71 protein-coding genes, 2 other RNA genes and 1 pseudogene (1 of these 74 running past the window's edge) are annotated in these 115,343 nt (G+C 43.2%); 33 read left to right on the top strand and 41 right to left on the bottom strand.

The features are described 5' to 3' along the window. A protein-coding gene (locus QYT14_RS10660; protein WP_288325735.1) for a RagB/SusD family nutrient uptake outer membrane protein crosses the window boundary here: on the top strand, positions 1-1,632 show its 3' portion. 165 nt of this gene lie to the left of the window's left edge; only the last 1,632 of its 1,797 coding nucleotides appear in the window; its start codon lies beyond the left edge, outside the window; it ends in the stop codon at positions 1,630-1,632. Positions 1,633-1,712: 80 nt separating this feature from the next. Here QYT14_RS10660 and QYT14_RS10655 read toward each other — a convergent pair whose 3' ends face one another. Further along, positions 1,713-5,741, bottom strand: coding sequence for a two-component regulator propeller domain-containing protein (locus QYT14_RS10655; RefSeq protein WP_288325736.1), 4,029 nt, complete (start codon positions 5,739-5,741; stop codon positions 1,713-1,715). A gap of 617 nt (positions 5,742-6,358) precedes the next feature. Here QYT14_RS10655 and QYT14_RS10650 point away from each other — a divergent pair. Continuing rightward, positions 6,359-10,366: an ATP-binding protein gene (locus tag QYT14_RS10650; protein WP_288325737.1), complete on the top strand. Its 4,008-nt coding sequence runs from the start codon at positions 6,359-6,361 to the stop codon at positions 10,364-10,366. A 275-nt stretch (positions 10,367-10,641) separates the two neighbouring features. Beyond that, complete coding sequence (locus QYT14_RS10645) at positions 10,642-12,156, top strand: SLC13 family permease (protein ID WP_288325738.1); 1,515 nt, start codon at positions 10,642-10,644, stop codon at positions 12,154-12,156. 286 nt (positions 12,157-12,442) lie between these two features. On the opposite strand, the gene QYT14_RS10640 is transcribed toward QYT14_RS10645, so the two are convergent. The 8 genes from QYT14_RS10640 to QYT14_RS10605 form a co-directional block, all read right to left on the bottom strand. Beyond that, on the bottom strand, positions 12,443-15,553 hold the full coding sequence (locus tag QYT14_RS10640; RefSeq protein ID WP_288325739.1) for a hypothetical protein: 3,111 nt from the start codon (positions 15,551-15,553) through the stop codon (positions 12,443-12,445). A gap of 19 nt (positions 15,554-15,572) precedes the next feature. Then, positions 15,573-16,751: a hypothetical protein gene (locus tag QYT14_RS10635; protein WP_288325740.1), complete on the bottom strand. Its 1,179-nt coding sequence runs from the start codon at positions 16,749-16,751 to the stop codon at positions 15,573-15,575. Positions 16,752-16,772: 21 nt separating this feature from the next. Beyond that, positions 16,773-17,837 (bottom strand): FimB/Mfa2 family fimbrial subunit, encoded by a 1,065-nt coding sequence (locus QYT14_RS10630; protein WP_288325741.1) that lies wholly within the window; start codon positions 17,835-17,837, stop codon positions 16,773-16,775. A gap of 238 nt (positions 17,838-18,075) precedes the next feature. After that, the gene (locus QYT14_RS10625; protein ID WP_288325742.1) at positions 18,076-19,773 is read right to left on the bottom strand and encodes an Mfa1 family fimbria major subunit; all 1,698 of its coding nucleotides are present in this window, start codon (positions 19,771-19,773) and stop codon (positions 18,076-18,078) included. 60 nt (positions 19,774-19,833) lie between these two features. Continuing rightward, positions 19,834-21,264 (bottom strand): DUF3868 domain-containing protein, encoded by a 1,431-nt coding sequence (locus QYT14_RS10620; RefSeq protein ID WP_288325743.1) that lies wholly within the window; start codon positions 21,262-21,264, stop codon positions 19,834-19,836. 13 nt (positions 21,265-21,277) lie between these two features. Then, positions 21,278-21,862 carry a DUF3575 domain-containing protein gene (locus tag QYT14_RS10615; RefSeq protein ID WP_237039864.1) on the bottom strand — a complete coding sequence of 195 codons (585 nt, stop codon included), beginning with the start codon at positions 21,860-21,862 and terminating at the stop codon, positions 21,278-21,280. Positions 21,863-22,151: 289 nt separating this feature from the next. After that, positions 22,152-23,360 (bottom strand): site-specific integrase, encoded by a 1,209-nt coding sequence (locus QYT14_RS10610; protein WP_237039863.1) that lies wholly within the window; start codon positions 23,358-23,360, stop codon positions 22,152-22,154. A gap of 4 nt (positions 23,361-23,364) precedes the next feature. After that, positions 23,365-23,736, bottom strand: coding sequence for a hypothetical protein (locus tag QYT14_RS10605; protein WP_288325744.1), 372 nt, complete (start codon positions 23,734-23,736; stop codon positions 23,365-23,367). Positions 23,737-25,043: 1,307 nt separating this feature from the next. On the opposite strand from QYT14_RS10605, the gene QYT14_RS10600 reads away from it, so the two are divergent. From QYT14_RS10600 to mobV, 6 genes are all read left to right on the top strand, one after another. After that, positions 25,044-26,333, top strand: coding sequence for a site-specific integrase (locus tag QYT14_RS10600; protein ID WP_118221114.1), 1,290 nt, complete (start codon positions 25,044-25,046; stop codon positions 26,331-26,333). A 1-nt stretch (position 26,334) separates the two neighbouring features. After that, positions 26,335-27,372, top strand: coding sequence for a hypothetical protein (locus QYT14_RS10595; protein ID WP_182423602.1), 1,038 nt, complete (start codon positions 26,335-26,337; stop codon positions 27,370-27,372). A 219-nt stretch (positions 27,373-27,591) separates the two neighbouring features. Further along, positions 27,592-27,900, top strand: a complete 309-nt coding sequence (locus QYT14_RS10590; protein WP_082788004.1) for a DUF3853 family protein — start codon at positions 27,592-27,594, stop codon at positions 27,898-27,900. 11 nt (positions 27,901-27,911) lie between these two features. After that, complete coding sequence (locus QYT14_RS10585) at positions 27,912-28,985, top strand: AAA family ATPase (RefSeq protein ID WP_118220821.1); 1,074 nt, start codon at positions 27,912-27,914, stop codon at positions 28,983-28,985. A gap of 203 nt (positions 28,986-29,188) precedes the next feature. Further along, positions 29,189-30,166: a toprim domain-containing protein gene (locus QYT14_RS10580; protein WP_279187246.1), complete on the top strand. Its 978-nt coding sequence runs from the start codon at positions 29,189-29,191 to the stop codon at positions 30,164-30,166. A 187-nt stretch (positions 30,167-30,353) separates the two neighbouring features. Beyond that, positions 30,354-31,700: a MobV family relaxase gene (gene mobV / locus QYT14_RS10575; RefSeq protein WP_234242684.1), complete on the top strand. Its 1,347-nt coding sequence runs from the start codon at positions 30,354-30,356 to the stop codon at positions 31,698-31,700. Positions 31,701-31,770: 70 nt separating this feature from the next. Here mobV and QYT14_RS10570 read toward each other — a convergent pair whose 3' ends face one another. The 3 genes from QYT14_RS10570 to ssrA (QYT14_RS10560) form a co-directional block, all read right to left on the bottom strand. Then, positions 31,771-32,961: a hypothetical protein gene (locus tag QYT14_RS10570; protein ID WP_182423601.1), complete on the bottom strand. Its 1,191-nt coding sequence runs from the start codon at positions 32,959-32,961 to the stop codon at positions 31,771-31,773. A 99-nt stretch (positions 32,962-33,060) separates the two neighbouring features. Beyond that, positions 33,061-33,458, bottom strand: a transfer-messenger RNA (tmRNA) gene (gene ssrA / locus QYT14_RS10565). A 210-nt stretch (positions 33,459-33,668) separates the two neighbouring features. Continuing rightward, positions 33,669-34,065, bottom strand: a transfer-messenger RNA (tmRNA) gene (ssrA, locus tag QYT14_RS10560). Positions 34,066-34,311: 246 nt separating this feature from the next. Here ssrA (QYT14_RS10560) and QYT14_RS10555 point away from each other — a divergent pair. The 8 genes from QYT14_RS10555 (at position 34,312) to QYT14_RS10520 (ending at position 47,367) form a co-directional block, all read left to right on the top strand. Then, on the top strand, positions 34,312-37,161 hold the full coding sequence (locus QYT14_RS10555) for a glycoside hydrolase family 3 N-terminal domain-containing protein (RefSeq protein ID WP_288325745.1): 2,850 nt from the start codon (positions 34,312-34,314) through the stop codon (positions 37,159-37,161). A 92-nt stretch (positions 37,162-37,253) separates the two neighbouring features. Then, on the top strand, positions 37,254-38,414 hold the full coding sequence (locus QYT14_RS10550; RefSeq protein WP_237039860.1) for a lactonase family protein: 1,161 nt from the start codon (positions 37,254-37,256) through the stop codon (positions 38,412-38,414). Positions 38,415-38,454: 40 nt separating this feature from the next. Beyond that, positions 38,455-39,345 carry an AraC family transcriptional regulator gene (locus tag QYT14_RS10545; RefSeq protein WP_288325746.1) on the top strand — a complete coding sequence of 297 codons (891 nt, stop codon included), beginning with the start codon at positions 38,455-38,457 and terminating at the stop codon, positions 39,343-39,345. Between the two features lie 177 nt (positions 39,346-39,522). Beyond that, entirely contained in the window at positions 39,523-40,701 is a 1,179-nt protein-coding gene (locus QYT14_RS10540) for a glycosidase (protein ID WP_288325747.1), read from the top strand. Next, on the top strand, positions 40,698-41,588 hold the full coding sequence (locus QYT14_RS10535; RefSeq protein WP_288325748.1) for an endonuclease/exonuclease/phosphatase family protein: 891 nt from the start codon (positions 40,698-40,700) through the stop codon (positions 41,586-41,588). The genes QYT14_RS10540 and QYT14_RS10535 overlap by 4 nt, the downstream gene beginning before the upstream one ends. A gap of 34 nt (positions 41,589-41,622) precedes the next feature. Further along, positions 41,623-43,182: a DUF4874 domain-containing protein gene (locus QYT14_RS10530; RefSeq protein ID WP_288325749.1), complete on the top strand. Its 1,560-nt coding sequence runs from the start codon at positions 41,623-41,625 to the stop codon at positions 43,180-43,182. A 10-nt stretch (positions 43,183-43,192) separates the two neighbouring features. Then, positions 43,193-45,427 carry a glycoside hydrolase family 31 protein gene (locus QYT14_RS10525; protein ID WP_288325750.1) on the top strand — a complete coding sequence of 745 codons (2,235 nt, stop codon included), beginning with the start codon at positions 43,193-43,195 and terminating at the stop codon, positions 45,425-45,427. 44 nt (positions 45,428-45,471) lie between these two features. Next, entirely contained in the window at positions 45,472-47,367 is a 1,896-nt protein-coding gene (locus tag QYT14_RS10520) for a sodium:solute symporter family protein (RefSeq protein ID WP_237039854.1), read from the top strand. A gap of 45 nt (positions 47,368-47,412) precedes the next feature. On the opposite strand, the gene QYT14_RS10515 is transcribed toward QYT14_RS10520, so the two are convergent. The 4 genes and pseudogenes from QYT14_RS10515 to QYT14_RS10500 form a co-directional block, all read right to left on the bottom strand. After that, positions 47,413-47,880, bottom strand: a complete 468-nt coding sequence (locus QYT14_RS10515) for a nucleoside deaminase (protein ID WP_288325751.1) — start codon at positions 47,878-47,880, stop codon at positions 47,413-47,415. Between the two features lie 25 nt (positions 47,881-47,905). Beyond that, the gene (locus QYT14_RS10510) at positions 47,906-48,877 is read right to left on the bottom strand and encodes a type I phosphomannose isomerase catalytic subunit (RefSeq protein WP_288325752.1); all 972 of its coding nucleotides are present in this window, start codon (positions 48,875-48,877) and stop codon (positions 47,906-47,908) included. 116 nt (positions 48,878-48,993) lie between these two features. Continuing rightward, positions 48,994-49,314, bottom strand: a pseudogene (locus QYT14_RS10505) (hypothetical protein); the annotation flags it as partial. Further along, positions 49,307-49,894, bottom strand: coding sequence for a carboxypeptidase-like regulatory domain-containing protein (locus QYT14_RS10500; protein WP_354002072.1), 588 nt, complete (start codon positions 49,892-49,894; stop codon positions 49,307-49,309). The pseudogene QYT14_RS10505 and the gene QYT14_RS10500, both read right to left, overlap by 8 nt. A gap of 166 nt (positions 49,895-50,060) precedes the next feature. Here QYT14_RS10500 and QYT14_RS10495 point away from each other — a divergent pair, with 166 nt between their 5' ends. Continuing rightward, positions 50,061-51,077: a low specificity L-threonine aldolase gene (locus QYT14_RS10495; RefSeq protein WP_237039849.1), complete on the top strand. Its 1,017-nt coding sequence runs from the start codon at positions 50,061-50,063 to the stop codon at positions 51,075-51,077. A 46-nt stretch (positions 51,078-51,123) separates the two neighbouring features. On the opposite strand, the gene QYT14_RS10490 is transcribed toward QYT14_RS10495, so the two are convergent. The 5 genes from QYT14_RS10490 to QYT14_RS10470 all read right to left on the bottom strand — a co-directional run bounded on the left by QYT14_RS10490 (position 51,124) and on the right by QYT14_RS10470 (position 63,637). Further along, on the bottom strand, positions 51,124-52,341 hold the full coding sequence (locus QYT14_RS10490) for a glycoside hydrolase family 88 protein (RefSeq protein WP_237039848.1): 1,218 nt from the start codon (positions 52,339-52,341) through the stop codon (positions 51,124-51,126). Positions 52,342-52,348: 7 nt separating this feature from the next. Further along, a complete protein-coding gene (locus QYT14_RS10485) occupies positions 52,349-54,277 on the bottom strand; it encodes a heparinase II/III-family protein (protein ID WP_288325755.1) in 1,929 nt (642 codons plus the stop codon). A gap of 113 nt (positions 54,278-54,390) precedes the next feature. Beyond that, the gene (locus QYT14_RS10480) at positions 54,391-56,106 is read right to left on the bottom strand and encodes a RagB/SusD family nutrient uptake outer membrane protein (RefSeq protein ID WP_288325756.1); all 1,716 of its coding nucleotides are present in this window, start codon (positions 56,104-56,106) and stop codon (positions 54,391-54,393) included. Positions 56,107-56,120: 14 nt separating this feature from the next. Next, positions 56,121-59,375, bottom strand: coding sequence for a TonB-dependent receptor (locus QYT14_RS10475; RefSeq protein ID WP_288325757.1), 3,255 nt, complete (start codon positions 59,373-59,375; stop codon positions 56,121-56,123). 200 nt (positions 59,376-59,575) lie between these two features. Further along, entirely contained in the window at positions 59,576-63,637 is a 4,062-nt protein-coding gene (locus tag QYT14_RS10470; protein WP_288325758.1) for a two-component regulator propeller domain-containing protein, read from the bottom strand. Positions 63,638-64,258: 621 nt separating this feature from the next. On the opposite strand from QYT14_RS10470, the gene QYT14_RS10465 reads away from it, so the two are divergent. Next, positions 64,259-64,765: an AraC family transcriptional regulator gene (locus tag QYT14_RS10465; RefSeq protein WP_237039843.1), complete on the top strand. Its 507-nt coding sequence runs from the start codon at positions 64,259-64,261 to the stop codon at positions 64,763-64,765. 34 nt (positions 64,766-64,799) lie between these two features. Next, positions 64,800-67,406 carry a hypothetical protein gene (locus QYT14_RS10460; RefSeq protein WP_289307066.1) on the top strand — a complete coding sequence of 869 codons (2,607 nt, stop codon included), beginning with the start codon at positions 64,800-64,802 and terminating at the stop codon, positions 67,404-67,406. 656 nt (positions 67,407-68,062) lie between these two features. Here QYT14_RS10460 and QYT14_RS10455 read toward each other — a convergent pair. The 14 genes from QYT14_RS10455 to dxs form a co-directional block, all read right to left on the bottom strand. Continuing rightward, positions 68,063-69,487, bottom strand: coding sequence for an NADH-quinone oxidoreductase subunit N (locus QYT14_RS10455; RefSeq protein WP_237039879.1), 1,425 nt, complete (start codon positions 69,485-69,487; stop codon positions 68,063-68,065). Positions 69,488-69,493: 6 nt separating this feature from the next. After that, complete coding sequence (locus QYT14_RS10450) at positions 69,494-70,975, bottom strand: NADH-quinone oxidoreductase subunit M (protein ID WP_288326079.1); 1,482 nt, start codon at positions 70,973-70,975, stop codon at positions 69,494-69,496. A gap of 28 nt (positions 70,976-71,003) precedes the next feature. Further along, entirely contained in the window at positions 71,004-72,923 is a 1,920-nt protein-coding gene (nuoL, locus tag QYT14_RS10445; protein ID WP_288326077.1) for an NADH-quinone oxidoreductase subunit L, read from the bottom strand. 2 nt (positions 72,924-72,925) lie between these two features. After that, on the bottom strand, positions 72,926-73,234 hold the full coding sequence (nuoK, locus tag QYT14_RS10440; RefSeq protein WP_237039839.1) for an NADH-quinone oxidoreductase subunit NuoK: 309 nt from the start codon (positions 73,232-73,234) through the stop codon (positions 72,926-72,928). Positions 73,235-73,242: 8 nt separating this feature from the next. Then, the gene (locus QYT14_RS10435) at positions 73,243-73,746 is read right to left on the bottom strand and encodes an NADH-quinone oxidoreductase subunit J (RefSeq protein WP_237039838.1); all 504 of its coding nucleotides are present in this window, start codon (positions 73,744-73,746) and stop codon (positions 73,243-73,245) included. Between the two features lie 15 nt (positions 73,747-73,761). Continuing rightward, positions 73,762-74,214: an NADH-quinone oxidoreductase subunit I gene (locus QYT14_RS10430; RefSeq protein WP_288326073.1), complete on the bottom strand. Its 453-nt coding sequence runs from the start codon at positions 74,212-74,214 to the stop codon at positions 73,762-73,764. Next, positions 74,214-75,290, bottom strand: a complete 1,077-nt coding sequence (gene nuoH / locus QYT14_RS10425) for an NADH-quinone oxidoreductase subunit NuoH (RefSeq protein ID WP_237039836.1) — start codon at positions 75,288-75,290, stop codon at positions 74,214-74,216. Before nuoH ends, QYT14_RS10430 begins: the two co-directional genes overlap by 1 nt. Positions 75,291-75,319: 29 nt before the next feature. Then, complete coding sequence (locus QYT14_RS10420) at positions 75,320-76,876, bottom strand: NADH-quinone oxidoreductase subunit D (RefSeq protein ID WP_288326070.1); 1,557 nt, start codon at positions 76,874-76,876, stop codon at positions 75,320-75,322. 3 nt (positions 76,877-76,879) lie between these two features. After that, a complete protein-coding gene (locus QYT14_RS10415; protein WP_288326068.1) occupies positions 76,880-77,467 on the bottom strand; it encodes an NADH-quinone oxidoreductase subunit B in 588 nt (195 codons plus the stop codon). Beyond that, positions 77,458-77,808, bottom strand: coding sequence for an NADH-quinone oxidoreductase subunit A (locus tag QYT14_RS10410; RefSeq protein WP_237039833.1), 351 nt, complete (start codon positions 77,806-77,808; stop codon positions 77,458-77,460). Before QYT14_RS10410 ends, QYT14_RS10415 begins: the two co-directional genes overlap by 10 nt. 107 nt (positions 77,809-77,915) lie before the next feature. Beyond that, positions 77,916-78,305 (bottom strand): hypothetical protein, encoded by a 390-nt coding sequence (locus tag QYT14_RS10405; RefSeq protein ID WP_288326066.1) that lies wholly within the window; start codon positions 78,303-78,305, stop codon positions 77,916-77,918. Positions 78,306-78,411: 106 nt separating this feature from the next. Next, positions 78,412-79,866 (bottom strand): TrkH family potassium uptake protein, encoded by a 1,455-nt coding sequence (locus QYT14_RS10400; RefSeq protein ID WP_288326063.1) that lies wholly within the window; start codon positions 79,864-79,866, stop codon positions 78,412-78,414. After that, entirely contained in the window at positions 79,866-81,206 is a 1,341-nt protein-coding gene (trkA, locus tag QYT14_RS10395; RefSeq protein ID WP_237039830.1) for a Trk system potassium transporter TrkA, read from the bottom strand. The genes QYT14_RS10400 and trkA overlap by 1 nt, the downstream gene beginning before the upstream one ends. Positions 81,207-81,221: 15 nt before the next feature. Next, on the bottom strand, positions 81,222-83,120 hold the full coding sequence (gene dxs / locus QYT14_RS10390; RefSeq protein ID WP_237039878.1) for a 1-deoxy-D-xylulose-5-phosphate synthase: 1,899 nt from the start codon (positions 83,118-83,120) through the stop codon (positions 81,222-81,224). 92 nt (positions 83,121-83,212) lie between these two features. Here dxs and QYT14_RS10385 point away from each other — a divergent pair, with 92 nt between their 5' ends. From QYT14_RS10385 to QYT14_RS10365, 5 genes are all read left to right on the top strand, one after another. Continuing rightward, on the top strand, positions 83,213-84,199 hold the full coding sequence (locus QYT14_RS10385; protein WP_237039829.1) for a GSCFA domain-containing protein: 987 nt from the start codon (positions 83,213-83,215) through the stop codon (positions 84,197-84,199). Then, entirely contained in the window at positions 84,175-86,640 is a 2,466-nt protein-coding gene (locus QYT14_RS10380) for a bifunctional UDP-N-acetylmuramoyl-tripeptide:D-alanyl-D-alanine ligase/alanine racemase (protein WP_288326060.1), read from the top strand. Before QYT14_RS10385 ends, QYT14_RS10380 begins: the two co-directional genes overlap by 25 nt. Before the next feature lie 88 nt (positions 86,641-86,728). Beyond that, a complete protein-coding gene (locus tag QYT14_RS10375) occupies positions 86,729-87,292 on the top strand; it encodes a DUF4858 domain-containing protein (RefSeq protein WP_288326058.1) in 564 nt (187 codons plus the stop codon). A 237-nt stretch (positions 87,293-87,529) separates the two neighbouring features. Further along, a complete protein-coding gene (locus QYT14_RS10370) occupies positions 87,530-90,859 on the top strand; it encodes an AAA domain-containing protein (protein ID WP_288326056.1) in 3,330 nt (1,109 codons plus the stop codon). Between the two features lie 86 nt (positions 90,860-90,945). Continuing rightward, on the top strand, positions 90,946-92,469 hold the full coding sequence (locus tag QYT14_RS10365; RefSeq protein WP_288326054.1) for a M48 family metalloprotease: 1,524 nt from the start codon (positions 90,946-90,948) through the stop codon (positions 92,467-92,469). A gap of 111 nt (positions 92,470-92,580) precedes the next feature. Here QYT14_RS10365 and QYT14_RS10360 read toward each other — a convergent pair whose 3' ends face one another. The 3 genes from QYT14_RS10360 to QYT14_RS10350 all read right to left on the bottom strand — a co-directional run bounded on the left by QYT14_RS10360 (position 92,581) and on the right by QYT14_RS10350 (position 96,680). Further along, the gene (locus tag QYT14_RS10360; RefSeq protein ID WP_288326052.1) at positions 92,581-94,056 is read right to left on the bottom strand and encodes an MFS transporter; all 1,476 of its coding nucleotides are present in this window, start codon (positions 94,054-94,056) and stop codon (positions 92,581-92,583) included. A gap of 229 nt (positions 94,057-94,285) precedes the next feature. Next, entirely contained in the window at positions 94,286-95,242 is a 957-nt protein-coding gene (gene kduI, locus QYT14_RS10355) for a 5-dehydro-4-deoxy-D-glucuronate isomerase (RefSeq protein WP_288326050.1), read from the bottom strand. Positions 95,243-95,282: 40 nt separating this feature from the next. After that, positions 95,283-96,680, bottom strand: a complete 1,398-nt coding sequence (locus tag QYT14_RS10350; RefSeq protein WP_237039822.1) for a PTS transporter subunit IIC — start codon at positions 96,678-96,680, stop codon at positions 95,283-95,285. Positions 96,681-96,969: 289 nt separating this feature from the next. On the opposite strand from QYT14_RS10350, the gene QYT14_RS10345 reads away from it, so the two are divergent. The 6 genes from QYT14_RS10345 (at position 96,970) to QYT14_RS10320 (ending at position 107,554) form a co-directional block, all read left to right on the top strand. Next, positions 96,970-98,202, top strand: a complete 1,233-nt coding sequence (locus tag QYT14_RS10345; RefSeq protein WP_288326046.1) for a glycoside hydrolase family 88 protein — start codon at positions 96,970-96,972, stop codon at positions 98,200-98,202. Between the two features lie 4 nt (positions 98,203-98,206). Next, positions 98,207-99,154 carry a pectinesterase family protein gene (locus tag QYT14_RS10340; protein ID WP_288326044.1) on the top strand — a complete coding sequence of 316 codons (948 nt, stop codon included), beginning with the start codon at positions 98,207-98,209 and terminating at the stop codon, positions 99,152-99,154. A 181-nt stretch (positions 99,155-99,335) separates the two neighbouring features. Further along, positions 99,336-102,500: a TonB-dependent receptor gene (locus tag QYT14_RS10335; protein ID WP_288326085.1), complete on the top strand. Its 3,165-nt coding sequence runs from the start codon at positions 99,336-99,338 to the stop codon at positions 102,498-102,500. 21 nt (positions 102,501-102,521) lie between these two features. After that, positions 102,522-104,297: a RagB/SusD family nutrient uptake outer membrane protein gene (locus QYT14_RS10330; RefSeq protein WP_237039819.1), complete on the top strand. Its 1,776-nt coding sequence runs from the start codon at positions 102,522-102,524 to the stop codon at positions 104,295-104,297. Positions 104,298-104,326: 29 nt separating this feature from the next. Then, entirely contained in the window at positions 104,327-105,916 is a 1,590-nt protein-coding gene (locus QYT14_RS10325) for a fibronectin type III domain-containing protein (protein WP_288326041.1), read from the top strand. A gap of 114 nt (positions 105,917-106,030) precedes the next feature. Then, positions 106,031-107,554: a pectate lyase gene (locus QYT14_RS10320; RefSeq protein WP_288326083.1), complete on the top strand. Its 1,524-nt coding sequence runs from the start codon at positions 106,031-106,033 to the stop codon at positions 107,552-107,554. Between the two features lie 200 nt (positions 107,555-107,754). Here the strand turns inward: QYT14_RS10320 and QYT14_RS10315 are convergent, their stop codons facing one another. Continuing rightward, on the bottom strand, positions 107,755-108,735 hold the full coding sequence (locus QYT14_RS10315; protein ID WP_288326039.1) for a type II toxin-antitoxin system antitoxin SocA domain-containing protein: 981 nt from the start codon (positions 108,733-108,735) through the stop codon (positions 107,755-107,757). After that, positions 108,732-109,118 (bottom strand): toxin, encoded by a 387-nt coding sequence (locus tag QYT14_RS10310; RefSeq protein WP_288326037.1) that lies wholly within the window; start codon positions 109,116-109,118, stop codon positions 108,732-108,734. The genes QYT14_RS10315 and QYT14_RS10310 overlap by 4 nt, the downstream gene beginning before the upstream one ends. A gap of 414 nt (positions 109,119-109,532) precedes the next feature. Here QYT14_RS10310 and QYT14_RS10305 point away from each other — a divergent pair, with 414 nt between their 5' ends. Continuing rightward, positions 109,533-110,030 carry an AraC family transcriptional regulator gene (locus tag QYT14_RS10305; protein WP_289307604.1) on the top strand — a complete coding sequence of 166 codons (498 nt, stop codon included), beginning with the start codon at positions 109,533-109,535 and terminating at the stop codon, positions 110,028-110,030. Positions 110,031-110,074: 44 nt separating this feature from the next. Further along, complete coding sequence (locus tag QYT14_RS10300) at positions 110,075-113,197, top strand: PL29 family lyase N-terminal domain-containing protein (RefSeq protein ID WP_289307185.1); 3,123 nt, start codon at positions 110,075-110,077, stop codon at positions 113,195-113,197. A gap of 446 nt (positions 113,198-113,643) precedes the next feature. On the opposite strand, the gene QYT14_RS10295 is transcribed toward QYT14_RS10300, so the two are convergent. Beyond that, a complete protein-coding gene (locus QYT14_RS10295; RefSeq protein ID WP_289307163.1) occupies positions 113,644-115,161 on the bottom strand; it encodes a TlpA disulfide reductase family protein in 1,518 nt (505 codons plus the stop codon). Positions 115,162-115,343: the final 182 nt, after the last annotated feature.

Raw genomic sequence — 115,343 nt, 5'->3', positions numbered from 1 at the left:
GAAGCCGGAAATGACAGTTATTACCGTTTTATGGTAGGACATACCCTGGGTGCATGGAATAGTAGTTATGCGGATTATTTCTGGAAGGATGTACAGACTGATAACTATGTTTCGAAGAGTAACTCAAACCATACTTCGTATACAAAGATTGCTGCCGGGAAAGAGACGGTTCCCAATAACCCGACTGCCGGAGGGTGGTATTGGACTTTGCTGCGCCGCATCAACACTTTCTTTGCTAATTATGAGAAAGTGGGAATAGCAGAAAATATCAGAAACAGGTATGCGGGTGAGGCTTATTTCTTCCGTGCATGGTTCTATTTGGATAAAGTACAGATGTATGGCGATGTCCCTTATATCACTACTCCTTTGAATACGGATTCTGAAGAACTGTATGGGCCGCGTACTCCCCGCAAGGAAGTGATGGACCATGTTCTGGAAGATATCAATAAGGCTTGCGACTATTTGCCGGAAGACTGGGGTAATAAAGGGGTGCGTGTGACAAAAGGTGCAGCATTGGCATTGAAATCACGTATTTGCCTTTACGAAGGTACTTATAGAAAATATCATGGATTGGGTGATTATGAAAAATTCTTGCAGGAAGCCGTGAAAGCATCTGAAGCGTTGATGGCAATGAAGAAATATGAAATTTATAACACCGGAAATCCTGATAAAGACTATGCCACTTTATTTACCAGTGATGATTTGACTGATAATAAGGAAGTGATTTTGTTTAGAAAATATGTAGCCGGTTTGTTGGGCCATCGCTTATGCGGTTATTTGGTTGCTTCGGGCAATGGTGCTACAAAAGATTTTGTTGACGATTTCCTTTGTATAGAGCCGGACGGAACTGCCAAACCTGTTGCTTTGAGCGAGACTTTTAATGATGATGAGTATGAGAATGTCTTGGACAACCGTGATCCGCGTTTGACTCAGATTGTGCTTGATCCACGTCATTCAAAGGAAATTCTGTACAATAAAGACAAGTTTATCTTCCCTCGTGTAGCAGGAATGACAGGTTGGGAATCGGCTACAGGTTATCATGTTATCAAACATTATATTGCTGAACAAGACATGAAAGGCTATGGTAATGAGACACATGATGCTCCATTATTGCGCTATGCTGAAGTCTTGTTGAACTTGGCAGAAGCAAAAGCTGAATTGGGAACCGTTACTCAGTCTGATTTAGACCGGACTGTCAATGTGATTCGTGACCGTGCCGGAATGCCTCACTTGACACTGAATCCTGTAATGGACCCGAAATATGCGGGTGAAGGCTTGTCTGCCCTAATTATTGAACTTCGCCGTGAACGCCGTGTGGAACTGTGTTTTGAAGATACCCGCTATCAGGATTTGATGCGTTGGAAATGGGGAAAGCGTTTGGCAAACCGTGTACTGGGCATGCGTTTTGAACCATCGGATTTTGACAATCCCCGTTTCAATCCGTCTGAAGGAAAGGCTGATCCTGGCCGTGTGAAGCTGTTTGAATTGAACGGAAAACATTATATTGATGTGTTTGCCGGCACTGACTGGGAAAACCGTTCGTTTGATGAAAATAAGCATTATTATCATCCTATACCTATTAATGTAATCGGTAAGAACAAAGAGATAACACAGAATCCGGGTTGGGATTAAATATATATTTTAATTGTTGAGGTAAAAGGTTAGGTTTTGTTAGGTTGTGAGGCTGTCTCAAAATAGAAAATGAGACAGCCTTACTTATCTTCTTTGGCGGGAGAATCATTGTTTTTGCGTACATTCAGAGGAGCAATACCATAGAATGTTTTGAAACATTTGCTGAAGTATCTGGCCGAAGAGAACCCGAGTTGGTAGGAAATCTCCGTTACATTGAGATGAGGCGCATTGTTCAGTAAATGCATTGCTTCCTCCAATTTCAATTTGAGAGTAAACTCATTGGGAGTCAGTCCGGTAATTTCTTTTAATTTCGTATATAGTTTGCTGCGTCCCATTCCAAGCTCAGAGGCGAGAAGGTTCATGTCGAACTCCGGATTCTCAAAGTTCTCTTTGATTACTTGTATAGCCTTTTCCAACAGTTGGCGGTCATTTACATTAATGGTGTCCGGGGCCTCCTGTTTGTTGGCGATAGGCTGTTTGAGACGTTCCAGCATTTGTTGCCGGTTCTTGATGAGGTTGCTACAACGGGCTATGAGAATTTTCACATTAAAGGGCTTGGTGATATAATCGTCTGCCCCAAACATATATCCTTCTATTGTATATTGTTCGGACGCTTGTGCCGTGAGCAGTATGACAGGAATATAAGATAGTTCGATACTGTTTTTTATCTTATAACATAATTCCTTGCCCGACATTTCAGGCATCATCACATCACTGATAATGAGGCTGGGATGTACCTGATATGCCATTTGCAATCCTTCCTTGCCGTTCAGGGCGATGTGCACTTCATACATGGATTCGAATATGCTCTTCAGTAAATCCAGCATTTCTTCATTATCTTCCACAATGAGGAGCACTGGTTTTCCGCTGTCTGTATCCGGTGTGGTGGGAGGAGTTTCTTCGATGGGCATCTCTGCTAGGTCGAGCAACTTGCCGGTGTCTCTGTTGTCATCCGTAGTCAGGCGGGTATGTGCAATGTCTTCAGGTGAAAAATGAGAGTTCCCTTTTAGCAGACAGATTGTGAACTCACTTCCTTGGCCCGGTTCGCTTTTCACATGAATACTTCCATGATGAAGGTCGATGATTCCTTTGGAGAGTGCCAGTCCGATGCCTGTGCCGAGCGTGAATTTGTTGGCGCCATTCTCCAGTTGGTAGAAACGTTCGAATATTTTGCTGACAGCTTCTTGTGGAATGCCGGAGCCATTGTCCTTTACACTGATATGAGCCTGTGTGTTTGTATTGCTGATGGTCACATTGATTTTACCTCCTTTTGGGGTATATTTAAAGGCGTTTGAAATCAGATTGAATATGACTTTCTGCAGTTGTACCGGGTCAAACCATAGTTTGAGTTCTTGTTCCGGGCATTCAAACCGGTAATTGATTTGCTGGGTAGCCGCATATTCATAAAAGGACATGTATATTTCTTTTACAAAAGGAATGATGTCTTTGTGTTCAATCCTCAGTTTCAGATATCCTTGCTCCTGTTTGCGGAAGTCCAGAAGTTCTGAAATGAGATCTCTCATGTGCCATGCGTTTTTATAGATGTGCAATATGCGGTTATAGATGGTCGGAGCAAGTTTATTTTGCTGCAATAACACCTCAATCTGTCCGATAATCAGTGTGAGAGGAGTGCGGAACTCATGTGAGATGTTGGTAAAGAATCTCAGTTTGACCTGATTCAGTTCTTCTGTGCGTTCTTTTTCTTTGCGCTCAAATTGCAGTGAGGCCTGAAGCTGGGTTTGTTTAGTCTTGATATGGATAATGAGGTACATGATACCAATCAGACACAACACATATATCATAAACGCCCAGTAAGTGGCATAGAAAGGAGGAGCAATGTAGATGTTGAGGCTGATGCTGTGTGAACCCTGATGTTCGCGAACTATTAGCCGATACATGCCCGGACTGAGGTTGGTGTAGGAAATAGACTGTGACTGGGTAGGAATCCAATGGTCGGAGAAACCTTCTAATTTGTATTCATAAATTATGTCTTCGTTCAACGTATAATTGGAGGAGCAGAACTCGAAGATTAGATTGTTCTGGTCGTGCGAAAGCCTGATTTCTTTTACCTGCGAGAGAGTTTGCGGGAGGATTCCGGTTTCGTCATCGGGCAGTACACGTGTGTTATGCACCCACAACTGATCAAAATAAATATGATAATCATGGTTGGTGTGGTAGAGCTGTTCTTCAAAAAAAGAAAGCATGCCGTTTACTCCGCCGATAAAGACTTCTCCATTTTGTGCGAAATAAATGCTTGAGCCCTGGCAATATCCCATTTGAAATAAATTGTATGTATGCTTGCTTTTACCGGTTTCGGAATCAAAGAGAGAGAAGCCTTTGCTGTGCAGAATCAACAGATGGTGGTAAATGGGAGATTCACAGATATAGTAGCAATAATCGCTGGGCAATGCGTTATTGCCTAGTCCATATTGACAGAAGGAGTCACTATCGGGGATATATTTGAATAATCCTGAGCCGATAGTGCCGAAATAAATTTCGCCTTTGCTGTTTTCCATGATATTCACTATTCTGAATTTACCGATGGAGGAAGAATCTTGCGCGTTGGTGTAATAACGGTGAAGACTGTTGTCCGTCATGTGGATGCGCAGAAGTCCTCCTTTTGAATCGGCCAGCCATAGTCTTTCTTTACTGTCGATAAGAAAGGTCTCAAACTGATAAGGGCGGGAGAGTTGCTCATTGATATCTTCATTGCGGGTGAGGGGAGAGAACGTCTCTTGTTCGGGATTGAAAAGATAGACACCTGCCTGCGTCAGCATAATAAGCTTGTCTTTATAAGGCTGTATTTCATTGACGATATTTCCGGCTTGTGAAGTCGGGTTGTTTTGAAGGGGAGTCAGCGTGCGGAACTGTTTCCGAGCAATGTCGAAAATAGCGAGACCGCCGGTATGCGTACCTATGTATAGTTTGTTTTTCTCTTTGGCATAATAGATACATTTCATATTGTTATGCGCCGTTCCGGGAAGTCCGTTGGCATGATAAGAGAACTTCTCAAAGGTTTGAGTCGTTCGGTTGAAGAGATTCAGTCCTCCTCCTTCTGTACATATCCAAAGGTTTTCCTCCCCATCTTCTACCATCTTACCGACAAAAGGAAAACTTAAGAAATGGTTTCCTGTTGTCCCCGAGCCATAAAACCGGCACGTGTTGGTATCGGGGTTAAAGTAATTTACTCCGCCGAAATAAGTTCCTATCCAAATCGTTCCTTGACGGTCTTTATATAGGCAGTTGATAGAGTTATGGCTGAGTCCATAGTCTATATTATCTTGATGAAGGTGGGCGGTCCATGTGTCGGAATCAGGGTCATAATGGTTCAGACCATTGAAAGTCCCTACCCAAATATGTCCATTGTTGTCTTCCTGAACCGTCCTTATCTGATTGTTGGACAATCGGTTGCTGTCTGTGTAATGTGTTCTCTCCTCCTGCGGATTGATGCGGTAAAGGCCGTCCTGCACAGTGCCGATCCACATATTTCGCCGGCTGTCTCTATAGATAGAAGAAATATGGGAAATGCCGGTGATGGTTTTAATTGTCTTATAGTCTTTGCGGGATATCAGTGAGACGCCTTGGCTGTGCCCCATCCAGATGTAATCCTGGTCTATAATCAATGAATTTCCGACATTGAATTTATACTCCAGAGTGGCTGCGTGATGCACCTTTCCGTCACTCTTCAGATAGTATTGCAATTCATTCCGGTGTCCAATCCATAACGTATCCTTATGGCAATACATGGTATGGACTGCATTGGGAAGGATGCAGGTAAACTTTTCTTTTTCTATATCGAACTTTATCAGGTCATAGATGGAACGGATATAGATGCTTCCGTTTTTGTCTCCGCAAATGGCACTGATTTCATTATGGGTAAGTCCATTGCTGTTTTGCGACGGGCGATAGATGTCTATCTTGTCACCATTATATCTGTTCAGTCCTTCACTGGAGCCAAACCACAATGTTCCTACCTCATCCTGATAGATGGAAAGCACAGTGATTTGCGACAAACCGTCTTTTACATTAATATGCTTAAAGTGAATATGATTCCCATAGCAAAAGAAAGCACAACAGAAGATGAGGATACAGAATACATTTATTCTCATATTAGATTTGTTTTAGGTCTTTTTAGCGGGACAAATTTAATTATTAATTAATCAAAATAAAAACGATGAGAAATAAAAAGCTGCAAATGCATCTAAAAGTTTATGGAAAGAAATGCGCTCAATCATTGTATAGACGGTTGCTGTCCTTGAATTGATAAGTATACCTGCCGAAAACAAATCGGTCAAAACACTTTCTTGAAACAAACTTGTTCAATTCCTTGTGTCCAAAGCTTTGTAAATAATCAATGTGTGCAGGCATAGAATCGGCATTGCCGGAAGGCGATAGTATGTCAGGTACAAACCGATGCAAGATTCCAACAGCATTTATACAGCGATGATGCAAGGGGGCCTATCAAAGTGCTATTGAAACCATATAATCCATTTTAATGTCGTCATGCTCATAGTCTGAGAATTATAAAAAAATGTGTACTGTAATTACTATGCTTATTAAAAGTGTATTTTTTGTTAAAATCGTTTTCGCTTACCTGTATTTTTAATATATTTCTTTTATTTTTGTGTATTAATTTAACGTAACATAAAGTAGTATATTATTGGAATTCCTGATATTCTCCAAGAATCAGGATGTTCCTTTTTTAATGAAAAGCACATGAACTTCAATGAAAAGTAGAAAAAGTTACTATTTAAGAAATGCATTGCTTACATTTTTTATATTTGCGTTTTTTACCCAAGTATGCGATGCACAGACGTATAAGTACATAGGAATGGAAGATGGTTTGGGTAGCCAGAAAGTTTATCGCATTTTGCAGGATTCTTTAGGATACATGTGGTTTCTCACCCAAGAAGGCCCTAACCGGTATGACGGAAAGGAAATAAAACACTATGAACTGACAGACCAAGGAAAGAAATTTAACATACAAAGTTGTTTGAATTGGCTTTATATGGCAGAGGGCGGGATATTGTGGGGGATAAGTCAGAAAGGGCGTATTTTCCGTTATGATCCGGATTATAACCGTTTTGAGTTGGTCTATACACCTCCGCTGTCTAAAAAAGGAAATGTCTTGCCTAACATCACTTATGGATATATGGATTGCACCGGATATGTGTGGCTGTGCGGTAAAGAGCAAATAATCCTGTTTGACACCCACACTGGAAATGTTTTGCAGCCGTCTTGCAACATAGCCAGTAACATTACCGCTGTTGAACAGACGGGACCTGATGACTTTTTTATAGGTACTGAATCCGGCTTGTACCGGGCAAAATTGGAGAAACATCCTTTATCACTTTCGTGTATGCCCGCGTATAATCTTCGGGTAACAATAAGCGAACTGTTCTTTTCTGCCGACCTGAACAAACTTTTCATAGGAACCTCCAAGCAGGGAGTTTGGATTTTCAGCCCCGACAGTCCATCAGGCATACATTCGGATGAAACTTTCGGTGATGTAAACATTACGCGGATTGTACCTTTTAACAAGAACGAGGTGCTGATAGCCACTGATGGGAAGGGTATTTACCGTATGGATGTAGACTCATGCCGTGCAGTTCCCTATATAGTAGCCGATTACACCGCTCATTACGGCATGAATGACAATAACATCAACGATATATATGTGGATGCGAAAGCACGTATCTGGATTGCAAATTATTTTAATGGGATAACTGTTTGTGACAACCGTTACGGGGGATACCTCTGGACTCGACATTCAATCGGCAACCGTCAGTCACTGGTGAACAATCAGGTGCATGATGTAATTGAGGACAGTGAGGGCGACCTTTGGTTTGGTACCAGCAACGGTATAAGCTTATATAAAACAAAAACTGGGGAATGGCATTCCTTTTTCAGTACCTTCGACAAGGAATCCGGGGATAAAAATCATATTTTCCTTACCTTATGCGAGGGTTCTCCCGGTATTATTCTGGCAGGCGGTTTTACCTCCGGAATTTATCAGATAAATAAGCGTACCCTTAAAGTCGACTACATCTCCTCTTCGGCTTTTTTCCATCTGGACTTACGTCCGGACCAATATATCAGGGATATCCGGAAAGACTCGGATGGGAACATCTGGTCCGGAGGTTTCTATAACCTGAAATGTTTTGATATTAAAAGAGGGAGGTCACGTTTGTATCCGGGCCTAAGTTCCATTAACTGCATCCAAGAAAAGGACCGCTCATCAATATGGGTCGGTACTTCCAGAGGCTTATATCTGTTGGATAAGGAGTCGGGAAATAGCCGTAACATAGACCTGCCTGTAGAATCCGCACATGTTTGCGCATTATATCAGGCAGAAAACGGTGTATTGTATATAGGAACCGAAGGTGCCGGGCTGCTACTCTACGATCCCGGTGCAAATGCATTCGCCCAATATCATAAAGAAAATTGCGCGCTTATTTCCAATAATATCCATACCATCCTGCCTAAGCCCAATGGGGATATGCTGCTTTGTACAGAAAATGGGATTGTCCATTTTTCTCCTCAGAACATGTCTTTTAGTAACTGGACCCGTGAACAGGGGCTTATGAGCGTCTGCTTCAACCCCGGTGCCGGCATCTTGCGCAGTGACGGACGTTTCATACTGGGCAGCAATGATGGTGTTATCGGCTTCCCGGCCGATATAAAGATTCCTCGTCCCTCTTTTTCGCCGATTCTGCTTAGTGACTTAATAATATCTTATCAGACAGTATACCCGGGGGAGGACGGCTCACCGTTGCAGGCAAGCTTAAATGATACTCGTGAGCTGAAACTCAAGTATGGACAAAATACATTTTCCCTGCAAGCCTTCTCCATTAATTACGACTATCCTTCCAATGTACTTTATTCATGGAAACTGGAAGGGTTTCATAAGGAATGGAGTACGCCGTCTTCCAATGGGCTGATTCGTTTTACCAATCTTCCAGCAGGAAAATATACACTTCATATACGTTCGGTTTCTAATGAGGAAAAATATAAAAGTTATGGACAACGCAGCCTTTCGATTATCATCTCCCCTCCTGTATGGGCCAGTCCTTGGGCCATGGTCGGTTATGTGGTACTGTTCATTCTGGCATGCACCATTCTGTTTCGTATAATGGCTTTGAGGAAACAAAAAAAGATATCCGATGAAAAGACACGTTTCTTTATCAATACAGCCCATGATATACGTACGCCCTTGACTTTGATAAAGGCACCGTTGGAAGAATTGAATAACAGGGACTTGGTCAATAAAGAAGGAAAGAAACATGTAGGGATGGCCCTGAGGAATGTGGACGTGCTTTTGCGTCTTGTGACCAATCTTATCAATTTTGAACGGATTGACACTTATTCGTCACATCTGTATATCGCCGAATATGAATTGGGGGCATATATATCCGGTATTTGTGACACTTTCCGTTCATACGCAAAAGTCAAGCACATCCAATTGGTATGCGAAAGTAGCTGTAATTACTTAAATGTGTGGTTTGACAGAGACAAAATGGACTCTATTCTGAAGAATATCCTTTCAAATGCTCTGAAGTATACTCCGGAAAATGGAAGCATACACGTTAGAGCGTCAGAATGTGGAGAGAACTGGTGTATCGAAGTAAGGGATACGGGAATCGGGATTCCCCATAATGAACAAAAAAGCCTTTTCCGTACCTATTTCAGGGGCAGTAACGCCATCAACCTAAAAGTAAGTGGCAGTGGCATAGGGTTGATGTTGGTGCATAGGCTTGTACGTTTGCATGGCGGAAATATATCAATAGAAAGCGGTGTAGGACAAGGCACGTGTATAAAGCTCCTTTTCCGTAAAGGGAACGCTCATTTCAAGAAAGCCAGTATTACAGCCCACCCTCAGGAACAAACCATAAGTATGCCTGAAATTAATACGGCATTCTCGTTGAGCACAGCCAACACTTCTGACTGTAATTTGTCTAGGCGCATCCTTATAGTAGAGGACAACGATGACTTGCGTATCTATCTGGTTAATACTTTGGGACAAGATTATAAGGTTCAGTCTTGTAGGAACGGAAACGAGGCGCTTGATATTTTATCTGAATTCAATCCTGATCTGGTACTTTCGGATATTATGATGCCAGAGTTGGCGGGAGATGAACTGTGTGCCGCTATCAAGGGGAATATCGAGACTTCACATATTCCAGTACTGTTGCTGACCGCTTTAGGTGATGAAAAGAATATTCTGGAAGGCTTGAAGGTCGGTGCCGATGACTATATAACAAAACCATTCAGTGTAGGTATACTTAAAGCAAGCATTAATCGTTTGATTGCCAACCGCCTCCTGCTTCGTAAAAAATACGGCAGTGCTGATTTTGATAATGAACAATGGCCCAAAGGCTGCAAGGATACGCTGGACTGGAAATTCATTTCTTCCGTCAGGAAAAACATAGAGAAAAACATGACCAATCCAAATTTTACGGTAGATACTTTGTGTGCACTACATAACATGAGCCGTAGCAGTTTCTATAACAAACTGAAAAGTTTGACAGATGGTTCACCCACAGATTATATTCGTTTGATACGTATGCAACGTGCGGAGCAATTATTGCGGGAAGGAGAATATTCTATTACCGAAATAGCAGAAATGACTGGATTTTGTGACGCTAAATACTTCAGGGAAGTGTTCCGGAAACATTTTGGAGTTAGTCCGAGTGAATACAAAGTAAAAAGAGAGCAATCAGACAGACGGCCTTGAAAAAGTAAAAACGATATTTTGATTGATGCTAGGCTGCATCTCTTTTAAAGAATATTCATTAAAGGTGTTTTGGGTATATGAAGAAAAATCGATATTTCTCTATTCGTTTACCGGTATTTCTCGGTTTGTAAATTATGAGATTGTTTTAAAATGCCATACTGTTTAGTCTGATTGGGCCTTCCATATACAGTTGACAGTATTTAACATTGGCGTAGCCGTAGGTTATATCAGGATAATATATTACCTTTGTCCTTAAATTTGTTAATTCTAATACTATGTACAAAATTTTCCGTGGCTTCCAATTGGTCGAAGCCTATCAAGATTTGAAGAAAGCCAAACGGTTGGCTGAAAAAAGAAATGTAAGCAGAGGCATAAAGTTGGCTGTTGCCATAACTGTTGCCCTTATACTATGGTGTTTGCCCATTAGCACATTTGGAATAGAAGGGCTGACAGTCATAGAACAGAGGTTAATCTCTATTTTTGTTTTTGCCACTTTGATGTGGGTGTTCGAGGCTGTTCCAGCGTGGACTACTTCCGTATTGATTGTTGTCTTGCTGTTGTTGACAGTATCCGACAGTAGTCTGTGTTTTTTTATTCAGGGTATCCCTATGGAAGAGTTGGGTCGTACGGTGAAGTATAAGTCTATCATGCACTGTTTTGCCGATCCTATCATCATGCTGTTTATCGGTGGGTTCATTCTGGCTATTGCTGCTACTAAAAGCGGATTGGATGTATTGTTGGCACGAGTCATGTTAAAGCCCTTCGGTACTCAGTCCCGTTATGTCCTGTTGGGCTTTATTATGGTAACGGCCGTCTTTTCCATGTTTCTCAGTAATACAGCCACTGCTGCCATGATGCTTACATTCCTGACTCCGGTTTTGAAGTCTCTGCCGGCAGACGGAAAAGGGAAAATCGGTTTGGCCATGGCAATTCCCGTAGCTGCCAATATCGGTGGTATGGGAACTCCTATCGGAACTCCTCCTAACGCTATAGCCTTGAAATACCTGAATGACCCTGAAGGATTGAACTTGAACATCGGTTTTGGTGAATGGATGGGATTTATGATGCCTTATACTGTCGTTGTATTGTTCATATCTTGGCTTATCCTGTTACGTCTGTTTCCTTTCAAACAGAAGACAATTGAATTGCAAATAAGCGGAGAGGCAAAAAAAGACTGGCGTTCTATTTTGGTATATATAACTTTTGCTGTTACAGTGTTGCTGTGGATGTCCGACAAGTTCACCGGAGTAAATTCCAATGTGGTGGCCATGATTCCTGTCGCTGTCTTTTGCGTCACGGGAATTATTACCAAACGTGACCTGGAAGAAATCAGTTGGAGTGTGCTTTGGATGGTAGCCGGAGGATTTGCGCTGGGCGTTGCGCTGCAGGAGACAGGGCTTGCGCAGCACATGATTGAATCCATTCCATTCAATACCTGGCCTCCTGTACTGATGATTGTCGGTTCGGGATTAATTTGCTATGCCATGGCCAATTTCATTTCGCATACAGCTACCGCTGCTTTGCTGGTTCCTATTCTTGCCATAGCCGGTATTAGTATGCGTGAGAACCTTTCTGCTTTGGGCGGTGTGGAAACTTTGCTGATAGGAGTGGCTGTCGGTTCTTCCCTTGCTATGGTTCTTCCCATTTCTACTCCTCCGAATGCCTTGGCACATGCAACAGGCATGATTCAGCAAAAGGATATGGAGAAGGTCGGATTGATAATGGGAGCTATCGGACTGGTTTTGGGATATGCGATGTTGATAGTCCTTGGTTCTAACGGACTTTTGTGATTCAGGTTATGAATATCGGAAAAGCGGTTGTCGTTTGAAAGGCAACCGCTTTTTATGTTTATTTAGAGTGTTCTTGATATAAGTTACTCCCTCTTCCGGACTGCATTTGATACCATTACGTTCCAGCATCAAATGACGAGATGGTATGTATTGACATGACAGGAAAATTCGAGCAGGGAAACCCCGCACTGCCGACGATACTTCGCTTCCGTCTCCGGTCTGCACCCTCTTATCCGGTTACATTCCATTTCTTTCAAGACATTTCTGATTGTATATCTGTTATAGTCTATTCATCGACAACACAGCGCACAAAGCAAGCATCCGAGCCATTCTCTCTAATCAAGTTGCTCGTAGAGATAAAATTGAAATCGAATGAGAAATAGTTGATATCCCATCCCAAGCTGGAACCATCCGTTGGTGTAAGTTGGTTTCTAGGAATTTCCTTATTTAACCAATAGATGGCTCCCGGTCGTTTGTATAAATCGTAAAACAACGGACGTTCAGTAGGAGCCTCATATAATTTTGTTCGACCGGAAGCATATCTTAATACTCCATTGAGGCTTTCATGATCTCCCCAACCGGTATTAAAGCTTTGTTTTCTATGTCCGTAGCCGGAAGCACCAATGGGGAAAAAGAGGCTTTTACCCGTTTCACTGTTGTATGCAAAACAACCTCTCATTCCACGTCCCATTGTATTATGTTCATAATCATAGCCGTAAACTTCTACGATATCATCAGCCGTTTTTGTGGCATCATCTCCATACAATACACCGTATCCCTGTTCTACATGGCTGCCTTCCTTCCTCAATTCCCAAAAGTCGTCGGCTGTAGCTACCCTGGCTTTTTGCATCTGGGGGTTGCCAAACGTTTGGGCATTTCCATTAGAAGTAATACTATCCCACTTCATTTCATTCTTAGTCGCTGCATTGGTAAAACCATTTTCAGGATATACTTTGAAATTTTCCGGTGTAACATTTATCCACGGCTCGAATGGATTTTTATTACTCAATGCGTCTATCGGCTGGAGCCAATTTCCGAATTTGAACAGCGATCCTTCGTCCAATGGAGTAGAAGCCAGTTCCGTTGAAGTCCTCATGTTTTTGGCATACCACTTCACGCCGCCTGTAACCAAATCGTCAGGTTTGTCTCCTTGTCGCACGAAAATCAGGTGCTGGCAGGTATAATTGTGATATTCCACGCGGATAATGGCGTAACGGTTCTCAGTGGAGCTCCCGGAAAAATCAACATTGAAATCAATCACACTACCGGTTTTGCCATGAATGGCAAAACCATATTCCGAATCAGGTTTTGACTCTGACCCCGACGTTGCCGAAAGCGTAATTCCATCTCCGTTAGATCTCTTGATGACATAGGCTTTCCAAGGCCCTTCAGATTGGAATGTTTTGAACATTCGTTCATCCTCTCCCGGCAATCGTTTCAATACTACATGAAAAGATTTGTTGTTGTTCGCAGAACGATAAATTCCCTTAGGATTCACCACACGGCGTACCTGGTATATTGGAACTTCGTTTATAAAAGGCTTATCCACACCTGTCAATTTGGTTGTAATCCTCACTATCGCTTTCCGTTGGTACGCCACGTATGGATTATTCCCCGTGTATCCGGTCGTTGATATCATCTGTTTGGCACGTGTGTACATAGGAATATATACATTGTATGTATTTGCTTCCGTGGGATGCTTTTCTATACGGTATTTATCGTCTGCTACAGAACCGTCAGTCGTAAACTCTTCGAATGTCTGGTTGTCAGGCAAAGTAAAGTTCTTATATACACGTTCACCGCGTTTTGGATCTTTTTGGTAATATGTTTCATTATTAGTGATTTTATCTGCATAAAGCACTGTCTCCGTGGTTTTATGTAATGACAGGAAACCGTTCCACGGTGCTGCAACACCATTCGGAGCACCCGTATAATAAATATCGCTACTGGCATTATGGGGAGCCCAGTTGTTTTCTTTGATTTCTGCCTTTATAGATTCAATCTTATGCCCACCCGTATTCACCTTGATAGGGTACATCATGGAATGATTGTACAGATAGGTTATGTAGTACGGTTCGGGAGTCATCACTCCGGGTTCCGGTTCCTCGTACTCGATATGCCAATCTGCATCGTTGGCGAAGTTCCTGAATTTCAATGTCAGTTTGTAATGGCAATTACGCTTGGCGTTATAGTCATTTTTCTCGTCCTGTCCCAACATGAAACGGTAGATGATAGGCCCGTTGCCCAGTCGCTTGGAGTTGTTGGATATATAGTGAGCTTTCACCTCAATGTAGGTGCCGTAGGGTACGCCATCTTTGAGTCTGTATGTCTCATCGTCCGGCAATCCGGGAAAATCCAGTTTCCCGTCCGGTTTTCCATCAGGACCGGTTGCATCCTGCTGCTTGTCGGGCATATCATCTCCCGCGCCCTGCATATTCTCGTAAAAATACAGTGCTTCATCCGTTTCTTCGTGAGAGCCGAATTTTGGGCTACCTGCCGTGATACGATGTCCCACACAATCGTCACCGATTTCAAAGCCTGCTTCTCCATGTTTGTGATTGGAATAGGAAATGATTTCCCCATCGGGCATGTCTATTTCCTTTCCTTCTTTAGGAGCTTCCACTTTAGGAGCTTCCACTTCCAACTTATATCCTTCCGCACCTACATTATTGTCCTTTCCCAAATAACATTGTAATGGAATATCTTTAATCTGCACCGATTCGAGATAGATAAACACTCCTTCTGCCAAATCACTGCCATCGTAGGCTATCGTTACTTTCGATGCCGCACGGCGCAACCACGCATGGAGTTTTACGCTTTTTTCATTCACTACAAGCGACTCGTCGTTTGTCGACAGGGCAGAGGCAGTCTTTTTTGTAAAAAAGCCTATCATCTGGCCGTTGTTAGCCACGTCTTTAAAATCCCATGTGAGGGGAATATTTTTGAGTCCGTCCACTGTTTTTATGGCTTCAGAATAAGCCGTATTTGTCAACAGGTCGGGAATGTTCGCCACGGCATACATATAATATTTGCCGAAACTAATTTCTTCCGGCAACTTGAAAGTGGCACGTTTGGTTTGTGTTTCCGCTTTGTGCCCGTTTTCCGCATCCGTATCAGTACGGTTTTCATCAGACACTTTATATTGTTCAATCCGCCATTGTTTTTTAAGAATCCGGTTTTGGTCATACAACAAAACATGTAAACTTCTTATATCCTTTAAGGCGCCTCCCGTAGCCCGTGTCTGGGTCAGTGCCGCCGACATGGGTTTGAAGTCCAATGTGGCGGATACGCTTGCCTTGCCTTCGCCAATGATTTCCTGCTTCAAAAAATCATCCTGGCAACCGGCAACGGTTACAATCATCAGGAAGAGGATGGTATGTAGTACAAAATGCTTCATAATGTTTCTGTTTATGGTTTTACAATCCGAATACAGGATCAAGCTTTACCTCGCTGTATGGAATCACGTCCACTACGATTTCCATGTCGTTAAGTAATGTGATGTTCACTATCACATGAGTGTTGCGGAACAGGGCCTTCAGGTTGGGCAACGTGAATGAAAAAGATTTAACTTTAGCCTCTTCTTCGCCTTCTTTAATATTGATTGTCATCTTGTACTCCTGCTCACCGTCCGTTGCACCGGCTTTAAGGTTCATGCTCTCAGGCAAGTAGAAAACGGGGACATTCTTAGCGACACCCGGTTTCGAGCGGTCAGGGCTTCCCATGTCAACTGTCGGCTTTCCAACGGAAACCTCCCCGTTGGTATAGGTTTTTGCTTTATCCGCCGTAGCCGGCAGTTCGTAGTCCTTCAGCCAGCCGGTGGCTTCAGTGGTTTCGTAACTGTCATTTTCGGACGAAGCATCGGAAACCTTTTTCAGCCATTTTATCCAGGTCTCTCCATCGAAAAGTTCTGTATTCTGGTCAGTGTTCCGGACATGCGCCATCAGGAAGTTCTTGTCGGCATGCTTTGCCAAGGTAAATCTCTTCACGGTCACTTCCTCATCGCGCCAGTTCTTGAAGTTTACCGTGAACTTCGTGGCGACACGCACCACGTAGAACGTCCCCTCGAACCTTCCTTCGGTAAAGTCTATCTCGTACATGGACGACATCGGGATGGGTTTACCGCCCGAATAGTCCGGGGTGAAGTAGAGGCCGTTTACTGCAGTTTCAAAGCCTTCCGACTTCTCTGTATAGCTGCTGAAGAAGCCGGTTAGCGTTTGTTCTCCTCCCGTTACGCCTTCCACGACCGATACGCTCTCTTCGTTGGCAAAAAGGAAAATCTGTTTCTTTTCGTTGGGGCTTACTTTGAGGATGATATATTTCTGTGCTTGCGCGCCCTCCAGCGAATAGTGGCGGTTATGTTCCACCGAGCCATCCGCGTGTAGCACAACCACACGTACGCTGTGCATCTGCTCGTTGTCGGGCAGGTTAGCCGTTTCGCCCGACCTCGATTGCTCCAGCGTGGAGACGTTCAGATACAGGGCAGCTTCCGTAACAGTGTCCGGCAAGGATTCTTCCTGACTGCTGCACGCCACTATGAAAGGCAGTGCGAATGCCGCCAGGCAGACTACAATGCTATGTATAATGTTCGGTTTCATCAGTTCAATCCTTCTCTCTAATTATTCCACTTCAACATTACTCAGCACCACACGCCATGACAGAATCTGAATGACGCTGCTTACCCATGTGTGATTCTCGTCAAGGAAAAGAGTCATCACGCACTCATCCAGACGGTCGAGGAACTCCCGCTTATCCATCGGATAATTATATTCCTTTTCGTAGTACTCTTTTCCCATCAAAGCGTAGTCTATCACTGGAATGCGAGCCACGGTCTTGCCTTCCCTGGTGGTGATGGTGAGTATCATATTCTCGTGATGTGTCTCAATCAGGCGACCTACGGTGAAGTCGGCAACGAGTCCTTTCACATTGCTGATAACACCAGTATCGTCTTTGCCAATACCTGCCTCGACACTCTGTATATCCCAGGGACGGTAGTTGATATTCTCGTCGGCCATCAGCTCGTTGTCGTGTGCCATAAGACCGTTTTCATCATCAATACGGAAGATAAAGTCAGCCTCGTTCACATCCTCTCCCGACAAGTGCTGTAGGATGACACGGATGTGGTTGGTGTTCTTGGTCAGGAGCATGGTGTATTCGTAACTGCCTCCGTCGTCGTTGCTAGGCAGTGACACGTCCAGCGTTCCGTGGAAGAGACGATATAAGTGTTCCTTGCTGAATGCGCCCGATTCATCATGCTGACGATTAAGCGCACACTGCAACTGCTCCATATGGGTTTCTCCTACATGGGCTTCGGGAACGGAGAATGATTCCTCATGCTCACCGTCGTTTTGAAGTCCGCACCAGGCAAGCAGTTTGTAGTCACCGGCGGGCAGGTCGAGCAGCATCGAGTAGTCCTCCGCCGTAGCCGGATCTATCTGTTCCTCTTGCTGCCAGACCAGTACGTCCGATTTGTCGAAGGCATACAGGTGAACCGATGACACCTCGTTGGCAAAAGCATCCGCCCATTTTAGGTTCCTGTTGTAGCGGAATTTGAGCCGGTAGTACACCGAACAGTCGCCTTCTTCCTCGTAGAGCCAACTATCGCAGGACGAAAGAGCCAACAGGCAGGCTGACATCACACAAACCTTGGCTGCCACATTCCTTATCAATGTCCGTATATTCATATCGTTTACTCTTTTATGATTATATCGTTTATACTTTTTATAGATGGTGTGCGGAACTTCTGCGTCCGGATTTTCTCATTAAGTGGGGATACCTGTCTTCAGGTTTCCGATGCCACACCTCCCTTATGTACCAGTGGGCGGGTACTGTATTTGTTATTTTGTTTTACCGATATGTGTAGGAGACGGGAGCCGCCTCCCACATGGGATTAAGTATCAGGAACATCTTGGGGTGTTCAGATTACCACTCCAGTTCGTAGTTGTCAGTGACGACGCGCCACGAGAGGATCTTGATCTCTGCGGCTATATAGTGGTCGTTCTTCTCCGGCTTTTCGGGATAGATGACCTCCTCTGGATCGTAAACGGGGGTGCCGAGGCCTGCAATCTTTGTGATGTTGACCTTGTAGATGTGGTTTCGCACAACGCCCGTCATCTTGGAGTCGGTGATGTGCTTGATTTCATCGTAATAGTAGGTCATGCCCGAGTTCCACACGAGGCCCCAGTCTACAACATCCTTGTTTTTAAGGGCATTGTTGATATCAGATGCTGAAGCTGTGGGATTTTCCACGGAGGGTTCGTTATTGGTATACCAAATCAGGTTCGCTGCGGCATCGGTGAGCTGTGCGTAAACGTAGCAGTTGTTGTTGCTGTCTTCCTGAGTCTTTTGGTCAGCCTTGACAATTTTGATATCGCCGGCGTCAATCTGGCGGAAGGTGGTTAGTGCATTGTCGCTTTCGCCGGTGGTCTCCTTCACATAGTATTTCTTGCCGCTTGCTTCGAGTCGTTTGAGGATGCTGTTCTTGAGGGACTTGAAGTTTTCGTTCTCATCGGAACTGCTGGTGACATCAGCGAAATGCACACCCAGGTGCCGAACAAGGGTGAGAGCATTGCCATTCTCGTCACAGATGTTGCCATTGATGATGAACTTGGTCTTGTTTAGTTGTTTCCCTGCAAGTTGGCCTGCGTTTTCATTGGTGTACAAATGCGGAGGGGTAGTCCAATCCATCTCGGGGATGTCGGTGTACTTGTGGTATTGGTTCGCTGCATTTTCTGCATTGATTGCCCAGAAGCTACGGTAGGAGCCTTTCCACCAGTTGCCGTCCCAACTGGCATCGATCTTCTTCACAAGTCTGCCTTTGTCGGTTTCGGCGGTGAGCCCCCAGCCTTTAATTTCCAAATAAACATTTATCTGTTGTCCATCAACGCCGGGAACTTTGACAGCGTTGCCGTCTTTATCCTTTATCTGCATCCTATGGTTGGAGTCAAGGAGATCGCCAAAGCCAAGGCTTACTTTAGCCACGCTGCGTTCTACATAGAGGGTTACAGGGTTATCTTTTGCATCCGCTTCCGTGGTGCACAGATTTTTGGCAAGGATGGGCTGGGTCACAATCTCGTCGGAGCCCTCGGCGTATACCGAGTTGAACATCACAAATTGACCTTCTCTGGTGAAGTTGCCATTTGCGTAGTCTGCAGCGACAGACTGCAGCTCGGAGAGACTTCTGGATTTGGCATTCTCTGTGGGATTGAGCACGGCGGCAATCCTCTGTGGCACTTGGTCACCGGCAGGCGTCCTGATCACAATGGTCGCCGAGAGTTTCTTCTCGATGTCGGGATTAGAACCCGGATTAACGTCATCTTTGCCGGGAGTCCAGTCGTAGTAGTTGACATAGGAGCTACCGTTGAGCTTCACGTTGGCGGGACCGCCGGTTTCGGTGAAGAAGTAGAAGCGCACCTTTGTTACCTTGTTTTCCTCGTCGGTGCCGTCTTCGTAAGGAGAGATGGCTCGTGTGCCGTTGCCGTAGGACACCAAGTTTACGTTAATGAAGCTGCTACCGCTGCCTTTACCGTTGTCCTCACCCCCCGGAACAATCTCTTTCTGTGAGCATCCTACCAAGAACAGGGATGCCAGTACAGACATGAATAATAAATTTCTTTTCATCGTAGATAAATTTAATAATGTCTAAAAATATATTTCTTCTCTCTTGGTTTATATGATTGATTATTTCAGTCTTTCGTCCAGCTCTTCCAGCGTGCGCGCCGCCTTTTCCAGCCCCATCTCTTTTGCCTTGCCGAGGTACCGTCGCGCCGTGTCATAATCTTTCTCGCGCACGGCCAACGCACCCCGCGCATAGACCGCTTCGGGTGAATCACCCGCCTTGGCGAGATACTTACGTGCCATCGCGAAATCATCCCGGCGAATGGCAGCATTAGCAGCGTTCAAATTGGCGGTCTCATCGTTGGGGAACATGCGCACGGCTGTTTGGAAGACATCCGTGAACTCGTCTGTGCCAGGCTCATATTTCCCGGCAACGAGGTAAAATTCGTTTAGGCTCAATTTCTGCGGCTGTTCAGCCATGATGCGCCTTATTTCCTCCACTTCGCTGAACATGCGGATATTGTAGTCTATGCGGTAGTCCGTATGACGTAAAGCGGGGTAGAAGTTCTGCAACATGAAGCGGTACTCCTGCGGATAAGTGCGCTTGATTTTTGCTTCTTTGGCATCCGGTTCCATGTCGCTGTCAATCAGTGCCAGAATCTCCGTGCGGTGGTTAATCTTCGACTGTTCCACGTGACGGCGCAATCCGGCCCAGTCTTCGGGCTCGTAATCAGTTTGGATAATGTTGTCTGCAAAATTGTACAATAGCCCTATGTGCTTTTTAAGTGCGGTTGTACGTCCAATGGCAAGTTGCGTGTTGTGTTTGTAAGGGCTCTCTGGCGAGGCATATCCCTTCAACCATACGGAAGTGATGGTGACATCCTTGTCATTGCGCACGGAGTCAATGGTCGCCTGTATTTTACCCAATTCAGCCGTATTGCGGCGGTAATCGGGATAGATTACCGTCTGATTTACCGGGAAGTCTATGAAAGCCGTCCCCGACAATGAGCGACTTTTCATGATTTCTACTTTTGGCTGCACGAATACCAGTTCGGGAAAAAACGCTTCGTGATATCTTCCCAGCTCGCCTACGTATTGCGCCACTATGGTTTGACAACATCCCCAGTCGCTACGATGGAACTTAAGTGTGGCTCCATCCATCCAATCTTTGTAGAGAACAAAGTTGTCGTACTCCAATTGTTCCGGCTTTTTCGATGCCCGGAATGACTTCTCCGATTCGCCTGAGATGGTGCTTATGCCGTTTCGTACATAGTAATAATATCGTCTTCGTCCGTAAATGCCTATCGACGGCAAGTCCACAGAATCCGCTCCGTTGACTAATCGCGGGGTAAGCACTACGGCACGGTTGACGTCCACGTCAAGTGCAGTCAAATCGACTCCCATTTCAACGGTAAGATATTTTCCTTCACGGCTCATTTCGAAATGGTTCACCGTTACGCCGGGTATCATTTTGTCGTTATCATTTTGCGCTACCGCTCCGGACATATTTCCCATGCCCAGTATGGTTGCCAGTATGAATATTATCCTTTTCATGTTCGTTGCTATTTTAGAATAGATAAACCAGGTTAATGGCCGCTTTCGTGGGACCCACATAATGGTGCGGCTTGTTGCTCTCTATCTTTTTGCCACAACCGGCACAGTTGAAACGGTCGTAGCGGGTGTAAGAATATCCGAAACCGATTTCCGCCTCCAGATTCCAATGGCGGCTCAGAATCCACGCATAGCCGTATGCCACTCCCGCACCCACGAACCATCCCTGATAACGTGTATCCTTCAATTTGCGTGCGTCTGTCCCAAACAGGTTTATCTTTCCGTTGAATCCTCCCATATTGTATTGTCCTCCGTGCACATGTGCTCCTACGAAATGTCCGGCGAAACGGTCGCAAAACCAATATCTGGCTTCTGGTTGTATTGCCCAGTGCTTCCAACGTTTGTCATTTGCCAGTGTCCAGCCATTGAATTCTCCGCTGACATCCAGCGTCCATTGCGGTGCAAGCCCAACTTCTATCCCTAAGTTAATGTTCAGGAAAGCATCTGAAAGCAGGTTGGTTTTCCCTACAATTTTTTGCGCATCAAGCTCTTGTAGGAACCCTGTTGTAAGAATTGTTAACAATAAGAATATACGTTTCATTTTATTTAATATATTACCTGAATCAATTTTTGCAAACGTTTGATATATAAAATATTAAATATTCTCTTTGTAAGAGTGAACGATACAGAATTAATTGCTTGGAAATAAGAACTTTATTCTACTGTATTTATTTTGTTTGCTCAACAATTATTTCATCATGCATAACAAATTTGTTTGTTCATAGAATTATTTTATTGATTTTATTGGCTTATTTGCAATATATTTCGTACTTTTGCATCATTAAACATCTCTTACAAAGAGAGATTTTATTTGCTCAACAATTATTCTCTTACAGAGACTTCAATATCAGGCTGTTAGCTTTATCTATCGCCATATTATCTAATGAGTCGAGATAAATTCGGGTAGTAGCCTCTGAATCATGTCCCATTCCTTCACTGATAACCGATAGAGGAATATTTTTGCTTTTGGCAATACTCGCCCATGAGTGGCGCGAGCAATATAGGGTCAGGGGAATAGAAAGTCCTAGTTCCTGACCGATAATTTTTAGGTTTCGGTTTATGTTATGTCCGGCATAAATATACTGTGCCCGTTCCTCTATTTTTGAACCTTGTTTGATAATGGGAAGTAGATAGATGGAGTTTCCTGTATCGTATTTATCCACAATCTTCTGCATCGGCTTCTCCCACTTGATGAATAGTTGCTGTCCCGTCTTTCGGCGACGATAGGAAAGAATACCGTTGGCAAGGTCTTTTTTTCGCAAGTATGCCATATCTACAAGTGACATTCCACGAGTGTAGAAAGAAAAAAGAAACATATCCCTTGCAAAGTCTGCCGATGGATTGAGTGACAAATCCATTTCCTTAATCTGCTTGATAACCCTTAATGAGACGGCTCTCTTTACAGTCTTGTCTACGCCTGTATAGACATGTTTGAACGGAAACCGTTGCAATATTATCTCTTTTTCCACCGCACGATTGTAGACTGCTCTCAGATTGCGCATATAGAATGATGAACTGTTGGGACTTACTCCGTTTGTTTTCAGATAGGCTTCGTATGCCAGCATCATATCGGAATCCACTTTATCCAATAAGATGTCCTTATCCTCGCGGAAACGGCGAAAGCTGTTGAGTGTGGTGTTATATGCTTCAGAAGTTCTTATCTTACCCAACTTTTTTAAATTGGCAATGACTTTCTCCATGAATCCGAAGAAAGAGTTTTGGGGATTGAAGGAAACGAATGTCGATACCACATCATCCGAAGTATACGACTTTCTCTGCTGTTCCAGCGATGCTATGATTCGTTGGAATTTTCGTGTGTCATTTCCTATATTCTCTCTTATCTCAAATAAATAATCTTTTCTCGTTTCATTAAAACGAGACACTACAACCTCTGACAAGTTACTGTCCCATTCACTCTCATAGATTTGGTAGTGCGTCTTTATTTGACGGACTACACGATTATGAATCACTTGATAGAATATTGTTCCTTGTCTGCCCTCTACAGTAGAAGGGCGGAATTTAATTTTCAAACTTGCCATACGCTTACTTTTTATATTTATCTGTTGGGGTTGGTTTTCTCTTGATAGCCTTTGCCTTGTTATCCAGTTTCTTTTCAGTCTGGTTATAGATTCCGCTTTTGATATTCTTATGGAGGATAGCTCTTAACAAGGATTTTATCTTTTTCCTGTTTTCAATTATAGTTTCCGTGTTACGGCTTAATAATATTCGAGCACCATTAAAATGTCGTTTGGATGTTTTGGGGGCTTCTTGTTGTATGGCAAAAACAACCTTGTCAGTACTGTTGTTTACTTCGGAATTGTTTTTTGCCGATTGAGGTATGAATAAACCGTTTACTTTATGCTCGGTTCTCTCCAAATGTCCGTAGATGTTTTCTATGAATTCTTTCTGTCTCATAATTTTATTAATTTAAATTTTCTATATTTGAATAGTTTCATATAATCAGAGGTTCTACAACACCCTTTAAATTATTCTTTTTTTAATCTTACCAATTATAACTACCTCCTTTCCATTTGGTTTATATTCGTTCATTATCACTGCAGGTTTTCGGATATTTCCGTACTCGTCAAATCCTCTCATTGTTCTTTGCTAAAGTGTTTTCTTGTTGTCATAGTTTTGATTTTTTTATAGGTTTATACAGTGGCCTTAGTATATAGGCCAATTATCGATAACAAAGAAAGTGTGTATGCAGCACATTATCAAGCAAATGGCATTGATATGATAATTATGATTGATTCTGCTTTTGGCTATTGAAACAACGGTGAAGGGTATTATGATTTGCATTGATTGATTTGTGCGATATCACACGTACGTCTGCATGGAGCCACACATACGTACGTGTAGGGCTATGCGAACGTATGTGTAGGGCTATGCGAACGTACGTGTAGCGCAATGCATACTAACGTGTGAAGTGTCCACCCAAAAGACAAGGGTGTTTTTCTGAAAAAGCAAGAGCTTTCTTAAAAAGATAAAGGTCTTTTTAAAAAAGAATAGGAGCTTTTTTTAAAAGACAACGAGCTTTTTTAAAAACGTCTTGGTCTTTTTTATCGCTGCCGAAACTTCTCAGTCGTTATATTCCATGGAAGCACAAACCCTTTACGTGCACTTTTTGCAAGGAAAACGTCTGAAAACGCCTTGTTTTATGTCAAGTTGGAACAGTCTATAAAAAAGGATATATAACTGACAGAAAGCGTGTTATGCAGAAATATGCTTCAAAACGTGGTGAGAGCATGAGAGTATAAGTGATGGAACGTATTTTTACTCTAACGGCATAAGTCGTTTATAATTAACCTGTTATGCATAGCATGAGAGCATAAACACCTCTAACTTTCTAATAGGAAAGACTGATACATTAAGAACACTTCCGGAAATTGTTCGGAGAACTAAATGATTCTTTATTCTTAGATGATGTAAACTATCTGCTTGAATTTAACAGCCCCACAGGGTTTCGGATTGACCGAATGTTCGACTACTTCCATAAATGAGAGGAGTTATAAAAAGAAAAAGTCTCTGAAATTCAGAGACTTTTTAGTGGACCTGGAGGGAGTCTCTCGAACCTTTTCATAAAATATCAAATCCTATCAAATATCAGATTATTAAATACTTATATTTCTTCACCTTTAATCTAAATATCTCTTAATATCATTGCATATATCAATTCTTGGGTGTACTTTTGGGTGCAACTTTTCAAATACACCCAGTTTATGAATATAAAGAGAAACATCATTTTCGCATTGGAAAGCCGTAAGAAAGATGGCGTTCCCATTACTCAAAATGTCCCCATCCGTATGCGTGTCATTTTTGCAAGCCAACGCATAGAGTTTACAACGGGCTATAGAATTGATATAGAAAAATGGGATGCGAACAAGCAGCGAGTTAGAAACGGTTGCACTAATAAGCTAAAGCAAAGTGCGTCTGAAATCAATGCCGAATTATTGCGGCAATACACCGAAATACAAAATGTATTCAAAGAGTTTGAGGTACAAGATGTAACGCCCACCCCTGCACAAATTAAGGAAGTATTCAACCTAAAAATGAAAGGGGAAAAAGAAAATCATGAAGAAAAGCCAAAAGCAGAATTGGACTTCATGAAAATTTTCGATGAGTTTGTAGCAGAATGTAGCAAGCAAAACGACTGGTCGTCCTCTACTCTTAAAAAATTCGCCACGGTAAAAAAGCATATTGCCACTTTTGACCCAAGCACGACATTTGATAGCTGGACGGAAAAGCACTTCAATGAGTATATTGACTACTTGCGAAGCGACAAGGATATGCGCAACACTTCCATAGCCAAGCAAATCAAGTTTCTGAAATGGTTTTTGCGTTGGGCTAACCGAAAAGGGTATCATCAAAATATGGCTTATGACAAATTCATGCCCAAGATGAAAAGTGCCCCGAAAAAAGTAATATTCCTTACCCGAAGCGAAATGGATAAAATCAGAGCTTGCCAAATCCCTGCCACCAAACAGTATCTTGAAAGGGTCAGAGACGTACTACTGTTCTGTTGTTTCACAGGATTACGCCATTCAGATGTATATAATTTGAAACGTAGTGACGTTAAAGATGAACACATAGAAGTTACTACCATCAAAACGGCAGACAGCCTTATTATTGAGTTGAACGACCACAGTAAGGCTATACTTGAAAAATACAAAAATATTCCATTCAAAAACGATAAGGCACTGCCAGTGGTAAGCAATCAAAAGATGAACGAGTATTTGAAAGAATTAGGAGAATTGGCAGAAATAGATGAACCAGTACGGGAAACCTATTACAAAGGAAACGAGCGAATAGATGAAGTAACACCCAAATATGCTCTGCTATGTACCCATACAGGCAGACGGACATTTATTTGTAATGCCTTGGCTCTTGGTATTCCTGTACAGGTAGTAATGAAATGGACGGGGCACAGCGACTATAAAGCCATGAAGCCCTATATTGACGTGGCGGATGAAATCAAAATTAATGCAATGAACAAATTTAATCTCTTATAACATGAACGAAATAACATCAATGATACCCCAATACGGAGAACTTAACAGAATGTACACCGATATACTGTCCGGCAAAGGTTTCTCTTTTGAAAAGCAGAAGTTCATTTCCGACTTCTACAAGCAGCATGAGGACACACAAGCGTTTGAAACTTCCCTTATCGGCATGGTGCTTGAAACGGGTACGGAACACCGTTCCTTATTGCTGAACAGCTTGAAACGGGAAATAGAAAGCAACATATCCATATACAACGCTAACCAGCCCCGGCTTGACAATATCGACACCTGGCTTATCAGCCGTGACCATGCAGACCGCTTCGACTGGAGCATTGATAACCAGATGAAAACGACAAGGGAGTACAACAAGGAACTGATGGAAGCGAATGGCTCACTGGAAGCAATGGTGTACAGGGCGCACGACAGACAGGAAGAAGAACTGCTGAACCGAAGATACGAACGGTGTAAACGGGAATATGAAAAGGAAAAGGCGAAACTGGACGAACTGTACGACAAAAAGAAACAAGCCACAAAGGAAGCACTGTCATGTTCAGAGAACCGTTTCAAGAATATGTATGAACTTGGCTGCAACCTGTTGGCTATACTTGAAAAGTACATGACCGACCAAAAGAGAAAGGAAACGGATGCTCCCGATGTTTCTGCAACAGTCCCTAATCCCGACACCACACCCCAAAACCTGTCCGCATATTTTTCCATGAAGCTGATATCTGCCGTTTATGAAATGTGCAACGGGAAGCAGTTCGAGGATATTTCAGAAGCGGACTTCTACGCCAACATGAATTTGCAGCCCAACGGCAGCAAGCTGAAAATAAGACCGAGGGAAAAGGCACGTGTCTGTTATCTCATCTTCCTTATGGGGGAAACATTGCCCAAGCAGGACAGGGAAAGCTGGAAAGAGACTGTCATGGAATTGTTGGGAATAGAGGAAAGCTACTACAAATCCAAATACAAAGAACCCGTTTCGGATTTTCCGAGTGATACGAACCAAGAGTTCGCCAAGAAAATGAAGACCGTGTTCAGATAACGTATGATACGTTCCGATATTCCACGACACAACCACTTTTACCACTCAAAATTTAATTTACCACTTTTCTTTATCTTCTGATACAGTGTGAGATAGCGTGATGTTCAATTCACGCTATCCACATCCTTACCACCCATACCCGAAGCTAACTTTGCACTGTTCGAACGAGACAAAAAAGCCTGTGCGCAGGGCTTGCAGTACAAACGTTAATTTCATCCTATGGAACTAAAAGAACTTTTATCGAAACCTGTATGGCAAATGACAGGCGAGGAATTTATCTTCCTGAACCGCCACGCATCTACGGACAGCGAGGCAAGGACACCGCAGCCCGTAACCGATACGGACAAGAAATATGTGTACGGAATAAGCGGCATAGCCCGTTTGTTCGGATGCAGCATGCCCACTGCCAACCGCATCAAGAAAAGCGGAAAGATAAGCAAGGCTATCACGCAGATAGGGCGCAAAATCATTGTTGACGCTGAACTGGCTCTTGAACTGGCTGGTCACAAAAGCGGAGGACGCAAATAAAAGGAGACGTTATGGAGTACAGAGAAAGAAAATCCATCACGCCCGAAGAGGCGGTGGTACTTTGGCAAGCCTCACGGCTGAGCCTTTCGAAGACCTACGAGAAAGCCCCCGAAATACTCAAAGTGCATAATTCGGTCATCGGCACGCTGGGCAACTTCAGCGCGTCAATCGGGAAAGCCAAGAGCAAGAAGACGTTCAATGTCTCCGCTATCGTGGCGGCGGCACTGACAAACGGGATTGTGTTGCAGTATGCTGCAACACTACCCGAAGACAAACGTAAAATACTTTATGTGGACACCGAGCAAAGCCCCTACCATTGTCTGAAAGTGGCAAGGCGCATCCTTCGTATGGCAGGACTTCCAACCGACAGGGACAATGAGAATCTGGAATTCCTTGCGCTACGCAAGCACACGCCCGAAGAACGCATCGCCATTGTGGAGCAGGCAATCTACCGTACCGATAACATCGGGCTGGTGGTCATTGACGGCATTAGGGACATGGTGTATGACATCAACAGCCCGAGCGAGGCGACCTGCATCATTTCAAAGCTAATGCAGTGGACGGACGAAAGGCAGATACATATCCATACCATCCTGCACCAGAACAAGGCGGACGAAAACGCAAGGGGGCATATCGGTACGGAATTGAACAACAAGGCGGAAACCGTGCTGCTCGTGGAAAAGGACGAAAAGGATACGGATGTAAGCACGGTACGGGCGGCACATATCCGGGCAATGGACTTCGAGGCGTTCGCTTTCCGCATCAATGAAGAGGCGTTGCCCGAATTGCTGGACGGGTACAAGTTTCAGAAGAAAGAGCCGGGCAGACCGAAAAAAGAGAAGTTCGATGCTTATCGGGACATCACCGAACATCAGCACCGCATTGCCTTGGAAGCGGCTTTCACGCTGAAAGACGAATACGGCTATCAAGAACTTGCGGAAGCCTTGAAAAGTGCCTATGCCTCTGTCGGTGTGCCGCTTAGTGACAACAAGGTGGTCAGTCTGATTACCACATTGAAAAACAAGCGGATGATAGTGCAGGAGAACGGGAAGAAGTACAGGTTCATGCCCGATTTCCACTATTAGCCGCGTACCAAAACCACTTTACTTTATTCCCAGTGCCTATATATTGGGAATAAAGCGAAGCGGTTCGAAACACCGACAAAGCACTTTACTTTATTACCGTACCCTATATATACGGCAGTAAAGTAAAGCGATTACAGACCGTACTCTGTAAAGATATACGGGCGAAAAGAAAAAAAACATATTCATCCAAAAACAAAAAACGAATGACAATAACCGATGTAAAGCAGATACGCATTTCCGACTATCTGTACAGTTTGGGGTACAGCCCCGTAAAACAACAGGGCGGCAATCTTTGGTACAAGTCGCCTTTCAGACAGGAGAGCGAACCGTCTTTCAAGGTGAACACGGAACTGAACCTCTGGTACGATTTTGGCGCAGGCAAGGGCGGCAATATCATTGCACTGGCGCAGGAACTTTACGCTTCCGATGATTTGCATTGCCTTTTGGAAAAGATAGCGGAGCAAGCGTCCCATATACGCCCCGTGTCTTTCTCTTTTGGGCAGCAGTCCTCTTCACAGCCGAGCTTCCAACAGTTGGAAGTCCGTGACCTTGTCCATCCTGCGTTACTCCGTTACCTGCAAGGGCGAGGTATCAATATCGAACTGGCAAAAAGAGAATGCAAGGAACTCCACTTCACGCACAACGGCAAACCTTACTTCGCCATCGGCTTCCCGAATGTGGCTGGCGGCTACGAGGTGCGCAACTCTTTTTTCAAAGGCTGCATCGCACCGAAAGACATCACCCACATACGGCAACAGGGAGAGCCAAGGGAGAAATGTTTGGTATTCGAGGGCATGATGGACTATCTTTCGTTCCTCACACTGCGCATGAGGAACTGCCCGACCATGCCCAACCTTGACGGGCAGGATTATGTCATACTCAACTCCACCGCCAATGTGACGAAAGCCCTTGACGTGCTATATCCGTACGAGCGCATCCATTGCCTGCTTGACAACGACCATGCCGGGTGGAAAGCGACACGGGAAATCGAAAGGGAATACTCCTGCCGTGTGCGTGACTTCTCACACGAATATCGGGGGTATGCGGACTTGAACGACTACCTGTGCGGAAAGAGACAGGAGCAGGGTTTGGATTTGCCACAACAGGGCAAGCAAGACCGACCATCCGAGCAGCAGGAGCAAGAACCGACCATGAAGAAAGGCAGGAGATTCAGAATGTAGGCGTATGTTGTCCGAACGGCTTTTTGAAAAAGCCATAGCTCATTAGGGCATTTTCTACACGCAATGCAAGGCATCGCTAAAAATGCCCCAATGAGCCATAGGGGTTGCACCCCTTTGGAAACCCCGTGAGCCATGCGGCATGACAGCAGGGCAAGTGGAATTATCAACCTAAAAACAGAACAGAGATATGGGATATGCAGTTTTGCATTTGGAAAAAGCAAAGGGTGCGGACAGCAAGATGTCGGCACACATAGAGCGCACGAGCCATCCGAAAAATGCGGATGAAACCCGTACGCATCTGAATCGGGAACTGGTACAGTTCCCCGAAGGAGTGAACAACCGTACCGAGGCGATAGCCCATCGGATAGGAAACGCAGGTATCAAACGGAAAATAGCCGACAACCAGGTAAGGGCTATCCGTGTATTGCTGACCGGAACCAACGAGGATATGAAACGGATGGAAGCGGACGGGGCACTCGGCAACTGGTGCGACGACAACCTGAAATGGCTGCGTGAGACTTTCGGAAAGGACAATGTGGTTTCGGCAGTCCTGCATATGGACGAGCAGACACCGCACCTGCACGCAACTGTTATACCAATAGTGACGGGGGAACGCAGGAAAGCCAAGCTGGAACAGCAGGACGGAAAGAAGAAATACCGCAAGAAGAATCCACAAGCGACAAGGCTCTGTGTCGATGACGTGATGACACAAAAGAACTTGAAGCGTTTCCAAGACACCTATGCGGAAGCTATGGGCAAGTACGGACTGAAAAGAGGTGTGGACGGTTCGGAGGCAAGGCACATTTCAACAGCGCAATACTACAAGGAATTGATAGAGCAGCAAGGCAGCCTGCAGGAGAACATAGGCAACCTGTTACAACTGGAAGAGGAAGCGCAGAAAAAGTTGAAGCAGGTGAAAGGGGAAATCAACACACAGAAGATGAAGAGTGCTGCTGTGAACGCAACGACAGCCATAGCGGACGGTGTCAGTTCTCTTTTGGGCGGCAGCAAGGTCAAGAGGTTGGAAGCGGAAAACGGTCAGTTGAAGCAGGACATTGCCGATTTGCAGGAACGGGTAAAGGTTGAACAGGCGGAACAGAAAAACATGGAACACCGCCATTGCAGCGAAATTAACAAGATTTACAGGGCGCACCAACAAGAGACCATGCAGTATGATGAAAGGCTGAAACGGATAGACACCTATTTCCCTCACGTCAAGGAACTGCTACCCATAGCCGACCAATGCAGGGAAATGGGATTTACGGAGGAAATGACAAGGCAGCTCGTATGTTTCAAGCCCGTAGGGTTCAGAGGAAAGCTCTATTCAAGGGAGCATGGAAAGGAGTTCAAGACGGAACATTCAACGGCAACCATAGAGAGAAATCCGCAACAGACCGGGAAATTCAGACTGTGCATTGACGGTATGCCGATACTGGAATGGTTCAAGATGAAGTTCCAAGAACTCAAAGAGAAACTGACCACAAGTAGTATACTGAGAAAAGAGAATATGCCCAAGAAGGGACTGAAGTTATAACTTGTGAAAAAATAAAGAGCATAATACCCTAATAAGTTTTACGCTCTTTATTTTTATTAATTTTTCCTATTTAGTTATTCTTAGGTAATGTACCATATTTCCACTTAATAGCAGAACAAGGCAGAAATACAGCACCTTTTTGTGACACACCATCAACTGTCACATTGCCTGTAGCCACATGGATACCAACAGCTCTTTTCGTACTTGGACTAAACACTAAGCCACCGCTATCTCCTGACTGTGAATCATATGTTGCGACTGCAAATTCAGTAAAGGTTCTTCCGGGAATTTTTGTTTTTTCCACAATAATCTTGCCAGGACCTCTATGATAAAAACCTTTAAAGGCAACCATATTATCCTTCTTTACATTATCAAAAGTTCCATCCACTATAGTAATAGTAGCATTATTATAATCAAAAGTATTAGAAGAACTAACATTGCTAGCAAGAGTACAGACAGCTAAATCATATCCTGTAGCATCACATTCAACACACGAACCCAATTCTGTTTTATAATCTTGATTATCCAGCATTTTATTACCAACAGCTTTAACTGTATGACCTGCAGTTACAATACACGGTTTTGTTTTATAAACGCATCGATATCCAACAGTTCCTCCACCTTGAGCAGAATAGAATCCCTCTCCTGGTATCATAGCTGTCGGAGTTATAGAAAAAGGGGTTGCTTCAACATTGTTATCCAAAGAGCCTTCAGTCTCAGTAAAAGTCAGTTGCCAAAACTTCACTAATGGTGAATCTATTACCTCTTTCTTAAATTTGTTTATACTAGCTTCGGACAAATCCTCTAACATAACAACTACTTTTCCTTCTTTAGGATCTATACCACAACCAGATATACCTAATACTTTCCATCCCCCCATTTCATCTCGGCTGTTAATTATATCTCTAACTGAGAGAAGCTCATTCATTGTGGTAGTGCCCTCTTCTATAATGAAATTTTCACTTTTACACCTTTGTGTCAAGTCTTTTTCATATTCTTCTAAAATTATACCTTTTACTTTTACAATCAAGACACCATCTTTTAAATAGCTTCCACAATAATAATCAGGGTACACCGATTGCACTCCGTTCGCTCTCGTGTGAGTTTCAAATGAAGATTCAAGATTATTAATCACATCATTTGCATTATTCACTACAGATTGATTCGTCTCATTTATTGAAGAATCCAAATCAGTATTTGAACAAGATCCAAATCCTAATACCAACAATAGAAATGCGCTTAAGAACAAAATCTTTTTCATAATAATACAATTTAAATAATTAAACAAAAAGTTATTTTACTAACATTTTTGATGGGAAACACCCCTTATTTATGCTAGTCTAATAACCCATTTATTACAATGTGGACCTGGGGAGAATCGAACTCCCGTCCAAACGAGAAAACCATATGCTTTCTACATGCTTATCTTTGCCTAAGGTTTTCGAGCATAAGCAAGACCAAAGCCACCAACCTATGCCTTATCCTCTAAAATTTCGTAAGAGTCACGAGGAGAAACCCAAACTATTCCCGAATTTGCTGTGCCACTTTATCAAACGCTTCGGAACAAGAGCTTTTGAGTGACATCTCGTTTCTACCACTTTGGTAGAAATAAAGCTAATCTACTATACTTCAATTAAGCAGCGAGAGCATAATTTTCGTTGCCAGATAAAATTTTGATAACTGAGATTTAAGTGGAAATTACCGACCCACTGCATGCTTACATACCATTCCAACTCGCTGTCAATTCCAGTCAAGCCCTAATGATGTGTCAAATATAAATATTCATTTTTGAAAGAACAAACAAAACGATGAATATTTAAATAAAATATCATACGCTATCACAAAAGTTAATTTATTTAAGAGAAGCTGATTGCCTTTGATATAAATAATGATAATCAGACTATCAGTTTCCCAAACAGGGTGTAATGTTGGGTGCAGTCATTATAACAATCTGATTATCAGTATTAATTGTGGAGCTGGAGGGAGTCGAACCCTCGTCCAAACGAGGAAGCCATACGCTTTCTACATGCTTATCTTCGCCTAAATTTTCGTGTATAGACAAGACCGAAGCCACCAATCTATACCTTATCCTCTAAAATTTCGTGAGAGACGCGAGGAAAGTCTCAAACTATTCCCGAATTTGCTGTGCCACTTTATCAAACGCTTCGGAACAAGAGCTTTTGAGTGACATCTCGTTTCTACCACTATGGCAGAAATAAAGTTAATCTACTATACTTCGATTAAGCAGCGAGAGCGTAATTTTCGTTGCCAGATAAAATTTTGATAACTGAGATTATAGTGCCAATCACCGACGCACTGCATGCTTACATACCACTCCAACTCGCTGTCAAATCCAGTCAAGCCCGAACTGGTATCTATGATAGATGCCGCAAAGATAATAATTCTTTCCCGATTATAGGTCATTTCTTTGCAATTATTATAAATATCCGTGTTAATCAATTTTTCTGTGAATCTGGTTCAAATATACGTTTATAAGCGTTATTGTACAAAAATGAGCGGCCTTATGGACAATTTTGCTCTATCGTTTGAACTGTTTTCTTTATCTTTACCTCGACAAATAATGACTGTTTAATCTAATAATCTAAATATTATGAAGAACTTGTTTCTTGTTCTTGCTTTGTTGGGAAGTTCTACGATGCTTCCGGCGCAGACAACGACTAAAATACCGAAAGTCTATCAGCCTGTCAAGAAATCTATGTACCATAAAGGATGGATTGATTTTAATAAGAATGGTGTGATGGATGTTTACGAAAACCCAAATGCCAAAATTGAAGACCGTATTGAAGATCTTCTCGGACAAATGAATATGGAAGAGAAGACTTGTCAGATGGTGACGCTCTATGGTTATAAAAGGGTGTTGAAGGATGCGCTTCCCACTTCCGAATGGAAGAATATGTTATGGAAAGATGGGATGGGAGCCATTGACGAACACCTGAATGGTTTTCAGCAATGGGGGCTTCCTCCTTCGGATAATGAGAATGTGTGGCCGGCTTCCCGGCATGCATGGGCATTGAATGAAGTGCAGCGTTTTTTTGTTGAAGATACTCGTCTTGGCATTCCGGTTGACTTTACCAATGAAGGTATTCGGGGGGTGGAGAGTTATCGTGCCACGAACTTCCCGACACAACTTGGATTGGGACATACCTGGAACCGTAATTTAATTTATAAAGTGGGCAGGATAACCGGACGTGAGGGGCGTATGTTGGGCTATACTAATGTATATGCTCCTATTTTGGATGTAGGGCGCGACCAGCGTTGGGGACGTTATGAGGAGGTGTATGGAGAGAGTCCTTATCTTGTTGCCGAACTGGGTATCGAGATGGTGAAGGGTATGCAATATAATTATCAGGTAGCTGCCACCGGTAAACATTTCATTGCTTATAGTAATAATAAAGGTGCGCGTGAGGGTATGGCGCGTGTTGACCCGCAAATGTCTCCCCGTGAGGTGGAGATGATTCATGTTTATCCGTTTAAAAGAGTGATAAAGGAGGCCGGTCTGTTAGGGGTGATGAGCTCTTATAATGATTATGACGGTTTCCCTGTGCAAAGCAGCTATTATTGGCTTACTACTCGTTTACGCGGTGAATGGGGATTTATGGGGTATGTTGTTTCGGACAGCGATGCCGTGGAATATTTGTATACCAAACATGGAACGGCAAAGGATATGAAAGAGGCTGTCCGTCAGAGTGTGGAGGCCGGATTGAATGTTCGTTGCACTTTTCGTTCGCCAGACTCGTATGTGTTGCCGTTGCGTGAACTTGTTGAAGAAGGAGGGTTGAGTGAAGAAGTGATTGACAACCGTGTACGGGATATTCTTCGTGTCAAGTTCTTGGTCGGATTGTTTGACGAACCGTATCAAACCGATTTGGAGGGCGCTGATAAAGAGGTGGAGAAGAAAGAAAACCTGGAAGTGGCTCTTCAGTCGTCTAGAGAGTCGCTGGTGTTGTTGAAAAATGAGCAGAATACGTTGCCGTTGAACCTTTCGGAAATAAAGAAAATAGCTGTATGTGGCCCTAATGCGGATGAAAGCAGTTATGCCTTGAGTCATTATGGCCCTTTGGCTGTAGATGTGGTTACTGTGTTGCAAGGTATTAAGAATAAGGTGAAAGATAAGGCGGAGGTTCTATATGCTAAAGGTTGTGAATTGGTGGATGATAATTGGCCTGAATCCGAATTGATTGATTATCCTTTGACAGAGCAGGAAAAGAATGAAATAGATAAAGCGGTAGCTAATGTCAATCAGGCGGATGTGGCTGTCGTGGTGCTTGGAGGCGGGCAACGTACTTGTGGTGAGAATAAGTCGAGGAGTAGTCTTGAGTTGCCGGGACGCCAGCTTGATTTATTGAAGGCTGTATATGCTACCGGAAAACCGGTCGTGTTGGTGTTAGTCAATGGGCGTCCGCTGTCTATCAATTGGGCGGATAAATTTGTTCCTGCCATTCTGGAGGCATGGTATCCGGGCTCAAAGGGAGGTATTGCTGTTGCCGATGTTTTGTTTGGAGACTATAATCCGGGTGGAAAGCTGACTGTTACCTTTCCGAAGAGTGTAGGACAGATTCCGTTAAATTTCCCGGCTAAACCTTCTTCGCAAATTGATGGCGGGAAGAATCCGGGAATGTCTGGAAATATGTCTCGTGTAAACGGTCCTTTGTATCCATTTGGTTACGGACTGAGTTATACGACTTTTGAATATTCCGATTTGCAAGTGAGTCCGAAAGTAATTACACCAAATCAGAAAGTGACTGTCACATGTAAAGTTACTAACACCGGCAAACGTGAAGGAGATGAAGTTGTACAGCTCTATTTAAGGGATGTTGTCAGTTCTCTGACCACTTGCGAAAAGAATCTGGTCGGTTTCGAGCGTCTTCATCTGAAGCCGGGCGAGACCAAGGAAGTCCGTTTTATACTCGACCGTAAAGATATGGAGTTGCTGAATGTGAAAAATGATTGGGTGGTGGAACCGGGTGAATTTAAAGTTATGGCCGGAGCTTCTTCAGAGGATATTCGTTTGAGTGATAAGTTCATGGTGATGGAATATGGTATGAATGGTGTGTTGTCTGAAACAGGAAACGGTAAGGAAAATGCCATTTCTGCCAGTACTGAAATGCAAAATGTGGGCATGACGCTCGATAATAATCTGAAGACTTGCTGGCAAGGGAACAAGGGAGACTATATTACTTTTGCTTTAGAGAACGGTGCAAAAATAGATGGTCTGTCTATCGTTTGGAAGAAAGAGAATGGCGGTGAGGCTGATTTTGAGATTCAATTGTCGAGCGGTGGAGGACAATTCCTGACTGTATATTCGGGTAGTGTGTCTAAGTTCGATGAATGGGTTTCTTATGCTTTCAAAGGTACTACAGCAAGCGACTTGCGCATTCTCTTGAATTCGGATGGATTGGGGGTAGCCGAAGTGAAAATCAACCAATTAAAAAAAGAATAATAAAGAATTTGGGCCGTTATAGCATGTATTTTGCCAAGAAGTGAGTATATTTGGGAGCGCGTTATGTGCTCCCTAATCTATATAAATATATTATGAATAAAAAAATATTGGCATTGTGTATGAGTGGTTTGTTGTTGGGTGCTTGCACTTCAAAGCAACAGAAGAGTGTAGTTACAGTAGATGAAGATAGTGATAAGATGTTCTTGTTTGTAGGCAGTTATGCTACACCGGAGGAAGAAGGCATCAAAGTTTATCAGTTTAGTGAAGATACCGGGAAGGCAACTTATATCAGTGGCTTGGAAGGAATTTCGAATCCTTCTTATCTCACCCCGTCCGCGGATGGTGAAAGACTGTATGCCGTAGGCGAGGATAATGGAAAGAGTTCTACAGCAAATGCCATCATGTTCAATAAGGAGGATGGTAAACTGACATTGCTTAATTCTCAGCCCACCAATGGCGGAGCACCTTGTTATATTACGCTGAGCCCTTCCGGAAACTTTGTGCTGACGGCTAATTACATGGGAGGAAGTATCACTGTTTTTCCATTAAATAAGGAAGGCAGGTTGGAACCGGACAGTCGTCTGATTTCTTTTGTCGGTGATGGTCCGGATAAAGAAAGACAGTCTCAGCCTCATTTGCACTGTGTGGAATTTACTCCCGATCACAAATATCTGTTGGCGGATGATTTGGGTACAGATCAAATTCATGTGTTCCCGGTGAGTGAATCTGTTTCCGATGGTGTTTCTCATTCTCTGTTGAATGAAGGGGAGTCAACCCAGGTAAAGGTGGAACCCGGTTCAGGTCCCCGCCACATTTGTTTCCATCCCAATCAAAAATTTGCTTATCTTATTAATGAGATATCAGGTAAAGTAACGGCCTTCTCTTATCATAAGGGCAAATTGGATGCTATTCAGTACATAGCAGCCGATACGGTTGGGGCAAAAGGTAGCGGTGATATTCATATCACTCCCGATGGTAAGTTTCTGTATGCTTCCAACCGCTTGAAAGCAGATGGTATTGCTATTTTTTCTGTGGACGGTGATAAAGGAACATTGACAAAAATTGGTTATGAATTGACAGGTATTCATCCGCGTAACTTTATCATTACGCCTAATGGCCGTTATTTATTGGTAGCTTGCAGGGATAGTAACCTGATTCAGATATTTGAGATTGATAAGGAAACAGGCTTGTTGACCGATACCGGAGAAAAGATAGAAACTTCCAGACCGGTGTGTCTGAAGTTCTCTTATTGAACTGTTATCTGAGAAGACTTATTTCTAATGATGCCGGCTTATGATTAACACAGATTTATTTAAGGAAGTGTCTCCGCTTTCGTCCAAAGATTGTTTTATATTGATAGAAAGGCAGAAATCGAATTTTAATTTTCCTGTCCATGTTCATCCCGAATACGAGCTTAATTATATTGAGAATGCAAAGGGGGCGCAACGCATTGTAGGCGATTCTATTGAAGATATTGAAGAAGAGGAGTTGGTGCTTATTGCCAATCCTCGGTTGGAGCATGCCTGGATGGATCACCATAATCGGTCACAACATATACATGAAATAACAATTCAGTTTCACCCGGATTTGTTGGAAGAGAGTTTTCTGAACAAGAATCAGATGGTCAGTGTGAGGCAATTGTTTCGGCGTGCCGAGAAAGGCGTTGCCTTTAGTCGTGAGGCCGTAATAAAGGTACGCCCTATGCTGAAACTACTGACCTGCGAAAATGACAGTTTTTATTCACTTATCAAGTTGTTGATAATCTTTCATGAGCTTTCTTTAGATAGGGGGATGCGTGAACTTGCCAGTCGCTTGTTTATGACAGATACCCGGCAGGAAGGAGACAATAACCATAAACTGAATAAGATAATAGATTATATAAACAGGCATTATGCCGAGACTATTCGTTTGCCGGATGTGGCAGAGATGGTTAATATGAGTGAAGCGTCTTTTTGTCGTTTTATTAAGCAACATACTTCCCGAAGTTTTATTGATTTCCTTACTGATATACGATTGGGGGCCGCCTCGCGAGCATTGGTCGACTCAGCGGATTCCATAGCCGAGATTGGTTATAAGTGTGGTTTCAATAACCTTTCTAATTTTAATCGTATCTTTAAAAAGAAGAAGGGTACTACGCCCAGCGAATTTCGAAGCAATTACCGTAAGAGTAAAACCATTGTTTAGTTTTTCCTTGGATAGCTATGGACTGTTCTTCTGCTTTCTGTCTTTGTCACCGGATTGATAAGATTTCATCATTTAATGCTTGGATTCTATTAGGTTTGTACTTTATTAATTGAGAAATTTGCAGCGGCACTAAATAAGTGCATAGAATAATTATTAATACATGATAAATATAGGTATATGAATGCAGATTTTGAACAGAAAATAGCTTTGTTACAGCAACAGCATGAAGTATTGTTGCAGCGGTTGAACTTTCCGGTGGAAGAAACGAATGGCATTGTCCGTCGTTATACATATCCGATAGTTACGCGGGAACATATACCGTTGGAGTGGCGCTATGATTTTAATCCTGATACCAATCCATACTGTATGGAGCGTATCAGTTTTAACGCAACCATGAATAGTGGGGCCATTAAATGGAATGGTAAATATGTGTTGGTTGTCCGTGTGGAAGGTGCAGACCGGAAATCTTTTTTTGCTGTAGCAGAGAGTCCGAATGGCATTGATAATTTTCGCTTCTGGAAGCGTCCTATCACATTGCCTGATATTAATCCTGCAGAAACAAACGTATATGATATGCGTCTTACTGCCCACGAAGACGGTTGGATATATGGAATATTTTGCAGTGAACGCCATGATGACAGTGCGCCGGCCGGTGATCTCTCGTCGGCGGTAGCAAAAGCGGGTATTGTCCGTACCAGGAATTTGGTGGACTGGGAACGTCTGCCGGATTTGAAGTCTGGCAGTCAGCAACGGAACGTAGTGCTTCATCCTGAGTTTGTTAATGGGAAATATGCACTCTACACTCGTCCGCAAGACGATTTTATTAATGCGGGCAACGGAGGAGGCATCGGCTGGGCACTTATAGATGATATGACTCAGGCGGAGGTGAAAGAAGAAATCATTATAAATCATCGTCATTATCATACAATAAAAGAGGTGAAGAATGGTGAGGGACCACATCCTGTCAAAACACCTGCCGGATGGTTGCATTTGGCACATGGGGTGCGTGCCTGTGCTGCCGGATTACGCTATGTGCTTTACCTTTATATGACGGCATTGGACGAACCTTGGAAGTTAATAGCAGAACCGGCAGGCTATTTCTTGGCTCCATTGGGCAGCGAAAGAGTGGGAGATGTATCCAATGTGTTATTCTCTAATGGTTGGATTGCGGATGAGGATGGTACCGTATATATCTATTATGCATCCAGTGATACTCGTATGCATGTGGCTACTTCTACTATCGATAAACTGGTAGATTACTGTATGCACACACCGGCAGACGGATTGCGTTCGGCAACATCCGTAGCTGCGATTAATGATTTGATTGATAAAAACGAAACATATTTGAATAAATGAAAAAGCTTTTAGGATTAATACTCTTGATGCTGCTTCCTTGCTCTGCTCTTTCTATGTGGGGACAGACCGGACAACAAATGAAACTAATTTCTTATAATATTTGGAATGGTTTTGAAGGAGACTCGTTGAGGCGTGCACGTTTTATCGAATGGACTCAAAAACAGGCTGCTGACATATTTGTGTTGACAGAACTGGTTGGGTTTAAGGAAAAGGATTTGAAAACATTGGGGCAGGTATGCGGGTATCCGTATGCTGCCATGGTGAAAGAAGAGGGATATCCTGTCGGAGTACTTTCCAAGCAACCGATAGAAGTGATTAAGAAACAAGTAGAAGGCTTTTGGCATGGGATGATGCATGTTAAAACTGCCGGTGTTGATGTCATTGCTACTCATCTCAGTCCTTTTGAGTGGAAATACCGCTTGAATGAGGCGCAACAAATCGTGGATTATATCCATAGAAATCATTTGAAGGATTATTATGTAGCGGGTGATTTGAATGCTCATTCTCCGTTGGATGCCGATGAGATAGCCGGCCATGATACATTGCTGGTAAATATGCAATGCTGGGATATGTCACAAAAGAAATATCGTAATTTGAGGGAAGGGCGATATGACTTCTCTGTCATTTCGACTTTCCTTGCAGCGGGCATGGAAGATGCGATAGGACGGATGGTGCATCCGGCAAGTGCACGTATGAGTTTTCCGGCTGCTTTTCTTTATGATTGGCAGTGGGACGACAAGCGTTTGCCGCAACGCCGTGAACGGTTGGATTATATATTGCTTTCTCCCTCATTGATGGAGAAATGTAAAAGTGCTGCCGTGCATAATGGAATAGAGAATGAAGGGATTTCAGATCATTATCCGGTCAGTGTGATTCTAGAGAAATGAAAAAAACGGTGGAAAGGAGAATGAAGATATGAATATGAGATATCTAAGATATTGTTTATTGTTTGTGTTTGGTTTGGCAAGTGTATGCAGTTGTACTGATAGTGAGAAAGTAGTTTATTATCGGGGCATTGCCGTGGATGATGCGGATGGCAGCGAGGGACTGTATAATCCCGAACGTGGGTTTCGCTTGGAAACAGCTGTCGATCTTGCTACTCAAAAAGAGAGCCCTACCTTGCAACTGGATACTTTGTCGTTGAAGTATGCTTCAGATAGTGTATCACTTTCGCAAAGTTATTTTTATTTGACCTATCTGACCGATAAAAAGCTATCGGATACAGAGTTTCAAACGATGCAGGCATATTTTGACAGGCTGCAACAATTGGGGAAGAAAGCTGTCTTGCGTTTTGCTTATGAAAAAGATTTTGTGCGTCAGGAACCGGTGGGGCCTACATTGGAAGAAGCATTGGCGCATCTTGAACAGTTGAAACCATTTCTGCATAAGAATAAAGATTTGATTCTGGTCGTTCAGGCGGGTGTTATCGGTGCATGGGGAGAATGGCACAGTTCTATTCATGGTCTGGAGCATTCCGACACGGCAAAGGTTGCCATATTGGAAAAGTTGTTGGAAGTGGTACCTGCAGAGAAGAACATACAGGTGAGACTTCCCGAATTTAAGAATCTTCTGAAAGGTAAACCGGAATTGTATAAACGTATTTCTTTTCATGATGACTTTATCGTTATCAAGCCTGATCGTTGGGATGGAGATATGCATGAAGGCACGTCCAATTTTGAACAGATTGTAAGAGAATCGCCTTATTTGGTTGTAGACGGTGAATTGCCATGGGGCTTTTGGAGTGCCGGATGTGACCCTGACAGCCCATCTGCCGGATGGATTATTGATGGTATGGGAGCTGCGCGCCGATTCTTCCTTCAGCATTATACTTCTTTGAGTGTTATTCATAATTATAAGGAACAGCATTCCAACCGGATGTTTGATGAGGCAAATGCTCCTGAATATTCGATGGTTGTGTGGAAGAAAAGTATGATAAATGCGGACTCTTTGAGAAAATATCACATGCCGGTATCAGACCATTATTTTCAAAAAAAGGATGGAACATTGGTTTTACGTAGTATTTTTGACTATATTCGTGACCACTTGGGATATCGTATCGAATTGCAGAAACTGGAAATGCCGCAAACCATAAGGAATGGAGAAGCATTGACTTTAAATTTGGAATTTATTAATCGTGGATTTGCCGGTTTCAGCAGTGAACGTCCTGCTTGTTTTGTATTGATTGACGAAAAGGAAGAGATAACGGAATTGCCGGCATCATTCAGCTCTTCCGACTGCCAGCCATATCAGCCTGGAGATACAGCTTATACTCCTTTGGCTCACTCAATCTTATTTGCAGGAAAGGTACCTGTTTCTCCGGGAATTTATCGCTTGGGGTTATGGTTACCTGATGTGTCGGAGCGATTGAAGTATAATCCTCGTTATGCTATTCGATGTGCCAATGGTGATGTAGACTGGTGGATTTCAAAGGATGGGAGATATGGGGTGAATGTATTGGCAACGATACAGATAAAGCCGTAAATATACTATTATGAAGCATTTTTATAAGTTATTATTCTTATTCGTTTTTTTCTTTTCCGGCCGGACGCTTTGGGCTAATCCGGTTATTATCGGCAATAGCCGTTTTACATTCATTACCGACCAATTGGTGCGTATGGAATATGCGCAGAATGGCCATTTCTTAGATGATCCCACTTTGTTTGCCATTGACCGTTCGACGGAGTGTAAAGACGTGAAAGTAGAGGAGAAATCAAAAGGCCATTATGTATTGTCTACTCCGGTGATGCGGATTGAATACTATGCGGACGGATTTCCGTTTGGACAAACCAATTTGCATGTTTATTTTAAGAATGGTGAAGAAGCTAAAGAGAAACATTGGTATATAGCCAGCAGACAAAGTGGAAATCTGCTGGGAGCCCTTACGACCTTGGATGAAGTGGATGGTCCGGTAGATCGTCAGGAAGGTTTGTTAAGTCGTGACGGTTGGTATCTGATAAATGATACAGGCAAAGAGGTGTTGCGTGACGGTTGGGTGAGTGCACGCGATGAAGAACATGTACAGGATTTATATTTGTTCGTTTATGGAAACGATTATAAATCGGCTTTACGTTCTCTTCGTGCTGTCAGTGGCCCGGCACCTATGCCGCGTAAATATGTGCACGGTTCGTGGTATTGCCGTTGGTGGAATTATACGGATGACGATTATCGTCAGTTGGTGCGTGAATATAAAGAACATGATTTCCCATTGGATATAATGGTTTTTGATATGGGATGGCATACTCAGAATGCTACCGTCGGCACAGGGCATGCAGGAACCAGAGGATGGACAGGGTATAGTTGGAATCGGGAACTGATAAAAGAACCAGCCAAACTGATACAGGATTTGAAAGACGACCATGTATATGTGGTGCTGAACGAGCATCCGCACGATGGATTACGTCCGCACGATGATGCCTATCCTATGTTTATCCGTGATTTGGGAACTGATACTCTGACAAACGGAGTTCCTCTGTTTGATGCCGGGAATCCGGAATATATGAAAGCATTTATGAAGCATGCTCACCAAGAGAGCGATACAATGGGTGTTGCTTTTTGGTGGTTGGACTGGCAGCAGGATTATCTTTATCCATACGTCAGAGGTACATCGATGAGACATTTGCCATGGTTGAATAAAATCTATTATGATTATTCTGCCCGTAATAATCTTCGTGGCGCCGGCTTTAGCCGTTGGGCAGGTTGGGGAGACCATCGGCATCCTATCCAATTCTCAGGTGATGCTGTGGCCAATTGGGATTTGCTTCGTTTTGAAATTGATTTGACTACAACAAGCGGCAATGCCGGTTGCTTTTTCTGGGCTCATGACCTGGGCGGATTTTATGGAGGAGACAATGCGGAGCTTTATACTCGTTGGACACAATTCGGTTTATTGAATTCATCTCTCCGTATCCATTCGGTATATGATGAGAAGCTTGATCGTCGCCCTTGGTTGTGGGGGGCTAAGGAAGAGGAAGCCATGAAACGCATCTATCATCTTCGTTCGCAGTTGATGCCGTATATTTATTCTTCTGTCCATCAGTGTTATGAAGATATGATTCCACTCAATAGAGGATTATATCTGGAATACCCGTCGGATGAGAAAGCATATCAATGTCCGGGTGAATTCCTATTCGGCGATTTATTGCTGGGAGCACCGGTAACAATGCCGGGAGAAGGAGAACAGAAGCTGGTCTCGCAAGAGGTGTGGCTGCCGGGGGAGGAAAACTGGTATCATTTCTTCACAGGGAAAGCATATCAAGGGGGCCGAACGGTGACGGTAGAAAGTCCGTTGGACGAATTCCCTTTATTTGTGAAGGGGGGCTACCCATTGCCTATGCAGCCTTATACAGAACGTATGTGTTCGACTCCTCTTACCGAGTTGATTGTCCGTTGTTATCCGGGCAACGACGGCTGTAATCACTCTTATACCTTGTATGAAGATGATGGAATTACGACAGCCTATCAGCAAGGGGAATCAGCCTCTACATTAATGAACTATCGTAAAGAAGGAGAACAGACTTTTGTTACTATTCATCCGGCAAAGGGCTCATACGAAGGCCAGCCTCAAAAAAGAGCTTATCGTATTGAATTGCCGGGAATTCCAGCAGGAACAAAAGTAAAAGTGAACGGCAAATCGGTAAAAGCCACTTTTGATAAAACGATAGGTGGTATAGTGGTTTCTGTCAAGCCGGGTGACATACGGAAGAAGGTGGAAGTGCAGATTGGCTGACCATTGAATTGCTTAAACAAGAAAAATCTTAAAGTAAATAATATATGAAATTACATGTTGTTGACATCCTGATTATTTGCGCTTATCTGATTATCATAGTCCTTATCGGGCTATTCCTGAAGAAGAAAGCGGCAAAGAATATGGATTCGTATTTCTTGGGAGGCAAGTCCCTTCCGTTTTATATGCTCGGACTTTCCAATGCTTCGGGTATGTTCGATATTACCGGAACCATGCTGATGGTCTATTGGGCCTTTGCTTATGGCTTCAAGAGTTTATGGATTCCTTGGTTATGGCCGGTGTTCAACCAGATATTCCTGATGGTGTATCTTTCTGTATGGTTGCGCCGAAGTAATGTGCTGACAGGTGCCGAATGGATTAAAACCCGTTTCGGACATGGAAAAGGAGCTACTTTGTCGCATACTATTGTGATTGTTTTCGCTTTGCTGAGCGTGTTGGGTTTCCTGAGTTACGGTTTTATCGGTATCGGTAAGTTTATGGAGATATTCTTCCCATGGGAGGTGGTCTCACAATATGTACCTTTTGATATTCCGTTGCAGTATGTTCCTCATTTCTATGGTATTTTCTTTACGGCAATTGCTACTTTTTATGTGATGTTGGGTGGCATGCTCAGTATTGTGTGGACAGATGTTGTTCAGTTTATGATTATGACAGTGGCAGGTGTCATCATTGCTATTATCGGCATGAATATGGTGGCTCCCGAAATGATTCAAGAATTTGTTCCCAGAGGATGGGATTCACCGTTTTTCGGTTGGGCGCTTGATATTGACTGGAGCGAACGGATGAATTTGCTGACAGAACGAATGGCTAATGAACCTTATAGCCTGATGGGTATCTTTGTGATGATGGCATTGCTGAAAGGAATCTTTATGAGTATGGCAGGCCCTGCACCTAACTATGATATGCAGAAGATACTTTCATGTAAGTCACCGAAAGAGGCAGCTATGATGAGTGGTTCCGTACCGGTTATTTTGCTGATACCACGTTATTTGATGATTATGGGATTTGCTTTGTTGGCAATTTATTTCTTTAAAGTAGACGGTGGCTTGGCGCAGATGACAGCGACGAATACGGATTTTGAAACCATTTTGCCTCATTTGATAACGAAGTATGTACCGGTAGGGCTGGCCGGATTGTTATTGGCGGGTCTGCTGTCAGCGTTCATGTCTACTTTCGCATCTACAGTCAATGCGGCTCCGGCTTATGTGGTGAATGATATTTATCTGAAGTATATCAATCCCAAAGCTCCTGTCAAGACACAGATTCGTGCCAGTTACTTAATCTCTGTTCTGGTTGTTATTATCAGTACGGTTATGGGTTTCTTCCTGAAAGATATCAATGAGATATTCCAGTGGATTGTAGGAGCTCTGTTTGGCGGTTATATTGCTGCCAATGTATTGAAATGGCATTGGTGGCGTTTTAATGGGGAAGGTTATTTCTGGGGCATGACGGCAGGTGTGGTTGCCGCTATTATCATGAAATTCACTGTTCCTGACGGATTGGTTCTATATTTCTTCCCTGTCTTGTTCGGCATTTCGCTGATAGGATGTATTGCCGGTACTTATTCCGCTCCTCCGACAGATGAAGATACATTGATTAATTTCTATATTCGTGTACGCCCGTGGGGATGGTGGAAACCGGTTAGCGATAAGGCGATAGCACGTTATCCGCAAGTGACGCGTAATAAGAACTTTAAGCGTGACGCATTTAATGTGACTGTTGGTATTGTGTGGCAATGTTGTCTGACTATTGTTCCGATGTATCTGGTGGTGCGCGGAAATCTGGGTTTTATCGTATCCGTCCTGATATTAATTGCGACAACCGTTATACTGAAATATACGTGGTATAAGCCGTTGTGTCGTGAGGAAGAAGAATATAATAGGTTGATGAAAGAGATAGGATTCGACAAAGAAGGTAATTGATATCATTTATATAGAAATAGGGGCGAACATTCCGCCCCTATTTTTTTAATATTCTATCTTGTCTGTTTTAGAACTCCATGCTTCGAATGCTTTAATAGCTTCTTCGCGTAACATCACTTCAGAGGGAAGCTTTCTGTCTTCCGGTTTCAGTTCCAGTTCATCATAGATAAATGAATCGTCGAAACCTATATTCTTTGCATCCGTCTTATTATTAGCGTAATACATCTTATCCAATCGTGCCCAATAGATAGCACCCAAACACATGGGACAGGGTTCGCAGGAAGTATAGATTTCATATCCGCTTAAGTCGAACGTTCCCAATTTAGCAGTGGCGGCGCGTATGGCACTTACTTCAGCATGGGCGGTGGGGTCACACGAAGCGGTTACCCGGTTGACCCCCGTCGCTATTATTTCTCCGCCTTTAGCGATAACGGCTCCGAAAGGTCCTCCTCCGTTTGCTACATTCTCAATGGAAAGCTCGATGGCTTTCCGCATAAGTTCTTTTTTAGTCATAGTTGCTTATATCAGCAAGATTGGATTATACATAAGTCTCCAGGAACTTCACATGACCGTTTACCGCTACATTTACTTCTTTGGTGGCAGCCGGGAACAGTATGGACTCTCCTGCTTGAACTTCCAATGAATTACCCTCATTGTCGGTTACCGTGCATGAGCCTTCCATGCAGATATAGATTACAAAAGAATCCAGTTCACTGTAATCCATAGTCATGTTTTCTGTCAAATCGTATACAGAAGTGGTAAAGTAGGGGCAGGTTACCAGTTCCACCGGTTTGTTTTGTTCCGGTGTATAGTCGGTGCGGTAGTCTTCTTCCACAGTGTAATCGATGGCGTCCTTCGACAGCTCGGTATGCAATTCGCGTGTATTGCCGTTCTTGTCCTTGCGGTTAAAGTCATAGATACGATAGGTTACATTGGATGTCTGCTGGATTTCTGCAATAAAGCATCCGGCACCAATGCTATGGATTCGTCCGGCAGGCAGGAAGAATACATCTCCCGGCTGAACAGCATAGTCTGCCAAGGCATCGCAGATTGTATTGTCTGCAATCATTGCCGCGTATTCGTCAGGAGTGATTTTCTTTTTCAATCCGGAACGAAGATGAGCTTTGCCGCCTGCATTGTCGATAACATACCACATTTCTGTCTTTCCCATTGAGTTGTGGCGTTTCTTGGCAAGTTCGTCATCGGGGTGAACCTGTATGGAAAGATCATCGCAAGCATCGATGAATTTAATTAGCAAAGGGAAGTTATCTCCGAAACGTTGATAGTTGCTTTCACCTACTAGCGCTCCTTTGTATTCTTTTACCATGTCACTCAGGTTTTTACCTGCGTCTGTACCATTGGCAACAACTGACTCGTCGCCCGGAACATTCGAGATTTCCCAGCTTTCACCTACTTGTGCCTGTTCGGTTGCAAGATGTTTGAATGGGATAATCTTTTCGCCACCCCAGATGGTGGATTTCAGAATGGGGTTAAATTTTAATGGATACATAGGTATATATATTAAATGTTTTTAGGTTCGGATACAAAAATACGGAGATTCTACGACTTTACCCATAGAATCTCCGTAAAAATCACTCGCTATTTGTGTGTATTCAGAAAAGAGTATTAGTAGTCTGTATTGTTAGGGTCGAAATTAGTCCAACCGTCCAGCCAATTGTCATCCGCTCCGAATGCTCCGATATAGTCTACTTTATCAAAGCCATTGCCTAACAAGGTATTGTCAAATGAAGCGGCTGTCAATACGGGACTGCCTGCATTTGGCATATAATTCACACCGATGCCGCGCCCGTCTTTAAAGTTCAGTTCGTTCATGTCGGCAAGTACCTTATTCCCTTTTTGTGCTTTGAAAAAGCTGGAAGAGTAAGATTCCTGATTGGCATCGATCACGGTTTTATTTGCTGCATCATATAATACGTCATCATACACTCCCAATCACCGGGTTTACGTTGTCCTTTCGGCATTTCGTATATCCTCCCAGTTTGAGCGTGGGAGTAAAATCTCCGAATGCGAAATCATGCTGATAGTTGAGGTTGGCTGACAGGATGTGTTCGTCCAGACGCGAGAACTCACGGTTGATTTCATTCAGGTTCTCTACTTCCAATTGATTGGTATCCGTATTCAGCACCGTGTTGTACCGGCGGCGGTCAGGCATATTCCGGTTGGCATAAGAATATCCGGCACTCTCTTTCAGTTGTTGGTTATCCGGTTCCAATGTTATATTTATTTCTGACATGCCATTGACAGCTACCTCCAAAGTCAATGTTTTATAAGAAACATACGATATAACCAGTTTGTAAGTCCCGTTTCTCAATCCGGCCAGTTCGAAATTGCCGTCCAAATCAGTAATTGCCCCTGTGGTAGTACCACTGATTTGTATGACAGCACCGATGAGCGGTTCATTTGTTATTTTGTCGGTCACGCTTCCTCGCAGTGCTGCCGCCTGAATGGATATGGCCAAAAACAGGAAAATGATTATGAGGCCAAACTCTCTCTTCTTTGTATTCATCATTCTTTAGCTTGTTTTTTTATTCAGCGCAAAGGTCGGTTATAGGTGTTACATAGATGATACAGCCATGTGATACTTTCTTTTCGAATGTATTTTAATACTGTTTCATTGTCAATTGGAAGAAAGGGATTAACTTTGCACGAAAATTATAATTCAAGATTCTACTATGAGAAGTTTTGCATCCGACAATAATTCCAGTGTACATCCTCAAATAATGGAAGCACTGATGACGGCAAACACAGACCATGCCTTCGGCTATGGTGACGACCCTTGGACAGAAGAAGCAACCCGAAAAGTAAAAGAACAGTTTGCACGTCCCTGTGAGCCCCTGTTTGTCTTTAACGGAACAGGCAGCAATACGATGGCATTGCAATTAATGACACGCCCTTATCACATTATATTTTGTGCCGACACCGCACATATAGCAGTAGACGAATGTGGAGCACCAAGCAAGGCTACCGGATGTTTCATGCGCACAATCCCTACTCCTGACGGAAAGCTGACACCGGAACTCCTGAAACCTTATATGATAAACTTTGGTGTGGAGCATCACTCTCAACCGGGAGCGGTCTATATCAGCCAATGCACAGAACTCGGCACTGTTTATACTCCAGCCGAAGTACGCGCTTTGACAACGTTTGCACACGAACACGGTTTGTTGTTGCACATGGACGGTGCGCGCATCTCCAATGCTGCTGCAGCATTGGGAGTCAGCTTGGATGAAGTTTCGGGAGCATGCGGAGTAGATACCTTGACTTTGGGTGGAACAAAGAACGGCCTGATGGGAGCTGAATGTGTGGTGGTTTTCAATCCGGATTTGATGAAAGAAGCTCGCTACGCCCGCAAGCAGGCTTGCCAACTGGCAAGTAAGATGCGCTATATATCTTGCCAATTCACTGCTTTCCTGACTGATAACCTGTGGCTGCGATGTGCCCGGCACGCCAATGAAATGGCTGCAAAACTTGCTGAGGCTTTGCAAGCCATGCCGGATGTGACGTTTACCCAACCGGTAGAAAGCAATCAGTTATTCTTCATTATGCCTCGCGAAAAAGAGGATAAACTGCAGGAGTTTTATCATTTCTATTTTTGGAATGATGCTAAGAACGAAATGCGCCTTGTCACTTCTTGGGACACGACAGACGAAGATATTGATTTACTTATTGAACGTATTAAGTTACTGTAGGGACAGAATGTCTGCCCCTGCAGTATAGGATGATATGTGCGGCTTGTTACCGTTTATTTTCAATATCATGTTTCCGTTTTAGGGCTTCCATGAAATAATAATCGGCATAATTCAGCGGAACATCAATCTCTTGATTGTGAGGGATACTTCCTACCGAGTGCATTAACAGGAAATTGCCGTTTTTGCCCGGCTCAGCCCGATAAGCAGGAGATGCCAGCGACTTCATAATGCCGTCGGCATATTCTTTATATTCTTCCGCATTTTTTACATCCATAGTGCTGATTTCATAAAGTGCAGAAGCGATACAGGCAGCACTGGAGGCATCGCGCGGCTCATTGGGAATATTGGGGGCATCCATGTCCCAATATGGAATGAAGTCTTCAGGCATACGTGGATGGTTTTTCATCATATTAAAGGTCTTCAGGGCCTGCTCCATATATTTACGGTCGCCTGTTTCGCGATAGCAAACCGTATAACCATAGATGGCCCAAGCTTGTCCGCGGCTCCAGGTAGATTCGTCGGCATATCCTTGCGCCGTTTGCCGATGGCGTACGCTATTGTCATTTAGGCTGTAGTCTATCACATGATAACAACTTCCGTCGGCGCGGAAATGCTCTTGCATGGTGCGGTCGGCATGGCTGACTGCAATATGGTAGAAAGTTGAATCGCCTGATAGCTTTGTCGCTTCAAACAATAATTCCAGATTCATCATATTGTCAATAATTACCGGACACTCCCAGCCTCGTTCAGCCTGCCACCCTCTTGTTGCGTCCCATGACTGGATAACGCCCGGTACAGGGCGGAAGCGGGTAGACAATGAACGAGCGGTTTGAATCATCACTTCTTTATATCCGGGGATGTGAGCCAGTCGGAGGCCGTTGCCGAAACTGCAATTAACCATAAAGCCTACGTCATGGTGCCAGGTTAGATTTTTGGTATCTTCTATGGCATTGGTGTATTTGGTAGCCAAAGGTAGCAAGGTGGAGTCTCCGCTTAGTTCATACAGATACCAGATGGAACCGGGAAAGAATCCACTTCGCCAGTCAGTGTAATCACAATAAAATACGGTGCTGTCTGGTTTTAAAGTTACAGGATTAAGGCACTTTCCGCTGGCTTCAATCACACCGATTTCTTTGCCCAGTTGCTCACGTGCAAAAGTGATGTTGTCTTCTATGAATCCGTTTGTGGTGGATTCTTGTTTTGGGGCACCTGTGCAGGCTGCCAGCAGTGCCGAACAAGTAAAGGCTATTAAATATTTCTTCATGACAGAATTAGTTTTTAAGTTTTGTTATATTATAAACATAAGTTCCCGAATACTGCATTTTCTGCGCTTGCAAAGAAACACGATAGATTTCCGGACCCCATACGTTGGACAGTCTGGTGTCTTTCAACTGTATTGTTTCGATTGTTGCGTCAAACATGTTTTTATCATAGTCCAAACATACCTTCTCGTCATTTACTTTAATGATGACGGTTCCGGGTTGTGAGATATCTACTTTTCCCCAAGTAAGGAAATTGATTTGATTGGGAGCTGTTGTTTCTTTCAGTGTGAACTTGTCTTCTATCTTCAGTTTATTTTTCTCCAGATAATAAGCGCGTATCCATTTCTCCACACCGGCTTCGACAGGATATGCTGTAGCAATATTGGCAGAGAAGGTTTGTTGTCCGGAATTCGCTTTTACATCTGTGGCTTTATACTCACTTCCAAACTTTTGGGGAACACCATTTATCACAGGCAAGTTGTGATAGTTGCTTTGCATAGTCCAGATGGAATAACGCTCGTTGCTGAATGTCTGGCGTGTATATGTTCCTACTCCGGCATCAATCAAGATGGGAGTCGTGTTCAGATAAAGCGAGAATGTACCTGCATCATTATGATTATGGCTTTCATTGTTATATCCTCCTTTAGCGGCAACAAAAAAACCGTTCTTGTTGCTCAAATAGCAGAACTCTGTTTCTGGATACCAAGTATAGGCAGGAACCCTATAAGTTGCCTTTTCTTCTTTCAACTGAGGCATGAAACGTAGCGTTTCCAGCCCGCGGAACATATCAAGCCAGTTGGTGGCAGGTTTTACCGGTTTCTCCTGATTCTTTTCGGCAGCATACCCTTTCATCATGTTGCTGTTTACTGCCACACCATAGCGGTAAATCAAAGCTACGTCACCGCCGCCACGCGCAGAGGCATCGGCAAAGTTTACTACCCAACCATTGCCTATATAGGAGCGCACGATATATTCACCCATATAACGAATTTGCGGCTGATTGAAAATGGAGATTTTACCTCCGGTGCCTAATGATAATATTTGCAGATAGTCATATAACTTTCCGGCGGCATGGCCCCAGTATGAGGGTCCTTCCTCGCAGGCACCGTCAGCTTTTACATAATTCAGGAATTTGTCAGTTGATATCATGGTGCGCAATACTGCTTTAGCCAGTTTATCACGGTCATTCTCCAATAATAAGAAACAATTCAGGGCATTGAAGTTACACCATGGATTCCAGTTATTGACGAGCGTTCCCGGTTTATAGTCGAAAGCCATCCACCAGAAATCACTTCGTTGCATATAGGGATCGAGTTCACGCTTTTGCAATTCGTGGCGCAGACGGAGAGAAATAGCCGGGTCTGTCTTATCGAATTCTTTATGTAGAAAATGGTAAGTCCAGGATAACATCTGTGACATATTGCCCGATACAAGATCCATAATGTCTTCGCGAAAGTCAGGGAAAGCACGGTGCGTGTGCTGGGCTGAGGCTAGATGTGCCGAAAGTGACCATGAAGTCATTTCGCAGGCTTGCAGCACACCGTTAATAATCTCATCGATAAAGCGTCCTTTCCCTTCTGCCATTTCTGCTAGTACCAGCGCACCTATGGCTGTGTTGTTGGCACCTAGCGGGTCTTCCATGATACGGCGGTTTCCCGAACGTTCGTATTCCATATAATCGGTGGCTCTCACCACCTTCCAATCAAAATTCAAGTATTTTTCCCCTTGTCTGATGATGCCTTCTTTGTATTCTCCCAAAAATTGATTCCAGCCGTTGCGGTCGGTATAATCAGGATAAGGCACCCACTTTTGTTCCATCACCAATGCCTCTTTTATTTTGGCGAGGTCTGCTGCATGCTGTAGCAAATCGCGTTTCTCATACGCGTTCAGTTGCACTGCGGCCAGTAATATAAAATATAAAATTGTAATTTTTTTCATATCTCCCGAAATAAGAAGTCACTTCGGGGAACAGGCCGAAGAGGGCCGTCGCCCGAAGTGACTATTTATAATAATCAGTGTATTATTTACCTATTGTGAAACTTATGCAGCTATTACCAGCTTGGGTTCTGTTCCAACTTGCCGTTCTTTTCTATTTCACTCGCCGGAATAGGCCATAAGTAATCACGTGTACTGACAGCGCGGGTGTAACGTACCTTGCCGGTAATATCTTTTTCCTTGCGTCCGTTCAGAGATTCCAACAATCCCCAGCGGCGCATATCGCTGAAACTGTGTCCTTCGGCAGCCAATTCTACGGCACGTTCGTGCTTGATGCGTTGGAATACTTCTTCTTTCGTAGTAGCCTTCAACCATTCGGGGCCGCTGTTAATGCCCGGCATATTTACACTTGGGCGTGCACGCACTTCGTTAATAAGTTTCACGGCACCTGTTTGATCATTCATCTCATTGTAGCATTCCGCCAACATCAGCAGTACATCTGCATAACGGATTAGCGGGAAGTTGATGGGAGTATCTGCACGGTTGTTAATACCTCCGTCCATGTTGTACTCGGCCACAAATTTGCGCCACAAATAGGTCTCATAGTTACCGTTGACACGGATATATCCATGACCGTCATTCACACCACCTGCTGCAACTACATATTCACTGTCCATCGGCTTGTTGGCATACCATCCTTTATACATTGTATAAGGAAGAATGATGGAGTAATCCATACGTGGGTCACGCTCTGCATACATGGCAATCAGTTGGTCTTTAGTCTCAGGATAACTTTCGACTTTAGTCTTGGTCGAATTCATCTTGGCACGGAATGTTTTGGCTTTTACTGCATCATTGGCGTTATAGCCCGGTATTACTTCATCCCAGTCAAACGGGCGTCCGTCCTTCCATTCATAAGAATCAACGAAATCAGTTGCTGCCATTACATTGTTCCAACAGCTGCCGAAAGAGGCGCGGCTTCCCATATAGAATGTCATAGGCATCCCCAAATCTGTACCTACGCCACCCATGTTTTGAATAGCAAAAATCATTTCTGAGCTTTCATCGCCTCCCGGCTTGAATAAGTTGGCGTAGTTGCCATACAGGGCATATTGCTTGCTGTTGATTACATTCTCAAAACATTTGGCGGCATCGCTGTATTGTTTGTTGAAAAGCAAAACTTTGCCTTTCATAGCCATGGCAGCCCCCGAAGTAGCACGGCCTTTATTGGTATCATCCCATTTCAAAGGCAATGAAGTAATGGCAGCGTCCATGTCGGCAATGACGAATTCGCGTACTTTATCAGCAGATTCTCTTGGTTGATTCATATTGTTGAAGTTATCTGCCACAATGAATGATTCGTCATAGACCGGAACTCCTCCAAAAAAATCCATTAGAGTAAAGTAGAACAATCCGCGCATAAAGCGTGCTTCACCTTTGTATTGTGCTTTCAGTTCTTCACTCATTTCACAATTATCCACATTTTGGAGAACGATATTGGCACGTGCTATGCCCTCATACAGATATTTCCATTTGTTGGCTACCTTGCCTTCTTTCACATCATAGATTCCTCTTTGGAATACTTGGAATGAAGGTGGGTCGTATCCCATTGATATGCCTCCCATTCCGTCCATTGCGAACTGAAGTCCGAAGACATTGTCATATTGCATGGTGCTGTAGACAGCCATCATTGCCTGATCTGCGTGTGCTTGGGTTTTGAAGAAAGTACCGGAACTCATCTGGTCGGCCGGATACCTGTCCAAGTCATAACAACTGCTTAAAAAGATGAGTGCGGCAGTTGCAAGTGCTGAGAATAATTTATATTTTTTCATAAAGCTAATCTGTTTTAAAAAGTTACATTAAGACCAATGACGGCCTGTTTCATTGACGGATACTTCATGCCGTCTACCTCGGGGTCGAAGCCCTTATAGCTGGTGAAGGTGAAGAAGTTTTCCAAACTGCCGTATAAACGGACCCTTTCAATCTGGCATGCATTGGTCCATACCTTCGGAAGTGTGTAACCCAACTGGATATTACGTATTTTCAAGAAATTCTTGTTCTGTAGGTAGAAATCACTTTGCTGTTGGTTTAACTTCGAGCTGTTGTATTCCACTAGGCGAGGATAGCTGGCATCGGTTCTTCCTTCATACCAACGTCCGTCGGCAACTTCCTTATTAATCTGATAGCCTTTGCGTACAGTGGGGGTATTGTAAGCCAATTCCTGCCAGTAGACTTTTGCTCCGAGTGAGCCTTGCATCAATATAGACAAGTCAAATCCTTTCCATGCAGCATTCAGGTTCAGACCGAACAGATATTTGGGGTTAGGTCCGTCGCTTACAATTTCTTTATCATAGTTATTGATGATGCCATCGGGTATGCCGTCTGGACCGCTTACGTCTCTATACAGTAAATCGCCTTTCTGCGGAGTACCGAATGCTGCGAATGGATTTACTTGCTTTCCGGTGGCAGGGTCTATCGGTGCATTGTCAATCATTTGCTGAACAATTTTCATGTCTTCGTCTGTTTGAAGCAGGCGGTCTACACGCAATAAGTATTGCGAATTGATGGCATGACCTTCCCAAATCAGGTTGGCACCACTGATAGACTTACCGCCTTCACCTTTTCCCTTGAACTTGTTAACCTTATTGGTTACATAAGTAAAGTTGGCATTTACACCGTAAGTAAAGTCTTTTATTTGATCTTGCCATCCGGCGGTAAATTCAAAACCTTGATTGGTAACGGTTGCACTGTTCACCTTAGGAATAGATGCGATACCGTGTACGTCGGGTGCGGGAAGGTTAATCAAGATGCCGGTCGTACGTTTGTTAAAGTAATCGATAGTACCTGTCAAACGGTTGCCGAAGAAACCGAAATCGAGACCTATGTCAGCAACTTTTGTTGTTTCCCAAGTTAATTCCGGATTGGCGATAACAGCCTGTGCGAGACCGGTTGCTAAGGCATTGTTTAAAACATAATTTAGTATGTTCTTGGAAGAGGTATTGTCTTTATTAGAATAAAGTGACAAAGCATCATAGTTGCCTACAGAGTTGTTGCCCAATGCTCCGTAAGAAACACGGAATTTTAAGCTGCTTAAACCTTTGTTGACTAATCCTTCCATAAAAGACTCCTGGTCTATGCGCCAGGCGGCAGAACCTGAAGGGAAGTATCCCCAACGTTTGCCAGGTAGAAAGCGTGAAGAAGCATCGGCACGAAGGTTAAACTCAACCAAGTACTTGTCTGCCCAGTTAAGGTTGATACGTCCGAAATAAGAATGCATGGCCCATTCGGTCTTGCTGCCCGAAGCACTTGCTTCTCCGGTTGCCCCGTTGATAACATCCAGACCTAAATCAATCAGGTCATACTTGGTCGCACTGAAGCTTTTTGAACGATAAAGCTCCTGGCTTGCACCTGCCATGAAATTCAAGGCCAGTTTGTCATTAAAGAATTTATTATCATAGCGCAAAACTACATCATTAAAGTAACGTTCCACTTTGCCGTCGTAGTTCATGATATTGGTTTTCCCTTTGTTTGAATAAGTCACAGTCTCTGTCTGGAAGTTCCATTGGTCGAGAAATACCGGTTTGCGTTCGCGATTTTCATCCAATAACTCGTATGAATACGATGCAGTCACTGAAAGACCTTCCATCGGGGTCAATGTTCCGACAAACCGTGCACGGATGTTGTTTTTGCGGATATTTCCACTGATTCTCTTGGCGCGCGCAATAGGATTGTTCACAGCACATTGAGCATCATCTTCCGGATTATTCATTGCACCAAGGCGTCCGTCCGGGGCTTCGAACACCATACCCGGAGTGGTGGCAGATGCATAAGTAAAGATATCATCTACAACAGTACCCGAAGAAGTGTATTTACCGGCAGGTCCCATGTCGGAGACATATCCATTTAGCTGCATGCCCAATTTCAACCATGATTTTACATCAGCGTCTAGGTTTAAACGTCCACTATATTTGGTATATCCTGAATTGGGCATAACCCCCGGGCTGTCGCTGTATCCGAATGAGCTGTAAAAACGGATTTTCTCGCTACCGCCACTCATTGATACCACATGGTTTGTTGCTGTTGAGGGCTTGAATGTTTCTTCAATCCAGTTTGTATTCGGATACTTCAGAGGATTGCGTCCGGCATCGTTACGCCATGCATCGATACTTTCTTGGCTGAATACAGCGTGGTCTTCGCCCAAACCGCTGTTCTTATAGCCTTCATTGATTAACTCCATGTAGTCGGCATAGTTCGAAACCGGTTCTAGAGTCTGGCGAATAGAAGCAAATGATACATATCCATTATATTCCAACTTGATAGAGCCGGTCTTACCTTGTTTGGTTGTGATAAGGATTACACCGTTTGCAGCACGTGACCCATAGATAGAAGCTGATGCGGCATCTTTTAATACGGTCATAGTTTCGATATCTTGTGGGTTTACAGTATTGATACCGGCTTCTACGCCATCAATGATAATAAGGGGTGAAGAAGAGTTCAAGGTACCTTGGCCACGTACTTTGATATCAGCGTTGTCATTACCCGGCTGGTTGCTGCTGGAGCTTACAGTCACACCGGCTGCCATACCTGCCAAGGCTTGCGATACATTGGTAATAGGGCGGCTTTCGGCCATTTCACTGACATTGATAGTAGATACGGAACCTGTCAGATTGACTTTTTTTTGCGTACCATACCCCACTACAACCACTTCATCCAATGTCTGAGTATCCTCTTTCATCATGATTTTGAAGTTTCGTTGACTACCTACCGGGATTTGCTGTTCTACATATCCGATATAAGTAATGACTAGTGTGGATTTAGGAGAAACATTAAGTGTGAATTTACCGTCCATATCGGTAATCGTACCATTGGTTGTTCCTTTTTCTACCACACTGGCTCCGATAACCGGACCGATTTGGTCTTCTATAATACCGGTAACCGTAACTGTAGATTGTTGCGGAGAAGCGACAATCAAGTCAGACTTGGGCGATGAAGGCCCGATGTCAGTCGGGCTGGCTGAAGCCATACCCATAGATGCAAGAAACAGAGTTGTTCCGGTGAGCATCTTTCTCGACAGATGGAAGCGATTAGATTTCTTTTCCATAAGAGTTAATAATATTAGTTTAAGATTAACAGTCTGTTTTTAACGTGTAAAACAGACTATTGTGTTTATTTGTCGAGGGCAAAAGTAGGAGATATGCAAATGTAACGAGAGAGCAATTTGTGCGTTTTAAGTGCCCAAATTGTCTCTCATTATTGTCTTAACATTTGCAGAAAGGGGTTGTGGAAGGGGTGAGCAAGTGCCTAAATTGTCTTGGACTTTTCTGCTTGCTTCCTGTATTCGGTTGGTACAAGGTTAAATTGTGCCTTAAAGCAACGAGTAAAATAGCGGGGTGAACTGAAACCTAATTTATAGGTTATTTCGGCTATCTGCATTTCGGGGTTGTTGCGCAACCATGTGGCAGCACGTTTCATCTTGTAGTTTAATACAAAATCATTCGGTGTCATTCCGACGAGTGCTTTAAACTTGGCATAAAAAGAACTGCGGCTCAGGGCCAACTCCCGTGCCAATACATCAATATCGAATTCAGAATTATCCAAATTCTTCTCTATAATACCATTTACAGTATCTAAGAACTTCTGGTCGATGGGGTTCGTTGCAAGCAAATGGCTGTCACACTCTTCCTCTTTATGAAATTTCTTTTGCAACATGCGGCGGTTTCTTACCAGATTGTTGCAGCGTGCCAACAATACGCTTGCATTGAAAGGTTTGCCGATATAATCGTCTGCCCCCAGTTTTAGTCCGGTGATACTTTGTTCGGCAGAGCCCAAAGCTGTGAGCAGCACGACCGGTATATGGCAGATATTGAAATCATTTTTTATTCGGGTACACATTTCAGTACCACTCATTTCGGGCATCATAATGTCGCTGACAACTATATCCGGTGTTTCCTCACGCACTTTATCCAGTCCCTCTTGGCCGTTGGCAGCAAGTATCACCCGATAAGTTGGCTCAAACAAAGCTTTTAAAATCTGTAGCAGTTCCTCGTTATCCTCTACCAGTAAGACGCTGTGGCGGCATTGTTCCTCGTCCTGTTCTGTTTCCGAAACGTCGTTGTCCGGGGTGGCTTCTTTCATATCTTCGGGAATTTCCTGTAAAGGTTCATAAGAGTAAATCAGTCCGTTTTCGGCTAATGTTTCCACACATTCTTCATCTGTGAAATGTGCGCGTCCTTTCTGTAAGCGGACAATGAATATGGTGCCATATCCGGGAGTACTTTCTACTTTTACGATGCCATGATGCAGTTCGGTTACATTTTTCACCAAAGCCAGGCCGATACCGGTGCTTGGTGTCCGGGCTATGTCGGCTATACCGTTTCCGGCTTGGTAGAAACGGTCGAAAATCTGATTTATATCTTCTTTCTTGATGCCGATTCCATTATCTATCACTTTTATGAGTACGGCATCTTCTTCTTCTGAAACGTTCAATTCTATATTTCCTTGTGCTTTGGTATATTTAAAGGCATTCGAAAGCAGATTATATACCACTTTTTCCATTTGTTTGGGATCGAACCAGCAATGGATGGACGCTTGTTGTGGGTTGAAATGATAGTTGATGGGGCGTGTTGCGGCATAATCAGCAAAAGTAAGATATATCTCTTCCAAAAACGGGACAATGTCAAGTTCGGAGACTTTCAGTTTTACATGTCCCTGTTCTAATTTGCGGAAATCAAGCAATTCACTGATAAGATTACGCAAATGATAAGTATTGCGATATACTTTTTTTAACTTATTATAAATGGGCGGAGTCAGGGAACTTCCTTGCATCACCAGTTCCAGTTGTGAGATAATCAATGTGAGCGGAGTACGGAACTCATGCGAAATATTAGCAAAGAACTGTAACTTAGCCTGATTCAACTCTTCTATACGTTCCTTTTCTTTCTTCTTTATTTCCAGCGAGGTTTTCAACCGGAATATACTATATATAATGCTAAAAGCCGTTATGATATAAAGCAAATAGAAGAGGGGAGTCGCATAGAAAGGCGGATGAATAACGAATGCCATTTCGATACTTCTCAGTTGATGGGTGATATTTTGTTTCTTTTCGCGAACAATCAATGTGTATTTGCCCGGACTCAGATTGGTATAGTGGATTTTTCCATAGGGTGACTGAATCCATTGTTCATCAAATCCCTTTAATTGATATTCATACACCGGACGTTGCAGGGGAGTGATATAATTATTGGTTGCAAACCGAACGGCTATATCATTTTGATTGTGACGGAGTTCCAAATGTTGTGTATAAGGCAAGGCACGTTGCAGCACTTGGGTTTTATCGTTAGGACGCACTATTTCATTATTAATATAAAGTTCAGAGAAATAAAGTTGATATTCTTTTCCCTGATTCATTAATTGTTGCTCGAAGAAAGTGGTTACCCCATTGGTTCCTCCCACAAATATTTCTCCATTGCAGCATACTAGTACTCCACAGCCCGCATTGATACCGTTTAGCGGAAGTGCTTGCCCCAGTTCCACGACCTTAAATTCTTGTTTGTCGGGGTCAAAGAAAGTCAGTCCTTTATCACTGCTGATAAGAAGTTGACCTTGCGTGAACTGGACTATGTCATAACAATAATCTCCTGCTATATCACTGTTCTGTGTATTATAGCCGATAAAGCAGTCATTTTCTTCATCGAAATAATAGAGACCTGAACCGTTAGTTCCTAGAAAGATACGCCCTTTCCTGTCTTCCAGCAACCGGATGACAGGGAAGTGTCCTAATCCTTTTTCGTCATATTTATAGTAACAATGTTCTTTATCATCTTTGGAGTTCAGGCGATAAATCCCCCTGCCTGCCGCTACCCATATATATCCTTTGCTGTCGGTGAGAAAACACGTCGTGCCATATTGTTTTTTTGAGGAGAAATAAGCAGTGGCTTCGTAAGTTTTCACATTCATTTTCCATAAGCCTCGTTGGGTAGTAAACACCAAGGTATCGCCCCACAATTCCATACCGGCTATGCGGTCTCCTATTTCTTCGGCATATCGGTCGTTTTGCAGAAACGGATTATGGAATTTTTTTGTCCGCATGTCATAAATGCTCAGTCCGCCGGTATGTGTACCTATATATAATTTATCGTGTTCGGCATCATACAAGAGATTTTTTACATTGTTATGAGCTACTGAGTTACCGTTTTCATTCATCAGGTAATGAGTGAACTTTTTGGTTTGGCGGTCGAAAAAGTTCAGACCTCCTCCTTCGGTGGCTATCCACACGTTTCCTTCTTTATCTTCCACCATGTGTCCCACAAACGGATAGCTGAGGCAGTCGTCGCGGGTGATATCGGCAGAATAAAAGGTAAACAGGTCAGCTTCCGGGTTGAAATAGTTTACGCCTCCATAATAGGTTCCCAGCCATATACTTCCTTGGCGGTCTTTATAAACGGGGAATACGGAAGAATGGCTGATACTTCCCGGCCTGTTATTGTGAGTATATACAGTGAATTCTTCGTTATGTGGATTATATTTGTTCAATCCTTGAAAGGTGCCTATCCATATATTGCCATAATTATCTTCTGCAAAGTTACGCACTTGGTTGCTTGCCAACTGATTGGTGCTCTTGGAAATGTAGCCGATTGGATTATATACGGAGCGATAGCTGACCGACGAGTGGAGGAAGTGTTTCATATTGCCGTCGGGAGTACGCATGAACATACCATTCATACGAGTGGAAATCCATATATTCCCTTTTGAGTCTTCAAAGATGTTGGGAATTTCATAGTGTGGAATAATACATTTCAGCGGTTTATTTTTCTCTTTTAGATATAATCCGGTATTGGTACCAATCCAGCATCGCTGTGAAGAGTCGATGCATATAGCAGAAGCAAATTGTTTGGGGGTGGATAATTTACAAAAGAATTCCATTTCTCCTGTTTGGGTATCCATTATATTAACCGAGTCGCCTACGCCTATCCACAAGTTACCTTTGTAAGAATAGAGAGCATGAATTCCACTTTGTCTCAAACAGGAAAATTGTTGGCTGAATATATCGTAACGAATCAATGTATTATCTGCATTGAAATAGACATTTCCTTCTCTGTCATCAGTAATATAATGTATTTTATTCCCGATGATAAAGTTACCGGAAGTTTTGTAGTCTGCAGGTTTGTATGCAATTGTATTCACTCCGTCATAAATGCTTAGTCCCTCTTCAGTGCCAAACCACATTCTTCCCAGTTTATCCTGATAAATGGCCATAACAGACAGTTGTGACAAACCTTCCTTCATTCCTATATGTCTGAAGTGGATTGCTTGAATTTGGATAAATGCCCATAAAAAGAGAAGTAATAGACCCGTTTTTTTCATAGCTTTTAGTTGTGTATTCACTGCGAAGATAATTTTTTTTAAGGAGAATCTTTAATCCTTTCTAAAAAAAGTGATAACAGTCTTGGCGTTTCCGTATTCTTTAATACATAAATCCGGCGTCTACGGTTATTTTCGCATTTCTATTCTCTTTTTCATAAATCTTGCATATCCTTCTTTTTTCTGTCTTTTGATTTATTGAAACAAATTTAGAGTCGTAGGAAATGTGAATAAACTTTAACGATAGTCTCTCTTAATAGAAAAACGAAAAGGTAAATGGTTGGGAATGAGTGGATTTGTAGTGGTTGGAAACTTTAACTAAATGTGTATCTCTTAGTAAGAGATACACCGAGCAAGGTAAAGTATCAGATTATCAACACATTAACAGCTGATTTTTAACTTTTAGAATGCTAAAGAATGAAAAAATAAAATCTTTTTTCGGGCTCATACCCATTTTTTTCACGTAAAAGTGCACTAATTCTCAAAACTTTGCTTATTTTTGCAGCGAAATGGTAGATCTCTTACTAAGAGATACACCGATTTTCGTTTCGCGAATCTATATAAAAATGCCTGTAAATCTGCGTTTTGAAGGTCCGCAAACTAAGACAAAATAAAGGATAAGATATGGAATACCTGTTTCTAAAACGTAAAAAGAGCACCGCAAGTTCTGAAAGGCAGAAAGACCTGCTTTTCAAGGCTGCTGAACGTCATTGGGACGAACAGTTTGCCGAACAAGGAATGGTGGGTAGGAAAGTGGATTGCTATATATATAAATGTATCCTTTATCAATTGGAAATTCGTCAAGTGTTTCTGGATACTACTCTTTCTTTGAAGAAGTTGAGTGAACTGGTCGATACGAATCAGACTTATCTCTCCAATGTAGTGAACAGGTATTTTGGGTGTAATCTGAAAGAACTTCTGAATACTTACCGTGTAGAGTATGCCAAAGAATTGCTTCGCAGTAATAAATGCTCGTTGGATAAAGTCCCGGAAAAGAGTGGATTTACTTCCCGAAGTGCTTTTTATTCAGCTTTTAGTAAGATAGTAGGCGAATCTCCCAAACGTTATTTTTTGCATGAACAGAGGGCTTTATGCTCTCAATCAATAACTAATATGTATAACCAATTTTAGTTTTTTAAATTTATAAATTTAAAGTTTTTCTATTATGAACAAAAAGTTTTTAAGTGCAATCCTGTTCGGAGCCTTAATGGTTTCGTCAACAGGAACATTTGTGTCTTGTAAGGATTACGACGATGACATCGAGAACTTGCAGGGACAAATCACTGCAAATGCTGATGCAATCAAAGCTTTGCAGGATCTCGTTGGTAGCGGTAAGTATGTGACTTCAGTCGCAAAAACAGCTGACGGACACGGTATTACCTTTACATTCAATCAGGGTGATCCTGTAACTATCACTTTGGATGACGAAAAAGGTGGTGATGTTGTGAAAGTAGTGGATGGCATTCTGTACATCAACGATGAGCCTCAAGAGCTGAAGGTTGCTACAAGCGAAACAAAACCATCTATCATTATGCAGGATGGTGTATGGGCTGTATTGCAGGAAGACGGAACTTACAAATCTACAGGTGTTCCCGTATCAGGCGTTAGTGTAGCAGGTAGCGAAGCTGATGGATTTACATTGACTATCTTTGATAAAGACGGCAAATCACAGGAAGTGAAAGTTCCTTCTGCTTCTTCATTAGTTACTTCTATTGCTATTGCTGTGCCTAATTTGAATGCAGGTACAACATTGCTTCACTGGGGAAATGTAGTTTTCTCTAAAGGAAAAGAGTTGATTAACACATCTGAAACCAAGTATGCAAAAGATGCTATCCTCTCAGCCTTAAATATAGATGGAACAAGAGGTGCTGAAATCAATGTTGTGGTTACTCCTTCTAACATTGACCCGGCTGATTTGAAGTTCAATTTGGTAAATTCTGAAGGTGCTACCATCTTTGAAGAGGCTGTAGTTTCTACTCCTAAGGGTGCTTTGCAGAGAGCAGCCATGGACGGTGTTTATACTTTGCACTTCGCTCTTAAAGAAGGTGTGACTGTAGCTGATATCAACGATAATAAGATTATCGGTCAAAACGATGCTCTTGCTGTAGTTTGTGGTAAAGCTACTACTGCTTTTGAATATAAATCAGGTTTAGCTGCCGGTTTGACTGTTGGGGAAACAAATTCTGCCAACTGCTATGCTGCTTCAACTAATACTTTTGTGAAATTAGGTGAAACTTACAGTTTGTTTGGTAAAGGTTATGCTGCAGATCCTTCTGCAAATCCTAATGCCGCTGCTCAAGCATTCTTAACTAAGTTGGTTGGTGTTTCAGATATTGCTTTGTCATTGGATGAAAACTTGAAATCTTTGTATGGCATTACTATCGATGGTACTAATTTCACTATCTCTAATGAAGCTGCTTATGGTAAAGTAATTAACTTTACTGTGAAATATACTAATAGTGCTTCTACTAAGAAATCTGAAATTCATAGTACAACTTTGAAAGTAACAGTTCAGAATGCTGCTGTTACAGCAGGTGTTACTCTGAAGGCATCTCATGTATTGTCAACTGATGCAACTAAGAAGACTGTTTACTTGCCATTGGCTGACTTGGCTGCTTCTGTAACTGCTGCCGGTGATAAGATTGTATGGAATAATGCTACTACATTCACTTATAAGACTGTTGCTAACAATACTCCTGCTACCGGATTTGCGTTGACTTCTAGCAAGAAGTATGGTGCTGCTCCGGCTAATTTGAAAATTGCTAAGGATACTGAATTGAACAGCTTTACTTTAGTTAAATCAGATAAGAAAACTGCTGCAGCTAAGTTAAGTGAGGCTGCTTATTTGGCTATTACTGTTGACCCTGAACAGGCAAATGTAACTGCTGATGTTTATAGTGCTTTGATTCAGTTCGTTGTTACTGCTAATGATGTAGACAATCAGTCTAAGACATTGACTTTACCTGCAACTGTAGAGTTGACATTGACTAACCCGGCATCTGCTGTAAGTAGAATTCCGATGTACTTTGACGGTGATAAGCTGGCTGCTTATGGTGCTGTTCCGACTACTACTGATTTGGAATATGATGTAAAAACAGCTTATAACAATGCTGATAAAGCAGTAGACTTTACTGTAACAGCAAAAGCAGACAAAGATAAATGGACAGTTAATGGTAGCACAGTTAAGATTCCTCTGAATAAGTTGTATACTGAAACTCAGAAGTTTGAAGTTTCTTACAAGCACTTTGAAAATGCAATTTACAATGCTGCTACTGAAACTATCTATATCACAGGTCAAAGCCCGATTAAAGATGGTACAATCACTGTTAGCAAGACTACTCTTGACCTTGCAACCGGTTCTGACTCATTCTTGAGCGCAGACGTTGCCGGTAAGGATGCATTCAACAAGGCATACAAGTTATTGAACTCATTTACTGCTGAAGTGCTGGATGCTAATGGAAGTGTTAAAACAGCTGCAGCCGCTAAGGACGTACAAGATGAAAGAATTGCTGATATCGAATTGGTTGCTACAGGTGAAAATGCCGGTGCATTTGTTATAACTCCGGTACTTCAAAAAGTTGGTGATGACCAGAAACTTTCAACTTGGACAAGTGGAGATGAAACAGGATATGTATTAACCGGTTGGACAATCGCTCTTAAACCGAACACTGCTATCCAAAGCGGAGCTACTATCACATTCGACTTGAACATTACTGATAAGTGGGGTGTTGAACTTCCTGCTCAGAAAGTTACTTTGACTGTGAAAAAATAATCATTCGTTTTAATGATTAGCTAATATAAAGAGCATCCTTCGGGGTGCTCTTTTTTTGTTTAAGTTGTATTTGATAGTATGGCGCAAATATATTTGTAAAAATAGAGAGTCGCTTTCTTGTCCTGTCTAAATAGACAAAAATGTTTTCCACAAAAAAGTTGATAACAAGTTGCTTTCACACGTTTCACCCACTGAAACCCTTTATTCATCGGCTTTTTGGGTGAAAGGAGCTTTTAAGAGGTGAATTTGTTGCTTTCACACGGAAACCCCTATGAACAGGCGGTTTCCGATACTTGTGAAACGTGAAAGGAAGTTTTATCAACTTTCTTTCGGGATTCGGTTCATTCATTCAATCAGTAGGAAAATTCGGAAGAAAGTGTTTTCAAAAAAGAATAAGTTTTTTTTTAAAAGGCGTTTTGCTCGTGTCAAAACACCTTAGTCTTTTAAAAAAAGATGGTGGAGTTTCTGAAAAAGTTGGTGGAGTTTTCCGAAAAGCTGGTGGAGTTTTTTAAACCTCTTGAGGTTTTTCATAAACAATGGAGAGAGTTTTAGCAAACAATGGTAACAATCTTTGCAAACAATGCCCATTGTTTGGGGTATAAGAACTGTCACATCACCGGTTATAACCGCGATGTGACAGTTTTTCTTTTTTTCTCTTAATAAAGCGCAGCTGTATCGCTCAGCAGTTGGTAAATGCTGCTGGCAATGCCCAATATGAAGATGCCTGCCACACAAATCAACAGACAGGCACGCATGGAAACGCCGGTCTTGAAGGTGGCGATTGGTTCATCGTTGGGAGTAATGAACATAGCTTTCACTATCAGCAGATAGTAATAGAGTGAAATGATGGTGTTTACCAATGCAATAAACACTATCAGATAATATCCGCTTTGGAAAGCTGCCGCAAATACAAAGAATTTACTGAAGAATCCGGCAAATGGGGGAATACCTGCCAAAGAGAAAAGGGCAAGCGTCATCACCATCGTCAGGCGGGGGTTCGTTTTGTAGAGCCCGTTATAATCTTCGCGCTCAACCATTCCGTGGGTGTGCTGCTCAATGGTGTTGATTACACCGAAGACAGCAAGATTGGCTGCAATGTATACAATGATATAATAAACCAATGATGCCATTCCCTGTGGAGTGCCTGCCAGGACTGCCAGCATGATATATCCTGCCTGTGAGATACTGCTGAATGCCATAAAGCGTTTCAGATTGCTTTGGCGGATGGCAAACAGGTTGGCAATGGTGATGGTGGCGACAATGACCACGCACAGCATCTCACTCCATTGGGCGGTCATAGAACCGAATACTTTGACCAGAATGGTCATCAGTGCAAAAGCGGCTGCACCTTTCGAGATGACCGACAGGTAAGCGGCAACAGTGGTGGGGGCTCCCTGATAGGTGTCGGCAGTCCATAAATGGAAAGGTACGAGGCTCAGCTTAAAGGCCAGTCCGGAGAAGAAGAATACCAATGCCAATATTTGAAGCGGACTTCCGGTGATGCCGGCCGGGATGTCATCGAAATAGAGCGTGCCTACGGTTCCGTAAATCATTGAGATGCCATAGAGGAATATACCGCTGGAGAAGAGGGCGGATAAGATGAATTTTGCTCCGGCTTCTGCGCTGTGTCCTTTGTATTTGTCAAAGGCAACAAGGCATGCCATAGGAACGGTAGCCAGTTCCAGCCCCAGAAAGAACAGGAGGAAATGACCTGCGCTCACCATGAAGTACATTCCCAGCAACGTGCTCAGTGTGAGTGTATAGAATTCTCCCATTTTGTGACGGGTGTCTGAACGGCGCAGCCAATGAGTGGATTGCAGGAATATAAGGATGGTGCCCAAAGTGAGAACGCTTTTCATGATGGAGGCCATCGGAGTGGAATGATACATTCCTCCGAAAAGGATGACTTCATCGGGCCATATATTGGCGAACAACTCAATTCCCAACAGAATGCAGGCCAATGGGCGCAACCAGTGGCGAAGGCGCACAGGCAGGAAGAGGTCGAGTACAAACATCAACAGAAATACTGCGGTGAGGCTCAGCTCCTGATGCATTTGTAAAATAGATGTAATGTCCATAATCGTATGTTATTGTATTAATTGAGTGATAATCGGTTCTACACTGTTACTAATCAGGTTGCTTATCCAGAATGGGGCAAGACCCAGTCCGGCTACGCAGGCTATCAGGAATATGACTGCCACTCTTTCATCCCAAGTTGCATCGGTGAGTTTCAGATGATTAGGGTTCAACACCTTGCCATACAGAATCTTACCTACCACACGCAGAATATAAACCGCAGTAATCACGATACTTGTAGTGGCTATCAGCGTACATATACGGTGGAAGGTGTCGTTGTTTTGAAATGAGCCGACAAAGACGGTCATTTCTGCTACAAATCCACTCAGTCCCGGTAGTCCCAGATTGGCAAGACCGGCAATGACATAGCCTACAGCCAGAAAAGGCATGATTTTCATCAGTCCTCCCATCAGGCGTACATCGCGTGTATGGGTGCGGCCGTAAATCATACCGATTAGGGCAAAGAACAAAGCAGTCATCAGGCCGTGGCTCAGCATTTGGAGGATGGCTCCCGTACAACTGGTGCGTGTCATCATCAGAAGAGCGAAAAGCACCAAGCCGCAATGCGATACGGATGAATAGGCATTGATGTATTTCAAGTCGGTCTGTACCACAGCACTGAATGCACCGTAAACTACAGAAATAGTGGTCAGCACGAGGAATACATCACCCCACATGGCTGCTCCTTCGGGCATCAGATACATGGCCACACGAAAACAGCCGTAACCTCCCAACTTCATCAGTACGCCGGCATGAAGCATACTGACGGCGGTGGGGGCGGAAGCGTGACCGTCGGGGCTCCATGTATGGAATGGGAATAGTGCGCCCAGCACACCGAATCCCAGAAAAATAAGCGGGAAGAATATGTGCTGCATTGTATCGGGAATATGCAGTTTGGCTATTTCGAGCAGGTTCATTGTCTCGCCTCCTGCTCCGTAGAAGATACCCAGAATACCTATCAGCAGAAAGGCGGAGCCGCCCATCAGCATCAGGGTGAGTTTCATGGCGGCATATTCCTTACGGCCGCTTCCCCATACGCCAATCAGCAGGTACATCGGGATAAGCGCTACCTCATAGAACATAAACATGGTGAATAGGTCTGTCGAGATAAAGAAGCCGAACACTCCCAAACTAAGCAGTGTGAACCACATGAAATACTCTTTGGTGAGAGGCTGAAGCTTCCACGATGCAAATGTTCCGGTGAAGACAATGATGGCGCTCAGCAGTAACATGGCTACGGAGATGCCATCCACTCCGATGGAGTAACATATATGTAAGGGGGCATACCAGGACATGCTGTCGGTAAACAGCATTTCTTCCATGGCACCGGCTTGGCGGAGCCCGATATAATCGACGGTGAGGTAGACAGACAGTGCCAGCAGTAGGGAAGCACCGGTTACCATCACTCCGCGTACTTGATTGACGCTGCGCGAAGCCCAAAGCCCCGCGAGCATCAATAAAGGAACTATGATGAAAAAACTTAGTATGTTCATTTGTATACTTAATTATTCGTTTGGCTGGTTAAACTAATAGTATCAGCGTCAGTATCAGGGCTCCTGCCAGAAACCAAATACTGTATTGCTGCACATTTCCGCTTTGCATATCGCGTATTTCGTCGGCTGTGGCATGAGTGCTCCAGGCGGTGAAGTTGAAGAACTGGTCGATGACGTGACGGTCCCACCAGGCTATCGGAGTGCTGATGCACCGGAATACAATCTTCTTGGTGAAGAACATCCAGACTTCGTCCATGTAGAAGCGGTGATAGGCAGCTGTGTGTAAACGACTGAAAGTGCGTGCCAGCTTGTCGGCAACAGGCTGTTTGGAACCTGCATACATCCATGTGGCAAGGCCGATGGACAGCAGTGCAATAATGATGCTCGTTGTGGCCACCTGCATATCCAGATGGATGGTGTAGGCTTCTCCATTGCTGCTGATTAAATCACCGAAGGGGATGAATCCGGCCACACAGGTTACGGCAGCCAGGAACATCAAGGGGAAGGTCATAGTTAATGGAGCTTCATGCGGGGTATGCGTTTCCGGGCGGACACATGGGTCCGCCCCTACGGTGGGTGTTTGTCCTTTCCATTCTCCATTCCAGAAAATACAATAATAAAGGCGGAACATATAGAATGCGGTCATGGCGGCAATACCCGTCATAATCCATCCCATCGCCGGGCTGAACTGGAAGCAGGCGGTCAGAATTTCGTCTTTGGAGAAAAAGCCCGAGAAAGGCCAAATGCCCGAAATGGCAAGACAGGCTATCAGGAAAGTGATGTGGGTGACGGGCATGTATTTGCGCAACCCGCCCATCGCGCTCATTTCATTGCTGTGTACGGCATGAATGATGCATCCTGCTCCCAAGAAGAGTAATGCCTTGAACATGGCGTGGGTGAACAGATGGAACATGGAAGCCATGTAGCCCAATCCTCCTTCGTGGGGATTCATCGAGGTGCAAACGCCCAAGGCTACAATCATAAAACCTATCTGCGAGATGGTGGAGAAAGCCAGTACGCGTTTGATATCGCTTTGCACACAAGCTACACTGGCAGCGTAGAATGCCGTGAAAGCACCGATGTAGGCTGTCCAATGGAGCACTTCGGGAGCATAACCGATGAACAATGGGAACATGCGGGCTATCAGATATACACCGGCTACTACCATGGTAGCGGCATGAATCAGGGCGCTGACCGGAGTAGGGCCTTCCATGGCATCGGGCAGCCAGATGTGTAATGGAAACATGGCACTCTTTCCGGCTCCGCCGACAAACATCAGTCCCAGTGCCAATGGAATCATTGTTCCTGCCGCAACCAAGGTGCTTGCTGCCGGTGTGAAAGAGAATGTTTCTGCATAGTAGCCGTAGATAAGGATACCGATAAGAAATCCGAGGTCGGCAAAACGGGTGACGATAAATGCTTTCTTACTGGCTGCAATGGCTTCTTTCTTGGTATAATAGAAACCAATGAGCAGATAAGAACTGACACCTACCAATTCCCAAAAGATGTACATTTGGAAAATATTGGTTGCTACTACCAGCCCCAGCATTGACATGGTGAACAGACTCAGAAAAGCATAATAGCGTTGAAAGCCTTTTTCACCTTTCATATAGCCGAAGGAGTAGATGTGTACCATCAGTGATACGGTAGAAATCACAACCAACATCATGATGGAAATAGGGTCGAGCAAGATGCCCATGTTGATATGAAGGTCGGTTGTGAACGGTAACCATTCAATGTTATAGGGCATGAGGGTGGGGAAGGTGCCTGCTGCCGTACGGCCGCCTGTGAAATAGTGGAAGGCGGTGAGGTAGGAAAGCAATGCCACCCCTGCCAGTGAAGCTGTGCCGATGGCACCTGTCACGCTGTTCTTCATGCGCATACCTGCCAGTCCCAGTATTAGAAAACTGAGAAAAGGAAGGATGAGGATTAGAATTGTATATTCCATAATTAATTTTTCATTTCGTTTAAGTTCTTCACTTGTATGTTTCGGATGTTACGATAGATATTGATGATGATGGCAATAGCTACCGCTGTTTCCGCAGCACTCACTCCGATGGCGAACAGGGCGAAGAACACTCCTTCCAGTTCGTCGGGGAAGAGGTAGCGGTTGAACACGGCGAAGTTGATATCGACGGAGTTCAAAATCAGTTCCACACTAATCAGCATGGCAAGCAGGTTGCGGCGGGTAAAGAAACCATAGATGCCTGCAAACATCATAAAGGTGGAAACCACCAGGTAATATTCCATGTGTACCATAGTCAAACTTATCTTTTACGTGCAATCATTATACCTCCCACAATGCAAGCCAGCAGCAATATGCTGATTACTTCGAAAGGCAGTACATATTGATATTTCCCCATTCCCATCAATGTGTGGCCGATGGTCTGCACATGCAGTTCGCCGGGAGTGAAGTGGGAGGGGAGAAACTCGTTTTTCAACATAACAAACAGGCAGATGCCCAGCCCGGCAAGGGTGGAAACAGCTCCTGCCACCATCTTTCCGTTTTTCAGCCGTTCGGACTTGTCTCCTTGTGAGGAGGTAAGCAGAATACTGAAAACATACAGTACCGTGATGCCGCCGGCATAAATCAGTAATTGGACGGCTCCTAAAAACGAATAATTGAGCTGGAAGTAAATGCCTGCCGTTCCGAATAGCACAAACAGCAGATAGGTCGCCGCACGCAGGATGCGTGATGTGGTGACTGCCAATACTGAACAGACAGCGATAAACAATGCCAGCACAATGAATACAATTAGTTGTAGTGTCATAATATCGTTTGTTTTTTATTTCTTATTCAAGGTGAGAACCAATTTACTGCGGTCAAACACGGCATTTTCAAACTCCGTATCGAAGCGGATGGCATCGTGCGGACACGCATTGACGCAGAGTTGACAGAACATACAGGCGCCCAAGTCATATTCATATCTCACCAATATTTTTTTCTTCTTGCCTGTTTCTTCATCAGTCTGTGTCTCGCTGGTGATATGAATGGTGTCGTTGGGACAGGCCATCTGGCACAGTCCGCAGGCAATACATTTATTGTTTCCGTCTTCATCGACCGGCATGATGAGGCGACCACGGAAGCGGGGAGAGATTTCCAGTGTAGCACGGTTCTCGGGATACTGCTCGGTCACTTTCGGTGTGAAAAATTCTCGTCCGGTGATTTTCATTCCGGTGAGTAGTGTACCGATACCGTGTAACAGTCCTCCTATATATGAACGTTTTTCTTCTTTCATTAGAAATGCAATTTAAATACAACAATAATAACCATCAGCAACAAATTGCAAAGACCTATCGGTACCAGATATTTCCATTCCAGTGTAAGAATCTGGTCGATACGCAGACGCGGGAAAGTCCACTTTATCCACATTAGCAGCCAGACAATAAAGAATGACTTTGCAAAGAACCATACAAATCCGGGAATATAGTCCATTATAGCATTGAAGCTGTCCAAACCGGGAATATGCAACGGCATCCAGCCGCCCAGAAAAATGGTGGTGGCTACCCCGGCAATAATGAACAGATTGACGAACTCTGCCACATAGAATAACCCGAAGTGCATTCCCGAATATTCGGTGTGATATCCGGCCGTCAACTCACTTTCGGCTTCGGGTAAGTCGAACGGACCACGGTTTACTTCTGCATTACCGGCTATCAGATAGATGATGAAGGCAATCATTGCCGGGATATGTCCTTTGAAAAGGAACCAGCCGTCGGCCTGACGTTCTACTATTTCTGAAAGTTGCATGGTATCGGTCAATACGACAATAGTGAGGATACTCAGTCCGACAGACAGTTCATAACTAATCATCTGTGCACCGCTTCGCATGGCACCGATTAGTGAGTATTTGTTGTTGGAACTCCATCCGGCAAGCAGGATACCTACCACACCGATACTGGAGGCTGCCATCAGGAAAAAGATACCGACATTGAAGTCGAGTACTTCCATTCCTTTGCTGAAGGGCAGGCAACTGAATGACAGGATAGATGCCAGTATCACAATATAGGGAGCGAGGTTATAAAGGAAATTGTCGGCGTGACGGATGGTGATGATTTCTTTTATCAACATTTTGAATACATCGGCAAAGACCTGTATTGTGCCCCAAGGTCCTACACGCATCGGCCCTAGGCGACACTGGAATGCTGCACAGACCTTGCGTTCCATGAATATCATAATGATAGCAATCACTGCGTAGGCAAGCATGATGCATACACCGATAGCTACACACTCTATAAATACGGCCAACCCTTCGGGCATGAAGGAAGTAAGCATCGAGTGTATCCATTGGGTTACTATACTAAAATCAAACATATATTATTTTGTTTCGTTTATTATTAATCTTATCTGTCTATGTCCGGTACCACGTAGTCCACCGTTCCGCCGATGGCAATCAGGTCGGCTATCTTGGCACCGCGGCACATGGTTTCCATTGCCGAAACCAATGGCAGTCCGGTAGCACGGAACTTCAAGCGGTAAGGATATTTGTCTCCACGACTTTCCAAAAAGACGCCGAACTCTCCACGGCTGCCTTCCACTGCAGCATAATAAGAACCTTCGGGCACACGGATAATCGGTTTCATCTTTTGTTGGAATGTTCCTTCAGGAATATTGTCTATCAATTGTTCGATGATGTTCATACTTTCCATAATTTCTTCCATGCGCACCATATAGCGTGCAAATGAATCGCCTTCGGTATGGATAATTTCCTTGAAGTCTACTTTGTCATACATGGAGTAGGGGTGGCGTTTGCGGGTGTCGCAAGCCCAACCGCTGGCGCGTCCTGTTCCTCCGGTTGCACCAAAAGAGATGGCGTCTTCGCGGGTGAGCACTCCTACGCCTTTCATGCGCTCCTGTGCGATGACATTGCCGGTGAAGACTTCGTGATACTCCTTTAGCGTGGGGCGGAGGTAAGCGATAAAGTCTTTTACCTTTTGTACAAAGTCCGGTGCGATATCGGCCTGCACACCACCGATGGTATTATAATTTTGGATTAAGCGGCCTCCGGTAGTTGCTTCGAAGATGTCCAAAATCTTTTCGCGGTCACGGAATCCATAAAAGAAGGCCGTCAGCGCTCCCAAGTCCATGCACAGGCAGGAAAAAAACAATAAATGTGAATCAATGCGTTGTAGCTCGTCCATGATGGTACGGATATACTGTACCCGTTCACTCACTTCCACGCCCATTGCCTTTTCGATACACATACAGAGTGCATGGCGGTTTTGATGTGCGCCCAGATAGTCCAGACGGTCGGTCAAGGCGAGTGTTTGGGGGTAGGTCAGGCTTTCGCACATCTTTTCGATACCACGGTGGATATATCCACAGTGTACATCCAGTTTCTTTATAATCTCACCTTCCAGTGATACGCGGAAGCGGAGCACTCCGTGAGTTGCCGGGTGTTGCGGGCCTATATTAATAATGTATTCATCTTCGTCGAAGATGGTTTCTCGTTTTTCAATTACGCTGCCGTCATGCTGCACTTCCATATATTGGGTAGTGTCGACCGGCTCTTCGTTGGTCATTCGCAGCGGGTTGAGGCTTTCGTCATAATCTTTGCGGAGCGGATAGCCCACCCAGTCCTCGCGCAGGAACAAGCGGCGCATATCGGGATGTCCCACAAAACGGATGCCGAAGTAATCATATACCTCACGTTCGTTGAATTCTGCGCCTTTCCAAATATCGCAGACAGTGGGCAATTCAGCTTTCTCACGGTTAGTAGTAGCGGTTTTGATTACTTTATTCTCTCCGGTAGTTGTCTTTTCCAGATGGTAGACTACTCCCAGTCCATCTTCTCCCCAGTCCATGCCGGTGAGCGAACGCATAAAGTCATAGCCTTCCGCGCGTAGCTTTTGCATCTCGGTGCGGAGTTCGTTGGGCTCTATTTTGATAATATCATCCATAAGTTATTCCTTTCGTGGTTCTTCTTCCTTGCGGTTCACTCCGCCAAAGAATTTTTCCAGTTTTACTTTACGTTGCAGTTGTATCATGCCGTATAATAAGGCTTCGGGCCGTGGAGGGCATCCGGGGATATATACGTCCACCGGTAATATCTTGTCAACTCCGTTCAGCACATGGTATGACTTCTTGAACGGACCTCCACTGATGGCGCATCCGCCCACTGCAATCACATATTTAGGGTCTGCCATTTGGTCATAAAGTCGTTTTAATACCGGTGCCATTTTGTGTGTGATGGTTCCGGCTACCATAATCATATCTGCTTGTCGCGGACTGGCACGGGCTACTTCAAACCCAAAACGGGCAAAGTCATACCGGGCAGCACCGACTGCCATAAACTCGATTCCACAGCAACTGGTTGCAAAGGTAAGCGGCCACAGCGAGTTGCTGCGTCCCCAGTTGATGAGGTCGTCCAAACAACCGACAAGTACTTTGGTACCTCCTTCATTAAGTTGCTTGACCATGTTCTCCAGATACTCATTATCTTTGAAATCTTCATAAGGGATAGATTTTATGACCGGTTTCTTTATTTCCATTCCAATGCTCCTTTCTTCCAGGCGTATGCCAGACCTAATACGAGTACTACAATAAAGAAGAGGATACTGACTAAACCGTATACTCCTAAGTCCTGAACGACTGCCGCCCACGGAAAAAGAAATACCGTTTCAACATCAAACATAAGAAATAGGATAGCAAACAGATAGTAACCTACCTTGAACTGCATCCATGACTGTCCGCGCGTGGGGATACCACATTCATAAGCCTCCCCTTTTTGCGGGTTGTACGAACGGGGGGATATGGCACGGGCAATGCCCAAAGCCACGGCAACTAGTGCGATTGCCGTCAGGATAACGACAACTAATAATGTAAAATACATATCTAAACTTTTTTGTGATTAGACAAAATGTGATTGAATGCAAAGCCTGCTTACATAACGCTTAATGTAAGATACTTTGTTTGGGCCTTTGACCTGAATGTATAAAATTAAATAATGATTCGCCGTAGTGCATAGATATAGTAATCCACGGCATGCGAGTAATGGGAAATGAATGAATGAAAATGTATGTTGTTTGTTTGTAGCTCCTGTTTCCAGAAATCATTCAGTGTCGCAAGCAGACGGAGAGCACATTTGGATTTTGAAGTCAAATCCGGATTGTCAAGAGCTATTGCTACTTGTGGCATATCAGCAAAACGGTTGATAAACAGGAAATCCATGGTCTTTTTACACGGACTTTGTGTTTGCTGATAAGAAGAGGTTATACTTGATTTCTGGGGAGATGAACTCGTCACTGAAGTACACTCTTCTTGTCCCACTATTGTCATCAAGAGCAGGGAAAACAAAAGAGAAATAAATATCTTCAGTATATTGTTCATAATGATGATTTTATTTAGAGGTCACAAAGTTAGCCATAAATTTGGAATTTTATCATTATAAATTGTTTTTTTTCTCTTTCCATAGGTGAAGCGACTTCCGTACTTCTTAGTGTTTCTTCCAAAATCCGGGAGTAAACAACAATAGGACGGTAAATAATTCCAAACGGCCGATGAGCATGAGTAATGCACTAATCCATTTGGCTATATCGGGCAATCCGCTCCACGAATAAGAAGGTCCGCACTTGCCTATGCCCGGGCCGACATTGCCTAAGCTGGAAATCACGACACTGTATGCTTCTTCAAATCCTACTCCCAACATCATAAGCAATAGCCACCCTATAAAGACAATAGTTATATAAAGGAAGGTAAATGCCAGTATAGCCGATTTGGTTGTGGCAGAAATCACCTGACGGTTGATACGGACCGGCAGAACTGCATTGGGATGGATGATTCGCTTGAACTCATTCTTTGATACACGGCTCATGATGGCAATACGAATACATTTTATACCTCCGGAAGTGGAACCTGCACATGCTCCGAAGAACATGATGATACACATTAATGTCCACAGTACCGGCACCCAGGTCATGTAATCTGCAGAAATAAATCCGGTGGTGGTCTGTAAGGAGACTACTTGAAAAATAGCTTTTCGGAATGATTCTTCCACTCCCATCGGACTGGTAATGACCAGTGTAATGGTGGTGAACAGGGTAAAACAGCCTACAGTACCCAGATACCAATGAAACTCGGTATTCTCAATCAGCCGTTTGAACTTTCCTTTCAGGAAGAATAGAAACAGCAGGGTAAAGTTGATACCCGACAAGAACATGAAAAGCGTGATTACATATTCTATATAAGGAGAATGAAAAGCGGCAATGCTGTTTTGCTTGGTGGAGTATCCTCCTGTAGCAGTAGTTGTCAATGAATGGCACACACTGTCGAACAGATTCATTCCGCCCAGCAATAGTAAGAATACTTCCGTTATGGTCAGTCCCAGATAGATGCTCCAAATCCATTTGGCGGTGACACCGATGCGGGGATGTACTTTGTCATGGGTAGGTCCTGTAGCTTCGGCTGCAAATAACTGCACACCGCCTACTCCGAAAATGGGTAGTACGGCAATGGTAAAGAATACAATTCCCAGCCCTCCGATCCATTGGGTCATACTTCGCCAGAAAAGTAACCCGTGGGGCAATGATTCGATATTATCCAAAATGCTGGCTCCGGTAGTGGTGAATCCCGACATGGTTTCAAAAAACGCATCAGTGATGTTGGGAATATGTCCACTCAGATAAAACGGCAACATTCCGAACAGGGAGAAGAAAATCCAAGCAAGGGATACTACTACATAGCCGTCGCGACGGCTGATTTTCCTTTCGGCATTCTTTCCGAAGAGGGAGAAGACAATACCGGCCCCTGCTGTGATGGCGGCCGAAGAAAGGAATGCAGTTAAATCTGCTTCTTTATAATATATGGCAAGCAATGCGCATAAAATCAGGAAGCCCGCTTCAATAAAGAAAAGAGAGCCCATGATTTTGCATATCATTTTAGAGTTAATCATCAGTTGAAGAATTTTTCAGCTTTCTTAATCATCATCCCCAAACAGAATACCACTACATGGTCTTCCGGCTGGATGATTGTATTACCTGTTACCAAGATACCTTCTCCATTTCGAATCAGGCCGCCGATGGTCACTCCTTTGGGAAGCCCCATGTCTTTAATGGTATCTTTGGTAATGCGTGAACCGGCTTTTACCGTAAATTCAGCAACATCGGCATTGGCAAAAGTCAGGCATTTTACATTGGATACGTCGGCGTCCAGCATCATTTGGTAAATATGACTGGCAGCAATCATCTTTTTATTGATGACCGTACCGATATCCAAACTTTCTGCCATACTGATATAATCAATGTTTTCCACCTCTGCAACGGTTTTGGTTACGCCCATTCTTTTGGCTGCAAGGCATGCCAGGATATTTGTTTCCGAATTGTCTGTCAACGCTACAAAGGCCTCAGTATTGCGAAGACCTTCTTCCAACAGCAAATCCATATCCCGACCGTCTCCATTGATAATCATTACTTTATCGTCTACCACTTCGGTCAGGCGATTGCAACGGTTGATATCGTTTTCGATGATTTTTACCTGCATGTATTCAGGTACGTATTGAGTCGTACGGACGGCTATGCGGCTGCCTCCCATAATCATTACGTTACGCACATCTGCGTAATTTTCTTTTCCGGCTATTTTACGGATATAAGGAATATATTTCTTGGTAGTGGTAAAATAAACAATGTCATGTAGTTTGATGGTGTCATCTCCGCGTGGGATAATCGTTTCATTGCCTCTTTTAATCGCTACAATGTGGAATGGAATATTGCGTCCGCCCAGTTCGTGCAGAGGCACATTCAGGATTTCTGCCGTTTCACGCATCTTTGTACCAATCAACACCAGTGCACCGCCGCAGAACTCCCACCATTGGCGAATCCAGCTCATCTTGATGGCGTCTACAATTTCTTTTGCAGCCAGCATTTCGGGATAGATTAGTGAATGAACCCCTAGGTGTGAAAAGAATTCCTTATGTTTGGGTAATAGATATTCGTAGTTGTCAATACGGGCTACAGTCTTTTTGGCACCTAGGTTAGTAGCCAGCATACATGCTGTCATGTTGCGGCTTTCCTCCGGCATGACACCGATAAAGAGATCGGCTCCCGCTACCCCGGCATTCTTCAGGCCGGAAATGGAAGTCGGGGATGCATTGACTGTCATCAAGTCGAAGTTGGAATCCAATTTACTCAACTTCTCCTCGTTCTCATCCATCAGGATAATATCTTGTTTTTCACCTGAAAGCAGTTTTGCCAGATGGGTGCCTACGGCTCCGGCTCCTGCAATAATAATCTTCATTTTTATCTTTCTCTTTTAGAATGATACCAATACCTTGTAAATACCTTCTTCATCCATACCGCATAAACGATGCAGGTCTTTCACCGGACCGTGTTCTACAAATTTATCCGGCAAACCGATGCGGCGGACAGTGGGAGTGTATCCGTTGTCTGCCATAAACTCCAGAATAGCGCTGCCCATTCCACCTTTCAGCACACCGTCTTCGATGGTGACTATCCGGTGGAAGTTCTTTCCTATTTCGTGCAACATCTCTTCGTCCAACGGCTTTAAGAAGCGCAGGTCGTAATGGGCGATGCTCATCTTGCTTTCAGCTTCAGCGCGGGCTATTGTTTTTTGTGCCACATTGCCAATCGGACCGAGGGTGATGACTGCTATATCTTTTCCGTTTTTCAGTTTTCGTCCTTTGCCTATCTCAATTTCTTCAAAAGGAGATTTCCAATCCACCAGTACTCCTCTTCCCCGTGGGTAACGAATCACAAAAGGTCCTTTATCCGGAAGTTGTGCGGTATACATCAGATTGCGCAGCTCATGCTCGTCGTAAGGAGATGCCACCGTCAGATTAGGAATGGGGCGCATATATGCCAAGTCGAATGCACCATGATGGGTAGGGCCGTCCTCGCCCACAATTCCCGCCCGGTCCAGACAAAGAACGACGTTCAACTTTTGAATGGCTACATCGTGGATGACATTGTCGTATGCACGTTGCATGAAGGACGAATAGATGTTGCAGAATGGGATTAATCCGTCTTTTGCCATACCACCGGAGAAGGTAACAGCATGACCTTCTGCTATGCCTACATCAAATCCACGGTCGGGCATTGCTTTCATTAATATATTCATAGAGCAGCCCGATGGCATTGCCGGTGTCACTCCCACTATTTTATCGTTTTGTTGTGCCAGCTCCAATAGCGTATTGCCAAATACATCCTGAAACAAAGGGGGAAGTCCGTCGGTATCTACCACAATGCGTTCTCCGGTTTCCTTATCAAAGATGCCGGGTGCATGCCAAATGGTAGCAGCTTTTTCTGCCGGGCCAAATCCTTTGCCTTTAGTGGTATGGATATGGAGCAACTTGGGGCCTTGCATGTCTTTTATTTCTTTCAAGACACGTGCCAGATTATTGACATCGTGCCCGTCAATAGGACCAAAATAGCGGATATTCATTCCCTCAAACACATTTTGTTGCTGTACGAGCATGGATTTCAGACTATTATTGAAGCGAATCAGGCTCTTCCGGCGCTCTTCGTTCAGTATGCCCCACTTATGGAACATTTTTGAAATCTTGTATCGTATCTTGTTGTAACCTTCAGACATCTGGAGGTTTAGCAGATATTGTTTCATCCCGCCCACACTGCGGTCGATAGCCATATTGTTATCATTCAGGATAATCAAGAGATTGTTGGGAGTAGAAGAAGCGTTGTTTAGCCCTTCGAATGCCAGACCGCCACTCATTGAGCCGTCACCGATGACTGCCACCACATGGCGGTTGTTTTCACCGTTTTTCTTGGCTGCAACAGCCATTCCGAGCGCAGCTGAAATGGAGTTGGAAGCGTGCCCGCACGTAAAAGTGTCATACTCGCTTTCGTGAGGAGATGGAAAAGGGCACAGACCGTGTAATTTGCGGTTCGTGCAGAATGTATCCCTGCGGCCTGTCAATATCTTATGGCCGTAAGCCTGATGGCCTACATCCCATACAATGCGGTCGTAAGGAGTGTCAAATACATAATGTAAGGCTACGGTCAGTTCTACCACTCCCAGACTGGAACCGAAGTGTCCCGGATTGCGTGAGAGCTCATCTATTATTTTTTGCCTCAGCTCTTTACATACTTCGGGCAGTTTGTCTGCCCCTAAGCGGCGCAAATCTTCCGGTGTATCTAAACTTTTCAGCAACATATATGAAGTATCCTGTTCCATTCCTATGATATGATAAATATCTTGCAAAAATAGCATAATTATGTGTATTATGATTACATTTGTCCTTAAAAATTAGATAGACTCTTATTGATATGAATTTCAGAACGCAAGTAGAACTGCCTAAAAAGGAAACAGAAATCCGTCATTCTGACCGAATTATGCTATTTGGTTCCTGTTTTGCCGAAAATATCGGAAATTTGTTGCTGGCAAATAAGTTTCGGTGTGATGTGAACCCTTTTGGTATTCTATATAATCCTTTATCTGTGGCAGAGGCTATCCGTCAAACTCTCTCTTATAAAACTTATAATGAGGCGGATTTGTTTTGCGACAGGGCGGGTTGGCATAGTTTTATGCATCATAGCTCTTTTTCAGGCAATTCGGCAGAAGAATGTCTGTCGCGGATTAATGACAGGTTGGGGAGAGCTGCCATGGAATTGCCGCAAACCGACTGGCTGATGATAACGTGGGGGACGGCATGGGTCTATTCTCTGAAAGAGACTGGGACAATTGTGGGTAACTGCCATAAACAACCGGATAAATTGTTCACTCGCAGGCTTCTTTCAGTAGAAGAAATAGTGAGCGAATATTTCAACTTGTTGAAAACTTTGCGGGAATTGAACCCTCGTCTGAATGTTCTGTTCACGGTCAGTCCCATCCGGCACGCTAAAGATGGTATGCATGGCAATCAGATAAGTAAGTCAACCCTTTTATTGGCGGTAGATACTTTACAACGCCATTTTCCGATGTGTCATTATTTCCCTTCTTATGAGATTATGATGGATGAACTTCGCGATTACCGCTTTTATGCAGACGATATGCTTCATCCTTCGCGTGTGGCCGTATCTTATTTGTGGGAGTGCTTCGGAGATACTTATTTCAGTACTCAGACACGGCAGATAATGAAAGAATGGGAAGAGATATGCAAAGGATTGAATCATAAACCTTTCGATGCCGGTTCAGAGGCATACCGTAGTTTTTTAACTCAAATAGTGTTAAAGATAAGCAGGATGAAAGAAAAGTTCCCGTATTTTGAACTTCAAAAAGAATTAGAACAATGTCAAGCTCAATTGAAAATATAGTAAAGGTCTTGGGTGCCAAACGTGTTGGTGACCGCAATGCACAGATTGATTGGATTTTAACGGATAGCCGTTCGTTGTGCTTTCCCGAAGAAACTTTATTTTTCGCGTTGAAAACCAAACGTAATGACGGTCATAAGTATATTCCCGATTTGTATGAACGTGGAGTGCGTAATTTTGTAGTGAGTGAACTGCCTGAAAACAAGGATGTTTATGCCGATGCCAATTTTTTGCAATTAGCCAATCCGTTAAAGGGGTTGCAAAAGCTGGCGGAGAAACACAGGGAGCAGTTCCTCATTCCGGTGGTCGGCATTACCGGAAGTAACGGCAAAACCGTAGTGAAAGAATGGTTGTATCAGTTGCTCAGCCCCGACCGTGCGGTTACTCGTTCTCCTCGCAGTTATAATTCACAGATTGGGGTACCGCTTTCTGTGTGGTTGATGAATGAAGAAACCCAGTTGGCTATCTTTGAAGCCGGTATTTCTGAGATGGGTGAAATGGAGGCTTTGCAGAGTATTATCCGTCCTACTATCGGTATATTGACAAATATCGGCGGTGCACATCAAGAGAACTTTTTTTCTGTTCAGGAGAAATGTATGGAGAAGCTGACACTTTTTAAGGACTGTGATGTGATTATCTATGATGGTGATAATGAACTTATCAGTTCTTGTGTAAGTAAGTCTCTTTTTACTTCGCGTGAGATTGCCTGGTCTAAGAAGGACAATGAACGTCCTTTGTTTATAGAGTCTGTTCGGAAAGGAGAGGACTCCACCACTATTAAATACCGTTATTTGGGGATGCCGAATGAATATAAGATACCGTTTATTGATGATGCATCTATTGAAAACTCATTGCATTGTCTGGCGGTGGCTTTATATATGATGGTACCTGCCGAAGACATTGCAGAGCGTATGGCGCATTTGGAACAAATTGCGATGCGTTTGGAGGTGAAAGAAGGAAAGAATGGCTGTGTCATTATCAATGATAGTTACAATTCGGATTTGGCGTCATTGGATATCGCACTTGATTTTATGTCACGCCGCTCGGAAGACAAAGGCAAGAGACGTACGCTGATTCTTTCGGATATGCTTGAAACGGGGCAAAGCAGTAAACTGCTTTACCGTCAGGTGGCCGAACTGGTGCATAGCCGTGGAGTGGAAAAGATTATCGGGGTAGGTGATGAGATTCGTACAGCCTCTTCTCGTTTTGAAATAGAGAAGTATTTCTTTCACAGCACGGAAGAATTGTTGAAGTCTGACCTATTGTTCAACTTGCGTAATGAGGTTGTCTTGATAAAGGGTTCACGAAGTTTCCATTTCGATGATATTTCGGATCGTTTGGAGCTGAAAGTACATGAAACGATTCTGGAAATAAATCTGAATGCATTGGTTGATAACCTGAATTATTATCGTAGTAAGTTGAAACCGGAGACAAAGATGGTGTGTATGGTGAAGGCATCGGCTTATGGAGCCGGTTCATACGAGATAGCGAAGACCCTTCAAGACCATCGGGTGGATTATTTGGCTGTAGCGGTTGCCGATGAAGGTTCGGACTTGAGAAAAGCCGGTATAACCAGTTCCATCATTATTATGAATCCGGAATTGACCGCCTTCAAAACCATGTTCGATTATAAGCTCGAACCTGAAGTTTATAGTTTCCATTTATTGAATGAATTGATAAAAGCTGCCGAAAAAGAAGGAGTGACTAATTTCCCTATTCATATCAAACTGGATACCGGTATGCATCGGCTCGGCTTTACGCCGGATGAGATACCGGAGTTGATAGAGCGTCTGAAAAAGCAGACGGCTGTCATTCCCCGTTCCGTATTTTCGCACTTGGTGGGAAGTGATGCCGAACAGTTTGATTCCTTCACGCGCCGTCAGATAGAAACTTTTGAAAAAGCATCACAGGAGTTGCAGGATGCTTTTCCGCATAAGATATTGCGCCATATCTGTAATACTGCGGGCATAGAGCGTTATCCCGGTGCGCAGTTCGATATGGTTCGTCTGGGAATAGGGCTATATGGTGTGAACCCTTTTACCAATAAGATTATTCATAATGTCAGTACGTTGAAAACAACGATTCTCCAGATACACGATGTACCCAAAGAGGAGACTGTGGGCTACAGTCGGAAGGGGCATTTGGAGCGTGATTCCCGCATAGCGGCCATTCCTATCGGCTATGCCGACGGATTGAACCGTAAATTGGGTAATGGACACGCTTACTGTTTGGTGAACGGACAGAAAGCACCGTATGTAGGTAATATATGTATGGATGTGTGCATGATAGATGTGACGGATATCGACTGCAAAGAAGGGGACAAGGCAGTGATATTTGGTGATGATTTACCGGTAACGGTCTTGGCTGAAATTCTGGAGACAATTCCTTACGAGATATTGACAAGTGTCTCTAATCGGGTGAAAAGAGTTTATTACCAGGATTAACGAAAAAACGACCTCAATAATCCCGGGAAGAAGGAAGAATTTACGTTTCTTTTCTGTATATTTGGAAATAACCAAAAAACGGAATGCCATGAAACGTATATTCTTCCTTTTAGTATGTTTGTGTTTGCCGTTCTTTTCTTTTGCCCAGAAGACAGGAGAGTCAAGGCAATTGACAAAACAGGATTCATTGCGTTTGCAACAGTTGTTGAACGGACAGGTGGAAATCGTTATCGATGATGAAACCCAACAAGAGATAGACCGCTTGTTTAATCCGGAGAAGTGGAAAATGAAGTCCACTCCTTTCCCTAAAAAGAATATGAAGTTTGAGACAGAACTTCCCCGCTATTATATTTCTCAGATAGATACGATTGACGGCCAAGGGTATATCCGTCTGTTGCCTTACGGTCCTTTTAATTCTCCTGACGAAGAAAAGATTTATGTGGAGATTCCGCTTAATAAGGAATATCTGGCTGGTTATGATCCGCGGCTCGAACCGGCATCGGCAGGAAAGTTCACTCCCAGTGCTTTGATGGTGGGAGCCGGTATCAGCACCACTTTTAATGCAGATAAACTCTTGGGCATCATATTTAGCAAAAAAATGCGTGCTAAGGAAAAGAATACCAAGGAAGCCAAGTCGTGGGAAGGATATTAGCTTACAGGATTAAGCGTTTTCTTCCTTTCTATTAAGCCATTTTGTACTGTAGATTATTAAGTCCTGCTACAGTAGAACGTACGTCCCATTATAGTGGAACGTAATAATCTGCCGCTTAAAAGACCTTAGTCTTTAGTAAGGAATTGCTTCATCTGCTTAACGATTCCGGATGAGTATAGAGGGTGGTTTGCTTTCATTTTAGTACCTTTGTATTCGTGAGAGCAAATCAAGAAAAGCATGAATGAAGAAATAGCAGAATATTACGAAGAATTATATAACCTGTGTGTCGTTGAAAAGGAACAGCCTTTGACACACCGTTACAGGCAGTTACGTGAAGCATTGGAACGGGTGATGAGGCAGCAAATGCAGGGAACAAGTCTGCAAGTTACAGATTTGGCTGCCCGTATTAATTATGTGTCCACTCAATTTGCGTTGGATGGTAAGGAACAGAATCAATTACATACATTCCGTCTGACTTCGAATGATATTCTGAATCATCGCAAGGAACCGTCCGAACAGGAATTTTTGCGAGACCTCCGTGCCGTGGTTTATGCCTATCGGAAGATTTTTCATGAAGATATTCCGCTGAAACTTTATGTGCAGCTTCCTAAGCAGGAAGTGATTGCTGTGATGGAAAGGGCGAAAGAGGCCCGGATTCGTCGTATCCGGGTGTGCTTTGAATATGCTGATGAAAGCTATTTGTATGTTCGCCCGATAGATGTGCTTGAAGAAGAACCGGTAAAGGTGAATTATAACAAGTCTGGTGTAAATGAGGAGTTTAAAGATACGGTGGAGGCACTTTGGCGGTATGCTCAATTGAACTTGCTGGATGTAACCGTCGATGATGATGGGGTTTATACTCCTTCTTTTATAGTACTTGAGCCTGACTATTTATTGGATATCAGTTCATTGGCGGAGTGTTATAAGGATTATGGTAGCCATCCCGCCAATTATTTCCTGAGCCGCCTGGTTCCTATTGAAAATGCCCGTCCCTTATTGCTGGGTAACATTGCCAATCTGTTTTTGGATGAATGGATACATGCAGAAGAGGAAGAGCCCGATTACACTGAATGTATGAGAAAGGCTTTCCGGCAGTATCCTATCGAACTGGCTGCTTGTGAGGAGCTTTTGAATCCTCAAAAAGAGAAAGAGTTCGCACAAGACTGTAGAATGCATTTCGAACATATCCGTGAAACAGTGCAGGAGACATTTATGCAACCGGGATATAATCTTGATAAGAACGATGCTGTGTTGGAACCTTCTTATATTTGTGAGGCACTCGGCATTCAGGGGCGTTTGGACTATATGCAGCGTGACATGAGCAGCTTTATAGAAATGAAGTCGGGCAAGGCGGACGAATATTCCATGCAAGGCAGGATGGAACCGAAAGAGAATAATCGTGTACAGATGTTGCTCTATATGGCGGTGTTGGAATATAGCATGGAGCAAGACCGTCGCCGTATGCATCCTTACTTATTATATACTCGTTATCCGTTACTTTATCCGGCACGGGCGTCTTGGGCGCAAGTGCGGCGCATCATTAATCTGCGCAACTGTATTGTTGCTTTGGAATATGGGGTGCAGTTGCATAATCATCCTTCGTTCACCCAACAGCTGTTGGCGCAAATCAATCCTTCTGTACTCAATCAGAAGGGCTTACAAGGACGGTTTTGGGAGCAGTATCTTAAACCGTCTATTTCTCGTTTTGGTGAGCGTTTGGATTTGCTTACTCCGTTGGAACGTGTCTATTTCTATACGCTCTATAATTTTATTACAAAAGAACTTTATACTTCTAAATCGGGGGATGTGGATTGCGATAGCAGAACAGGTGCTTCTGCCTTATGGCTTAGTACGCTGGATGAAAAACGGGAGGCCGGCGAGATTTTGTATGATCTTGCCATTGTTGAAAACCGTGCATCACAGGCTCATAAAGCCTTTATTGTGTTGGCTATACCTCAATATGAAGAAACTTTTCTGCCCAACTTCCGTAATGGAGATGTGGTGGTGCTTTATGAACGTAATAAAGATACGGATAACGTGACCAATAAAATGGTGTTTAAGGGAAATATAGAATCCATAACTGACAGTGAGTTGCGGATTCGCCTTCGGGCATCACAACGGAATCCGTTGGTGTTTCCCGAAAACAGCCGTTATGCTGTGGAGCATGATACGATGGATACCACTTTCCGAAGTATGTATTTGGGGCTGTCTTCTTTTATGGATGCGAATCCGGAGCGCAGGGATTTATTGTTGGGACAACGTCCTCCTCGTTTTGATACAGCTTATGAAAATAGAATAGCCTGTGCGACCGATGATTTTGAACGGGTAGCTCTGAAAGCGGTGGCAGCCCGTGATTATTTCTTGTTGGTGGGGCCTCCGGGAACCGGAAAGACGTCTCGCGCTTTGAGGCGCATGGTGGAGCATTTTTATGCTTGTCCCTCGATGCAGATTCTATTGTTGGCTTACACCAATCGGGCCGTGGATGAGATATGCCAGTCGCTTTCTTCCATCCGGCCGCAAGTGGATTACATACGAGTGGGAAGTGAATTGTCTTGTGATGCGCGTTTCCGCAAACATTTGTTGGAAAATGTGTTGTCGGAATGTAACAACCGTCGGGAGGTAAACATCCGTATGGCAGATTGTCGTATCTATGTGGGAACGGTTGCATCAATTGCATCTAAATCGGAACTGTTCAAGTTGAAGCATTTTGATGTGGCAATTGTTGATGAGGCTACACAAATATTGGAACCTCAGTTACTGGGAGTCCTTTGTGCACGGTTTAAGGACGGACGTAACGGAATAGGAAAGTTTATCCTGATTGGTGATCATAAACAGTTGCCGGCTGTTGTGTTGCAGAGTAATGAACAGTCTGAAGTGCACGATGAAGAGTTGCGGCGGATAGGACTTTATAATCTGAAAGATTCTCTTTTTGAACGGCTTTATCGTTTTCATTTGCAGGAAGAACATTCTCCGGCGGTGGATATGCTTTGCCGCCAGGGACGTATGCATCCCGGTGTGGCCTTGTTTCCTAATCGGGAGTTTTATGCCGGAAAGTTGGAGGCGTTGGGACTGCCGCATCAGTTGGAAGATGTTGATGCTCCGGTTCGGTTTATTCCTTCGGAGCGGGATACGGAAAGTGTTTCGGGAAAGACGAACCGGAATGAAGCGTGTATTGTCGCTCAATTGGCGGCTGATGTGTATCATCTTTATAAGGAGGGTTTTGATACTAACCGTACTTTAGGGGTTATCACTCCTTATCGTAGTCAGATAGCATTGATTCGGAAAGAAATTCAGTCTTTGGGGATACCGGCTTTGAATGAAATATCAGTGGATACGGTGGAGCGTTATCAGGGAAGTGAACGTGATGTAATCATTTATTCTTTTTGTGTAAATTACCTTTATCAGTTGAAGTTCTTGCCTAACCTGACGGAAGAGAACGGAGTATGGATAGACCGTAAATTAAATGTGGCATTGACGCGTGCCCGAAAGCAGTTGTATATAACGGGAGTGCCCGATATTTTGAACCATAACCTGATATATCGCCGTCTGATACAGGCTATTAATTAGGGAAATCCCTACCTGTTTGTAGGGCTTTTCCTTTTATTGTATTTTTTCCCTTTCCTATTTTTGTAGTGTTCTAAAAATAAGGCACTATGAAACGATACATTCTTTTTCTTTTAGTCGCAATGCTGGAATGCGGAATCATGTTTTCGCAGAATAACCGGCCATTGAGTCCGATGTTGAATATTCCGGGTGAGTTCAAGCAGGACTATAAAGATGTGAAGAAAGGCACCTCTTGTATTTTGCAGCGTGTTATCAAGTTGAAAAGGCCGACTGAACAGGGTGAGTCCAAATTGCAGGCTGTGGTGGTTGCCAATGGAATACAGGTAGGTGTTCCAGTGAATGAATTGGGTGTGATAGCGCTCAAAGCCACGGATAAGAATTCATTCTGGCAGACAGCACAGTTATCAAATGATTTAATCTCTTATTACGAGAAGAAAGGCTATCAAGAGGGAATGCGGAAAGAGCAGGCTCGTGAAGCAGATGATTATATGAAAGAATTGGAGCAGGCCAAACTCTTTTATGATGATGCCGCAATAGAGGATTATTTGCAATGTATGCTGTTGAGTATCATACCCGAAAAGATGGCAGTAATGCGCGACGGAACTCCGTTGGTGCGTGTGTTGAAATCTCCGGCTCCTGATATGTTGATGTTGGGAAATGACTGCTTGCTGGTTTCTACGGGAATGTTGACTACATTGGACAGTGAAGAGGAACTGTATGCTGTAATGAGTCGTGAAGTGGCCCATTATGTGCTCGATCATGCCATTATCACCGTAAACAAGAATATTGCCCGTGCCAAGCGTGCACAGTTTTGGGGAGCTGTAGCGGACGGAGTGGTTGCCGCTACGGAGGAATATCTGTATGATCGTTATGATTATTATGTTCCCGGACTGATTTTTGCAACAAATGATGTAGTTCAGGCATTGGTTAATGATAATATCGCTAACCGTATGGGACTGGATTACTCGGAGAAACAAGAGAAAGAGGCTGACCGTATGGCCATGAGCTTTATGAGTCTGATGGAAAAGAATAAGGAGGCAGTCATCTCTGCTTTGAATAAAATCAATCAATATTATCAGCGCAATAAAGATGTGGAAGTATTATCCAAGTACGGTGCGTATGGTTCTTTGCCCGAAAGGGTGGGGAAGCTGGGTAAGTTCACCCCATTGGCTGAAGACCGGAATTATTTAAAGAAAACCTCTACTGTGGTCAGCTATGAGGCAGGCATGATGGATTATAATAAGAAATATAACGAATCAAGGCGTTTGGCAATGAAGAATATAAATAATGCTATGGCCTGTTCGGATGATTATCTGATGGTGGCACGCAGCATTATGAAATTGTCTAATAGCAAAGAAAGCAATGCAGAATGTCTGGAGTACCTGAATAAGGCGGATGAGACATCTAAAATAACGAATGTGAATATCTGTAAGATGAAGATATTATTGCTGCTCAGAGAAAACAAACAGGCGGATGCCGTTAATTTGTTGCATGAGTATCAGGAACTGTTAAACAGGATGTATCAGCAACCTCACAGTCAGGAAGACTCACAGTGGATTGCCGGCGAACATACCTGGGCGGAGAAACTACTGGATAGGACATATATTATGTAAAAGGCTATAAATCAGAGAACGCAACACTAAAACTAAACAGAAAATTCCCCTGTTTCGATTCTTCGGGACAGGGGAATTTATATGGGTTATAATGAACCGGCTGACAGAACTTTAGGCATCAACAGGTTTGTATTTCGGTACTAGTATTTTCATTATTACCCAGCCCAGCAGGTAGGCTACTGCACAGATGCAGAAGATAATGAAATAGCCGGCAGGTTTTCCTTCGAATCCCATAAACTTCATACCGGTCTGTGCGGCATAATCGAACAGTCTGCCCGACCCCATATTAATAAGGGATGAGCCGATACCGCCTGCCATACCGCCAATACCTACAATAGTGGCAATGGTGCTCTTGGGGAACATATCGCCTACAACGGAATAAATATTGGCAGACCAAGATTGGTGTGCTGCTCCCGCAATGCCGATAATAACAATCGGAAACCAATAGGAATAGTTGCCAAGCGGCTGTGCGAATAAGGCCAATAAAGGGAATAAGGCAAAGATAAACATAGCCTGCATACGGGCGGCATATGGGTTCTTGCCGGTCTTGTTGATGATGATAGTAGGAAGCTTGCCGCCATAGATAGATAACATGGTGATGGCATATAAAACGAAAATCAACAATTGTGCCGTACCGGTGTCGGAAGCAAATCCATATACATCTGAAATGTAAGCAGGGGTCCAGAAAAGGAAGAACCACCACACACCGTCAGTCATAAACTTTCCAATGAATACTGCCCATGTTTGAGGAAATTTGAAACATTTCCAGAATGGAATTTTCTTGTTGTCGAATTCATTGGCGCTGGCCTGTTGCTCCACTGTTTGGTCTGCATTGTTATTATCTTGTTCGATATATTCGAGTTCTGCTGCATTGACGCGTGGGTTGGCTGCCGGCTTCTTATAAAGGAACATCCAGCATCCCATCCAGATAAAGCCCAGTCCGCCGATGACAACGAATGCCATCTCCCAACCATTGCCGATACCTATACTCTGGAAGTAACGTGCCAAAGTCGGGATGGTAACGGGAGCAGCCAAAGCTCCTACGGTAGCTCCTGCATTAAAGATGGAAGTGGAATAGGCGCGGTCTTTCTTGGGGAAATATTCGGCTGTCACTTTAATGGCGGCAGGGAAGTTTCCGGCCTCACCTACACCAAGCACGATGCGTGCTGCAATAAAGTAATATACGCTGGTGATGGCAATGGTAGAAGCGACGGCTCCGGTGGCGGAAATCATTTCTTCCGCATTGTGGATACCTAGTGTATGCTCGGTTGCCCAACCACAAAGTGCATGCAGACAAGCTCCTATTGACCATACGGCAATAGCCCAGAGATAACCTTTCTTGGTACCCATCCAGTCAATAAAACGTCCGGCAAATAAGTTGGCTATTGCATATACAATAGAGAAAATAGCCGTGATATCTCCATAATTTGAATCTGTCCAGTGAAACTCGGGAGCGATGAAATCTTTCCAGGTCAACGACAATACTTGTCTGTCCAGATAGTTGACAGTAGTGGCGAAGAATAACATGGCACAGATAATCCATCTGAAGTTTGTCATCTTCCCGCTGGCATTTTGAAATGTACTCATAATAATAGATTTAGTAGATTATATTTTTCTTAATGGTACAAAAGTAAGTATTTTGGTGCCGGTTTCTATGTAAAAATTGGTAGAAACTATGTATTATTCGGTCAACAATGATTAAAAAACAAGTTTGTCATTCCGAAAGCGGCGAAGAATCTCAATCATAATCATGAAAGCTCTTCATCACATTCAGAATGACAAACATCAATGAGAATCGGACGAGAGTGGAATCCGCTTATTTCATTTCTGTATATTTGATTTCATCCTTGTCACTATACTTCAGGTTTTCTCCTGCCATACCCCAGATAAAGGTATAATTGCTGGTTCCTGCTGCTGCGTGGATAGACCATTCGGGAGAAGTAATAGCCTGTTCGTTGTGCAACCACACCAGACGTTCTTCTTGGGGTTCACCCATTAAGTGGCAGATAGCATTTCCTTCGGGCAGGTTGAAGTAATAATAGGCTTCCATACGGCGTGTGTGAGTATGTGCCGGCATGGTATTCCATACAGAACCCGGAGCAAGTTCGGTAAGTCCCATCTGCAATTGGTTCGTACCACCGTCTTTTACTCTTTCCAATACATCTTTCACAATCAACTGGTTTACGATACGGTCGTTACTGTCTTCCATTTTTCCGTAGTGGTCAGAGATAGCCAAAGCATATTTCTTGGGGTTTGCCTTTTGAAGTTTGGCATCGGTTGTAATCAGCTGAGTGACGTATGGCTTGTAAGCCGGTGCTGAGTTGATATAGAATTTAGCCGGTTTGGTAGCATCGTTACTCTTAAAGGTAACCTCTTTGTTGCCGCACCCTACATAAAGTGCTTCTTTGTACTTCATGGGATATTCCTTACCGTCTACAGTGACTACACCGTCACCGCCAACATTAATCACACCCAGTTCACGGCGTTCGAGGAAGTAAGTGATTTCCGGACCCAGTTCGCGGAATGTTTCCAGTCTCAGGACTTTGTTTACAGGCATGGCACCTCCATAAATGAGGCGGTCGTAGAGAGTATAGGTGACATTGATTTCATCCGGTGCCATTACTTTCTCCATCATGAACGAGTTGCGCAGACGTTCTGTATCATAGTGTTTTACATCTTGCGGATGGCAAGCTGTCTGTACCTTGTAATTTACTTGAGCTGAAGCTGCCAAAGCAGACACGCCCAGCATCATTGCAATTGCTAATTTTTTCATTTTCGTTCTTATTTATTAGTTATCTTATTTTCTGTTTTTATTATTGAGCGTTTTTTACCGACTTCTGATATTTGATGATGGCACGACGGTTTAATACCATCAGGAATAGGGTTATTAACACTAAAATAGCCGAACCGATTATCTTAAATGTATAAGTCATGTGGAATATTGCCCAAGAGAAGGGACTGGATGCAAAGTCCAATGCACCGCCTTCAAAGCCTTGGGGGATATTAACGGCTGCATCTTGCGTTTTGGCATAAACATCTTGTGCGGCTTGAGTAAAGTAAGGAGCTAAATCTGTTACGAAGTACAAGCCAATAGCCAATACAACAAACCCGATAATGAAGGTTTTTAATACGTTACCTTTAGTGATGGGCAATACCAATGGGAATACATAGAACATACCTGCCAATGAAGCCAAAGGTAAGAATTCATTGCCGGGGAGTACCACTGCCAGCAACAGTGTAACGGGAATCAGTAACAATGATACGACCAAAGTTGCAGGATGGCCGATTACCAGAGCAGGACTCATACCGATATTCAGTCCGACTGCACCTTTAAATTTCTTTGCAATCATTTCGCGGGTTGCGTCAGAGATGGGTTTCAAACCTTCAATAAACAAACTGGTGATGCGTGGAATCAATTCCATAACGGCACCCATCTTAATACCTAAACCTAAAATATAAGGAATCTTGTCTACCACTTCCTGTCCGTTTTTACAAGACAGTGCGCCAATACCGCAACCGACCAAAATACCTAAGAACAAAGGCTCGCCTAGCAGACCGAACTTTTTCTTCATGCCTTCGGCGTCAATATTCAATTTGTTGAATCCGGGTATTTTATCCAATACTTTATTGATAACAATAGCAAATGGCACAAATCCTGCGCAGAAAGGCTGGGGAATGGAAATTCCTTCCATCTTTTCATAAAAGCCCTGGAACTTGTCTGCCGTATAGTCTGCCAGAATCAAAGTGATGATATAACAGATGATAGCAGCAAAGAATCCCCATAGGATGCTGCTTGTTGCAAAATAGACTACTGCACCGATAAAGGCAAAATGCCAATAGTTCCATAAGTCGATATTAACCGTACGTGTAGTCTTTGTTAATAACATCAATATGTTGACACCCAGACAAACCGGAATGATAAATGCACCTACGGAAGTATTATAAGCAACGGCAGCAGCAGCAGGCCAACCCATATCGAATACTTTTAATTGGAGACCGTATATTTCGACAACTTTACTTAAAGCGGGACCAAGGCTACTGGTTAACAAGGCTGTAACAACAGATAATCCAACAAAACCGACTCCGACCAACAAACCACTTTTTAATGCTTTGCTTAATTTAATACCGATACAAACTCCTAAAATTGTAAAGATAATAGGCATCATCACAGCTGCACCCAGACCGATGATATAACTGAAAACTTCTTCCATTCTCTTGTGATTTAATAGTTAAATGAATGTGTTCCTACAATAGTATGAATTAAAAACTGCCCCAAAAATAAAACCTTTTCTCAATTAATCAAACGGGAAAACCTTAATTATTAGTAAAATGGACAATTTTGCACACTTTTTATCGTTACCGCGCACAATTTTATCGTTTTCGTACACGAAAACCAAATAATACACTCTCTATATTTAAAAATCCACAATGTTTTTCAGTAAAAGAACTACTTTTGTTTTATAAAAGATAAAAGGTCTAATACTAAAACAAAACAACAGCATGGAAAGTAAATCTATCTGTAAATTTATTGTATCAGGATTACTGATGATTGCTCCGCTATTGTGTGGTGCTCAGAAGGTGTGTGATAAACAGCCGTGGTCTGTCCGTATGGCAACTTCAGAAATGATGCGTTGTCCCGAGTCTTGGCAACTTGACTTCCAGACTCGTTTGAAGTGGGATTATTGTCATGGACTGGAACTTCAGTCGATGCTTGATGTGTATGATGCGTATGGAGACAAGAAATTCTTTGATTATGCGGTGGCCTATGCCGATACGATGATTCATGCCGACGGTTCTATCGAGACTTATAAGTTGCATGAGTATAATATTGACCGTCTGAACTCAGGTAAAATGTTATTTCGTATCTATGAGCAGACTAAGGATGAAAAGTATAGGAAAGCTTTGGATTTGTTGCGAAGTCAATTGGATACACATCCCCGGAATGCTGACGGCGGTTTCTGGCATAAGAAGATTTATGAGCATCAGATGTGGTTGGATGGACTGTATATGGGACAGCCCTTTTATGCAGAATATGCCTATCGCAATAATCGTGTAAATGACTATGCGGATATTATTAACCAATTTGTTACAGTTGCTCGCCATACTTACGATGCAGAAAATGATCTTTATCGTCATGCCTGCGATGTAAGTAAACGGGAGAGATGGGCGGATAAGGTCACCGGACAATCACAACATTGCTGGGGGCGTGCGATGGGATGGTATGCTATGGCATGTGTAGATGTGCTTGATTTTATTCCGCAGCATGAAGTGGGACGGGATTCGGTGATTGCCATTTTAAATAAGTTGGCTGCTCAAATAAAACGTACTCAAGATACCCGCACCGGTGTATGGTATCAAGTGATAGACCGTAGCGGTGATAAAGGAAACTATTTGGAGTCTTCCTGCTCTACTATGTTTGTGTACGCACTGTTGAAGGCTGTTCGTAAAGGATATATCTGTTCATCTTATATGGAGGTGGCTCAAAAAGGATATGAAGGTATTTTGAAGCAGTTTATAGAAGTGGATGATAAAGGACTGGTTTCTATTACGAGTGCGTGTGCCGTAGCCGGTTTGGGAGGTAAAAACTATCGTATGGGAGACTATGACTATTATATAAATGAACAGATACGTGTCAATGATGCGAAGGCTGTAGGTCCGTTTATCATGGCAAGTTTGGAATGGGAGCGTTTGCATGCAAATGGTGGCAGCGGTTGTAAAACTCCATTGGAATAATGAAATGAAAAGAATAGCGATTATAGGATGTATGTGGTTGGTTGTCGCTACTTTATGGGGACAACAACGGCGAGATACACTCATCGTTTCGTGCGATGGGACAGGCCATTACCACACTCTGGGAGATGCATTGGAAAGTGTTCGCGCTTTTATGGACTATACAGTGACCGTTTATATAAAGAATGGTGTGTATAAAGAGAAAGTGGTTGTTCCGTCCTGGTTAGAGAACCTTGAGATAATAGGTGAAGACAAAGAGAAGACCGTTATTACCTATGACGACCACGCCAATATAAATAAAATGGGAACCTTCCGTACCTATACGGTAAAGGTGGAAGGCAGTCATGTTACTTTTAGAAATCTGACTATTGAAAATAATGCTGCTCCATTGGGACAAGCCGTAGCACTCCATACGGAAGGGGATTGTCTTCGTTTTATCAATTGTCGTTTCCTTGGAAATCAGGATACGGTATATACTGGAGCAAAATTTACACGTCTGTATTTTAAAGATTGCTATATTGAGGGAACTACCGATTTTATTTTTGGACCTTCCACAGCTCTGTTTCAGGGGTGTACTATTCACAGTAAACGAGATTCTTATATAACTGCCGCTTCCACTCCTGCAGAGGCGGAATACGGTTATGTCTTTCAACATTGCAAACTGACGGCTGCTCCCGGAGTGGAAAAGGTATATCTGGGGCGTCCGTGGCGTCCTTTTGCCTATACCTTATTTATAGAGTGCGAATTAGGAAAACATATTCTTCCTGCCGGATGGCATAATTGGAAAAATTCTGATAACGAACAGACAGTCCGTTATCGGGAATATAAAAATGCAGGTGAGGGCGCTGATATTTCCGGAAGGGTAGAATGGAGCAGGCAGCTATCATCGGAAGAGGCTCAAAAGATAACTGTTGAAAATCTGTTTTACAACCGGTGTAATACGTGGAAATTCTGAGAATAGTTGATTAATCCACATAAAATGATAAAAACTACACATCGGGACATTTTGAAACATCTACTTTTGCCTCAGTGAATATAGGTTCTTTGTAGCCTTAGAAAAAATAACAACTATAAAAACACATCTTATGAATCTAAAAGAATTAGCTAGAAAAGCAGTCTCAACCCTTTTTCTGAGTATGCTTTGTTTGGTCGCTTTTGCTCAAGGACATCAGGTGAGCGGTATTGTGAAAGACGCTACCGGCGAATCACTGATTGGGGCAAATGTTTTAGTAAAAGGGACAACCAACGGCGCTATTACCGATTTTGAAGGTAAATTTTCCTTGTCCGACGTTAAGTCGAGTGATATCCTTGTATTCTCTTACATAGGGTGCGTCACACAAGAAATTAAGGTCGGAAATCAAACACAATTTGATGTAACATTGAATGATGACTCACAAGCATTGGAAGAAGTGGTCGTTATTGGTTACGGTACGGTAAAACGTAAGGATTTGACCGGTTCTGTCACATCAGTGGGTGCTGATAAGTTGGCTGCGGTTCCGGTTGCTTCGGCAACAGAGGCACTGACCGGTAAAATGGCCGGTGTACAGATTACTACTACAGAAGGTTCTCCTGATGCCGAAATGAGAATCCGTGTGCGTGGTGGTGGCTCTATTACGGGTGATAATACTCCATTGTTTATTGTCGATGGTTTTCCTGTAGAAACCATTTCCGACATTCCGGCTTCCGATATTGAAGATATGACGGTGCTGAAGGATGCTTCCTCTACTGCCATCTACGGTTCCCGCGGTGCGAACGGAGTTATTTTGGTAACAACTAAATCCGGTAAGGAGGGAAAACTGAGTGTGACTTATAACGCATATTACAGTATTAAGAAAATTGCAAAAACATTGGATGTACTTTCTCCATACGACTATGCCAAATGGCAATATGAGCTGGCCGGCTTAATTAAAGAAAATGATATGAGTTCTTATATCGATTATTTTGGGAACTATCAGGATATGGATATGTATCAGAATATTTCCGGAAATGATTGGCAGGATCAGACTTTCGGACGTACCGGACACGCTTTCAATCAAAGCTTGAACATTAATGGCGGTAGCGATAAAATAAAATATGCGTTCGGCTACAGCCACATGAATGATAAGGCTATTATGCAAGGTTCATCTTTTAAGCGTGATAATTTCAGTCTGAAGTTGAATAGCAAGCCGGTAAAGAATGTGACTCTTGACTTTTCAGTCCGTTATTCGGATACAGATGTAAAGGGTGGCGGTGCCAATGATACCAGCAGCACGTATGACTCGGACAAACGTTTGAAATATTCAGTGATTTATACTCCGATACCTTTGGAAAACCTGAACTCGGAAAGTGGCAGTTCGGATGATGATTTAGGTAACCTGTATCATCCATTGACAGCCATTTCGGATAATGACCGTGAACGTGAGCGTAAGAATTTGAATATGGCAGGTAGCTTTACATGGGAAATCTTCAAGAATTTCCGTGCCAAGACAGAATTCGGTTATGATGATTACCGCGAAGAAGATTCACGCTTTTGGGGATTGACAACTTATTATATAAAGAATGTTCCTGCAAAGGATAATCAAGGCAAACCGGCTATGGAGATTGCAAACACATTCCGTCATAAGTTCCGCAATACGAATACCGTTAATTATGATTTCGAAAAATTGCTGAAGAATGATGACCATCATTTAAATGCCATGATAGGCCATGAATGGATTGTCACCAAATCAAAGAAACTGACCAATACGGTTCACGGTTTCCCCGAATCGTTCACATCACAGGATGCATGGAAATATTCTACACAGGGTACTCCTTATTCCATTGATAATTACCTTAACCCTGACGATAAACTCTTGTCATTTTTCGGACGTATCAATTATGACTATAAGAGCAAATATTTGTTGAGTGCTACTTTCCGTGCCGACGGTTCTTCCAAGTTCTCAGACGGAAACCGTTGGGGCTATTTCCCTTCGGCAGCAGTTGCATGGCGCGTGTCTTCAGAACCGTTTATGGAAGGAACCAAGAGTTGGCTGGACGATTTGAAACTCCGTTTCAGCTACGGTACTGCCGGTAATAACAATATTCCGTCGGGCCAGATGAACTTGAATTATGCTTCTTCTTCCACTTCATGGATTAACGGCTTTAATAACTATTGGGCCGCATCAAAGACGATGCCTAATCCTGATTTGAAATGGGAAACGACCATTACCCGTAACATTGGTCTGGACTTTACCACATTGGGCGGAAGATTGAGCGGTACGCTGGAAGCCTATCTCAATACAACCAAAGATTTGCTGATTCAGTTTCCTGTAGCCGGTACAGGCTATGATTATCAATATCGTAACATGGGCAAGACACAGAATACAGGTTTTGAGGCCAGTGTGAATTGGATTGCCGTTGATAAGAAAAACTTTGGTTTGAGCTTTAGTGCCAATATCGGTTTCAACAAAAATAAGATTAAAGATTTAGGTATCATGGATGACTTTGGAGCTGAAACCTATTGGGCTTCTTCAGAAATCGGTAATGACTTTTGGATTGCCAAAGGCGGTGCTGTAGGTAAAATGTTCGGTTACCGTTCTGCAGGGCGTTATGAAGTAAGCGACTTTGAGGGCTATGATGCTGCCGCCAAGAAATGGATTTTGAAAGAAGGCGTAGTCGATGCTTCCGCTGTGGTAGGTACACTCCGTCCGGGTATGATGAAACTGGCTGATATTGATGGAAGCGGAGACGGCAAGGTCACTACTGCCGACCGTGAAATAATAGGTGATGCCAATCCTGTCCATACAGGCGGTTTCAGTATCAATGCCCGTGCATACGGTTTTGACCTGAGTGCAAACTTTAACTGGAGTGTGGGAAATGATGTATATAATGCCAACAAGATTGAGTTTACGCAAACCAGTAAATATCAATACCGCAACATGATTTCGGAGATGGCTGACGGCAAGCGTTGGACGAATTTGAATGAAAACGGTACTATTTGCAACGATCCCGAAAAGCTGGCTGCAATGAATGCCAATACTACTATGTGGTCGCCTTACACACAACGTATGATTTTCAGTGATTGGGCAGTGGAGGATGCTTCCTTCTTACGCCTGAATACACTGACATTAGGTTATACTCTTCCGGCCACTTTGCTGAATAAGGTGGGAATCCAGAACTTACGTTTCTATGTGACCGGTTACAATCTGTTCTGCTGGACCAATTATTCGGGATATGACCCGGAAGTATCCACTATACGCAAAACAAACCTGACTCCGGGTGTGGACTATTCAGCATACCCCAAGAGCCGTCAGTTTGTGGTTGGCCTTAATTTGAATTTCTAATCAGGAAAAATGTATTGAACAATGAAAAAATTTATATATACTTCTCTTTTGTCTTTGTCATTAATGGGAGCTATGACTTCATGTGACTTAGAGTCGCCTGCTCAGTCGGCAATGGAAGAACCCAATCTATTTACGGTAGAATCATTGGCTGAGGCCGCAGTAATGGGTATTCACCAGTCTTTCGGAGAAACCAACTCTTATCGCGGACGGTATCTTCCTTACTATGGAATCAATACTGACATCGAATGGATTAATAATATGGAAGCGTCTAAAGTGGCGGATGATGGCAAATATGAGCTTTGTACCTATGCCACCCGCGCCACGAACAGTCAGATGAATACCTCAAACAATGCTTGGGCTAAGTTTTACGAAGGAATCGAGCGTGCTAATTTGTGTATCCGCGGGTTGCGTACTTATTCCGACCTGACTGATCCTGCTTTTCAGCAATTACTAGGTGAAGCGATTACATTGAGAGCAGTTCTTTATCTTGATTTGGTGAAAGGTTGGGGAGATGTCCCGGCTCGTTTTGAACCGAATACTTCCGAAACCGTTTATCTGCCTCGTACAGACCGGGATAGCATTTATTTACATTTGTTAAATGATTTGGAAGAAGCGGAAGATTTGGTTCCGTGGCCGAACGGCTCTGCGGTTACCAAGAGTACGGAACGCGTCAATAAGGCATTCGTGAAGGGCCTTCGTGCACGTATTGCCCTTTATGCAGCCGGATACAGCCAACGTGCAGACGGTGTCCGCCGCAGTAATGACCCGAAACTGAGCGTTGCCAATATGTATGCTTTGGTAAAGGAAGAGTGTCTTGACATCATCAATAACAGTGGATGCCGTTTGGGTACTTTCAAAGATAACTTCTTGAAACTTTGTCAGGACAATACAGCAGCCGGAGGCGAGTCTATTTGGGAAATTCCGTTCTCGGATGGTCGTGGACGTGTTCTGTATACTTTGGGTGTGAAACATCAGAAGACCGACCAATATACACAACAGGCACAGGGTGGCGTAAATGGTCCGTTACCTTATTTATATTATGATTATGATGTGGAAGATGTTCGTCGTGACATTACTTGTGTTCCTTACGAATGGTCAAAAGACCAGAAGGATGGCAAAAGCTGGCAGACACCACGCAGCCTGAAAAGCTGGTGTTTTGGAAAACTGCGTTATGAATGGATGAATCGAGTGGTGACTTCTACCAACGACGATGGTGTGAACTGGCAGTATATGCGTTTGGCAGATGTTTACCTGATGGCCGCCGAAGCCATCAATGAGCTGGAAGGGCCGTCGGCTGCGGCTGCCTATTTGAAACCGATTCTTGACCGTGCACTTCCTACTTCCAAAGTTTCGGCTTATCTGGCTCAGGCCACTGCCGGCAAGGATGCTTTCTTCAATGCCATTGTTGAACAGCGCGCTTTTGAGTTTGCCGGAGAATCTCTTCGAAAGGCCGACCTGATTCGTTGGAACTTACTGAAAGAGAAGTTGGACGAAGCCAAAACCAAGATGTCGCAGTTGGCAAGACGGGAAGGCGCTTATGCCGATTTGCCCGAAAAAATCTATTATCAGACTGCCGCAGATGGTGAAACGTTGATGATTTATGGTTTGAATCATGGAGATACAGATGAAGAGGGAGCAGCTTTGGGGTATGAATCGAGTACAACATGGATTTCTACCGAAAAACTGACGGACGAACTTATCAATGTCCTGTATCAGAAGAACCCGGATGAAAACCAGTTCTGGCCCATTTGGCAGACTTTTGTTGACAGCAGCAACGGAACCTTGTCCAACGACTAATAGTTGATAAACACATAAATACCAAAATTATGAACAAGTATAAGAAATATACATATATGTTGGGGCTGGCAATAGCAGCCCTGACCGCCGCTTGCGATGACCCGGACGAAGAAATCACGAATATTGACTATGACCGTCTTTTCTCACCGGTCAATCTGGAAGCGAGAGTGACCAACCGTACCAATGTACGTTTGACTTGGTCGACTGTGAAAGGGGCAACCGCATATAACATTGAGGTTTTTGAGAACGACAGTCTGACTTTCGCCGGTTCGCCTGCAAAGACCATCAGCGGTGTGACTGCTGACCAGCTGCCTTATACAGTATCCAAGTTGGAGGGCAGTATGAAATACTCAGCCCGTGTGCAGGCTGTAGGCGAAGGAATTGCCGAATCCAAATGGAGTGGTGTTTATTTTAAAACAGATGCAGAACAAATATTTGAAGCGGTAAATGATGAAGATTTACAGGCAACCGGTGCTACTCTGAGATGGACTGCCGGTGAAGCGGCTACAGAAATTATTCTTACTCCGGGTGATATCACTCATACCGTGACTGCCGACGAGATAGCAGCCGGTGCCGCTACCATAACCGGATTGACCGGCGAAACCACTTATACAGCCAAGTTGATGAACGGAACGAAAGTACGCGGTACGCTGACTTTCACTACTTTACTTGATTTGGGTGATGCCATTGCCGTGACTCCCGAGGATGACTTTGCCGAAGTATTGGCGAATGCTGAAGATGGAGATGCTTTTGCGCTGTATCCGGGAACTTATAAAGTGATGAATACGGCAGACGGTGTGGAGTCAATAGCCAAAATTGCCATTTCGAAGAGTATTGAACTGAAAGCAGTCCGCCCCAACGACCGTCCTATAATCAATGGATGTATTACGTTGAATGACGGTGCGTCTCTATTGTTGAGACAGATTGTGATGGACGGTACAGGTACGGATGGCAGTCAGGCAATAACCTTCAACACAGCCGGTGCCACTTACAATGCGCTGACGGTGGAAGATTGCGAAATCAAGAACTATACCAAAGGTTTGTATTATCTGAATGTAGCTGCTATGGTCAATGAAATTGTATTCAATAATTGTCTGGTTCACGACATTGAGTGTGACGGAGGTGATATGTTGGATTCGCGCAAGGGAGCTATTAAAGTACTTACTTTGTCCAACTCTACTTTCTATAATAGCTGTGCGGCCCGTGACTTTGTGCGTTACGATGATGCCTCTTCTACATTTGCCGGTGTTACTCCTGCTATCAGCATAACCAATTGTACATTGGTGGGCATCTCTAATAATTCCGGTAGACGGTTGATGTATGTCCGTTTCAAAGGTAATCAGATAACCTTCAAGAACAATCTGGTAGCCTCGACTGCCAGCCTGTTCAGTAATCAGGCTAACACGGATGCCAATCCGGACTTTGCAGGAAACAATTACTTTGACGCTCCGACTGCCGGTTCTATTATCACCGGTTCGGGCGATACCGCTAAGGTAGTGGCTGAGGACAAGAGTGCCACCACATTAAATCCGGGCTTCAAGGATGCTGCCGGAGGTGATTTTACCCTGTCTGATGAAGACTTGATTTATAATCAGGTTGGTGACCCGCGTTGGTATTAGGATTTTTAGGATAAGACTATTTAAATAGTTACTTTTAGGCACGGATTATATGGATTTATGCGGTGACCCCGGTCAATCCTTGAATCCGTGCCTTTTTAATAGATATACATTATGATGAAAAAAATTATATTGTCGGGCTTGTTTTTATCAGTTGTAGCCTGCGGCAAAGGGAGCATAGACAATGGAGACCTGCCTGAAATACCGTTGGGACCGGAATCACCTGACAGTCCCGGTACACTGACAGAATATCCTGTTCCCGACCGTTCCACCATTTTAGCTTTCCCTGGAGCGGCAGGAGCCGGGCGCTATGTCAGTGGCGGAGCAGGGGGGGCTGTATATACAGTCACTTCACTTGCCGACGACGGGACGGAAGGCACCCTCCGTTGGGCTGTCGAAAAGAAAGGTACGCGTACCATTGTATTTGCGGTTAGCGGTATCATTGAATTGCAATCACCCTTAAAAATAAAGCATGGCGATGTGACTATTGCCGGTCAGACAGCTCCCGGCGATGGAATCTGTCTCCGTAATTATACCTTTTATATAGGAGCCGACAACGTCATTGTCCGTTTTATCCGTTCCCGCATGGGAGATGTGGCAAGAACGGAAGATGATGCGATGGGCGGACATTCCGGCAATAGGAAGATTATGCTGGATCATTGTTCTTTAAGTTGGTGTACCGATGAGTGTGGCAGTTTCTATGGTGCCGGTGAGTTTACGATGCAATGGTGTATTTTAAGCGAAAGTCTCACAAATTCCGTTCATGCCAAAGGTGCCCATGGCTATGGCGGCATTTGGGGAGGAGAGGGGGCTACGTTCCATCATAACCTGTTGGCACATCACAGCAACCGTACTCCACGTCTTTGCGGCAGCCGTTATACAGGGCGTCCTGATGCAGAGAAGGTGGACTTGCGCAATAATGTCATTTACAATTTCGGCAATGAAGGAGCTTATGCCGGTGAAGGCGGGTCTTATAACTTGGTGAACAACTACTATAAGCCGGGTCCTTATACGGCCACAAAATCCTCTTATGCCCGCATTTTTACGGCATACGAAGATGATGGGAAGAATCAGAATAAGAAAGGGACACACGGAGTCTTTTATTTGAAAGGAAATTATTTCGACTCTACCTGTCCTGCACTGTCTGATAAGCAGCGGAAGCAGCTGGAAGCTGTGAACTTGGCCAATGCTGCCGGATTCGTGATTAAGGGCAATTTTGCTCCGGCTTCCGAAGTTCTCTCTTCTGCCGAATTTCCTATTGCAGATACAAGTTTTACGGAAACCGCCCGGCAAGCGTATGAATCGGTGCTGGATTATGCCGGTGCTTCCTTGGCGCGCGATGCTGTTGACAGCCGTATTGTCAGAGAAACTCGTGAAGGGACTTTTACTTATACCGGTTCTAATGGCAGCAAGCTGGGACTGATAGACAGTCAGAAAGATGTAAAAGGCTGGCCGGAATACAAACAGACAGAAGTCTTGAAAGACAGTGACGGTGACGGAATGCCCGATGAATGGGAGGTGATACAGGGACTCAATCCGAATGATGCGTCAGACGGTGCGAAGTATAATCTGAGTCCTGAATATACCAATCTTGAAGTTTATCTCAATAGCCTTGTTGCAGGTACATACCCTGCCAATTAGGTATATTGTGTATGCTTGATGCTGTTTCTTGAAAATGTCGAAACTCCCATAAACTAAAAGTCACCCTTGCCACAGGTAGTTGTAGCAAGGGTGATGTCGATAAAAGGGGAGTTTTGACACATTCATCTCCAACAGTAACCGTTGTTTGAGAAAAATTTTACTTCCCGATTCTTTTATTCCTGTTTTTTAATTTTAGAGTGTTATTCTGTTAAAATGTGATTTATTTGAAAAGCGTATGAGTAGTCAATTATGGAATGATTGCCTTCATTATCCAACCATGCTTTCTCTTTATGGCTTTCATTTGAAATTTTTACAGCAGAAGTATGCTTGAATTTGTTTAATACAAGTTGCATTATTTCAAGTTCTTCTTCTGTAAACAGAGAAGGATTAAAGGATGAATCCGCATAAATAATACTCCCGATAAACCCATTACTTGTCTCTACCACATCTTTATGTAGTCCTGACAGACTTTCATAAATGGTTCCATAATTGATCGGAACAGGACCATAGGTGATTGCCCGATAACGTAAGCCGCTTATGCCCTGTGCATATAACTTATAGTGTGAAAAATCAGCGTAAAAGAGTAATTTATTAAGCTTCGTCTCAAAAACACCTTGCAACTGTTCGGCAAAGAACAGAATGAAGTGGCGCAATTTTTCTATGTCAAGTGATACATAACCGTTGAAATGTGATTTTGTTTTTGGGTGATTGCGGAAAATAAGTTCTTCCAGCCTGTCTTTTTTAGCTTCTTCTATCTGTATTTCTTCCACACGTTTTATCAACTTGGCTTTTTCTTTTTCTGAAAGAGCATCGCCGGCTTCATCTATTAAGCGTTTGAATGTATTTATATCACTTGCTCCTGAAATCATTTTGGCATTTGAAAGACTGGGCATCTCGCCATCTTCATATAAACGATATTGGTTATCACCAAAGCCCAACAGACGAGCCATCTTTATTGCCGATAGGCCGTATCTTTTGCGGATAGCGGTAATTTCGTCGGGAAAAGGAATCATATATTTTTCCCGATAAGCATTTTGCAATAAATGATAGGTTATCTCATCAGTCTCTGTTGTAGTATATTCTTCTCCTTTCTCATCTTTATAATAGAGATAAGGAACCGTCAATTCATTCTTTCGATAAGTAACTTTTGACATTTCACAATATAGAAATTGTTCTTTCATTGTTTTTTCCTTTCCTTCTTCTTGGGTTTATCTGTTTTTAAAGGATACTCTATTGGTTTTTCGGCTGGATGGAATGAGATGCATACCGGGCTGGTATCTGTCTTGCCTTCAGCTATTTTTATATAAGCTTCTTTAGCCTTTATCTTTTTCCCGAATTCCCACAGTTCTCCGTCATCATTTAAAAGGTTTTCATGCGGCCCCCGATAATAATTTTCAGGTTCTAGCCCCATGATGATTTTTTCTCTTTGTTTTGCGTCTATGCCTAATTCATCTAACGCTATGAAATTCTTGTTTCTATCTATTCTAAACCGAATACCAAATGTCTTTGCTTTGGTTTTAAAGTGTTTCAAGAATATTTTTACTGTTTCATATAAATGCTCCATCTATTTGTTTTGTTTTTGCAAAGATAGAATTTATTATATAAATACGCATTAATTCAACGAAAAAGTTGATAATGAGCAACTCTTTTACGTTTTACCTCCTGGAATCCTTTATTTTTATAAAAGTCGGTGGAGTTTTTGAAAAACACTTAAGTATCCTTTTGAAGTAATCCATTCTTTTCTAAACATTTCTAAGCTCCTCATTTATAATACCTTTACAACTTTTAATGCTTGCTTTTCAGGAGAAAAGGAAATGTCAATCGATACTTAACCGATTGATAATGTAGTGAATAAGATTTTCGGGGAAAGAAGAAAAAAAGTGTATCTCTTACTAAGAGATGCACCGAATGCAACCCTTTTTTAAGGGTTTGAAAAATGTGTATTTATCTGAAATAGAGATGATAAAAAGAGAGTACAATGGACTACCTGTTTCTACACCGCGACAAGCGCACCTTTACTTCCGAAAGGCAGAAGAATCTGCTCTTCCGGGCTGCCCATCTTTACTGGGAGCAGAAGTTTGCAGGCCGTAACGTGGAGCAGGCAAGGAAAGTCGATTGTGAGCTATATAAATATGTATTGTACTATTTGGAAGTGCGCCAGGTGTTCCTTGACCCGAAGCTCTCACTGAATAAACTGAGCGATATGATTGAAACGAACCAGACTTATCTGTCGAACGTGGTGAACCGCTACTTCGGCTGTCACCTGAAAGATTTGGTGAACGGTTATCGGGTGGAATATGCCAAGGAACTGCTCCGTTCAGGCAAGTGTCCGTTGGAGGAGCTGCCCCAACGATGCGGATTCCTATCGCGAAGTACGTTTTACACTTCCTTTAAAAAGGTAGCGGGTGTCTCTCCAAAAAGATATATGAAACAAGAACAGAGGGCTGTGCCCTCGGAACCTATAGAATATGTATAACCAATTTTAGTTTTTTAAATTTATAAATTTAAAGTTTTTCTATTATGAACAAAAAGTTTTTAAGTGCAATCCTGTTCGGAGCCTTAATGGTTTCGTCAACAGGAACATTTGTGTCTTGTAAAGACTATGATGATGACATCAAGGACTTACAGGAACAAATTAATTCTAACAAGGATGCGATTGCAGCTTTGCAGAAACTGGTGGGAGAAGGAAAATGGGTGACCAATATCTCTTCTATTGAAAACGGTTTCTCTGTAACCATGAGCGACGGTACTACCACCTCTATTACAGGCATCAAGGGTGCAGACGGAAAAAACGGTACTGAATGGACTATCGGCGAAGATGGTTTCTGGTATAAGGACGGTGAAAAGACCGCTTCTCAAGCTGTAGGTGAAGACGGAAAAGCAGGCGTTACAGCTCCTTCCCCAAAAATCGATGCCAACGGCATGTGGGTAGTTTACGAATGGGATGCCGCTAAGGGCGAATTTGTAGAAAAGACTACTGAAATCCCGGCTCAGGGAACCAGTGCATATGTAGTGGTAAAAGATGGTGTCTATGTGCTCCATATCGCTGACGAAACTGGTAAGTTCCAGGATATTACATTGCCTGCTACTTCTGATGCATTTGTAGTGGAAGCTGCGGCTGCCAAGGTGAATGTGAAATTTGAAACAGCGAAGTGGACTGAATGGAATGCTACAAAAGATGAGTCTAAAGCATTGCTGAAGGCTTTTCCGGGAATTGCTGACATTAAGAAGAATGAAACTGTAAAACAAGGTGGTAATCTGCCTTTGATTGTTACTCCTGCCACAGTTGAACTGACTGACAATTTCTCATACAGTTTGTTGGATGTGAAGGGTAAAGTAGCCGATATTATTGTTTCTACTCCTTCTAAGGGTTTGCCCGAAGGTACTACTTTTGTGGACGGAGCAATGCAAACAAGAGTAGCCGGTGCTAACGATTGTCTTTGGACTTTGAAGGTAGAACCTGCCTTTGATGCTGTTAAAAAGACTTATGCAGAAGTTGAAGATGCTTCTTTGCTGGTGGAAAATGCAAAAGGAACAGTAGTAAGAACTGCATTTGCTTATCAAGTGTATTCTGATGATATTAACAGCGATGTAACTATTACTCCTGCCAGCCCTGCATCAGCAAAATATGCAGAAACAATTGATGTGTTTGAAAAACCATCGGATACAGAAGAGGCTATGTTCACTTTGGCTAACCAGTATGACGGTTACTTTATTCTTGAAGCAACCAACGCTGTTCAGGTTGAGAAATACGGATTGTCTATTGAAGGCAGCAAGCTGACTATTGCTAAGATGCCGAGCAGTGACCTTTCTATTTCTGTAACATTGAAATTGACAGCTCTTGGTTTGAATGGTTCTGCTGTTTCTAAAGAAGCAACATTTACTATTTCTCAAGGTGTGGAAGCAACAGGCGAATTGGCTGACAAGTCAGTCACTTTGGCTGCCAAACCTGAAGATGCTGCATTGAGATGGAACATTGCAGATCTTGGTCTGAGTGCTGTTCAGTTGGATAATTTCTTGAACGGTGATGGTGCTAATGTGAAGTTGACTGCCACTCGTTATGATGCTGACACAGAAACTAAAAAAGTAGCTTATAACGCTGCCGTAACATTCTACAATGCTAAGGGTAAGGAGACTACTTACACTAGTGCTGACTCTAAATGGAATAATGGCGATGCAGTGACATTCGGATTTGATTTGGATGCTACAGCTGAAAGTGCGGCACTTATTGGTTATACAGTAGAAAAGTTCTTGCCGAAAGAATATGTATTGACATTGACTTCTACAAATGGTAATACTGTTATCTTCTCTGCAGAAGCTACATTGACTGTTTCTAATCCGACTACTGCTATTAAATTGAATCCTGCTTTCGTAGAAAATGGAATTCTGCAAATTACCGGTGGTAAGTCAATTGCTACTGATGATGAAGTGAATTATACATTAACCGAAGGTATCATTATCGATAAGACTTATATTACAGGTGATATTAGTTCGGTGACATTTAAAGATTTGGATAATGCTAATTATGTAGAAGAAGGTGGTAGTGATAACACTCATTTTGCATTCCCGAACTGGATTGAAACTTCTCCGAAATTGAAAGCTAATAAGTGGGATGATGATGAGGAAGTAACGGATGCCGAGCAGCAAATGTACAAAGTACGTAAGGTTCGTGCTACTTATCCATTGTTTGGTAATACCGATAATACCGTAGACTTTGATTTCGAAGTTATCGTTAAATCAGAAGTTTATAGCGAAGATGCTTCTAAGGCAATTGTTATGAATGAAGATAAATTGTCTGCTGTATATGGCGGTAAAGACAAGACTAATCAGATTGACATAACTAAAGCTATAAAGAGCAATGTATTTGTAGCGGGTTCTGATAAGGGTAAGACTTATAACTTGTTTGCTGTCAAAGGTGGCGACATTAAGGTTAATGGTTATCAATATGGTACTATTCCTTCAGTAGCCAGTGCAGATGGTAAACTTAAGTTTGCTGTTGATGCGAATGATATGATGATTGAAATTGCAGTTGCAGATATGAAAGCCTTCGGATTCAAGTCTGACGCAATCTTGAAAGCACAGCAAGGAACAGCTAAATATTATTTGTTGGCTGCAAATACAGCAGCCGACGGTGATGCAGATTCTAAAGAATATGTAGGTGTTAAAACTCTTGCTGAGATTTGGACTGATAACGATGATGTTTTGAACAAATATTATGTAAAAGCAGCTGACCATGACGATTATTATGTTCGTAAATATGAAGATAATGCACCTGTAAAAGTTGCGGATGATGATAAGGCTATTTATGACTTATTTACAACTTATGCAGGCAAGGTTAATTTTGCAGTAGTGAAAGACATAAAAGTTGGAGAAACAGCAGCTACAGAAGCCAATGCTAAGATTAAAGCAGTTTATTTGAAGGTGGTTGATCCTGAATATGCAAAAGTTCTGATTAAGGATGTAGAAAACTTTGATGGAACTCAAAATGTTAATGAGTTTGTAGGCAGTACAATTATTACAGCTGTTGATGAATTGTCAGAAGGCGTAACGGAATCTGCACCTGTTGAAATGCAACTTATTGTAGTAGATGCTTGGAATAAGACTATGACTGTTCCATTTACTATCACTTTGAAGACTAAGTAATTATTACAACCTGAACAATTTCAAGCCAGCCTTCTCTTTAGTGGGAGGCGGCTTCAAATTCTCAGTTGAGAATTATATCCCATTCAATCGGGAAGTGAATATCTCCGGTAACGGATTCTATTCACTTCCCGATTTTTTTATTGAACTTGATTGAAACGATTTTCTTGGTTCATGCACAAAAATCCTTGAGCGTAAGCGCACTCAATGGGCATCCTGTCACAATCCGGATGGAAAGGAAAGGCGGATATCTGGCATTCCATTAGCTAACACATAGAACTTAAGGGAAATCAAATTAGGTAAAAAGAGACTGTAATACAGATATACAAGCACTTTTTAAAATTGGTGGTCTCTTTTGCTGTCGTTAAATATCGCTTAATTTAATTCGTCCCAATTTTAATGAGATACTAATGAGAAATGGTAGAAAACAATTTTTTAGGAAACTTCTTTTATTTAGAAACCTTTATTCCATTTATCTGCCAATCTTTTTTAGCCGTTCCTTCTGTGAAATTAACTACTTTCGTTTCCAAAGGTAATGCTTCAAATATTAGGCTGACTTCTGCTTGTCCGCTTTCCGGTAAAAAGAAATGCTCGCCAGGAGTGATTCCTATAGCTCCTTTTAGAGTATATGATACCCCCTTTTCATCAACTAATTTAGCATTTGGACTTACTTGTATCCAATATTTAGGAGTATAATAAGCATTAAAGTGGACAATGGTAGCTGTATCAGTCAATTCTACCTGTTTTATCTCTAGAATATCAGTATTGGTTGAAGTTATAGACGGGTAATTTACGATTCTTGTGTTGCCACGTTGCATAATACTCATTTCGTGTTTGGGAGTATCCAAATATCTACGCATTTTAAATTTCAAACTGCCTTTGCCATATCCTGTCCACATTTGCATAATTTGCCCATTCGGAGAAATAAGCACATAATTAGGAATACCACGAACACCGTATTTAGCATATAATCCGGCTGTTTGTTTCAGATCACTTAAATTTGGCCAAGTCATTTCATGTTGTGTCGAAGCCTCCTTCCATCGGCTCTTGGTGTCAGAGCTAATACTAATAACAGTCAGTCGGTTTTTATATTGTTCTTGAATCTCTTTCATTTCTGGCAGTGCCATGATACAAGGGCCACAACCGCTACTCCAAAAATCAAGCAGCATATATTTTCCTTTAAAATCTTCCAAATGATAAATTTTCCCATTTAAATCGAATAGATCGGCATCTGCCATATCATCTCCTTCTTTAACTACTGTAGGAGGAAAGAGGTTTACAGTTATTGCCTGTCCTATCGTAGTGGCTTTTTGTTCTTCATTTAGTCTGTTATATAAAGCTAATGTTTCTTCTTTATAAGAGAATTTTGGATTATACTTAACAGACATACTTAATTTATTTAGCTTCTCCATCCATACACTAGAAATAGGAAGTTTTTGCATCAACTTTAATTCTCTATTGCTGATTATTGCCGATATGCTATCTTGTTTAGCTTCTAGTATTTTGCATTCGGTTTCTGAAGTACAGCTTTTTTCTTTAATTACCAACCGCTGGTACTCATCCCATAAATCGCGTGAATCCATAGTAAAATTATTGTATTCTTGCTGTTCTTTAACAGGACTATTAACCTCCCAAGTATAAATTAAAGTATTTGTACCTGTCACTTTTATTTTAGCATTTGGAGTTGCATAAATTTTCAGTGACATAGGAGGAAAACCTTCTTGACGAGTACACATAAGAGATAATATATCCAGACCACTTTCTCCTGCTTTCCGTTTGAAATAGAAAGTTCCGTTATGTATGCTATCCATAGCAACTGTACTTCCTACGTTCCCGTCAAGTAAAAATAGAGAAACAAGAGTTCCTTCTTTTACACCTTCCACTTTACCTTCAATCGTATATTCTTCTTGTGCTTGTGCAACAAGAGAGGCAAATAAAAGAAGGCTGCTAAATAGTAATTTTCTCATGATATTATTTTTTATTATAGATTAGTGTACAAGGTAGAGCTTTTCTTTATAGACTGCTTCAATCTTTATTATTCTTTAATATTTTTGCATATTATAGAGGATACAAAACGAGCTTTCGCTTGTCTAATATGCCTAGCATTCCACCACCCTATACACATTCCCCTTGGCAGTATGCACCCGCT

This window comes from uncultured Phocaeicola sp., assembly GCF_948499155.1.
GTDB lineage: Bacteria > Bacteroidota > Bacteroidia > Bacteroidales > Bacteroidaceae > Phocaeicola > Phocaeicola faecalis.
The sequence above is the reverse complement of the archived record's forward strand: the minus strand, read 5'-3'. Positions and strand labels throughout refer to the sequence as shown.

What these genes read in the sequence shown, in the direction of transcription:
- QYT14_RS10655 (WP_288325736.1), bottom strand. Translation starts at nt 5,741, where the DNA reads ATGAGAATAAATGTATTCTGTATCCTCATCTTCTGTTGTGCTTTCTTT.
- QYT14_RS10650 (WP_288325737.1), top strand. Translation starts at nt 6,359, where the DNA reads ATGAAAAGTAGAAAAAGTTACTATTTAAGAAATGCATTGCTTACATTT.
- QYT14_RS10645 (WP_288325738.1), top strand. Translation starts at nt 10,642, where the DNA reads ATGTACAAAATTTTCCGTGGCTTCCAATTGGTCGAAGCCTATCAAGAT.
- QYT14_RS10640 (WP_288325739.1), bottom strand. Translation starts at nt 15,553, where the DNA reads ATGAAGCATTTTGTACTACATACCATCCTCTTCCTGATGATTGTAACC.
- QYT14_RS10635 (WP_288325740.1), bottom strand. Translation starts at nt 16,751, where the DNA reads ATGAAACCGAACATTATACATAGCATTGTAGTCTGCCTGGCGGCATTC.
- QYT14_RS10630 (WP_288325741.1), bottom strand. Translation starts at nt 17,837, where the DNA reads ATGAATATACGGACATTGATAAGGAATGTGGCAGCCAAGGTTTGTGTG.
- QYT14_RS10625 (WP_288325742.1), bottom strand. Translation starts at nt 19,773, where the DNA reads ATGAAAAGAAATTTATTATTCATGTCTGTACTGGCATCCCTGTTCTTG.
- QYT14_RS10620 (WP_288325743.1), bottom strand. Translation starts at nt 21,264, where the DNA reads ATGAAAAGGATAATATTCATACTGGCAACCATACTGGGCATGGGAAAT.
- QYT14_RS10615 (WP_237039864.1), bottom strand. Translation starts at nt 21,862, where the DNA reads ATGAAACGTATATTCTTATTGTTAACAATTCTTACAACAGGGTTCCTA.
- QYT14_RS10610 (WP_237039863.1), bottom strand. Translation starts at nt 23,360, where the DNA reads ATGGCAAGTTTGAAAATTAAATTCCGCCCTTCTACTGTAGAGGGCAGA.
- QYT14_RS10605 (WP_288325744.1), bottom strand. Translation starts at nt 23,736, where the DNA reads ATGAGACAGAAAGAATTCATAGAAAACATCTACGGACATTTGGAGAGA.
- QYT14_RS10600 (WP_118221114.1), top strand. Translation starts at nt 25,044, where the DNA reads ATGAATATAAAGAGAAACATCATTTTCGCATTGGAAAGCCGTAAGAAA.
- QYT14_RS10595 (WP_182423602.1), top strand. Translation starts at nt 26,335, where the DNA reads ATGAACGAAATAACATCAATGATACCCCAATACGGAGAACTTAACAGA.
- QYT14_RS10590 (WP_082788004.1), top strand. Translation starts at nt 27,592, where the DNA reads ATGGAACTAAAAGAACTTTTATCGAAACCTGTATGGCAAATGACAGGC.
- QYT14_RS10585 (WP_118220821.1), top strand. Translation starts at nt 27,912, where the DNA reads ATGGAGTACAGAGAAAGAAAATCCATCACGCCCGAAGAGGCGGTGGTA.
- QYT14_RS10580 (WP_279187246.1), top strand. Translation starts at nt 29,189, where the DNA reads ATGACAATAACCGATGTAAAGCAGATACGCATTTCCGACTATCTGTAC.
- mobV (WP_234242684.1), top strand. Translation starts at nt 30,354, where the DNA reads ATGGGATATGCAGTTTTGCATTTGGAAAAAGCAAAGGGTGCGGACAGC.
- QYT14_RS10570 (WP_182423601.1), bottom strand. Translation starts at nt 32,961, where the DNA reads ATGAAAAAGATTTTGTTCTTAAGCGCATTTCTATTGTTGGTATTAGGA.
- QYT14_RS10555 (WP_288325745.1), top strand. Translation starts at nt 34,312, where the DNA reads ATGAAGAACTTGTTTCTTGTTCTTGCTTTGTTGGGAAGTTCTACGATG.
- QYT14_RS10550 (WP_237039860.1), top strand. Translation starts at nt 37,254, where the DNA reads ATGAATAAAAAAATATTGGCATTGTGTATGAGTGGTTTGTTGTTGGGT.
- QYT14_RS10545 (WP_288325746.1), top strand. Translation starts at nt 38,455, where the DNA reads ATGATTAACACAGATTTATTTAAGGAAGTGTCTCCGCTTTCGTCCAAA.
- QYT14_RS10540 (WP_288325747.1), top strand. Translation starts at nt 39,523, where the DNA reads ATGAATGCAGATTTTGAACAGAAAATAGCTTTGTTACAGCAACAGCAT.
- QYT14_RS10535 (WP_288325748.1), top strand. Translation starts at nt 40,698, where the DNA reads ATGAAAAAGCTTTTAGGATTAATACTCTTGATGCTGCTTCCTTGCTCT.
- QYT14_RS10530 (WP_288325749.1), top strand. Translation starts at nt 41,623, where the DNA reads ATGAGATATCTAAGATATTGTTTATTGTTTGTGTTTGGTTTGGCAAGT.
- QYT14_RS10525 (WP_288325750.1), top strand. Translation starts at nt 43,193, where the DNA reads ATGAAGCATTTTTATAAGTTATTATTCTTATTCGTTTTTTTCTTTTCC.
- QYT14_RS10520 (WP_237039854.1), top strand. Translation starts at nt 45,472, where the DNA reads ATGAAATTACATGTTGTTGACATCCTGATTATTTGCGCTTATCTGATT.
- QYT14_RS10515 (WP_288325751.1), bottom strand. Translation starts at nt 47,880, where the DNA reads ATGACTAAAAAAGAACTTATGCGGAAAGCCATCGAGCTTTCCATTGAG.
- QYT14_RS10510 (WP_288325752.1), bottom strand. Translation starts at nt 48,877, where the DNA reads ATGTATCCATTAAAATTTAACCCCATTCTGAAATCCACCATCTGGGGT.
- QYT14_RS10500 (WP_354002072.1), bottom strand. Translation starts at nt 49,894, where the DNA reads ATGAATACAAAGAAGAGAGAGTTTGGCCTCATAATCATTTTCCTGTTT.
- QYT14_RS10495 (WP_237039849.1), top strand. Translation starts at nt 50,061, where the DNA reads ATGAGAAGTTTTGCATCCGACAATAATTCCAGTGTACATCCTCAAATA.
- QYT14_RS10490 (WP_237039848.1), bottom strand. Translation starts at nt 52,341, where the DNA reads ATGAAGAAATATTTAATAGCCTTTACTTGTTCGGCACTGCTGGCAGCC.
- QYT14_RS10485 (WP_288325755.1), bottom strand. Translation starts at nt 54,277, where the DNA reads ATGAAAAAAATTACAATTTTATATTTTATATTACTGGCCGCAGTGCAA.
- QYT14_RS10480 (WP_288325756.1), bottom strand. Translation starts at nt 56,106, where the DNA reads ATGAAAAAATATAAATTATTCTCAGCACTTGCAACTGCCGCACTCATC.
- QYT14_RS10475 (WP_288325757.1), bottom strand. Translation starts at nt 59,375, where the DNA reads ATGGAAAAGAAATCTAATCGCTTCCATCTGTCGAGAAAGATGCTCACC.
- QYT14_RS10470 (WP_288325758.1), bottom strand. Translation starts at nt 63,637, where the DNA reads ATGAAAAAAACGGGTCTATTACTTCTCTTTTTATGGGCATTTATCCAA.
- QYT14_RS10465 (WP_237039843.1), top strand. Translation starts at nt 64,259, where the DNA reads ATGGAATACCTGTTTCTAAAACGTAAAAAGAGCACCGCAAGTTCTGAA.
- QYT14_RS10460 (WP_289307066.1), top strand. Translation starts at nt 64,800, where the DNA reads ATGAACAAAAAGTTTTTAAGTGCAATCCTGTTCGGAGCCTTAATGGTT.
- QYT14_RS10450 (WP_288326079.1), bottom strand. Translation starts at nt 70,975, where the DNA reads ATGAACATACTAAGTTTTTTCATCATAGTTCCTTTATTGATGCTCGCG.
- nuoL (WP_288326077.1), bottom strand. Translation starts at nt 72,923, where the DNA reads ATGGAATATACAATTCTAATCCTCATCCTTCCTTTTCTCAGTTTTCTA.
- nuoK (WP_237039839.1), bottom strand. Translation starts at nt 73,234, where the DNA reads ATGGTACACATGGAATATTACCTGGTGGTTTCCACCTTTATGATGTTT.
- QYT14_RS10435 (WP_237039838.1), bottom strand. Translation starts at nt 73,746, where the DNA reads ATGACACTACAACTAATTGTATTCATTGTGCTGGCATTGTTTATCGCT.
- QYT14_RS10430 (WP_288326073.1), bottom strand. Translation starts at nt 74,214, where the DNA reads ATGAAAGAAGAAAAACGTTCATATATAGGAGGACTGTTACACGGTATC.
- nuoH (WP_237039836.1), bottom strand. Translation starts at nt 75,290, where the DNA reads ATGTTTGATTTTAGTATAGTAACCCAATGGATACACTCGATGCTTACT.
- QYT14_RS10420 (WP_288326070.1), bottom strand. Translation starts at nt 76,876, where the DNA reads ATGGATGATATTATCAAAATAGAGCCCAACGAACTCCGCACCGAGATG.
- QYT14_RS10415 (WP_288326068.1), bottom strand. Translation starts at nt 77,467, where the DNA reads ATGGAAATAAAGAAACCGGTCATAAAATCTATCCCTTATGAAGATTTC.
- QYT14_RS10410 (WP_237039833.1), bottom strand. Translation starts at nt 77,808, where the DNA reads ATGTATTTTACATTATTAGTTGTCGTTATCCTGACGGCAATCGCACTA.
- QYT14_RS10405 (WP_288326066.1), bottom strand. Translation starts at nt 78,305, where the DNA reads ATGAACAATATACTGAAGATATTTATTTCTCTTTTGTTTTCCCTGCTC.
- QYT14_RS10400 (WP_288326063.1), bottom strand. Translation starts at nt 79,866, where the DNA reads ATGATTAACTCTAAAATGATATGCAAAATCATGGGCTCTCTTTTCTTT.
- trkA (WP_237039830.1), bottom strand. Translation starts at nt 81,206, where the DNA reads ATGAAGATTATTATTGCAGGAGCCGGAGCCGTAGGCACCCATCTGGCA.
- dxs (WP_237039878.1), bottom strand. Translation starts at nt 83,120, where the DNA reads ATGGAACAGGATACTTCATATATGTTGCTGAAAAGTTTAGATACACCG.
- QYT14_RS10385 (WP_237039829.1), top strand. Translation starts at nt 83,213, where the DNA reads ATGAATTTCAGAACGCAAGTAGAACTGCCTAAAAAGGAAACAGAAATC.
- QYT14_RS10380 (WP_288326060.1), top strand. Translation starts at nt 84,175, where the DNA reads ATGTCAAGCTCAATTGAAAATATAGTAAAGGTCTTGGGTGCCAAACGT.
- QYT14_RS10375 (WP_288326058.1), top strand. Translation starts at nt 86,729, where the DNA reads ATGAAACGTATATTCTTCCTTTTAGTATGTTTGTGTTTGCCGTTCTTT.
- QYT14_RS10370 (WP_288326056.1), top strand. Translation starts at nt 87,530, where the DNA reads ATGAATGAAGAAATAGCAGAATATTACGAAGAATTATATAACCTGTGT.
- QYT14_RS10365 (WP_288326054.1), top strand. Translation starts at nt 90,946, where the DNA reads ATGAAACGATACATTCTTTTTCTTTTAGTCGCAATGCTGGAATGCGGA.
- QYT14_RS10360 (WP_288326052.1), bottom strand. Translation starts at nt 94,056, where the DNA reads ATGAGTACATTTCAAAATGCCAGCGGGAAGATGACAAACTTCAGATGG.
- kduI (WP_288326050.1), bottom strand. Translation starts at nt 95,242, where the DNA reads ATGAAAAAATTAGCAATTGCAATGATGCTGGGCGTGTCTGCTTTGGCA.
- QYT14_RS10350 (WP_237039822.1), bottom strand. Translation starts at nt 96,680, where the DNA reads ATGGAAGAAGTTTTCAGTTATATCATCGGTCTGGGTGCAGCTGTGATG.
- QYT14_RS10345 (WP_288326046.1), top strand. Translation starts at nt 96,970, where the DNA reads ATGGAAAGTAAATCTATCTGTAAATTTATTGTATCAGGATTACTGATG.
- QYT14_RS10340 (WP_288326044.1), top strand. Translation starts at nt 98,207, where the DNA reads ATGAAAAGAATAGCGATTATAGGATGTATGTGGTTGGTTGTCGCTACT.
- QYT14_RS10335 (WP_288326085.1), top strand. Translation starts at nt 99,336, where the DNA reads ATGCTTTGTTTGGTCGCTTTTGCTCAAGGACATCAGGTGAGCGGTATT.
- QYT14_RS10330 (WP_237039819.1), top strand. Translation starts at nt 102,522, where the DNA reads ATGAAAAAATTTATATATACTTCTCTTTTGTCTTTGTCATTAATGGGA.
- QYT14_RS10325 (WP_288326041.1), top strand. Translation starts at nt 104,327, where the DNA reads ATGAACAAGTATAAGAAATATACATATATGTTGGGGCTGGCAATAGCA.
- QYT14_RS10320 (WP_288326083.1), top strand. Translation starts at nt 106,031, where the DNA reads ATGAAAAAAATTATATTGTCGGGCTTGTTTTTATCAGTTGTAGCCTGC.
- QYT14_RS10315 (WP_288326039.1), bottom strand. Translation starts at nt 108,735, where the DNA reads ATGAAAGAACAATTTCTATATTGTGAAATGTCAAAAGTTACTTATCGA.
- QYT14_RS10310 (WP_288326037.1), bottom strand. Translation starts at nt 109,118, where the DNA reads ATGGAGCATTTATATGAAACAGTAAAAATATTCTTGAAACACTTTAAA.
- QYT14_RS10305 (WP_289307604.1), top strand. Translation starts at nt 109,533, where the DNA reads ATGGACTACCTGTTTCTACACCGCGACAAGCGCACCTTTACTTCCGAA.
- QYT14_RS10300 (WP_289307185.1), top strand. Translation starts at nt 110,075, where the DNA reads ATGAACAAAAAGTTTTTAAGTGCAATCCTGTTCGGAGCCTTAATGGTT.
- QYT14_RS10295 (WP_289307163.1), bottom strand. Translation starts at nt 115,161, where the DNA reads ATGAGAAAATTACTATTTAGCAGCCTTCTTTTATTTGCCTCTCTTGTT.